Origin of the sequence: Nocardioides sp. cx-169, from assembly GCF_021083605.1 — a bacterium.
GTDB lineage: Bacteria > Actinomycetota > Actinomycetes > Propionibacteriales > Nocardioidaceae > Nocardioides.
Window position 1 is genome coordinate 448,120 of the sequence record NZ_JAJNRO010000004.1, and the last position, 112,237, is coordinate 560,356.

Below are 112,237 nucleotides of genomic sequence, written 5' to 3' on the forward strand. Positions count from 1 at the left end.
ACCACGGCGCCGATCGCGACGAGCAGACCGGTCCGCTTCGGCTTCACGGGCGGGCCCGCGGGGTAGGAGCCCGGGTAGCCGGCGGGTGCGTACGGCGGCTGGTGCGGCGGCGCGGCCGGCGGCGGCTGCCACGGTGACTGGACGGGTGAGTGGCCCGATGACTGGACCGGTGACGGGACGGGCGGCCCCCACGTCGGCGGTGCCGGCGGCGGGGCGCTGGGCCGCGACTGGCTGGTCGGCCGCTCGAACCGGCGGACATCGGCGTCACCGACCCGGCCCACGGCGTACCCGAGGACCGCACACGCCCACCGCGTCGCGGCGACGTCGGTCGTGCCGCGGTCGCGGGCCAGCACGTCACCGGCCGTCTCGACGGCCCGCGCCGGCTGGGCGCCGCTGTCGATCGTGGAGAGCATCATCCGGAAGGCGCCCAGGCGCACGGCGTCGACGAGCAGGTTGAGCTCACCGGTCGAGGCGGCGTCCTCGTCGAGGTAGTCGTCGAGCACACCGCGGAGCAGGTCCGCGTCCTCGAAGACACCCGGCCCCGACGTGGCGGCGAGCTCGCGGAGGGTCTCGTGGAGCTCCATGGGTACCTTCTCTGTTCGTCTGTGGCTGGCCACCCGTGCCGGAGGGGGGACTTGAACCCCCACGCCCGAAGGCACAGGTACCTAAAACCTGCGTGTCTGCCAGTTCCACCACTCCGGCGGGTGCGCGCACAGTCTAGGAACCGGCAGCGCGGATCCGTCAGTCGAGGGCGAGGTCGCGCCGCAGCTTGGCGACGTGGCCGGTGGCCTTGACGTTGTACTGCGCCTTCTCGACCTTGCCGTCCTCGTCCACCACGAAGGTCGAGCGGATGACACCCTGGACCACCTTGCCGTAGAGCAACTTCTCGCCGAAGGCGCCGTAGGCCGTCATGACCGACTTGTCGGCGTCCGAGAGCAGCCGGATCGTGAGGGCGTCCTTCTCGCGGAACTTCGCGAGCTTCTCGGGCTTGTCCGGCGAGATGCCCAGCACCTCGTAGCCGGCAGCCTCGAGGGACTCGAGGGAGTCGGTGAAGTCGCAGGCCTGCTTGGTGCAGCCCGGCGTCATCGCGGCCGGGTAGAAGTACACGATGACCTTGCGGCCGCGCAGGGCGGACAGCGAGACCTCGGCGCCGGTGTCGTCGGTCAGGGTGAAGTCGGGGGCGGCGTCGCCGGGGGAGAGGCGGGCGGTCTCGGGCACGAAGGGCTCCTTGTTGCGAGGGATGTGCAATAGCGTAAAGTGTCGATGCAGCCAATCTAGCGACTCCATCGACGAGAGACATCGCAATGCATGTGCCCGACGGCTTCCTCGACGCACCGACCTCCGTGGTCACCGGCGTGATCGCTGCGGGCGGGGTCGCGGTGGCGCTCCGCAAGGCTCGCGGGGAGCTTGACGACCGGACCGCCCCGATGGCCGGTCTCGTCGCCGCCTTCATCTTCGCCGGGCAGATGATCAACTTCCCGGTGGGCGCGGGCACGAGCGGTCACCTGCTCGGCGGCGCGCTGGCAGCGGTGCTCGTCGGTCCCTGGACCGGCGCCCTCTGTCTCAGCGTGGTGCTCTTGGTCCAGGCGCTGTTCATGGCCGACGGCGGGGTCACCGCCCTCGGCACCAACATCACGCTCATGGGCCTGGTCGGCTGCTTCGTGGGCTACGCGGTCTTCCGCCTGGTCGCCGCGGTGCTGCCCCGGCGTACGGCGTCGGTCGCACCCGCCGCAGCCATCGGCGCGCTGGTCTCCGTGCCCGCGGCGGCGGCCGTCTTCACCCTGCTCTTCGTGATCGGCGGCACGGCGCCCGTCGACACCGGCGCGGTCCTCGCGGCGATGCTGGGCTGGCACACCGTCATCGGCGTCGGCGAGGCGCTGGTCACCGGGCTGGTCGTCGCCTCCGTGGTCGCCGCTCGCCCCGACCTGGTCCACGGGGCTCGCCATCTGGTGCCTGTCGCGAAGCTCGAGATCCGTAAGACCGTCGCATGAGGACCCGATTCTTCGTCGTCGGGCTGCTCACCGCCCTGCTGCTCGCAAGCGTCGGCAGTTACTACGCCAGCGCCCACCCCGACGGGCTCGAGTACGTCGCCGAGCAGACCGGGTTCATCGACTCCGCCGAGGACCCGAAGACCGGCGACAGCCCGTTCGCGGACTACCAGACGTCCGGGGTGGAGGACGAGCGGCTGAGCGGCGGCCTCGCGGGGGTCGTGGGAGTCCTCCTCGTGCTCGTCATCGCCGGGGGAGTGGCCTACGCCGTACGCCGCCGCACCCCGGCCGACTCGGCGGGCTGACGTGGGCGCCGGTCACGGACACCGGCTGTTCTTCCACGGCCACAGCGCCGTCCACCGGGCGCCCGCCCACGTGAAGGTCCTGGCGCTGGTGGCGTTCATGCTCACCGTCGTCGCGACTCCGCGCGGCTGGTACCCGGTCTTCGCCGGGTATCTCCTCGTCGTCCTCGCCGTCATCCTGCTCTCGCGCGTCCCGCTCCTCTACGTCGTACGACGCATGGTCATCGAGGTGCCGTTCGTGGTCTTCGCGGTGCTGGTGCCCTTCATCGCGACAGGCCCGCGCGTCGAGGTGCTCGGCCTGAGCGTCTCCGAGTCGGGGCTGGTCGCCGCCTGGGGCCTGCTCGCCAAGGGCACCCTCGGCGTCATGGCGTCCCTGACGCTCGCGGCCACGACCGAGCCGACCGACGTGCTCGTGGGACTGCGTCGGCTCCACGTGCCCGACCTGGTCGTGCAGATCATGGGGTTCATGATCCGCTACCTCGACGTCGTCACCGCCGACCTGGGGCGGATGATGGTGTCCATGCGATCTCGCGGGATGGACCCGCGCTCCCCCCGGAGCTGGCCGACGCTCGCCCGCACTCTGGGCGCGCTGTTCATCCGCTCCTACGAGCGCGGCGAGCGGGTCCACCTCGCGATGCTGTCGCGCGGCTACACCGGGCGGCTCCCGTGACCACCCCGGTGCTCGAGGTCAGCGGCCTGGCGTACGCCTACCCCGACGGGCACCAGGCGCTGTTCGGCGTGGACCTGCACGTCCACCGCGGCGAGCGGGTGGCGCTGCTCGGGCCCAACGGTGCCGGCAAGACCACGCTGGTCCTGCACCTCAACGGGATCCTCACCGCGGGCGCCGGCACCGTGGCCGTCAGCGGGGTCCCGGTGGAGAGGGGCAATCTCGCCGAGATCCGCCGCCGCGTCGGCATCGTCTTCCAGGACCCCGACGACCAGCTCTTCATGGGCACGGTGCGCCAGGACGTCGCGTTCGGCCCCGCCAACCTCGGCCTCAAGGGCGCGGCTCTCGAGGCCCGGGTCATGGCCGCGCTGGACATGGTGGGCATGGCCGACTTCGCCGACCGCCCGCCGCACCATCTCTCGTTCGGCCAGCGTCGCCGGGTCGCGGTCGCCACCGTGCTGGCCATGGAGCCGGAGATCCTGGTCCTCGACGAGCCGTCGTCCAACCTCGACCCGGCCTCGCGCCGCGAGCTCGTGGACATCCTGCGCTCGCTCGACGTGACCGTCCTGATGGTCACCCACGACCTGCCCTACGCCCTCGAGCTGTGCCCCCGCGCGGTCATCCTCAGCGACGGCCACGTGGTCGCCGACGACGCCACCTACGACGTGCTCACCGACGACGCGCTGATGCGCGCCCACCGCCTGGAGCTCCCGTTCGGGTTCGACCCCCGGACCATTGATAGCCTTCCGGGGTGAGCACCGACCCGTCTGCCCTCGAGGCCGAGATCGAAGCGACCCGCGAGCGCCTGGCGGGCACGATCGACGAGCTCCTCTACCGAGCCAGTCCCAAGACCATCGCCGGCCGCGAGGTCGCGACGCTCAAGGCCCACTTCGTGGACCCGGCGACCGGCCAGCCCCGCACCGACAACATCCTCAAGGTCGTCGGCGGTGTCGTCGGGGTGGTCGCGCTCTTCGTCGTCATCCGCAAGGTCGCCGGCTGAAGCTGCGGAGCCCTGTCATGCCTGAGAAGCGCGCCATCAAGATGCTGCACGACCGCATCCTGTGTGAGATCGGCGATGACTCGGGGGAGCGCCGCTCCTCCGGCGGCATCGTCATCCCCGCCACCGCCGCCATGGGTGCGCGCCGCCTGGCCTGGTCGCGGGTCGTCGCCGTCGGCCCGCACGCCCGCGCCGTCGAGGCCGGCGACCGCGTCCTGTTCGACCCCGAGGACAAGGCCGAGGTCGAGGTCCACGGCGAGGTCTACGTCGTCATGCGCGAGCGCGACGTCCACGCCGTGGCGGCCGACCGCCTCGCAGACGAGACGACCGGGCTGTACCTGTAGGCCGCGGGCTCGCGCGCGAGGTCAGTCCGAGTTGGGGTCGAGGGTCCGGCTGCGGTCGGGCGCGAAGCCGTGCGCGATTCCCCACAGCACCGCCTGCGACCGGCGGGTGACCTCCATCTTGCGGTAGGCCGTGCGCACGTAGGTCTTCACCGAGTTGATGCTGAGATAGCACCGGTCGGCGATCTCCTGGTTGGAGAGTCCCTGCGTGATGAGCGCGACGACCTCGGCCTCGCGGGCACTGAGACCGTGGGCGACTCCTGGCCACCGGCCGATGGTGTCGACCACGTCGCCGTTGGTGCCGAGGCCGGCGGTCACCGTGTTGCCGGCGTGGACCGCCTCGATGCTCTTGACGAGCTCCTCGGCGGTGAGCGCCTTCGACAGGTAGCCGGCCGCGCCGCGGGCGAGCGCGCGATCGATGAGCTCCGGCTGGACGTTCCACGTGAAGATGACGACCCGGGCGCTGCCACCGGCCACCAGCTGGTCCAGGTCGACGGCGTCACCCTGCGCCTGGCCGAACGTGTCGTAGAGCAGCACGTCCACGTCGCTGACGACCGGCAGGCGCGAGTCCAGCTCCACGACCTCGACCCGGTCACGGTGCGGCGCCAGCGCCGCCGCGACGCCGTGGACCACGATCTCGTAGTCGTTGACGATCGCCAGGCGGATGGGTGAGGACACGGGCGTGAGTTTACGCAGAGTCCACCGCCCGGGTCAGGTTCCGGACGGTTCCTCCAGCAGGGACGCTGCGCTCTCGTAGGACCGCCACAGGTGCTTGTCGAGCAGCTTCGATGCCCGCGCGCCCTGGCGCCGGCTGATGGCCTCCGCGATCTCCTGGTGCTCCTCCAGGGCCTCCTGTGCCCGGACAGGCTGGCGGGCTGACCGCCCCCGCGCCAGCGAGATCCGGGTATGGACGTCGGTCCAGGTGCGGAGCAGCGACTGGTTGTCGGCCAGCGCCACGAGGCTGTGGTGGAAGTCGAGGTCCGGCGAGTAGGGGACCGCGTCGTCCATGGCCGTGCCGGCCTGCGCGACCAGGTTCGCCAGCAGCTGGGGCGTGCGCGTCCCGCGGCCGGCGGCGCAGGAGACGCGCGCGGAGAAGGACTCGAGGGCGCGGCGCAGCTCGTACAACTCGCGGAGCTCCACGGAGTCGACCGCAGTGACGAAGGCACCCTTGTGCCGGACCATCTGCAGGAGGCCCTCGCTCGCCAGCCCCTGGATCGCCTCCCGGAGCGGCCCACGGCTGATGCCCAGCTCCTCGGCGAGAAGCACTTCGTTGATCCGTTCACCGGGCGCGAGGTGGCCCTGCAGGACGAGGTCGCGCAGGGCGCTCTCGGCGACGTCTCGTGCGGTTGTGAGCCGTAGCTGCCCCCCGTGTCCCATGGTCCCGAAGGGTACCCGGGTCTGATTCGGGGTATGTCGATCGTCAATTTCAGCGCTCGCCCGCGCGCTCGCGGGTCCTACGCTGGCGTGGTCCGCGCAGAACGCGTCGGGCGTCCTGGACATTCGGGTCAGGCCGAGTCCCGCTGACGGCGGCCCCACTCACGTGCTCGCCGGTGGACCCCGTCCTCCCACTCCGCGGGTCTTCCCCTCCGTCTGGCCCTCACCCGTTCCGCTGAGTGCGACGAGCAGCGCGGGCCGAAGTGACGCACGGCAATCCTAGCCTCTTACTGTCAGATGTGTAGACAGTTGGCAGAACCTGACCCCACTGTTCCGCGGCAGGGGTCGGATGAGCCCACGTCACACTCCAAAAGGAGGAAGAGTCCTTGGCTCTCCAACGAAGTGCAGATGTCGCGCCAGGCGACGTCGGGCGGCATTCCGTCACCCAGGGCGCAGGCGTCGACGTCCAAGGCCTGACGATCGCCTACTCCAACCAAAAGGGAGACCGAACGGTCGCACTGGCCGACCTGGATCTAACGATTGACCCCGGCAGTTTCGTCGCGATCGTCGGCCCGAGTGGCTGCGGAAAGACGACCCTGTTGAAGGGCGTGGCGGGCTTGGTCCCAGCGACCGCGGGAGCGATCAAGATCGATGGTGAAGGCGTTCTCGGTCCACGGGACGACAGCGGCATCATGCTGCAGTCGCCAACCCTGTTGCCGTGGATGACGGCCTTCAAGAATGCGCTGCTTCCGGTCACCGTGCGAGGCAGAGCGAAGCAGCAGGATCACGACCGCGTCAAAGAGCTTTTCGTCCGCGCGGGCCTGGAGGGCTTCGAGAAGTCGTATCCAAGCGAACTGTCCGGGGGGATGCAGCAGCGCGTGGCGATGTGCCGGGCGCTGCTCACGAACCCTTCTCTGCTGTTGCTTGACGAACCCTTCGGGGCTCTCGACGCGATGACGCGCGAGAAGATGAACCTTGATCTTCACGAACTGTGGCGTGTCGAGTCGCCGACCACTCTTCTGGTGACGCACAGCATCCCAGAGGCGGTATTTCTGTCTCAGCAGGTCGTCGTCATGTCAGCGCGGCCCGGACGCATCGTTGAGATCGTCGAAATCGATCTTCCGCAGCACCGCGACGTGGCCGTCATGGACAGTGTCGAGTTCGCCCGCGCGTGCGCACGAATCCGCGCCCACTTTACGTCCTCAGGGAATCCGCATGTCGATTAGTGAAACCACCGCCACCGAGTCCGATATCAAGGGCGAGACGAAGCTGCCGCCGCCGGGGCGGCGGCGTAGTTTTCCGGTCGGTTCCGTCATCCTGTTCTTGGCAGTCATGGGCACGTGGGAATTCTTGCCTCCTGCTCTCAACGTCAAAGAATTCATCTTCCCGAGATTGAGCTCCGTTCTTGAGGTGTTCACATCGGCCGAGCGTCTCGAACTCATAGCGCGAAACCTTTACGTCACTTTCGCGGAGGCCATGACTGGCTTGGCCCTGGCAATTGTCTTTGGTGTGACCTTGGGCTTCCTCCTGGGCTCCTCTCCCTGGGCGCGGCGGATGTTCTATCCGTATCTCATCGCTATTCAGGGGATCCCGAAGGTAGCGCTGGCTCCTCTCCTCCTCATCTGGCTGGGGTTCGGGTACGAGACCAAAGTCCTCATGGCGGCACTGATCTGCTTCTTCCCCGTGCTCATCAACACCATGAGTGGCGTGGCCGGGGTGAATCCTCAGCAGCTAGAACTGTTTCGCGCGCTGAGAGCATCCCGGACACAATTGTGGTTCCGACTGCTCTTTCCCACCGCCCTTCCGTCGATTTTCGCGGCGGTCGAGCTCGTGGCGGTCTACGCGACGCTTGGCGCGATTGTCGCCGAATTCATCAGTGCCCAGTCGGGAGTCGGGGTGCTGCTGCAATCCATGCAGGCTAACTATGACACCGCCGGCATGTTCGCGGTGTTCATGATTCTCTCCGCCATGGGCGTCACCATCAACCAACTCGTCCGATTCCTCCGTCGGCGAGTCATTTTCTGGGAAAGGTAGATTCATGTCTTCGAATAGACGTTCGCCTCGGTTCGGCTTACGGTTCCGGCTCGGCGCTCTCGCCTCTATAGGTGTCTTGGGCCTTGCTGCGTGCGGTGGCTCCTCGGACGGGGAGGAGGGTTCGGGCAAGCACAAGTTGGTCCTCGGTGTTCCGCTGCCAGCTATGGAAATGGGTTATGCGACTCTGGCTGTCGCGCAGAATCGCGGGTTCTTCGCGGACGAGGACCTCGACGTTGAAGTTCAGTTCTTGAAGGACAGCAGCGGCCCGCTCAAAGCCCTGGCCGCGGGAAATGTCGACATCGTCTCAGCCACGGCCGACGCGACCCTCGCCGCTCGGGCGGAAGGTGAAGACGTCCGACTGATTTTCAATTCGACAAAGCGTTCAAACCAGTACTACGCCACGCTTCCGGACAGCGACATCGAGGATGTCGACGACATGCTCGGCAAGAAGATCGGTGTCGCTACTTTGGAGTCGGGCGCCAAGCTGACCTCCGACCTGGCACTCAACTTCGCCGGTCATGACGCCGAGGACGTCGAGTACATCGCCACTGGTGTGGGGGCGCCTGCTCTGGATGCCCTGCAGCGGGGGCGTGTCGACGTCCTAGCGATGTGGGCGCAGGCGTACAAGGAGATGGAGAGAACTGGGGCTGAACTCAACTACATTGCGCCTGAGAGCACGTCCCTGTTGTTCGGCACCGGGTTCTCCTCCTCCGCCGAGTCTATCGAGGAGAACGCTGAGGCGCTGAAGGGCTTCGGGCGGGCGTGGGCGCGGGCAACATTGGTCTACGCAATGGATCCCGAGGGTGCGGTGCAGGACGTGTGGGATCTCTATCCCAACACGCGTACGGGTGATGACGACATCAGCGAGGCGGCCGAGACACTCCAGGCTGGTGCTGAGTACAAGTTCGAAGCCGACGTCGACCCCAGGACCTACAAGGAGTGGGGCACCTACGACGAGAAGGCAGTTCAGGCGTGGATCGACGCCGTAGTCCTCTTGGGGCTGTCGGATGGTGAGGAAGACGTTGCAGACGTCTACACGAATGAGTTCGCCGACTTCTACAACGACTTCGACCCGGCGGATGCTTGCGAGAAGTGCGCTCCTGAGAAGTGATGCCCCACGAAGCTCGATCGAGGCGCTGTGCATCAGGCGGTCGACGAGCTGATATGGGGTGAGTCCTGTCAAGAGACAGGTTGAGGCGCCCGTCCAGGGATCTTGGGCGGGCGCCTCGGGCTTTCGTCGCCAGGTCGGTGGTTCGCGTGTCGTCACGCGAGCGAGGCCTACCGACGACTACGTCGAGGCCTACAACGACTTCGCGCGGGTCCTACGCGGTCGTGGTCCGCGTAGGTGGGGCGATCACGCCGTGCTCCACCAGCTTTCGCTGCTGTTCGGCACTGATGCCGATCTCGTTCAGGATCGCCTCGGTGTCGGCGCCGTGCGGCCGACCGGTGTGCCGGATCGCGCCGGGCGTCCTCGACAGCCGGAACAGCACGTTGGGCATCCTGACCTCGCCCAGGGCCTCGTCCGGGACCGACGTGATGGTGCCGAGCGCGGCGTACTGCTCGTCCTGCATCACCTTCGCCATGTCGTTGACGACGCCGATGGCGGCCTGGGCCTCCTGGAAGAGCGCAATCACGTCGTCGGTGGTGCGCGCTCCGATCCACTGCGCGATGGCGGTGTCCATCTCGCCACCGCGCTTCGCGCGCTCGCTGCCGTCTCGGAACCAGGGCTCGAGGACCATGTCCTCCCGGCCGACGAGGCGCATCACGCGCTCCGCGGTCGAGTGCGCGCTGGCCGCCATCGCGATCCAGTCACCGTCGGAGGTCTGGTAGATGCCGCGGGGGGCGTTGCTGGCGTTGCGGTTGCCCAGGCGCTCGCTGATGGTGCCGGTCTGGTCGTACAGGGTGACCTGCCCGGCGAGCATGGAGAGCAGCGGCTCGATGATCGCGAGGTCGATGACCTGGCCCCGGCCGCTGGAGTGGCGCTCGTGGACGGCCATCATGATGGCGATGACGGCGGCCATACCGGAGACGTGGTCGGCGAGCGCGAGGGGCGGCAGCACGGGCGGACGATCCGGCCAGCCCGAGGCGAACACGAAGCCGCTCATCGCCTCGCCGATGCTGCCGAACCCCGGTTCGTGGGAGCGCGGGCCGAACTGCCCGAACCCGGTGACCCGCGTCAGCACGATGCCCGGATTGGCTGCGGAGAGGACGTCGTAGCCGAGGCCCCAGCGTTCGAGCGTCCCAGGCCGGAAGTTCTCGATGACGACGTCGGCGTCCCGGACCAGGTCGAGGAAGACCTCACGCCCCTCGGGTCGGGACAGGTCGAGCGTCATGTGGCGCTTGTTGCGCGACAGCGACGTCCACCACAGGGGAGTGCCGTTGCGTGAGGCGCCGTGCGTCCGGGCGGGGTCCGGCTTCTCCGGGTGCTCGATCTTGATCACCTCGGCGCCGAAGTCCGACAGGATCGCGGCCGCGGACGGAGCGGCGAAGAGGGTCGCCACGTCCAGCACCTTGAGGCCCGTGAGTGGGGGTTGCGTCATGCGGTCGTGTCTCCTTCGTCAGTGGTGCCGGCGTTGAGCCGAGGGCGCGCGGAGCGTGCGCCGGGCGCGGCGGGCGACCGGTTCGTCGACCATCCGGCCGTCGACCCGGACCGATCCGCGGCCCTCCCGCACCGCCTGCTCGAAGGCGGCGACCATGCGGGTGGCGAGGTCGACCTCCTCGCGGGTGGGGCCGAAGCCGTCACGGAGCACGGGGACCTGGGTCGGGTGGACGGCCGTGCCGCCGCGGTATCCGAGCTGCCGGGCGCGTTCCACCGCGGCGGCGTAGGCGGTCAGGTCGGACATCGGCGGCGCGCCGACGACGCCCAGCGGCGCGATGCCCGACGCGAGCGCCGCTAGCACCAGCCGCTCGTGGGCGTGGAGCAGCAGCTCCGAGTCCGGGGCCACGTCGAGCTCGGCCGCCAGGTCGTGGACGCCGAGGGACATGGCGGCCACTCGGGGGCTGCCGGACGCCAGGTGGTCGACCCGGCGGAGGGCGGCCGGGGTCTCGATCAGCAGCATCAGGCTGGTGTGGCCGGCGGGGAGTCCTTGGTCCTCCTCGACGCTGGTGATCACCTCGTCGAGGAGCGCGACATGGTCTGCGCTGTGCACCTTGGGGATGACCAGCCCGGTGACTCCCGGGATCACGGCAGCCCGGATATCGGCCACCGCGTCCTCGAGGTCGCGGTTGATGCGCACGAGGACATCGGCTCCATCGCGGGCGCAGGCCTGCGCCGCGGCCGGGATCGCGTCGCGGGGGGGCCCCCACAACGGGCGCCGCCCCCCGGGCACCGGGTCCACGAAGAAGGTGGGGGCTGCCGCGCCCGCCCCCAGCGGCCCCCGCGGGGGCGCCGGCCCCCCCCGCGGCCGGGATCGCGTCGCGTGCCGCCCCCTTCTCCGGGCGCGGCACGCTGTCCTCGAGGTCCAGGATCAGGGCATCCGCGCCGTGTGCCGAGGCGCCGTCGACGAAGCGGGGGACGTTGGCCGGGACGAACATCTGTGAGCGCCACGGCGTTGCCGAGGGGTGACTCGAGGACATACCGACCAGCACCTCCTGGCGTCGCTCGCGGGGTGCGTCCACCATCGGCCCTGCCGCCGCGGTGCTGCGGCGCTTCTCTCACTGGCAGGAAGATCAGCCCGGCGCGGCGCGGGGTCGCACGACCACCCGCACCGAGGCCCTCCCCGGGAGCACCGGCTCCCTCCCGAGGTAGCGCACGGAGTAGGCCCAGAACGCGACAGCCCCCGGTCGGTGACCGGGGGCTGTGGGCGGTACGGCATCAGGGACTCGAACCCCGAACCCGCTGATTAAGAGTCAGCTGCTCTGCCAATTGAGCTAATGCCGCGCGGTGAAGCGACGCTGACATTACCAGCGGGGGGACCGCGGGAAAAATCGGGAGGGCGGTGGTCGGGTGCCGGGATCTCGACGGACGTTCGTCGCTGGCGCTCCTCACTGCTCGATCCGCCGGGGGGGGGGGGGTCAGAGCATGGCGAGGACGGCCTGGGCGGCGTTGTGGCCGCCGAGGCCGGAGACCGCGCCGCCGCGGCGGGCGCCCGAGCCGCAGAGCAGGACCGAGTCGTAGTCGGTCTGGACGCCCCACTGCTGCGCGGGGGTCTCCATCCGGGCGCGACTGGGGGCCCAGGGCCAGTCGAGGTGGCCGTGGAAGATGTGGCCTCCGGGCATGGCCAGCTCGCGCTCGACGTCCTGGGGGATCTTGGCCTCGATGCACGGATCGCCGTCGGCGTCGCGGGCGACGCACTGCTCGATCGGCTCCTCGAGGTGCTCGTCGAGCGAGGCGATCGCCCGCCGGACGGCCAGCGCCTTGGCCGCCTCGGGGTCGGCGTCGAACAGCGAGGCCGGGGTGTGCAGCCCGAAGTAGGTGAGCGTGTGGGTGCCCGGGGCCCCGTCGCCGAGGATGGAGGGGTCGGTGAGGGAGTGGCAGTAGACCTCGCCGGGCAGCGAGCTGGGCATCTGCCCACGCGCCGCCTCGGCGTACGCCGACTCCAGCCGGGTGAGGTCCTCGCCGAGATGCAGCGTGCCGGCGAAGGCCACGGCGGGGTCCATGCCGGAGCGAAGCCGGGGGAGGCGGTCGAGCAGGAAGTTGACCTTGAGCTGGGCGCCCTCGGGCTTGTGGGTCTCGTCGGCCGGCTCGCCGAGCAGGATCCGCAGCACCCACGGCGCGACATTGGCTAGCACGAACCGGGCGCTGACCGTGTGGCTCGTCGCGCCGTCGTGCCAGGTGACGTCGGCGCCGCCGTCGTACGGCCTGATGGCGCTGACGCCCGCGCCGGTGAGGATCTCGGCGCCGGCCTCGACGGCGACGCGGTGCAGCTCGCTCGTGACCGCGCCCATGCCGCCGACCGGGACCCGCCACTCCCCGGTCCCGTTGCCTACCAGGTGGTAGAGGAAGCAGCGGTTCTGCACCAGTGAGGGGTCGTGCAGCGAGGCGAAGGTGCCGATCAGCGCGTCCGTGCCGACCACGCCGCGCACCGTGTCGTCGGCGAAGCGGGACTCGATGGTGGCGCCGATCGGCGTGGTCACCAGATCGCGCCAGATGCCCGGGTCGACGCGGTCGCGCACGTCGCCCTCGGAGGGCAGGGGCTGCAGCAGGGTGGGGGCGACGACGTGCGCGAGCTCGGCCACGTCGGCGTAGAACTCCCGCCAGGCGGCGTACTCGTCATCGGAGCCCGTGAGCTCGAGGAAGGAGCGCCGCGTGGCCTCGCCCTCGTCGTGCTCGACGAGCAGGCCTCCGGCCCGGCCGTCGCGCAGCACCGGCGTGTACGACGCGGTGTCGCGCGACACGAGGCTCAGGTCGAGCCCGAGGTCGTCGATGACCTGCTCGGGCAGCAGGGAGACCAGGTAGGAGTAGCGCGACAGCCGGGTCCGGTGGCCGGAGAACGCCTCGGCCGAGACGGCGGCGCCGCCGGTGTGGCCGAGCCGCTCGAGCACCAGCACCGACAGTCCCGCACGCGCCAGGTAGGCCGCCGAGACCAGTCCGTTGTGTCCGCCGCCGACCACGACGACGTCGTACCTGTGCTCCCGGGAGTCCATCGGGAAAACCTACGACACGGTGGCCGGCGGCTCAGCAGCGCTGGTGGGCATCGGCGATTTCCCGGCGGGAGGCACTACGGTGCTGGAAGATGCTCTCGGGTGAGTTCGCCTGGGAGGGGTGGGACCAGGTGCCGAAGTCCTGGGCTGTGCGCGTCGCGGCCGTGGTGCTGCTCATGACGGTCGCCGGGCTGATCGCGGTATGGGGCGCCCCCGAGGGGGGCCGGGTGACCGGCATCTGGCCGGCCGGCCTGGCAACGGGAGCCCTGCTGCTGGCCCGCCGGCACCGCACCGGCCTCCTGGTGGCGGCCATCTTCACCGTCGCCCTCGGCACTGTCTGGCTGCCCTCCCTGGTGAGCGACAATGGCCGGCCCTTCGCCGTCTCCCTGGGCTTCGCGCTGGGCAGCACGCTGGAAGCCTGGATCGTGTCGCGGCTCTTCAGCGACGGGCGCGAGCCGCGACCGCACCTGCGCTCGGACCCCGACCTGCGGCGCTACTTCTACTCCGTGTCGGCGGGCGGGGCGGTGGTGGCGGTGGTCGGGTTCCTCACCGCGGCGGTCACCGACTGGGGCGACCCGGGCATGGTCGCGGCGTCCATCGCCACGTCCCACGTCGCCTCGAACCTGGCGCTCATCCCCTTCTTCTGCAGGCTGCCCAACCAGGAGTCGATCGCGTCGCGTGGCGAGCGCGTCTTCCAGTGGCTGAGCATCGTCACCGTGACGCCGGCGGTGTTCCTGCCCGGCGACTTCCCCTCGCTGGTGTTCCTGGCGGTGCCGGTGCTGGCCTGGGGCGCGCTGCGCCTGAGCCCCCGGGAGGCGCTCGCGGAGATGGTCGCGGTGATGGCGTTCGCGATCGTCATGACCACCGCAGGCACCGGCCCGTTCGCCGACGTCCCCGAGCGCTACGGGATGTCGGTCGACGCCCGCGGGCTGATGCTGGCGGCGTTCGCCATCGTGTGCGCGACGATCGTCGTGCCGCTGATGATCCGGGTCGGCGACCAGATCGCCTCGGCTCGGGAGGCCAAGGCCGAGCGGGACATCGTGCAGCGGATCGTCGACGGCGCCACCGGCGTCGCGATCGTCGGCGCCGACGAGACCGGGCGGATCACTCTCTACAACCCGGGCGCCCAGCGCCTGCTGGGCTACGAGCGCTCCGAGGTGCTGGGCCAGCACTCCACGATGTTCCACACCCGGGCCGCCATCCGGGACAAGGCCCGCGAGCTCGGCGTGCGCGACGACGTCGTCGACGTGGTGCGGGAGATGACCAAGTCGGGGGCGGCCGGCACCCTGATCCGCTTCCGGCGCAAGGACGGCGTGGAGCGCACCCACGCGATGACGCTCTCGCGCCTGACCGACGACAAGGGGCGGACGACCGGCTACGTCAGCACCTCCGAGGACGCCACCGACCAGCTGGAGGCGCAGCGCGCCCTCGAGGAGGCGCTGGAGGTCGAGCGGCAGGCGGTGGAGCGGCTGCGCGAGGTCGACACGGCCAAGGACGCGTTCGTCTCGAGCGTCAGCCACGAGCTGCGGACCCCCATGACCAGCATCCTGGGCTACCTCGAGATGCTGGGCGAGGACGCCTTCGGGCCGCTCAGCGACGACCAGCGCAACGCGGTGCGCCGGGTCTCCTCCAACACCCATCGGCTGCTCGGCCTCATCGACGACCTGCTGACGCTCGGGCGCGTCGACAACGACGGCTTCGACTACGTCGACCGCGTCTTCGACCTCCGAGAGGCCGTCCAGGCGGCCTACGTCGTGCTCTCGCCGTCGTGGGAGGAGCGTGGGCTGCAGGTGTCGCTGCGGCTCCCCGACGAGCCGGTGCCGCTGCTGGGCGACCGCGACATGATCGAACGGGTCACCCTGAACCTCGTCAGCAACGCGGTGAAGTTCACCCCCGACGGCGGGTCCATCGACGTCGAGCTGAGCACGGCCGGCGACCACGCGGACCTGGTCGTCACCGACACCGGGATCGGCGTGCCCGAGCAGGAGCAGGCGCAGCTGTTCGACCGCTTCTTCCGATCCACCCTGGCCCAGAAGCAGGCCATCCCGGGCAGCGGCCTCGGGCTGTCGATCACCCGGGCCATCGTCGAGAAGCACGGCGGTGCCGTCTCGTTCACGTCCAAGGCCGGCGAGGGCACGGTCTTCCGGGTTCGGCTGCCGATCGTCGTCTAGGCGGCTGGGGGTTAGGGTCACCGCACCATGGCTCGCTTCTACCGTGACGCGTACGGCGTACCGCATGTCCGAGCGAAGACGGTCCAGGACCTGGCCCGCGGCCAGGGGGAGATCACCGCCCGGGACCGGACCTGGCAGCTCGAGTGGCTGCGCCGGCGCGCGAGCGGCACGACCGCCGAGGTCTTCGGGAGCAGCGCCGTCGGGTGGGACCGGCTCGCGCGCCGCACCCTCCTCGCGCACACGGCCCGGCGTGCCCACGCGGCACTGAACCAGGAGACCCGGGCGTTCCTCGCGGCGTACGTCGACGGCGTCAACGCCGGCCTGCGCACCGACGTGCACGAGCTGGAGGTGCTGGGCCTGGGGCCGGAGCCCTGGGAGGAGTGGACCCCGCTCGCGGTCTTCCTCGCCCAGCACCTGCTCTTCGCCAACCTCGGCGGCAAGCTGTGGGCCCAGGCCGCCCGCGACACGCTGGGCGCGGACGCGGCGCTGCTCTCGCACGAGGGGCCGCAGAGCAGCGGCAGCAACGCCTGGGCGGTGGGGGGCGCCCGCACCCGGTCCGGCCTGCCGCTGATCGGCGGCGATCCCCATCGCGTGATCGAGGCGCCCGGGGTCTACCAGCAGGTGCGCCTGGCCTGTGAGGACCCCGACGACCCCTTCGACGTCGTCGGGCTGGCGTTCCCCGGAGTGCCGGGGGTGCCCCACTTCGGTCATGCCGGGGACGTCGCCTGGGCGATCACCAACGCCTGCGCCGACTACCAGGACGTCTACGCCGAGCCCACGCCGTACGACGTGGTGGAGCGGTGGACCGAGACCGTGCCCGTGCGCGACGGGGTGCCGGTCGAGGTCGAGGTCGTGGTGACGCCTCGCGGGCCGGTCTTCGAGGACGGGCTCAGCCTGCGCACGGCGTCCGGGGTGCTCGGCGACCTGGGCTTCGACGCGATCCTGCCCCTGCTGCGCGCCCGCACCGTCGACGACGTGGACCGGGCCCTCGACCACTGGGTGGAGCCGGTCAACAACGTCGTGGTCGCGGACCGAGCCGGTGCGGTGCGCTACCGCATCGCCGGGCGCGTGCCGCTGCGCGACGACGCCAACCGGCGCGGGGTCGTGGCGCCGGGGCCGGACACGGAGTGGGCCGGCTGGCTCGCCGAGACCAACCGCGTGGACGTCCCCGCGGACGGCCAGGTGGTGACCGCCAACGAGCGCCGCGGCCCGGAGAGCGACGCCGTCGGGACGGTGTTCGTGCCGCCCTACCGCGCCGAGCGCATCCACGCGCTGCTGACGGGGCGCGACGGGCTCGGCCCCGAGGACTTCGCGGCCATTCACGACGACTCGCGGCTCGCGACCGTCGTGATCCTGCGCACCCTGGTGCCCGGCGCCTTCGACGGGTGGGACGGCGACATGCGCGCCGACTCACGTGAGGCGGGCGCGTTCGCCGCCTGGCGCTCCGCGCTGGTGCGGCGGATCGCCGCCGAGCCCGTGTTCGCGCCGCTGCACGAGCCGCGCCACGACCCGGTCCTCCGGTCCTGGCTGGACGCCACCGCTCGGATCGCGCTGGCGCTGCCGAGCCTGGTGGCGCACGGCACGCCGTACGGGATCGACCTGGCGCGGCACGCCCGCGAGGCGCTCGCCGAGACCGCCGGGGTGGACGCCACCTGGGGCGAGACCCACGTGGCGACGCCGGTGCACGCGTTCGAGGTCCACGGGCTGGTGCCGCCGCCGCTGCCCGCGCTGCCGGTCAGCGGCGACAGCGACTGCGTGCGCTGCACGGGCTCGCTGCCGGGCATCACCGACGAGGCTTTCCGCGGGTCCGTCGCGCGCTACGTCTGGGACCTGGCCGACCGGGAGGCGAGCGCCTGGGTGGTGCCGCTCGGTGCCTCCGGCGACCCCCGCGACGCGCACCACCACGACCAGCTGGCCCTCTGGGCCGACGGCCGACTGGCGCCCGTCGTCACCGACTGGGCCCGGCTGACCGAGGAGCCATGACCGCACGCGCCAGCGGGTTCCTCGGCCGCGCCGAGACCAACCCGGTGTTCGCCGCCTGGTCACTGCTGTTCCTCGCCCTGAGCGGGGCCGGCCGCGAGCCACACGGTGACGCGGTTGACCGGCGGCGCCTGACGGGCGTGCTCCGAGGACAAATGGGGAACCATGTGACGTAGGTCTCACCCCATCACCTGTTCGGAGGCACCGATGGACCTCGGCACGACCAGTCCCCTCGAGAGCCCGGCGCTCGACCGCCGGGTGCTTCTCAAGACCGCCGGCATCTCGAGCCTCGCGGTCGCCGCAACCGCGTCGTCGGCGGATGCCGCCCCCGCACCGGGGCGCGGGCCGACGCCCTGGAGTCTCGACTTCTCCGTCGTGCGCCGACAGCGCCCGGTCGACCTGGTCGCTCGCGGCTTCGTCCAGCTGCGCGACCGCTTCGAGGACCGGAGCGAGCGCTACGAGCGGCTCTCGCCCACCGGCCGGCCCGGCCGGGTGCGGCTCCAAGGCGGGCACCTCAAGGTCACGGGCACGTCGTTCTTCACGCTGTTCCGCTCCACGACCCGCCAGGTCGCGCCGTATGCCGCCGTGGTCGTGGACGTGGCGCGCGGGGGGACCGCGCAGGGCACGGTGATGAGCGGCCTGGTCAAGGACGCCGACAACTACGTGGTCGCGTGGTACGACCAGGCCGCCGGCAGCGTGGGCCTCGACGTGTCCGTCGGCGGCGAGGTCCAGACCCTCGCCACGGCCGAGGCGAGCCTGCAACGCCCCTTCCAGCTCGGCTTCGGCCTGACCAGCACGACCGTGGTCGCGCTGGTCGACGACGGCTCGGGCTTCCGTCCGCTGGCCAAGGGCAACCTGGCGGGCATCGTGGATCTGCGCCGGCCGGCGGCGCTCGCGCAGTGGCGCAACGGCTTCGGCGTCCGCGCGCCGTCGGGCACGGTCGTCCTCGACGGCGTCACCGCCGGCTACTTCGGCCAGCTCGGGCTGCGCGACCCACACCTCGTGACCCGCGCCGACGGGACGCCGTACCTCAAGGACGGCAAGGCCTACCTGACGTTCACCCAGGCCGGGCTGGGCTTCTTCGAGACGGCCCACTGGGGTGTCTGGACGATGGACGTGCGGACCTTCGAGCTCAAGCAGGTCGCCAACCTGTTCTTCCAGCGCGACGGTGAGCGCACGGTGCTGGGCGACCACGCCGGCCACATCGTGTTCGACGACCGGTCGGAGCGGTGGATCATCGCCAACAGCACGTGGGGCGACTTCACCGGGGAGAGCGTGCAGGTCAACTACGTGACCCTGCCGGAGCGCCGCAGCCCCCTGCGCGGCGTGCACGTCCTGCGCACGCGCAGGCTGCCGCTGCCGGTGGCCCAGCTGCCCTCGGCCGCGGTCGGCCAGTGGGACCCGCACCTGACCCGGATCGGGCGGCGCTGGTACGTCGCCTTCGTCAACGCGCGCGAATTCTTCAACTTCTACCCCGCCCTCGCCCGCAGCCGCCCGGGGGAGGACTTCACCGACCTGCGGCTGGTCGGCGCGGACGACGACAAGGTGGAGACCGAGGGGACGGTGCTGCAGAAGTTCGGCGACCGGTGGTACGTGCTCGCCAGCAACGGCGACGCCTCACCGGCCGCGATCCGCGGGCGATACCCGGTCTACGACCTCACGATGAGGCAGGTGGGGCGCCTGGACGCGCCCCACCCGACCAACATCCCGTGGCCGATGGTGATCCCCGTGCCCCTGCGCAACAACCGCACCCGCTGGCTGATGGTGACCTTCAACGGCACCCAGCTCAACGAGGAGCTGCTCGGTTACGGCACGCACGGCGACCTGATTGTCATGCGCGCCGAGCGGACGACCTACGGGCACCCGTTCAAGCCGTTGCCCCGCTGAGCGGTCAGGGCTCGTCGACGATGTGCATGGCGGCCTCCTCGGCCGCGGCGCCGGCACCGTCGATCCCGACGTCCTCGGCGACCGCGGCGGGCTCGCGGTCCTCGTGCACGCCCTCGTCGGGGGCCACCAGCCGCCCGGCGCGGGCCTCCCCGATGGTCTCGTCCGTGGCGTCGCGGTCGAGGTCGGAGCCTTCGAGCTCGGCCTGCTCGTAGGGGTCCGGCTCGGGCACCTCCTGCGCGACCCGCTGGTCGAGGGTCTCGCCGAGGCTCTCCTCGAGCGGGGTGTTGCCGTAGCCCTGGGCGGCCGACCACTTCTCGGGCGGGCTGTAGCCCTCGTCGAGCGGCTCGACGAGTCCGCGGTCGTCGACCAGGCTGTCCCCTTCGCCCTGCGGCTGGTCCTCGTCGTCGACGCTGTAGCCGTGGTAGTTCTCGTTCTCGCCCGACGGCTCTGCGGCGTCGATCCCGGTGTCACCGTTCTCGGTCATGAGGTCTCCTTCGTCGATGCGGATGCCCCATCCCGTACCCACGTGGTCGCCGGGCTACGCGCCGGGCGAGCGCCTACGGCGCCCCGAATGCAGCGAGCCCCTGACCGTGTCGTGCAGGTCAGGGGCTCGCGGTGTGCCATGCGGCACCTGGGGTGAGTAACGGGACTTGAACCCGCGACATCCGCCACCACAAGGCGGCGCTCTACCAGCTGAGCTATACCCACCAGGTCGATCCTGGTCGTGCGAGGCGCACTCCCGGGATCAGAGAGGAGTGTAGACGGATCAGGCCCCGAGGCTGGAATCGGGCTCGGCGATTCCGGTGAGCGAGCCCCCGTGGCGCTCCGCGATCGGGCGCAGCGTGGCGGTGTCGGGACCGGGGGAGGGGACGAAGACGGCCTCGCGGTAGTAGCGCAGCTCCTCGATGCTCTCCTGGATGTCGGCCAGCGCCCGGTGGTTGCCGCGCTTGGCCGGCGCGCCGAAGTACGCCTTGGGGAACCACCGCCGCGACAGCTCCTTGATCGAGGAGACGTCGACGATCCGGTAGTGCAGGAACGCGTCGAGGTCGGGCATGTCGCGCGAGAGGAACAGCCGGTCGGTGGAGACCGTGTTGCCGGCCAGCGGGGGACGGCTGCCGTCGGGGCAGTGCTCGCGGATGTAGGCGAGCACCTGCTCCTCGGCCTCGGCCAGCGAGATGCCGCCGTCCAGCTCCTCGAGTAGGCCGGACTTCTCGTGCATGTCGCGGACGAAGTCGATCATCTGGTCCAGCGCCTCGGAGGGCGGCTTGACGATGAGGTCGATCCCCTCGCCGAGCACGTTGAGGTCGAAGTCGGTGACCAGGGCTGCGACCTCGATCAGCGCGTCCGCCTTCAGGTCGAGCCCGGTCATCTCGCAGTCGATCCACACCAGTCGGTCGTTCACACCACCAACCCTAGACCGCAGGAGGTCCCGCACAGTCGGGACCTTCGCCTCTCAGTCTCGACTCAGGGTGACGGCCTAGCCTCGAGGCGTGAAGGAATGGCTCGGACTGGGCGCGCGACTGGCCACCGGCGGGGTCTGGATCTACGCCGGCGTCGTCAAGCTGCCCGACCCCTACGCGAGCGTGCAGGCGGTGCGCGCCTACGAGCTGCTGCCGTCCTCGCTGGCGGAGGCCGTCGGCTACCTGCTGCCGCCGCTGGAGGTCGTGGTCGGGATCGCGCTGGTGCTCGGGGTGCTGACCCGCGGCGCCGCGGTCGTCTCGGCCCTGCTGTTCGTGGCGTTCATCGTCGGCATCGCCTCGGCGTGGGCGCGCGGCATGGAGATCGACTGCGGCTGCTTCGGTGGCGGCGGCTACGACCCCGATGCGCGCTCCAACTACCCGTGGGAGATCGCGCGTGACACCGCCCTGCTCCTCGCGTCCTGCTACCTGGTCTGGCTGAGGCGCTCGCGCCTCGCGCTGGACTCCGTGCTGTTCCGCCGTACGACGATGTCCGCTGTAGGAGGCTGATACCCCGTGTCCAAGTCCACCAAGACCGTCAAGTCGCAGGCCCGCCAGGAGCGCGCCGCGGCGCTCCTGCGCCAGCAGCAGGCGGCGGAGCGCCGGCGCAACATCATGGTGGTGGGCGCCGTGGTCGTCGCGATGGCGCTCATCGTGGGCGTGCTCTTCTTCATCAACGCCTCGCGGGACTCCTCCGACGACATCGACGCCGCGCCCGCCGGGGCCAGCGAGTGGGGTCTCACGATCGGCGACGCCGACGCGCCGCACGAGGTCGTGATCTACGAGGACTTCCTGTGCAGCTACTGCGGCCAGCTCGAGCGGGAGTCCGGCAAGGACCTGAACCGGCTGGCCGAGGCCGGGAAGGTGCAGGTCGAGTACCGGCCGTTCAACCTGCTCGACAACGAGTACTCCATCGGGGCCGCCAACGCGTTCGCGGTGCTGCTCGAGGAGTCCGGCCCCGAAGTGGCCAAGAAGTTCCACGACCTGGTCTTCGAGGACCAGCCCTCCGAGTCCAGCGGACTGCCGGGCAGCGACTGGCTGCTCGAGAAGGCCGTCGAGGCCGGCGCCGACGAGGACGCCGTGAAGGCGGGCATCGAGGGCCTCGAGAAGCAGGAGTGGGTGGACGGTGCCACGAAGGCCGCCGGGGACGCGGGTGTCAACAGCACCCCGATCATCCTGCTCGACGGCGAGGTCTTCCAGGACGGTCGCACGATCGAGGAGATGACCGAGAACCTGGTCGCCGAGCTCGAGTGACCTCGACGGCCCGTTCTGGGACGACGCCGTCTGGGCGGTGGCGGGGCCCGGCTGGCAGCATCGCGGGATGATCCACGACTTCATCGCGCGACTGCCCAAGGCGGAGCTGCACGTCCACCACGTCGGCTCCGCATCCCCGCGCATCGTCAGCGGGCTCGCCGAGCGGCACCCGGGCACGGTCCCCTCCGACCCGGACGCGCTGCGCGCCTTCTTCGAGTTCCGCGACTTCGCGCACTTCATCGACGTCTACCTCGCCGTCGTCGGGCTGATCCGGACCCCGGAGGACCTGCGCTACCTCACCTACGAGGTCGCCCGGGAGATGGCGGAGGGGCAGTCGCTGCGCTACGCCGAGCTCACCTGCACGCCGTACACGTCGGTGGCGGCGGGGATCCCGATCGAGGCCTACACCGAGGCCATCGAGGACGCCCGGCTGTCGGCCGAGCGCGACTTCGGGCTGGTGCTGCGCTGGGTCTACGACATCCCCGGCGAGTCCGGGCTGCCGGCCGCCGACGCCACGCTGCGCTACGCGCTGGACCACCGCCCGGACGGGCTCGTCGCCTTCGGCCTCGGCGGCCCCGAGATCGGGGTGCCGCGGCCGCAGTTCGAGCCGCACTTCACCGCCGCCCGCGCCGCCGGACTGCACTCGGTGCCCCACGCCGGCGAGACGACCGGGCCGGAGACCGTCTGGGACGCCCTGAGGCTGCTGGGCGCGGAGCGGATCGGCCACGGGACCTCCTCGGCGGCCGACCCGGCGCTGCTGGCGCATCTGGCCGAGCACCGGATCCCCCTCGAGGTCTGCCCGTCGTCCAACCTGGCCACCCGCGCCGTGGCGAGCCTGACGGAGCACCCGCTGAAGGCCTTCGTGGACGCCGGCGTCGTCGTGACCATCGGCTCCGACGACCCGCCGATGTTCAACACCACGCTCAACCGTGAGTACGAGATCGCCGCCGACCTGCTGGGCCTCGACCACCGGGGCGTCGCCGACCTCGCGCGCACGGCGGTCGAGGTGTCGTTCGCGCCCGACGACGTGCGCGAGCGGGTGCTCGCCGAGATCGAGGAGTACGTCGCGGCCCCCCGGTGAGCAGCCCCCGGTGAGCAGCAGTGAGGCCCCGCACTCTCATACAGTGCGGGGCCTGCTCCGTTCTATCCCGGCGCGGTGATGGGACCGGGGACCTCGGGGCGTGTCGCGACGAAGTGCTCGTGTCCGCCGGCGAAGTGCGCCAGCACCCGCCCGGTCAGCGTGGGGCCGCGCTCGCCGCGGTGGGGCAGCCTGCCGACCTGGCTGGCGTGGCACTGGATGGCGGCGGCCTTGGCGTCGCGTGCCTCCGGGGTCAGTGTGAGGCGCACCATCTCGTCCCAGGGAGCGGCCGCGGGCAGTCCCCGGCTCCAGAACTGCACCGGGTACTCCACCAGTGTCGCGCCGGCGGCCGCGGCGGCCGCGGCGGCAGCGCGGCCGGCGGCGTCGTGGTCCGGGTGGCCATCACGCCGCCAGGGGGCGGCCACCAGGGTCGCGGAGGCGTCACCGAGCAGCTCGGTCAGCGACGCGGTGACCTGCACCTCCGAGGCGGCGACCCCGCCGTCGGGCGCCCCGAGGAAGACCAGAGGGCTGTCGGGGGCGAGCCGGGCGAGCGCGTTCTCCATCTCCGCCAGCCGCATGGTGGCCAGCGCGTGCCGGGTGTTGGCCGGGGACGGCGAGGACTGCGAGGCCTCGCCGGCGGTGAGGAGCACGACGTACACGGGGATGCCGCGTGCGTAGGCCGTCGCGATCAGGCCGCCGGCGCCCAGGCTCTCGTCGTCGGGGTGGGCCGAGACGACGACCAGCCGCCGGAAGGCGGACAGCTCCAGCTCGGGGACCTGGGCGAAGTGCTCATGGGAGCGCCACTCGGCCGAGGTCGTGGGGGCCCGCACCGTGCCAACCTATGAGTTCAGCGTCAAATGACGCTTCCTCCCCGTGGGTGAAATACCATGCGGCGCATGGAGCAGCGGGCGGCGCAGATCAGGGTCGCGATCGTCAATGACTACGAGGTGGTCGTGGCCGGGCTGGCGGCGATGCTGCTTCCCCACGTGGATCGGGTCCTCGTGGTGGAGATCGACACCGGCCTGCCGGTGATCAGTGACGTGGACGTGATCCTCTACGACACGTTCGGGCAGGTGCAGGGCGACGGCGTCGACCTCCAGGACCTGGTCCGTGGAGGCGACGCCAAGGTCCTCGTCTACAGCTGGAACACCCAGCCCGACCTGGTCGACCGCTCGCTGGCCCAGGGCGCCCACGGCTACGTGTCCAAGTCGTTCTCGGCCGAGGACCTCGTGCGGGCCGTGGAGGCCGTCGCCGGCGGCGAGCTGGTGCGGCCCGGGCCGGAGCCGGTGGCCGTACAACCACCCGGTCGATGGCCCGGCAAGGAGCACGGGCTGAGCATGCGCGAGGCCGAGGTGCTCGCGCTCATCGCGCAGGGTCTCTCCAACCAGGAGATCGCCGACCGCTCCTACTTGAGCATCAACTCGGTCAAGACCTACATCCGCACGGCGTACCGCAAGATCGACGTGAGCCGGCGCTCGCAGGCCGTCGCGTGGGGGATGACCCACGGGCTCTCGCCCGAGCAGCTGCGGGTCGTCGACCCGGCCGCGCATTGACGTGACCCGGGCGCCGATCTGACGGTTTCCGGGATTGCCCACGAGGCGTCCGGCGCCGGATGCGACCGACGGCGGCGGGGACCTGCCCTTCGAGGTGTTCCGCGCGCACCCTCGGCCCGCGGCCGTGGGCTCGCGGTCGCGCTGAAGAGCGCGTAGGCGCCGGTCATGGCCGACTACGGCGTCCGCGCCATCTACACGCAGAACATGGCCGGCAACGACGCGATCCTGGCCGCCAACCGGACCCTGGGGTTCGTGCGCGACTCGGGCTACTGCGACGTGCTGGTGTCGCTGGCCTGACGCTCCTCGGCGTCCGTCAGGTTGGCCTCGAGCCGCGCGAGCACCGCCAGCGCTGCTGTCGTTCGGTCAGCTCTTCATCGCCAACCCCGACCTGCCCGAGGGCCTGGCCAGCGGCGCACCCTTGGCCCAGCCGGACCTGAGCAAGGCCTACGGCGGCGACGAGCGCGGCTACACCGACTACCCCACCCTCTCGCGGCTCGGATGACCAGACGCTCAACGTGGACGGCGCGATGTTCATGAACTGAGTCCCGCACTTGACGTCTCCGGAGGTCGGAGTATAATCGAACACATGTTCGTAGAGTCGACCCAGGAGACGCGCCCCGCCGCGTCCTGGGTCGACCCGGATATCGCCGCCGTGGGCATCGATGCCGTGGACCTCGACGACGCCGACCTCGTGAAGCAGATCGAGGCGTGGGAGCGTCAGGCCCGCGCCGCCGCGGCCGCTCAGGCGAGGCTGACGGCGGAGCTGCACGCGCGCCGGGTACGCGGTGCGGCCGAGGCGGGCGAGCCCGCGGCTCGGCGGGGACGGGGGGTGGGCCACGAAGTGGCCCTCGCTCGGCTCGAGTCGCCGGCTCGAGGTCGCGAGCACACGGTCCTGGCGTTGGCGCTGGTCCACGACCTCCCTGAGACCCTCGCCGCCCTGGCGCGGGGCGACATCGACGAGTACCGCGCCCAGATCGTGGCCCGCGAGAGCGCCGACCTGTGCCGCGCCGACCGAGCGGTGCTGGACGCCACGCTGGGCCCGCAGGTGGCCGGGATGGGCGTCCGCGAGATCACCGTCGCCACGCGGCGGATGGTCCTGGAGCTCGACGAGCGCGCCGCGGAGCAGCGCGCCGAGCGGGCTCGGGTCCGCCGCCGGGTCACGACCCGCGGGCTGCCCGACGCGATGGCCCGGCTGTCCGCGGAGATCGGCGCCGAGGACGCCCAGGCCGCCATCGAGTCGCTGCGCGAGCACGCCGACCTGCGCCGTGCGATGGGCGACGAGCGCAGCCGCGACCAGGTGATGGCCGACGAGCTCGTCGCTCGTCTCTGTGCTCCTGCGGTCGCCGGCGCCCGGCCGGTCGAGATCCAGCTCGTGATGAACGCCGAGATGCTGCTCGGCGAGGACGACGCCACGCCGGCCCACCTGGTCGGCTACGGCCCGCTCCCCGCGGGGACGGCCCGTCGAATCCTGGCCGAGGCCGACGGGCGGGTCCTGGTGCGGCGCCTGTTCGCGCACCCGCTCGAGCACCACCTGGTGGCGATGGACTCCCGCGGGATCGTGTTCCCGCGTGCTCTACGCCGGCTGCTGTTCGCGCGCGACGGTGAGGCCTGCCGCACCCCGTGGTGCGACGCCCCCGTGCGCCACGCCGATCACGTCACCGCTCGGGCGCGCGGCGGCCGGACCACGTTCGACGGCGGCCAAGGACTGTGCGAGGCCTGCAACTACGCGAAGGAGTCGCCCGGCTGGCGACACCGCACCACGAGCGAGTGGCCGCAGCGCCATCACGTCGAGATCACGACTCCCGCCGGGCACACCCACGACTCCCACGCGCCGCCCCTGCCGGTCCGGGCCTCACCGACCAGGCCACATGTCATCACCGTGGAGATCTACCGACCGGCACCTGAGCTCCGGCTCGCGCTTGCCGGCTAGACGAACGGGCGCCCCCGGCAGGACTCGAACCTGCGACCGGCGGATTAGAAGGCCGCTGCTCTATCCAGCTGAGCTACGGGGGCGGGGGATTGGAAGATACAGACGCCCAGAGCAGGGGGACAACCCTGGTGTAGGTCGACGGCAGGTTCCGATCCGGTCGCCAGTATGCCGCAGGCGGAGGGGGACGGCGGTCTGGCGATTCAGCTTCGAGACGCCAGAGGCGGGCGTCCGCACCGGCCTGCTGGCGGCGGCCAGCGTCCCCATCGTGACCGAGTCGTACGACAGTCCGTTCCGCCGGACCTTCACCTTCGCCGACCCGGACGGCTACCAGGTGCACGACGCCGCCTGAGCGCCCGCCGTCAGCCCTCGACGGGGCCGGCGGCCGCCTGCTCGGCCGGTCGGCGTACGAAGAGGGCGATGGCGACGGCCACCGTCGAGATGACCGCGCCGACGGCGAAGGCGGCGCGGACGCCGTCCGACGTGGCGGCCACGGAGTCGGTGTCGGCCGCAGCGCGCGCCAGGATCGTGATGAACAGGGCGGTGCCCGCGGCGCCCGCGAGCTGCTGCACGGTGCTGACGATGGCGCTGCCGTGGGAGTACAGGGCGGGGGCCAGGGCGCCGAGCCCGGAGCTGAACAGCGGCGTGAAGAGCAGGGAGAGCCCGAGACTCAGGATCACGTGGGACGTCAGGACGTACGACGAGGGCGTGGCCGTGTCCACCTGGGCCAGCAGCCAGAGGGCGGCGCTGACGACGACGGAGCCGGAGATGACCAGCGCCCGTGGGCCGATGTGGTCGTAGATGCGTCCGACGACCGGCCCCATCAGGCCCATCAGGAGGCCGCCGGGGAGCAGCAGCAGCCCCGTGTCGAGGGTGTCCAGGCCGAGCACGCCCTGCAGGTAGATGGGGATCAGGATCAGGGTGCCGAAGAGACTCATCATGCTCGCGGCTACGAGCAGCACGGCGATGGAGAAGTGGCTGCTGCGGAAGGTGCGGAGGTCCAGCAGGGCGCGGTCCGAGCGCTGGAGCATCAGCTGGCGCGACACGAACGCCGCCAGCGCGAGCGCGCCTACGGTGATCGTGATCCACGGGTCGACGGGCACCTCGCCGGACGCCGCCTCGCCGATGCTGCTGAGACCATAGATCAGGCCGCCGAAGGCGAGGGCCGACAGCGCGACCGAGACCAGGTCGATCGGGATGGAGCGAGGCTCGGTCACGTTGCGCAGCTTGACCGCTCCGACGGAGAGGGACAGCAGCGAGATGGGGAGCACCAGCCAGAACATCCACCGCCAGTCGAGCACGTCCAGGATCAGGCCGGACAGCGTCGGCCCGATGGCCGGCGCCACCGCGATCACGATCGAGATGTTGCCCATCATCCGACCCCGCCTGGCCGCCGGGACCAGGTTGAGCACGGTCGTGAACAGCAGCGGGATCATGATGGCGGTCCCCGAGGCCTGCACCACGCGCCCGGCGAGCAGGACCTCGAAGCCCGGTGCGGTGGCGGCGACCAGGGTGCCCGCGCTGAACAGCGTCATCGCCGTCAGGAACAGCGGGCGCAGGTGGAAGCGCTGCAGCAGGAACCCGGTCACCGGGATGAGCACGGCCATCGTGAGCAGGAACCCGGTGGTCAGCCACTGCGCAGCCGCCGTGGTGACCTCGAGGTCCGTCGTCAGCTCGGGCAGCGCCACGCTCATGATCGTCTCGTTGAGGATCACCACGAACGTGGACGCGAGCAGCAGGCCGATGACCAGGAGGTCTGAGCCGCTCAGCCGGTCCCCGGTAGGGGGCAGTGCGTCCGTCGAGGCGGGCAGATCGGCGGTACTGGTCACGAAAGCGGCTCCCTGCATGGTCGGTGAGTCAGGACCTGACCCGGAGGAGCAAACGCGTGGTGACAGGGATCTGTTCCGTGGGCTGCGCCACGTCAGGCGCCGCTGGCCGCGGTGCAGGCAGGTCAGCCGACGACGGCGTTGAGCCGCTCGACCGCCGTCTCGGTGAGGCGGGGAAGGATGTCCGCGTCCACCTGGCCCACGTCGATCAGGCCGACGACCGAGAGGTTGTTCTCGACGCGCGAGGCGGCAAAGGCGAGGCGGTAGGGCAGGGACTGTCCGGCGCTCGAGACCGTCCCGGTGGCGATGAAGGAGACCTGCTCGTCGACCTCGCCGATCGGCGCGGCGGTGGGGTGGGTGACCTCGAGGGTGATCGTGACGCCGTCGTCGTCGGTGACGTCGACGGCGTCGCAGGCGTCGATGTCGCGGCGGAACGTCGCGAACGCATCCCTGACGGTGGCGGTGTCGGCGTAGGAGCTGACCACACTCAGGACGCTGCGGTAGCTGCCCTCGGCTTCGTTCTCGGGCTCGATGGTGATCTCGGCCTCGGTCTGGGCATCGAAGTCGGAGAGGACCTGAACGGCGTTCAGGCAGCCCAGGTCGTCGTCCACGTCGTCGGTGTCGTCGTCCTTCTCTGCGACGTAGCCCTCGCCCACGTCGGCGGCGGTCAGCGCCGCTTGGTCCGCCTCCGCCTGGGAGAGGACGGCAGGGCCGCCTGCGGTGGCGGTGCCGCTGGCTGACTCATTGGCTGACTCACTGGCTGACTCACTGGCCGACCGGCCGCCGTCGGAAGCGTCGCCGTCGTCCCCACCGCAGCCGGCCAGACACAGAGCGAGCGTCAGAGCCGCCGCGCCGAGCCCGGTGTGACGGGTTGCTGTCGACATGCACACCATGGTCCCACCGGGGTGGTGATGCCGGTCACATCAGCCGCGCAGCGAGCCCATCCACTCCTCGACGTCCGTAGCGGTGCGCGGCAGCGACGCGGAGAGGTTTCGTGCGCCGTCGTCGGTGACCAGGATGTCGTCCTCGATGCGGATGCCGATGCCGCGCAGCTCCTCGGGGACGAGCAGGTCGTCCTCCTGGAAGTACAGCCCCGGCTCGACCGTCAGCACCATCCCGGGCGCCAGCGTGCCCTTGGCGTAGGTCTCGGGGGCGGCCTGTCCGCAGTCGTGGACGTCCATGCCGAGCATGTGGCTGGTGCCGTGCAGCGTCCAGCGTGCGTAGACCTTCGAGTCCGGGTCGAGCGCCTCCTCGGCGCTGACCGGCAGCAGCCCCATCCCCTCGAGGCCGTGGGCGAGCACGGTCATGGACGCGAGATGCACGTCGGCGAACGCGGTCCCGGGCCGTACGGCGTCGATGCCGGCGTCCTGTGCGGCGAGCACGAGCTCGTAGAGCTCGCGCTGCAGCGGCGTGTAGGTGCCGTCGACGGGCAGGGTGCGGGTCACGTCGGCGGTGTAGAGGTTGTGGCCCTCGACGCCCATGTCGAGCAGCACCAGCTCCCCGGGCGTGATGGGGCCGGAGTTGTCGATCCAGTGCAGCGTCGTGGCGTGCTTGCCGCCCCCGACGATCGAGTCGTAGCCGATGTCGTTGCCCATCGCGCGGGCGCGGCGGAAGAACGTGCCCTCGAGCCACCGCTCGCCGTACTTGAGCACGTTGTCCCACTCGCGCACGGAGTCCTCGAAGCCGAGGGCGGTGATGTCGCATGCCTCCTGCAGCTCGCCGACCTCCCAGTCGTCCTTGACCAGGCGCATCTCGGACACGACCCGAGCCAGGTCGGCGTCCAGGCTCGTGTCGCCGGGCACCAGCGCATCGACGAGGGCGGAGACACCGCGGTGCACGCGGGTCTTGCCGCCGGTGGCGAGGACATCGGCGAGCGAGTCGACGTGGCGCACCTCGATGCCGAGCGAGGAGGAGATCTCGTGGGCGGAGGGGCGGCGCCCGGCCCAGAGCTCGCCGTAGGCGCGGTCGCGGAAGAACTCGTCGGTCTCGCGCGACGAGCGCGGACGCGCGTAGAGGACGGCGTCGCCGTCCTCGACGACCAGCACGGCGTCGCTGGTCTGGTTGCCGGAGAAGTAGGTGTGGGCGGTGTCGGACCGGAAGCGGTAGTCGGTGTCGTTGGAGCGCACCTTGAAGGTGCCGGCGGGCAGGACCAGCCGCTCGCCGGGGAACGCCTCGGCCAGCCGGGCCCGTCGTGCCGCCGCGAGGTCGGCGACCGGATGCCGCGGCAGGTCCAACTCGCGCTCACCCCAACCCTGGCGCATGAAGGCGGAGTACGCCGCCGGCACGGCCGGGTCGTGCGACTCGGTCTTGGGATCAACGGACTCGGGAGGGGTCTGCTCGCTCACCTCGTCACTGTACGCCGCAAGGTCGGGGATCCCGAGCCCTGACGATAGGCTTTCGCCATGCCCGGACCTCGTCGCGACAGCGTCGCCTTCACGGTCGTGGTGACCGTGCTGGTGGCCCTCGGGGCGCTGGCGATGCTGGTCATTCTGGCCCTGTCCGGGGCTCCTCGGATCATGTTCCTCGCGACCCTTCTGGCCGCCGTGCCAGTGGGCCCGCTGGTCGCGTCGTACCTCTGGCTCGACCGCTACGAGCCGGAGCCCAAGCGGCTGCTGGCCTACGCCCTGCTGTGGGGTGCGTTCGTCGCCACCGTCGCCGCGATCCTGGTCGGCGGCGTCGGCGGCATGGTGGTGGGCTTCACCGACAACCAGTCCCTCGCCGTGGTCGCGCCGGTGACCGAGGAGGCCAGCAAGGGGATCTTCCTGCTGCTGCTCCTGTGGTGGCGCCGCGCCGAGCTGGACGGGATCCTCGACGGGATCGTCTACGCCGGCATGGTCGGCATCGGCTTCGCGTTCACCGAGAACATCCTCTACCTCGCCGCTGCCTACAACGGCACCGACGGCCAGGCGCCCGGTGGCATCGCCGGCGTGACCGCGCTCTTCGTGGTGCGGTGCCTGCTGAGCCCGTTCGCGCATCCGCTGTTCACGACGTTCACCGGCATCGGCATCGGCCTCGCGGTGACCACCCGTAGCCCCGCGGTGCGGTGGCTGGCGCCGATCGGCGGCTACTGCCTGGCGGTCCTCGCCCACGGGCTGTGGAACGGCTCCACGATCTTCGGGCTCGCGAGCTTCGCCGGGGTCTACCTCGTCCTCATGGTCCCGGCCGTGATCGGCCTGGTCTGGCTCGGGATCTGGATGCGTCACTCCGAGCGCACGATGCTCACCGCGGCCCTTCACGACGCCTCGCGCCGCGGCCTGATCCCGGGCACCGACATCGGCTGGCTGGTCGACCTGCGCGCCCGCCGCGCGGCACGTCAGTTCGCCCGGCAGTACGGCGGTCCGGGAGCGATCGAGGCGATGAAGGACTACCAGCAGGCCGCCATCGAGCTCGGCTTCCTGCATCACCGGCTGCTGCGCGGGACGCCTCCCGCCGACTACCGGCTCCGCGGGCAGGACTACCTTGCCCGGATCAACGCCGTGCGACCGCGCATCGCGTTCCCCGGACAGGTGGTACCCACACGATGAGCGACACCAACAGCGTGATGCTCACGGCGCTGGTCCGGCTGCGGGGGGCCCTACAGGACGCCGATCTCCCGCTGGACCTGCCCGGCATCGAGGAGCAGCGCACCGCGCGCCGGGAGATGATCGACCAGCTGGAGGACTACGCGATCCCGCGGCTGATGACCATCGACGCCCCGCTGCTGGCGGTCGTCGGCGGCTCCACCGGTGCCGGCAAGTCGACCCTGGTCAACTCGCTGGTCGGCAGCCGGGTGACCACGCCCGGCGTGCTCCGTCCGACGACGCGCTCCCCGGTGCTCGTCCACCACCCCGACGACGTCGCCTGGTTCGGTCAGGACCGGCTGCTGCCCGACCTGGTGCGGGTGCAGCACGCCACCAACGACCCCGACGCCCTGCAGCTGGTGGCGACGACCGCCGTCCCGGCCGGGCTGGCACTGCTCGACGCCCCGGACGTCGACTCCGTCGAGGAGCGCAACCGCCAGCTCGCCGCCCAACTGCTCGCCGCCGCCGACCTGTGGCTGTTCGTCACCTCGGCCGCCCGCTACGCCGACCAGGTGCCGTGGGACTTCCTCAAGCAGGCCGCGGAGCGGTCCACCGCGGTCGCCATCGTCCTCGACCGCACGCCCGACGACGCGATCGAGACGGTGTCCACCCACCTGGCGCGGATGCTCGCGAGCCGTGGGCTCAAGGACTCACCGCTGTTCACGGTCACCGAGGGCAAGGTCGACGACGACGGGCTGCTGCCCGCCCACCACGTGGCCGAGATCCGGGCCTGGCTGGCGTCCCTCGCGGCCGACACCGGCGCCCGGGGTGCGGTCGTCAAGCAGACGCTGGACGGGGCCATCCGCACGATCGCCCGGCGTACCTACGGAGTGGCGGACGCCGCCGCGGAGCAGGCGGCCGTCGCCGAGCGCCTGCGCGCCGACGCCGATCGTGCCTACGACGACGCCGTCACCGCCATCTCCGTCGCCTCCGCCGACGGCACCCTGCTGCGCGGCGAGGTCCTGGCCCGCTGGCAGGAGTTCGTCGGGACCGGCGAGCTGCTCAAGTCGCTCGAGGACAAGGTCGGCTGGTTCCGGGACCGGGTCGTCAACGCGATCAAGGGCAAGCCCCAGCAGGCCGAGCGGGTCACCGTCGCGGTCGAGTCCGGGCTGGAGACGCTGATCCTCGAGCACGCGGAGGCCGCCGCCGAGCGGGCCGAGGCGTCGTGGCAGCAGCTGGCCGCCGGACAGGGGCTGCTCGCCCGCGCCGACCAGGACCTCGGTCGCGCCTCGCGCGACCTGCGCCGCAAGGCCGAGCGGGCGGTGCGCGACTGGCAGTCGGACGTGCTGGACATGGTCCGCAGCGAGGGCGCCGAGAAGCGCAGCACCGCCCGGTTCCTCGCGTTCGGGGTCAACGGGCTCTCGGTCGCGCTGATGGTCGTGGTGTTCGCCCATACCGCCGGGGTCACGGGCGCGGAGGCCGGGATCGCCGGCGGCTCCGCGGTGCTCGGACAGAAGCTGCTCGAGGCGGTCTTCGGCGACCAGGCGGTCCGCAGCCTCGCCGAGCGCGCCCGCCGCTCGCTGGAGCAACGCATCACCGAGCTGTTCCGCGCCGAGCGCGAGCGCTACCTTGCGCTCGTCGCGTCGTTGGAGCTCAAGCCGGGGGCGCCGGACCGGCTGCGCGACGCCACGCGCCGCGTCGACGACCTCCGATACGCCGAGTCGAAGAGAGGAGCAGAGTGACCACCCTGCTCGAAGGAGCCAAGAAGCTGGTCACGCGGGGCACCGACATCGGCGCCCGCATCACCGCGCTCGAGGCCGCCGCCACCGCTGCTCGCGGGCGTCTGGACGACGCGCTCGTCGACGAGGCCGAGGCGACGGCCGGCCGTGCCGCCGGCCGGCTGCGGCTGTCGGCCCGGCACACCGTCGTCGGGATCGCCGGCGCCACGGGCTCGGGCAAGTCCTCGACCTTCAACGCCCTGACCGGCCTGGAGCTCTCGGCCGTCGGCGTACGCCGCCCCACCACGTCGTGGGCCAGTGCCTGCGTGTGGGGGAGCGACGGGGCCGACGAGCTGCTCGAGTGGCTCGGCATCCCCCCGCGCCACCAGACCACCCGCGACTCGATGCTCGACACCCGGCGCGAGGACAGCCAGCTGGACGGGGTCGTGCTGCTCGACCTGCCCGACCACGACTCGACCGAGCTCAGCCACCACCTGGAGGTGGACCGGCTGGTGCAGCTCGTCGACATGCTGGTGTGGGTGCTCGACCCGCAGAAGTACGCCGACGCCGCGATCCACGACCGCTACCTCAAGCCCCTGCAGAGCCACGCCTCGGTGATGGTCGTCGTGCTGAACCACATCGACACCGTCCCCGAGGACCGGCGCCCCTCGATGGTGGCCGACGTGCGACGGCTGCTCGACCAGGACGGCCTTCAGCAGGTCCCGATCATCCCGGTCAGCGCTCGCCACGGCATCGGCATGGCCGAGCTGCGCGCCGAGATCGCCGGTCGCGTCGCCGACAAGCAGGCCACTCGCCAGCGGCTCGAGGCCGACCTGCGCGACGTCGCCGCGCGGCTGCAGGAGGCCTCCGGCTCCGGCAGGCCGCGCTCGCTCTCCGACAAGCGCGTGGCCGACCTCGAGGACAGCCTGGCCGACGCCGCGGGCGTGCCGACCGTGGTCGACGCCGTGGAACGCTCCACCCGCCTGCGTGCGGGACGGGCGACCGGCTGGCCGGTCGTCGCGTGGTTCTCGCGGCTCAAGCCGGATCCGCTCAAGCGGCTGCACCTGGACCTCGGCGACTCCGCTGCCCAGCTCACCGGCAGCTCTCGCACGTCGTTGCCGGCGACCACGCCGGTGCAGCGGGCGCGCGTCGACACCGAGGTGCGGGCGCTGGCCGATGACGCCTCCGCCGGCCTGGGACGCCCGTGGGTGGAGGCCGTGCGCCGCGCCTCGACGTCGCGCCTGCCCGACCTCAACGACCGCCTGGACCGGGCCGTGGGCGGCACGGACCTGGGGGTCACGACGATGCCGTGGTGGGCAGGTGCGGTCCGTGGCGTGCAGTGGGCCCTGATCGCCACCGCGCTGGTCGGCGGCCTCTGGCTGGCCGCGCTCGCCGTCATGGGCTACCTGCAGCTTTCCGAGCCGGCCACGCCCGACGTCGGCCCGTTGGCGCTGCCGACCCTGCTGCTGGTCGGCGGGATCGCGCTCGGGCTGCTGCTGGCCCTGGTGTGTCGCTGGCTGGTCGCCGCCACCGCTCGGCGCAAGGCCCACTCGGCCGACCGCCGGCTGCGGGCGGCCGTCCACGAGGTGGCCGACGAGCTGGTCGTGCGGCCGGTCGCGGCCGAGCTGGCGGCGTACTCCGAGGTGCGTACGCAGCTCGCCACGGCCCTCAAGTAGCCGCCTGGTCTCCCCGGCCGGTGAGCCAGCTCACGCGGGCCGCCGCGTGGGGCCCGGGGGAGGGCGCCGCCGCCTGACCCGTTTGGGCGTCTGCGGTCGGTGAGCCGTAGGCTCGGTGGCATGGCGGAGTATGTGTTCACCCTGCGCAACGTGCGCAAGGCCCATGGCGACAAGGTCGTCCTCGACAACGTGACGCTGTCGTTCCTGCACGGGGCGAAGATCGGCGTCGTCGGGCCCAACGGCACCGGCAAGTCGACCCTGCTCAAGATCATGGCCGGGCTGGAACACGCCAACAACGGCGACGCGATCCTCGACCCCAACGCCACGGTCGGGATGCTCCAGCAGGAGCCGCCGCTGACGGAGGGCAAGACGGTCCTCGAGAACGTCGAGGAGGCGGTCAGCGAGATCAAGGCCAAGATGGCCCGCCTCGACGAGCTCTACATGTTGATGGGCGACCCCGACGCCGACCAGGACAAGGTCACGACCGAGGCCGGGGACCTGCAGACCGAGCTCGACGCGGCCAACGTCTGGGACCTGGACAGCCGACTGGACCAGGCGATGGACGCCCTGCGCTGCCCGCCGCCGGACACGCTCGTCGACAACCTCTCCGGGGGTGAGCGCCGCCGCGTCGCCCTGTGCAAGCTGCTGCTGCAGCAGCCCGACCTGCTGCTCCTCGACGAGCCCACCAACCACCTCGACGCCGAGTCCGTGCAGTGGCTCGAGGGCCACCTCAAGGACTACCCGGGTGCCGTCTTGGCGATCACCCACGACCGGTACTTCCTCGACAACGTCGCGGAGTGGATCCTCGAGCTCGACCGGGGCTCCACCCACCCCTACGAGGGCAACTACTCGACCTACCTCGAGACCAAGAAGGACCGCCTCAAGATCGAGGGCCAGAAGGACGCCAAGCGCGCCAAGATGCTCGAGCGCGAGCTCGAGTGGGTGCGCTCCAACGCCAAGGCCCGCCAGACCAAGAGCAAGTCCCGTCTCGCGCGCTACGAGGAGATGGCGGCCGAGGCCGACCGGATGCGCAAGATCGACACCTCCGAGATCAACATCCCGGCCGGTCCGCGCCTCGGTGACGTGGTGCTGGAGGCCAAGCACCTGACCAAGGGCTTCGACGACCGGACCCTCATCGAGGACCTGTCGTTCTCGCTGCCGCGTGCCGGCATCGTCGGGGTCATCGGCCCCAACGGCGTCGGCAAGACCACGCTGTTCCGCATGATCACCGACCAGGAGGAGCCCGACGCCGGCGAGCTGAACGTCGGCCAGACGGTCAAGATCTCCTACGTCGACCAGAGCCGCGGCGGCATCGACCCCACCAAGAACGTCTGGGAGGTCGTCTCCGACGGCCTGGACTTCATCAAGGTCGCCAACTTCGAGATGAACTCGCGCGCCTACGTCGCGTCGTTCGGGTTCAAGGGCCCGGACCAGCAGAAGAAGGCCGGCGTGCTCTCCGGTGGTGAGCGCAACCGCCTCAACCTCGCGCTGACCCTGAAGATGGGCGGCAACCTGCTGCTGCTCGACGAGCCCACCAACGACCTGGACGTCGAGACCCTCTCCTCGCTGGAGGACGCGCTGCTCGACTTCCCCGGCTGCGCCGTGGTCACCTCCCACGACCGGTGGTTCCTGGACCGCGTCGCGACCCACATCCTGGCCTGGGAGGGCACCGACGAGGAGCCCGCCAGGTGGTTCTGGTTCGAGGGCAACTTCGCCGCCTACGAGGAGAACAAGGTGGAGCGGCTCGGCGTCGAGGCGGCGCGCCCGCACCGCGTCACCCACCGCAGGCTCACGCGTGACTGACGCGCCGCAGGCCGTGCGCTACCCCGCCCCCAGCCTGGCCCGCGGCCTCGACATCTTCGCCAAGGGCACGATGCTGCTGCTCCTGGTCATGGCCACGATCAGCCCCGAGTGGGGCAACCTCGAGGGCAAGGCCGCCAACGCGCGGACGGTCGGCTACTCGCTGCTCGCGTTCAGCGTGCCGGCCGTCTGGTACTTCTTTTGGCGCGAGCGGGCGTCGTTCCCCTGGGTCGCCGACCTGCTGGTGACCATCACCTGCTTCAGCGACACGCTGGGCAACCGGCTGGACCTCTACGACCTGATCTGGTGGTTCGACGACTGGATGCACTTCGTCAACACCGGTCTGCTCGCGGCGGCGTTCATCCTGCTGACCCTGCACCGCAGCGCGACGCTGGGACGCACCATCGAGCGCGCGCTGGCCTTCGGGGTCACCGCCGCACTGGCCTGGGAGATCGCGGAGTACTTCGCGTTCGTCAGCAAGTCCTCCGAGCGCGCCGGTGCCTACGACGACACCCTCGGCGACCTGGCCCTGGGCACCCTCGGCGTGGTGATGGCGGCGCTCATCGTGCACCTGATGTGGCAACAGGGACGCCTACGCGACACCGCGCCTCAGCTGACGGCGTCCAGCTCGGCCTGACCGCGGCCGGGTCGTTACCCGCTTGTTCCCGAACTGTGGATCCCGCGTGGGGGACCGGTTGCCGGCGGCTGCGTAATCTGCTTCTCAGAACCACCCGCGGACCCGAGACCGCGGGTGGTTCTTTCCATTTCCTGGAGTCGTCGGCCACCCCCGTCGGACCCGCCCTAGACTCCCCTCGTGTCGACGCGGGGGGTCCTCTCTGCCGCGGCGACGGTCCGCGAACATCCTCGGCTGTCGACGGCGGCGGCCGTGCTGGCGCTCGCTGTGCTCCTCGTTTCGCTGCTGGGAGGCTGGGCGAGCTCGCGGTCCGAGGGCGCAGTGCGGGTCGCGGCGGGAACCGAGGTCGAGGCGGCGCCGTTCCGGGTGCGGCTCGACGAGGCGTCGGCGCGCCTCGAGCTGCACGGCGACGCCGCCGAGGAGGGGCAGGCGCTCGTCGTGGTGGCAGGCTGGATCGAGCTGACGGTGCCGGAGTCGGTGTCGGCGACGGTCCTCACTCAGGCGTTCACCGCGGACCTGTCCAGCGCCTACGACCAGTTCGGCTCGCCGGTCGAGGTGCCGGAGCCGAGCGTCCGCGTCAGCGCGGACGGCGTCAGCCTGCGGGGACTCGGGCCAGGGCTTCGCTATGACGTCCAGGTCACGTTCGTCGTCGACGAGGAGGCCGTCCCGGAACGGCTGAGCGTGACCCTGCTCGAGCACAGGCTCCGCCCCAGCGCGCTCGACGGCGACCTCGGCTGGTTCGACGCCCAGCCCGTCGCCCTGGTCGCGCTGGACGTGACCCCGCTGCCGACGACCCGTCCCGAGCCCGAGGCGCTCCGATGACCAGGTGGCGACGAGCGCTCGGCACCGGCGCGGTCTCCCTGGGCCTGCTCGCGGCGGGCTCCCTCCTCCAGGACTGGCTGCCCGACCGCGAGGACGACCCTGGCGCCGAGCCGCACGTGCGCACCGGCGGCGTGGGCGAGGCGATCGACATCCGGACGGCCACCGTGACCGTCGACGAGGTGTTCGGGACCACGACGGTCGAGAGGTACGGCGCCGAGATGGTCAGCCCTGGCCTGTGGGTCGTCGTGCACTACTCGGTCGTGCCGACCGAGGAGAACGTCTCGATGACCTTCGCCGAGCTCGGCGACGCCGAGGGGCGGGTGTGGGGGACGGTCGGACGCAACGCCAACTCGTGCGTCAAGAGCGCGCCCGGCCTGACCGCCCACTGCACCGTCTTCATGGAGGTACCGCCCGACGCGCTCCCGACGCTCCGGCTGCGCCTGGCGCGGCTGTCGCGCGACACCCGCTTCGACGCGCTTGCCGAGATCGACCTGGGGCTGACGGACGGCGACGCCGAGTCGTTCGCGAGCGCCCCGACCTACGCCGTCCCGCTGCCCACGCTGGGTGATGACGAGGACCCGTCGTGAGGTGGCGGTGGCTGCTCGTGCTGCCGGTCGCGCTCGCGCTGGTGCTGCTCGCCACGGCGTCCCGGCTCCAGGTCTTCTGGTGGCCCGACGAGCTCCACGACGTGACTGCCGGCACCCAGGGCCAGGCACTGGCCGTCACCGACCGATGGGAGGACGAGGGCGGCGACGAGCACCGGCGCGAGCTCACGCTCACCCTGCTGGAGGTCGTGCCGGCGACCCAGGTCGAGGGCTTCTCCGGGCCTGAGCCCCTGGACCGCGTCGCCGGGAGCTCGGTGTGGGAGGTGCGCCTGCGCTTCGAGGTCGATCCGGACGTGCCGCTGGGCGGCTGCCAGGTGTCGCTCGTCGACACCCGGGGCCGCGAGGCCTCCGCGGCGGCCATGAGGCTGGGGCGAACGTCCGTGCCGCCGCCGGCCTGCGAGCCGCCGGATCGCCCCGGTCCCCGCTACGACGGCAGCCGGGTCGAGGGCGCGGACCCCCGCCCCCCGGCGTACGAGGTCTCCGTGCTCGTGGTCACCGACGACCACGCGCAGCCCGACCTGGTCCGCGTGTGGTGGGAGGCGCCGGACGCGGTCGAGTTCAGCCTCTCGGGGGACTGACCGCGTGCGGTCGCACCGGCTCCTCGGCCTCCTCCTGCAGGCGGCGGGTCAGGAGCCGAGACACGGCAGCGGCGACGAGGACGACGATGAGCACGGTGTAGACGGTGCGCGTCGCGACCTCGAGGTACGGCGAGAAGGCCAGCATCGTGTCGGGGTCCTGCGGGCCGACGAGCGCGCGGAGCAGCAGCGCCGTGCCCCACTCGGCCAGTGCCGCGAGCCCGAGCACGAGGCAGAATGTGAGCACCGGGACCACGCCGGCGTGCGCGAGCGTGCGCAGCCCGGCGACGAGCTCCTCGAAGCGGCGACCGAGCAGGTCGCCGACCCGCTCCGGACGCCAGCCCCGGTGCCGCTCGAAGCGGGGGGCGAGGCGCTCGCGGGCGCGGAGGACGACCCGGTGCTCCTCGAGCCGCGCCCGGCGGCTGCCGCGCAGGCCGCCGGCCAGCACGACAGCGCCCACGGTCAGCCAGGCCACCGGCGTGACCACGATGGCGCCGATCTCGGTGACCACGCCGACCAGCACGTCGCCGACCGCGCGCACGGGTTGGGTCAGCGGCCCGAGCGCCCCGGTGACGCGCCGCCATGCCTCCCCGGCCTCGTCGAACACCACCCGGTCGCCCACCCATCCGCCGGCGTCGCGCCAGCGCTCGGTCAGCAGCGCCGCCAGCCAGGTCAGCCAGGTCACCTCGACCAGTGCGGCGAGGAGCGCCCAGGCCGGGTGCCGGCGGGCCAGGTCGAGACGGTCGATCACGCCACGCAGCATTAGCGCGGTCACGACCAGGCCGACCTGCCAGCTGGTCACGGTCACCAGGGTCCGGTCGTCGATCGCGCCTCCGGTGAAGATCGCTCCGGAGGCGAACTCGTCGGCGTAGCTCTCGTTGATGAACTGGTTGCGGTCCGCGTCCAGGTGGCCCTGCAGCGCGTAGACCGTCAGGAACGGCACGAGCGCCGAGGCGAGCAGGGCCAGCCGCTCGCGCCGTGCGACCCATCCCGTCTCCGTCAGGTCCTCGGGCCCGCCCAGGGTCCAGCGGGCCGACGACCCGGCCACCCGCAGCATCACGACCAGAGCGATCACCATGGAGAGAGGGGCCAACGGCACCAGGAGCGAGGCGAGCACCGGGTGGTCGCGCCCGAGCAGCACCGCCGCCCACATGGCGGCGTTGCGTGCGGCCAGGCCGAGCAGAAAGATGCTGAGGAGTGCCGGCCAGTGGCGGCCCAGGAGGCGCAGGGCATCGACCACGATCAGCGCCGCGTCGACGCTCGAGTCGCGAAGCTCGCGGAGCACCGTCACGCGGGGGAGTCTAGGGGAGCGCGAGGCGGCGGAGGGGCGCAGCGTGCGCCCCTTGTGCAGGCGCGGTCTCGGACTGCATAAGTTTGGCGGTCGTCCTAGGCCCGCCAGGGGTGGAAAACTGGGCGGTACGCGCCCGACGATTTCGGGCGGCCGACTCGGAGCCCCTCCCGTTCCCCCCAGGTGGAGGGGCTTCGTCGTGCCCGCGGGCCGCCTCATACCGCGCGCGGAGCTGGGTACCAGCGGGCCATGAGCACCCCGACCGACGAGGAAGCCGCCTTGACCTGTGCCATCTGCTCGGCGCTGGTCATGCGGGTCGACCTGCCGCGGCACACCGACTGGCACGAGCGGCTGGTCGACGAGGTCGTCACCGCGGTGCAGGTGAGCCTCGAGGACGCGGAGAGGAGCTAGCCCTCGGTCAGCCCGGTCTCGTCCATCGCGCCGGCCTCGGCCGCGAGGCCATCGCCGTCCGCGCGCGAGTCCAGCTCCTCCTGCACGTCGGTCAGCTCCTGCTGCTCGGTGTCACGGCTGTCGTCGTCCTGCCGGGCGCTGTTGTCGTCTGTCCCGCTCATGGATGTCGTCCTCCTCCTGACGTGCGCCGTACGTCGGCGCGACCGGATGGCGGTACCCAGGTCAGCCCGACGTACCGACTCCCACCGCGACGAGGAACACCAGCAGCATGAGCACCGCAGCCAGCACGCCGTGCATGACGATGACCGGCCGGGGGATCAGGTCCTCGGCCCGCCGGGCGTTCGCCACGGCGTTCTCGTCCAGGCTGTGCTCCGGGTCCTGATCCGCCGGGACAGCGCCGAGCAGCGCCGGTCGTCGGGGCCGCAGCGTACGCATCACCAGCACGTCGCCGAGCAGGGCGCCCATCACCAGCAGCCCGAACGCGACCCAGGGCAGCGTGTCACCGCCCACGTAGAGGTAGCCCACCCAGGTGCCGAAGCCGGTCAGCCCGACCAGCGGGTGCAGGAACAGCACCGATGGCGGCAGGCTGCTGCTGCGCGCGGTGCTCTCGGGCCGCCCGACACCCGTGGTGAAGCTCCACAGGTAGCTCCCGCCCACCGCCGTCACGATCCAGAGACCCAGGATGAATCCCGCCATGGCGGCTGGTACCCCCGGCAGCGCCGGCCATGCTCGTGGGAGACCTGGCTCAGGGGCGATCTTGCCGATTCGCCAGTCGCCGTGGCGAGTTCGCAGTAACGTCCCAGCCGCGTGCCGGAACCGAGCTCGCATCCTCAGAGCTCCAGGAGTCACCGGTGTCCTCTCTGCGTCGTCTCGTCATGGCCCTGGCAGTCGCTCTCGTCGTCGCCATGGCCGTCAGCGCGGGGGTCGCGCCCGTGGGTGCCGCGTCCTCGTCCGCTGCGAGGCCCCCGGTCGTCACCTCGCTCACCGTCGTGGAGGGGCCGCGCAGCGGCGGCACCCAGACGGTCCTGAAGGGGCGTGGACTGAAGGCCGTGCGCGCCGTGCGGTTCGGGACGAAGCGGGCGAAGCTCCTGAAGCGGTCGGGCACCGCGCTGAGGGTCCGGGTCCCGTCGCCGGGCCGTGCCAAGGGTGCGGTGAAGGTCTGGGTGCAGTACGGCGGTGCCTGGCGCGCGACCGGACAGAAGTACCGCTACGTGGCTAAGCCGTCGATCTCCCGCCTCAGCACGTCCACCGGCCTGGTCATGGGTGGGGAGCGGCTGACGATCTCCGGCAAGGCGCTCGATCGGGTCACCCGCGTCGTGCTGTCGGGGTCGACCGCGAGGATCGTGAGTCGGAAGTCCACCTCACTGACGATCCTCACTCCGCCGTCGGTCGCCGGTGTGACCAACCTCAGCGTCTCCTCTGCGGGAGGAACGGCCACCAAGACCTTCACCTACCGCACCCCGGCCCCCATGTCACGGGGGCAGATCACCCCGGTCGAGTCGACCTTCGAGGCGGCCGCGGCCCAGATCCAGTGGGTGACCCGGAGCGAGAGCAGCGAGAGCTACCTCGTCAGCCTCGCGCCCGACGCGACCCTGCCGCCCGTCGGTGCACCCTTCTTCCTGCCGTCCGGGAGCGCGGTCTACCCGACCGGACTGGCCGGCAAGGTCGAGAGCCTCGCTGTGCAGGAGGACGGGTCCTTCCGGGTCGTCGTGGCCTCGGTGCCGTTGGACCAGGTCTTCTCCGCGTTGGACGTGACCGTGACGGACCGCATCGATCCCACGACGCCGGCGCTCGGGAACGCCCGCGCCGCTGCGCCGTCGGGATCCCTCGGCAAGGCGTTCAGCTCCGCCTTCGACTGTGAAGGCGGCCGCGACTTCGGTGGGTCGCTCGAGATCAAGATCAGCGACCTCACGCCGTACTTCGAGACCCACGGGTTCGGCAATCCGTTCTCTGAGAACAAGGTCAGCGCCTACATCTCCGGCACGACCGAGGTCTCCGGCTCCATCCAGGCCGAGTCTGGCCTGGAGTGCGACCTGAACTCGGAGTGGCAGAACAGTCACCGCAAGGTCGTCTCGCTCGGGTACGGCGTCACCTACTCGATCGCGCCCGAGGTCCACCTCTCGGTGTCGGCGGCCGGCGGGGTCACCATCACGCGCTCACAGACCTTCCTCTACGGCGTCCACTGGACCGAGGACCACGGGATGCAGAAAGTCCAGGACACCGGCACCCCGCAGGTCAGCGTCGAGGGCCAGCTGGCCGGGTCCGTCTCCCTCGAGGGCGGCGTCTCCAACCGACTGGGCTTGCTCGACCGGATCGGGATCGAGGTCGAGGGACTGCTCTACATGAGCGGCCAGGCCAGCTTCACGGCCGGTGCGACCGGCAAGTTCTGCCTGAGTGCCTCCTACGGCCTGAAGGCGCCGGTCAAGCTCTTCCTCGACTACTGGGTCGACGAGGAGACCGCGAGCTTGTTCACGATCGTGCTCGAGTTCGGGTCCCTCAGCAAGTGCGGGCGGGTGTGGGGCATGCCTGACTCCACCGATCCCCAGATCAGCACCGCCCGCCTGCCCGACGCAACCGTCGGGAGCCCTTACGAGGGTTGGCTCGAGAGCTCGGACGGCCGTGCAGGGACGTGGCGGACGAGCTCCCCGCTGCCGCCAGGGCTGACGCTCACCGAGGACGGCTCCGTGACCGGAACTCCCACCAGCGGTGTCGGATCCAGGATCCTCTCGGTCACGTTCGAGGACTCCGCCGGCAAGCTGGCCACGGCCGCGGTCTCGCTGACGGTCGTCCCGTCGGCCGGCCTGGGCGGCGGCGACATCCAGGCCACGCTCACCTGGTCGCACGCTGCCGACATGGATCTCCACGCGCTGGAGCCCGACGGCAACGAGATCTACTACTCGAACCCGACCAGCTCGACCGGTGGAGAGCTCGACCACGACTCCAACGTCGGCTGTGGGGACAGCTCCCACGTGGCCGAGAACATCCGCTGGCCGGCCGGTGCGGCACCCGCGGGCAGCTACTACTTCCGGGTCAACACCTACAGCGAATGCGGCGTCGAGGTCCCGGAGTGGCAGCTCGAGGTGCGAGTCGCGGGCAGGCTCGTCCTCCAGCGCAGCGGGGTCGGCACCTCGGAGTGGTTCGAGGTGCCCTACGGCACGGGCCTCCAAGGTCCGCGAGCCGGATCCCTCCCCCCGCTGTCTCGCGACCCGAAGGCATAGGCGCTCCGCGTCGGCACTGTGAGGACGGCGCCGTCCGGCCTGTCGCCGACCGCTGGGTGGGCCGATGACCCGTCCCTTTCGCCTCAGGAGTCCGGTTCATCCACAGATTGAGGACTGACCGTGGCGTAGGCGGGCCGGACGGGCTTACCTTCGGGTCAGGAACCCGACTCGGGAAGCGGGACTGTCATGGCGATGACGCAGTCCGACGCGCACGGTGCGCTGGTCGACCAGCTCGACGAGCACGTGCGGGCGCTGGTGCGTCGCGAGGGCGTGGACCCGCAGCGCGATGCGGTCGTCGTCCGCCGGATCGCGGAGAGCGTGGTGCGCGAGCACGACGAGCGGAGCCTGACCGGGCAGGTCGCACCTGTGGCCGACGTAGGGGCGGTGGTCGGTGAGCTGGTCGCGCGGGTGTCCGGGTTCGGGCCGCTGCAGCCGTTCCTGGACGACCCGGCGGTCGAGGAGGTCTGGGTGAACGACCCGTCGCGGGTCTTCGTCGCGCGGCACGGCCGTCACGAGCTGACCAACCTGATGCTGACCCGCGCGCAGGTCGACGAGCTCGTCGAGCGGATGCTGAAGTCCAGTGGTCGGCGCATCGACATCAGCCAGCCGTTCGTGGACGCGATGCTGCCCGAGGGGCACCGGCTGCACGTCGTGCTGGAGGGCATCAGCCGTGGGTTCTCGGCGGTCAACATCCGCAAGTTCGTGCTGCGTGCTGCGCGGCTCTCGGACCTGGTGGAGCTCGGCTCCATGACGCCGCGCGCCGCGGCGTTCCTCGAGGCCTCGGTGCGGGCGGGCCTCAACATCCTCGTCGCCGGCGGGACTCAGGCGGGCAAGACCACGATGCTCAACTGCCTGGCGGCGGCGATCCCCGGTGGTGACCGGGTGGTGTCGGCCGAGGAGGTCTTCGAGCTGCGCTTCCCGCACCCCGACTGGGTGCCCATGCAGACGCGGCAGTCGGGGCTCGAGGGCACCGGTGAGATCCGGCTGCGTGACCTGGTGAAGGAGGCCCTGCGGATGCGGCCGAGCCGGATCATCGTCGGCGAGGTCCGTGCCGAGGAGTGCCTGGACCTGCTGCTGGCTCTCAACGCGGGGCTGCCGGGCATGTGCACGCTGCACGCCAACAGCGCGCGCGAGGCGCTGGTCAAGATGTGCACGCTGCCGCTGCTGGCGGGCGAGAACATCTCGGCGCGCTTCGTCGTCCCGACCGTCGCGGCCTCGGTCGACCTCGTCGTCCACCTCGGGATCGACGAGCAGGGTGTACGCCGGGTCAACGAGGTGGTCGGCGTGCCCGGCCGGGTCGAGAACGACATCATCGAGACCGAGACGGTCTTCGAGCGCCGCGGCGGGGAGCTGCTCCGGGGCAACGGGATGCCGCCGCGACTGGAGCTCTTCGAGCGGGCCGGTCTCGACGTGCACCGGATCCTGGCCCAGGACCGCTGATGGGCGCGCTGGTCGGGCTCGGCGTCGGCATCGGCCTGATGCTGGTCTGGTCCGCGTTCTTCCTCCCGCGCCAGCCGCGCCGGTCCTCGCGCGCCGACGGTCGCGGCGCCGAGCTGCTCGGCCGCGCCGGCCTCGGCGAGGTGTCGCTGACGGCGTTCGCCCTGCTGTGCCTGGTGTTCGGTGTCCTGGCGGCGTTCGCGATGCAGGTCGTGTCGCGTACGCCGCCGGTCTCGGTCGCGTTCGGCCTGATGGGTGCCTACCTGCCCGTCGCCGTGGTCGCGGGCCGCGCGCGGCGCCGACAGCGTGAGTTCGCCGAAGTCTGGCCGGAGGCGGTGGACAACCTGGCCTCCGCCGTACGCGCCGGGATGTCGCTGCCGGACGCGCTGGCCGGCCTCGCGGTGCGCGGGCCCGAGCCGCTTCGCGACGCCTTCGACGCGTTCGCGTTGGACTACCAGGTGACCGGCCGTTTCGGGGAGAGCCTGGACCGGCTCAAGGTGCGGCTGGCCGACCCGGTCGGCGACCGCGTGGTCGAAGGGCTGCGCGTCGCCCGCGAGGTCGGTGGCGGCGAGCTCGGCCGACTGCTGCGCAACCTGTCGGGCTACCTGCGCGACGATGCGCGGACCCGCTCGGAGCTGGAGTCGCGGCAGGCCTGGACGGTCAACGGCGCCCGGCTCGCGGTCGCGGCGCCCTGGCTGGTGCTGCTGTTCATGTCGTTCCAGTCCGAGGTGATCCGGCGCTACGCCTCGCCCACCGGCGCGTTCGTGCTCGGGGTGGGCGCGGTGCTGTGCCTGGTCGCCTACCGGCTGATGATGCGCATCGGCCGCCTGCCCACCGAGAGGCGGATCCTCTCGTGACGCTGCTGCTGTGGGGCGCGCTCCTGGGCGCGCTGGCCGGTGCCGGGCTGGTGCTCGCCGGCTCGCGGCTGAGGGTGATCGGGCGTCCGCAGCTGGCGACACGGGTGCTGCCGTACGTGCGCGACCTCCCTCAGGTCGGGCGCACCCCGGCGCTGCGGGTGGCCTCCGGCTCACCGACCAGCGCCGCGGCGGGGGTGTTCGGCCCGGTGCTGCGCTCGCTGGCCGACTCCGTCGAGCGGGTGCTCGGCGGTGCGGCGTCCGTACGGCGGCGACTGGAGCGAGCGGCGATCGACAAGACGGTGCACGAGTTCCGCATCGAGCAGGTGCTCTGGGGGCTCGCCGGCCTGGCGGTCGTGGCGGCGTACGGACTGCTGCGCACGCTCACCGATCCCGGCGGCGCGGTGGCGCTCGGCGTGCTGTGCCTGGCCGGGTTCGTGGTCGGCGTCCTGGCCCGCGACCACCACCTGAGCGGCCAGGCCAAGGGCCGCGAGCGGCGGATCCTTGCGGAGTTCCCCACGGTCGCGGAGCTGCTGGCGCTCGCGGTCGCGGCGGGGGAGAGCCCGGTCGCGGCGCTGGACCGGGTCGTACGGCGCAGCGGTGGCGAGCTGTCCCGCGACCTCGCCAAGGTGCTGGCCGCCGTGCGCACCGGCGAGCCGGTGTCGACGGCGTTCGACCAGATGGCCGCCGCCAGCGGATTGTCGCTGGTCTCGCGATTCGCCCAGGGCATCGCGGTCGCGGTCGAGCGCGGCACGCCGCTCGCGGAGGTGCTGCACGCGCAGGCCGCCGACGTACGCGAGGCCGGGCGCCGCGAGCTGATCGAGGTCGCCGCTCGCCGCGAGATCTTCATGATGGTCCCGGTCGTATTCGTGGTGCTGCCGGTCACGGTTCTCTTCGCCTTCTGGCCCGGCGTCGTGGGCCTCAACCTGACCACTCCCTGAATCTCGGAAAGGCTCTGTCATGGAGAAGCTCACAGTGATGTTGACCGGGCTGTACGTCGGTCTGGTGGCGCCGCGGTCACGCGACGAACGCGGCGACGTGCCCGGCTGGGTGCTGGTGACGGTGATGTCGGCCGGCATCGTCATGGCCATCTGGGGCGTCGCCCAGGGGGCGCTCACCCAGATGCTGCGCGACGCCCTCAACTCGGTGAAGTAGTGCTCGTCCGGCTCCGCGAGCGCTCGCAGCGCGGCGCGGCCGTCGTGGACTTCGTGCTGGTGCTGCTCGTGCTGGTGCCGCTGTTCCTCGGCATCCTGCAGGTGGCGCTGGTGTTGCTCGTGCGTAACTCGCTCGCGGCCGCCGCGTCCGAGGGCGCGCGCCTCGCGGCAACCGCCGACCGTGGCCCGGGCGAGGGGGCGGCGCTGACGCGCGAGCAGGTCGAGGCGGCGATCGCGGGGCGCTACGCCGAGGACGTCACGGTCCGCCGGGTCATGGTCGACGGGGCAGCCACGATCGAGGTGACCATCCACGCGCGGGTCCCCGCGCTGGGGATCGGCGGCCCGTCGGTGGCGCTGGACGTGCGCGGCCACGCGGTCGAGGAGGCGCCGTGACCGTGCGCCGTACGCGGGGCGAGGAGGGCAGTGCCGTCGTCGAGCTCGCCTGGCTGGGCGTCCTGCTGCTGGTGCCGATGCTGTGGATCGTGCTGTCGGTCTTCGAGGTGCAGAAGGGCGCCTTCGGCACCAGCGCCGCGGCCCGCGCAGCCGGGCGCGCCTACGCGCTGGCGCCCGACGACGCCGAGGGTAGGAGGCGCGCCGAGGCCGCCGCCCGGCAGGCGCTCGCCGACCAGGGTCTGGGCGGCGCGCCGCTCACGGTCACCGTCACCTGCGAGTCGGCCGGGACGAGCTGCCACAGCGGGGGAGCGGTGATCACGGTGCACGTCTCCTCACGCGTCGACCTGCCACTGATGCCCGACGTGCTCGGTGGGGACGCGCCGAGCTTCGCGCTGGACGCGACGCACACGGTGCCGGTCGGGCAGTACCAGGAGGTCGAGTGAGTCGCCGGGCCCGCGACGAGCGCGGGTCGTCGATGGTGCTCATCATCGGCTTCGCCGCGGTGCTCGCGCTGGCGGTGGCCGTCGTGGTCGACGCGTCGGCGGCGTACCTGCAGCGCCAGGGCCTCGACACCCTCGCCGACGGCGCCGCGCTGCACGGCGCCGACCAGGGCGCCACCGGCCGCGACGTCTACGAGGGCGGCGTGCCCGATCGCCGGCTCGAGCTCACCGAGGCCCAGGCCCGCGACGCCGTGCGGTCCTACCTGCGCGAGGTCGGCGCCTACCGCACGTACCCCGGCCTGACCTACGACGTCGACGTGGACGACACCCGCATCACCGTCGAGCTGCACGCCCCGGTCGACCTGCCCCTCAGCGTCCCCGGCTCGCCCGACCGGCCCGTCGTCGGCGCCGCCGGGTCGGCGGTCGTCGAGCCGGAGTGAGCGCCCGTTACCCGGACAGCTGGGCAGGGTCATGCCACGTGGGCGCTCCGTGCCGATCGAGGGCGCAGAGGTGTCCCCGCTCGTCGAACTGCGACGCCCCGTGATCGGACAGGCGCGCGAGCGCGTTCCCACCGCCGTCGAACAGCCGGACCTCGCGCCCAGCAGTCAGGGACAGGGCGAACGCGTCGGACAGCCAGCTGGTGGTGACCGTGGCCTCGTCGGCCAGGGCGAACGCCGCCACCTCATGGCCCGTGTGATCGAGTACGGCGAGGTCGGTGGCGGGGCCGGTTGCTGTGCTGAGGTTCTGGGTCAAGACCACACCGGTCCGGGTGAGCGAGCATGCGGAGTACTCGATCCGGGTCCGGATCGAGAAGGCATGGCCCTGGTGGACCAGGGTCGCGCCGCTGACCACCGTCTCGCCGTCTGCGCTGACGCCGGCAGCGACCCGGCCCGGCGCTCGCAGGGCGAGCTTCCATCCAGCGGGCCGGCGACGGAAGACGAAGGTGGTCGCGTCGTCATCGCGGGTCCTCGTGCGCACGGTCAGGACTCTGCGATCGGACGACCTGGGAAACAGCACGCCGCCCGTGCCGGCGTCGGGGATCCGATGAGCCGGGGCGTGGCGCGAGGACAGCTCCCACCACGTGTCCCTCGACCCTGCGTGCGAGACCAGCCGGACCGCGCCCTCGACGTCGGCGGCGACGATCGAGCTCAGCCCGCCGGTCTCGTCCAACCACGCGTCGGGAACACCGGTCTCGCCGATCACCAGCGGCCTCGGTTCAAGACCGCCTGGCAGGCCGCCACTGGCGATGAGGCTGGGGGCCGTCGCACCACAGATGAGCTGCGCGTAGCTCCCCAGGTCGCTCAGAGGCTGCCGCCACGCCACGTCCGCACGGCCGTCGGAGCGCCGGTAACCGAGGAGCTCCTCTCCGGCGAGGACGATCGCCCCGTGTGAGTCTGCGTCCACCAGGAGCGCGCTCGAGCCCCCGGATGTCGACCTCTCGACGCCTTCGGGGTCCAACTCGACCGACCGTCCCGGGCGCCAGGTGGCAGCCCTGCTCCCAGCACTCTGGATCACCCGCCGGATGCGGTCAATGAGAGGCGGGCACGCAGGGGTACGACGTGCCCAGTCGGCGCCGTCAGAAATTCCGGGCCCACACGTAGACCGGCTCGCCCCCCGCCCCCCGCCCCTTGGCGGGCGGTGAGCATCACCAACGTGATGGGGCGGTTCTGCGCCGTCGCAATCGACTGGTTCGAGAAGCGGAAGCCCCTGCCGCTGCATACCGAGCCATAGCTCACCTCGGAGCCGATCTGGTTCTGGTTGGCGTCGTAGATGCGAGCGGTCAGCTGCGTGCAGTAGGCGTCTCCCGACGGTCGTGGAGAACGAGACCGGGTAGAGGCTCGTCCGGTCCGGGGACGACTCCCGGAATGTTACTTGCACAAATGGCAACTTCTCTTATGCTTGCGACTATGGAAAGTTCTTTGGAGCCGTTCAAGCGCATCCGTGAGCTGGAGCGCGGCGAGGCCGCGCCCTACATTCGGATGCCGCCTTCGCCTTGGTGGGTGCCACCACTCTTTGGCGTGTGGTTCGCCGCCTATGTAGGAGCGTTCGCGTTCTGGAGCGAGAGCGATCTCGCCTTCGTTTTGGCGATGATCGCGCTCTCCGCCGGCGTCGGCGCGTTCGTGGGGTGGTCTGCCCGGCGGTACGATGCCTTCCCCATGCCCGGTCGCGGCACTCCTCCGCCGGAGATCCGGCGGGAGTACCGGGCCTACGCCATCGGAGCGGTGGGCATCGCCGTCCTCGTGGCGGGCGTGATGTGGTTGGCCGGGGTCCCGGCAGCGTCCGGTGCCGCGTTCGCCCTGGTGACCGTGGGCCTGTGGCTGTTCCAGGCCCGCTACGAGCGTGCGGCGGCCGTCGTGCGGGAGCGGCTGCCATGAGCCTGGGCGACCTCGACCCTGTCTTACACGCACCGAAGCGGCTCATAGCGATGGCCGTGCTGGCGAACACCGAGTACGCCACATTCCGGTTCCTCAAAGAACAACTCGACCTGACCGACTCGGACCTGTCCAAGCAAATGTCTGCGCTGGAGTCGGCTGGCTACGTCAAAGTCAACAAGCGCGGGCGCGGACCGGGCTCGGCCACGACCTACACCATGACGCGCCCAGGTGATCGTGCCTACCGGGCCCACCGCGCAGCCCTTTACGCCCTGCTCGCCTAACAGGGTGTGTCCCTATCCAGCAGGACGCGTGCTCATGCTTGGGATTGGCACGCATGCGGCGGTAAACGGCAAGTTCCCAGAACTGGGCCGGCGGTGGGCCGAGTTCGCCGTGACGGACCCGGTGAGCGGCCGTGTCGGAAACTGCTGCGCGTGTCGGTCACTTAGGCACAATGCGACGTGTGACCCAGCCCCAGACCGTCGCCCGGCCAGCCCTTGTTATCGCCGGATTCGTCCTCCTCGGCCTCACCTGTGGCATCGGAGGGTGGTTCATCGGTGCCGAGGGCGAGCCGACATCAGTCGAGCACGCTCCGTTTGAGGCGCGTGTCGAGTCGGTGAACGAGGGCGGACTCCGAGGCTGTCTTGCGCCCGTGGAGCCGACGGTGCTGGAAAACCTCGGCGGTTCAGTCTGCGGGCAGATCTTCATCGCTGCGGGGACGGACACCTCCCGTGGTGCCCGCGTCCTCGTGCGGTGGTTCACCACGAACGCCCCCGTCGGAGGCCGTGAGGACGAGAACGTCGAGACGTTCGTCCTTGAGTCGAGCGGCCGAATGCGGTGAGCCGCGCCCTTCACTGACGCTGCGAGCACGCATCTGCCACGTTCCGCCCGGTTCGCACAGCGGGTGCTCAGGCTGCGAGCGCGCCGGGGCGCCGGTGGGCTCGTTCCCGTGACAGGTGGCGCAGCGTCGTGGCGATGCAGGCGACCTGGAGCCAGCCGGTGGCCGAGGCGGTGGTGTTCTCGAACGACTTTGCGAGGCGGCGCGAGCGGCCGAGGCGGCCGTGGGCGACCTCGACGCGCCAGGCATGCCGGATGGGCCGGAAGGCCGGCTGTTTGTCGTCCCACCCGACCCGGCGGACCTCGATGTCGTGGTCGCGGCTGAGCGTGCGGGCGGCGGCCGCGGTGACTCCACGGTCCACCAGGACCAGCTCGAGCCGGTCGGTGACGCTCTGCCCTGTCAGGTGCTTCAGCATCAGCTCGCTGGCCCGGTTCTCGTGGGTGGAAGCGGGCACGACCAACGCGGCCACCGGGAGGCCGGTCACGTCAACTGCCACGACGCGTTTGGCCCCCTTGGTGCGACCGTAGGGACCACCCCGGTCGTGGAAGGTGGAGCCGCCGTTAGAGGCGCCGCGGGCGAGGTGCGTGTCAATGACGACCATCGAGGGTGTCGCCTCAGTGCGACCGTCCTCTTCGCGCGCGGCCGCGTGCAACACGGTCAGCGCCTGCGCCCAGGTGCCGTTGCGCGACCAGCGGCGGAACTGCGACCAGACCCGAGTCCATGGCCCAAACGACTCCGGGAGGTAGCGCCACTGGCAGCCGGTCTGGGCGATGTACAACATGGCGTCCACGACTGCGCGCAGGTCATCGGCGTGCTTACGGCCACGCTTGCCTGGCGCGTTGAACACCGGTTCGAGCAGTTCCCACTGGTCATCGGTCAGGTCACTTGGGTACGGCATGCCGCGCACGGTGACGACGGGAATCGTCCGCGCAATAGGGACACACCTAGTCAGCCTCGGGGGAGGACCTCAGCGGGAACGCCGCGACGGCCTCGCAGGTCCTTGTCGTCGACCTGACCGCTCCCGTCGTAGCGATTGACGGTGGCGCCACCAGGTCGACCACCGACACCTCGCCATGGAACTACGGGACCTCCGGTGAGCGCGCCGGCACGGCTGTCCAGGTCACCGTCGACCAGCAGGCACTCACAGCGATCGTGCGCACCGGAGGCGCGTGGAGCGTCAGTTCCACAGACCTTGCCCCCGGGGTGCACACCGTGGTGGCCACTATCACCGACGCCGCCGGCAACTCCTCCAGTGCCTCCCAGGAACTCACGGTAGGCACTGCCGTCCCGGTCCCGGGAGGCCCCGGCCCCGTCGACCCAGGCCCCGGCCCCGTCGACCCAGGCCCCGGCCCCGTCGACCCAGGCCCCGGCCCCGTCCCGACCGGCCCGGTCACGCCCGCTGCGACCTACCGCCCCGACGCCGCCATCCGTGGGGGAGGTGCGAAGTTCGTCGGCTCCGCAACCTACGGCGGCACCCAGCGTGTCACCCAGCAGGTTCGTCAGCGCCGCGTCGTGACCTTCGAGGTCCGGGTGACCAACCGGGGCAACGCAGTCGACGGTTCGTCCTCAAGGGGGCCGGTCGTAACGCCAAGTTCGCCGTGGCCTACCTGGTAGGCGGCAAGAACGTAACCGCTGCCGTTGTGGCCGGGAAGTACCGCACCGCTGCGTTGCGACCGGGCCAGCACGTGCGCCTGGTCGTGCGCGTCACCCGGACCCCGGCAGCCAAACGCGGTAACACGCGCACGTTCAAGGTGCGGGCAGCCTCCACGCACAACGCTGCTAGGGCCGACACGGTGGGTGCCGTCGTTCGCCGCTGACGCACCGACGGCCCTGGCGAACGCGGGGACCACCGCGTCGGCCCACATCCGCGGGCCACGCTGCCCCGCTCACGGTGCCTTCCCAGGCGCAGGGGCCGGCTAGCCGACGGGGTGTCTGCGGATGGGGTGCTACCACCTCACGTATGTCATCGGCTCGCAGCCGCGGGCATAGGCGAGCTCGAGGACCGCAAAGGTCTGCAAGGCGAGGGCTCCTCCTCCACGGCCTGGAGCTGCTTGGTCAGACTCCTCCCCGGGCCCGGGGAGGAGTGCCCCGACCGGCAAAGGAGCTCGGGTTGCATGACAGGGCCGGCAGGGGAGTGGTTGCCCAGCTGTCGCAGGCGCAAACGGTCAGGCCCGCCAGCTGCTGGGAACAAACACACCAGGCATCGGGTCGGCTCTCCCAGAAGCGCGACGGCCACCCGCCACCCGATGTCGAACAAACGAAACGAGACCTCCCGTGAGCATCACCCGCTCCGATGCCAACGTCAGCATCTTCCAGGCACACGTCAACGGCGATGGCGACATCGCCAATGTCGAGCTGACCCGCCAGCGTCCCGGCGTCCTCACCCTCACCACCCCGGCCAACAAGCACGTGGTCGTCAACCACGTCCCCTACTACGTCGACTGCCAGGCGAGCCTGTACAGCGACGGCCGTGTCGAGTGGGACCGCCACCACGTCGTCTACCGCTTCGGCGCCAACCAGAGCGACCCGGTCGACGAGACCGCGATGGCGTTCGTCGACATGCTGCTCCACCAGTGCATCGCGGACCTGCGAGACGCCTACGCAGATGAGGTCGGGGTCTTCGCTGAAGACGACGTCCATGCCCTGCTGGTCGCTGAGCTCGCGCAAGCGGCCCGGATGCGCGATCGTCTCGGGGCCAGCTTGGAACGCAACACCGCCAAGGCATCCGCGCTCTCCGCCCAGATTGCCTCGGACACCGCACAGCAGGACTCGTGGAAGCGTCGCGCCCAGGCCCTGCAGGACAAGATCGAGGCCTACCTGGCCAACCCGGACACGGCCGACGAGGCTCTGGCCTACCTGCGCGACCAGCTCGACAGCTGAGCGCTGCACGACCAGCCCCTATCGACCCACCCGCACCCGGTTGGGTCGATAGCCCTTTCCGGCGTGGCACCGCACCTACGCCGGCTCGCCGGCGGGCTCAGTAGTCGACGCCGTTGAGCTTGCCCCTCTCCAGCCCCATCGTGGTCCCAAGACCGCCGGCACCAGAGCTGGAACGACGTGCCCCGGGGGCGGGAACTGCGGTACCGCTCATGACTGTCGAGGTCTGAAAACCCTCACCTACCGCCACTAGGCTCTTGTTGTAGGACCCGGGAATTTCCGGGTGGAAGACCATCGCGATAGTGCACGAGCTGTGCGGCGCCAAGAAGACAGTGCTGGTGGCGACGCAGGTGAAGCCGGCAACGTCGAGCTCGAACGGGGAGGACCACGACAGCTGGTAGACCTCAGCTGCGGACCCGCTGGCGTTCACGAGCCGGAACGTCTTGACGGTGCGGCTTCCCACGACCTGCAAACCGAAGTCGGACGCCGCCTCCGGTACTAGCGTGACCCCCGGAGCAGCCGCTAGGCCACTCAGCTCGGTGAACGGCGCCACAGCGTCAGAGCTGCCGAACTCGAACGACGCCCGCGCCGACTTCCCACCGAACGAGCTCGGTGAGAACGCCAAGGTGACAGTGCACGACTCACCGCCGGGCAGTGGGGCCAGACAGGTGGAGCCCTGCACGTCGAACTCGTCGGCGTTCGGCCCTGTGATGACCACGCTAGGCGCCACGGGGGTGGCTAGCGTGCCGGTGTTGGTGACGGTGAGGGTCTTGGTGCCGATGCTGCCGGGGGAATAGGCCCCGAACTCGAGGGCGCCGGCGACCGACAGAACCGCCTCGCCCTGGCCGGTGCCCGCGAGTTCGACGGGGGCTGAGTCACTGCCGCTGTAGTAGACGATTCGGCCGGCGATTGGGCCCACAGAGGTGGGTGCGAAGCGGACCGTGAAGGTGCAGGACGCGCCGGCGTCGATGACTTGCTGAAAGCAGCTGCTGCCGTCGAGGTTGTAGATGCCGGTGTTGTACAGGGTCTGTCGGTCGATCCGCACGGCAGAGAGCCGATGGTTGGTGAGGGTGTAGGACTGTTGCGCGCTTTCTCCCACGAGCACGTTCCCGTAGTCGTGGCTGCTCGGGTTGATGGTGAGCGCGACCGGCAGTCCGCTCAGCGCGGCGGAGACCGTGCCGCCGGGGGCGGCCGACACCGACAGTCGGGCGGACTGCCCTGTGCTGCCCGACCGGGTGTAGGTGACACCGACGGTGCATATCCCGCCGCCGGGAACAGGCTGCGTGCAGGTGTTGGTCGTGACCGCGAAGGCGGGGCTGCCGGACAGGGCCACCACCGGGTTTCCTGAGTCGGCTTCACCGTCGTTCGTCACGGTGAACAGGTACTCCTCGGGGGCGCCATCGGCGTAACCGAAGTCGTGTGCCCCTTCACTGATCGAGAGTTCCGCCGGGCTCTGCCCGATGCCTCCCAGGGTTGCGTAGACCTCGCCGCCCGCCGCACCGCCAGCGACGAGCTGAGTCGAGACAACCCCGGACGTCGTGGGCGTGAAGGTCACCTCAAGGGTGCAGGAGCCGCCAGCGGGCAGCCTGATCTCACAGTCCTCGCTGAGGATCGCGAACTGCTCGACGTCACCGCCCTCGAGGCCCAGGGTCAGCGGGCCCGTCGCGACGTCACCGTCGTTCGTCAGGGTGAGCGTCTGGGCCGCGGGCGTCTCACCGATGACCTGGGGTCCGAAGGCGACCGTCTGGGGGTTGAGACTCAGCGCCGCGGGGGCCAGACCCTTCCCGCTCAGGTCGGCGGTGACGGACCCGCCAGGGGTGGCTGAGACGACCAGGCTCCCGGCGCGGCTCCCGGCCACGGATGGCGCGAAGGCCACGGCGACGGTGCAGGAGGCTCCAGGGGCGAGCTCGGATGTGCAGCCGTTTGCGGTGATCTTGAAGTCGTCGAGCACCGCTGCTGTGACCGTGACTTGCGGCGCACCTGAGGCAAGGTTTCCCTCGTTGGTGACCTCGATGTTCACAGGCTGCGACGCGGAACCGACCAGGGTGTCCTCGAAGTCGTGGGTGCTCGCGTCGACAACGAGGTTGGCCTCACCCGTCCCGGTCCCGCTCAGGGTGGTCCGCACCTGACCTCCGGGCTCGGATGAGAAGACCAGCTCGGCGCTCCGCTCCCCGACGGCGGCGGGGTGGAAGGTCACCGTGACCGTGCAGCTCTCGGCAGGCGCAAGGACCTGGGTGCAGGTGTTGGCCGCGATCTCGAAGTCCAGGCCCGCACCGGCGGCGGGGAACGTGACGTCGGGAACCCCGGTGGCCACGTTGCCCGTGTTGGTCACGGTGAGAGTCACCGGAGACGACTTGGACCCGACCCGGGTGGGGCCGAAGTCGTAGGTGCTCGCGTCGACAACGAGGTTGGCCTCACCCGTCCCGGTCCCGCTCAGGGTGGTCCGCACCTGACCTCCGGGGTCAGATGAGAAGACCAGCTCGGCGCTCCGCTCCCCGACGGCGGCGGGGTGGAAGGTCACCGTGACCGTGCAGGTCTCGGCAGGCGCAAGGACCTGGGTGCAGGTGTTGGCCGCGATCTCGAAGTCCAGGCCCGAGCCGGCGGCGGGGAACGTGACGTCGGGAACCCCGGTGGCCACGTTGCCCGTGTTGGTCACGGTGAGAGTCACCGGAGACGACTTGGACCCGACCCGGGTGGGGCCGAAGTCGTGGCCGTGCGGGGTGACGGTGAGGGCGGCTGCGCCGACGCCGACGCCGTCCAGATCGGTGGAGACCACGTCGGCATGCACACCGGAGACGTCTAGCTTGCCAGCTGCGGATCCAGGGGCGTCAGGGGTGAAGGAGACCGACGTCGTGCAAGAGGCGCCTGGGGCCAACGAGGGGCCGCAGGTTGTGGAGCGCAGGGAGAAGGGGCCCCCCGAGACCGACGCCTTCATGGCTCCTGTGGCGGCGTGCCCGCGGTTGGTGATCCTCACGTCCTGGGTGCCTGAGACAGCACCGACCTGCACGTTGCCCAGGGACAGTCGGGTGGGGGAGATGGAGAGCTGCGCTGGGGTGATGGTGATCTTGGTGCTCGACTTCAGACACACCTTGGCGTTGCCGCTGCCACGGCATACGCGCACTGCGTACCTCCCTGGCGGGGCCGCGAGCGGGGCCTTGCGCACCGCGCGCACCCTGGTCCGCGCACCAGAAGCGAGTGTCCGTGGCCGCACGGCCTGTCCTAGCCGGAACGTCTGGTGAGCGTTGACCAGGAAGAGCCGAAACGTCCCCAGGGTGCGGCGCTTGAGGGCGTCGTTCTTCAGGAATGCCCGGGTGCGCACCTCCGTTCCCTTGGGGGTGGGGCGGCTGGTGGCCCTGACCTCGGTGAAACGCATCTTGCTGGCTGGCTTCGCCGCCACGCCTGGTGCGGCCTGGCGGTCCTCGACAGGCGTGGCGGCGGCGATCTCCGCAGCCACGGGGGTGCCGGAGGAAACCAACACCAGGAGGGCCAGCAGCGCCGTCAGGGCGGCGAGCAGCCGACCCTTGGGCGCCCTCCGAGCCACGGCGACGGTGTCAGGGCCCGGAGTCCGCGCAGATCTAGTCACGACGCAAGAAGGTGCGCGGTCGTGTTGCGGTCGGCCGGTAACTGGAGGCCGGCGGCTGCTGGCCCGGTTGAGGTGGCGAGTTCACGGTGCGTGAATCGCTGACGCGAATGTTGGTGCGCGCACACGGTTCGCGCCGGGTGCAGGTTGAGGCCAGCTCCGTCCCGCCGCGGTCGGGCAACTCGCGCTGTATCTGCCATGCTCTGCGCCTCCTGTGATGGGCGAACACAGGATGTCACGTCCCCGGCACCCTTGAGCTCGATTTCCCGATTCCCGGCGCCCACCCGCAACGGCCGTCGTCTCCCCACGCGAACGAGGGCCGGCCCGGCCCTCGTTCGCGTGGGGAGTGCGAGGGTTGCGGTGGCAGGGGCTACCCGCACAGTCACGTTGACGCCCCAGCGCCCGGACGTGCACCGTGGCCCGACTCGAGAGCGGCCGACCTTGCCCCTGCCCCCCTTCCTGACACGCCACAGGACCGCGTGGCGCAACGGCCTGCTTCTGATGGTGCCGCTGCTGGTGGTCGCGACCTTGACCGCTGAGACCACCGCCTCTGGGTCCCGCGCCTGGTTCGTCGGCTCCGCGGCGGTGTCCTCGAACTCCTTCTCATCAGCCGCCGTCGCACCCCCCACCAACGTGTCCGCTTCCGGCGCGCCCCACCGTGTCACCTTGACCTGGACCCCGACCGTGTCGACCTTCGTCGACGGGTACCGGGTCTTCCGCAGCGCTTCTGCCAGCGGCCCTTGGACTCTCCTCGCCACGGTCGCAGGGCGGTCCACCACGAGCTGGGTGGACAGCCCACCCCCCATGACCACCTGGTACTACCACATGAAGTCCTACCGCCAGAACTGGATCTCAGGGGCCACTTCCACCAGCTCGGCCACCGCGAGCGTGTCCATCACCGACAGCTTCGCCGGCACGGCTGCCATCTCGACCACCGCGACCGGGTCGGGAACGTACTCGTTCCCGACCGGCGCCACCTTCACCCGCAGCGGCGGGCGCGCGGTCACCGCTACCGCTCTGACGTCGCACCCGATGGCGGTGGTGAACGGTCACACCCCCAACGGCACCGTCAACGCCGTCGTCGCCGGACCGGGAGCCGCGGTCTATGGCCGTGTCCAGGACGCCAACAACTGGCTGCGGCTGCGTTCGGAGCAGTACACCCAGGCGACGCCCTACCAGTACTACAACACCGAATACCAGCACACCACCTACGCCACCGAGTATCTGTGGGCCGAACATTCCTGGTACGACTGGTGGCGACAAGAGTCGCTGCGGGCTTTGGTGCGCCGCCAGGAGCGGAGCTACAGTTCGTGGAGCGCGTACATGGAGCACATGGGAGGCTACGGCGTCGCCAGGCAGACGACTGCGTGCCGCGTAGGCGCCCCCGCCCTCCCGAACCCCGATGCCTCCGGCACCGACTCCTGGGGTCAGCGGCTGGTCCAGTTCGACTGGTTCCAGACGGCCACCGCCTGTGCCGCCCCCGCCGGGCGCAACACGTACCGGCTGCGGTCCCACACGCGGTCCGCGCCCCCCGCCGGCATCACAACAGTTGACAGTCACCGCGCCCCTGGAGGCGCACTCACCACCTACTACCGCAGCTACAACGGGTCGGTCTTCCCGAGCGCAACTAAATGGGGATTCGGGCGCGCGGGACCCACCGAAGGGACACCAGTCGGCGTCACCTCGTGGTCATTCACCAGCGGCTAAGAGGGTGTGTCCTTATTCGGTTCCGTCGAATCTCGGCGTTGTCGGTGCCAACGGCACTATCGGCTGCGTGCCCCCGACCGCAGCCGTGAAGGACGACACCGCCGTCCTGGGGTAAGGCCACCAACTGGTGGCGCTCGGACGGCAAGGGGTGAGGGTCAAGGGAAGCCGGTGAGTGTCCCGAATAGGGACACACCCAGTAAGAGATGACCCGGGACTGCGATGCAGCCCCACCCACCGAACGGTGGAGGCCCGAACCAACCCAAGCTCAGACGCTGCAGTCGATGTGACGGGGTTCGACTCGGGGCTCGGACGGGCTACCGCGGACCTCGTTCTACGTTCCAAGACGCCAAGCGCTTGACTCGTCCCGAGCTGACACCGTCGATGCCAGCACCTCCGCCCGCGTCTTGCGGCATTCTGGGGTGACGTGCAGCACCCAGGGGTAGGCACCCGCACGACGCACGGGCCAACGCAAGGCAGGCGGTCAGCTAGGGCGTTGCCCGCGTCCTCTGGGGGGAACTGCGGCGACATGGCCTCCGGCGTCGGATCGTTCGCGGTCCGACGCGGGCTCGTCGCGGCGCAGTCGCCCACCACGCGCGTGCGGATCCTCAACACCAACACCGGCAAGGTCCTGACCGCCGAGGTCGCGGTCGAGGACGGCCAGGTCGTGGAGGAGGCAACGTCCTCGTGCCGCCACGGTGTGGCCACCCGGCTGACGGATGAAGGCGCCGAAGGGCTCAGGCGACGAGCGCGACGATCGCCACCACCACCGGGACGCAGCCCAGCGTGCTGACGAAGATCGCGTCCCGGGCCAGGAGCTCGGCGCGGCCGTAGCGGCTCGCGATGACGAAGACGTTCTGTGCGGTCGGCAGGGCCGAGATGACGGTCACCGCCAGCAGCGCGTCCTGGTCCAGGCCGAGCATCAGGCCGACCAGGTACGCCACGGTCGGCTGGGCCAGCAGCTTCAGCCCGACGCTGAGTCCCAGCTCCCCGGGCGCCACGCCGCGGCCCGGCAGCGGGCCCAGCCGCAGGCTCACGCCGTACGCCAGAAGCATGGCGGGGACGGCCATGCCGCCGAGCAGCGCGATGGGGTCGTTGACCGCCGCCGGCACCTCCACTCCGGCGACCGCGACCGCGATGCCGGCCATGCTGGCCACGGTGATCGGGTTGCGCAGGGGTCGGGTCAGGCCCTGGCTGAGCGACACGGCACCGGGCGCCGCCGCCACGTCGAGCGCCGTGAGGGCCAACGGCTGGAGCACGAGCAGCTGCAACAGCAGCACGGGCGCGATCAGGGCGGTGTCACCGAGCACGTACGCGGCGATCGGCAGGCCCAGGTTGCCCGCGTTGCAGTAGGACGAGCACATCATCGCGATGACGGTGCGGCCGACGTCGTCACGTCGCCAGCGAGCGGCGGCGAGGGTGACGAGCGCGGTGGCCGCCACGGCGGCGGAGATCGCCACCAGGTTGCCGGAGAACACCCGCGACAGGTCGCTGTCCTGCAGCACGCTGAAGAGCAGTGCCGGGCTGGCCAGGAAGAACGCGACCGTGCTGAGCGTCCGATGGCCGCGCTCGTCGACCACGCGCAGGTGCCCGAGCAGCACACCGAACGCGATGATCACCGTGATCGTGGCGAACCCGGCGAAGACCCCAGACACGGCAGGAGCCTAGGGGCCGGTGACCGTGCGGTGGGGGGCCGGGGCCTGCTGCGGATACGTCGGATGACGGACGCGCCCTCCGTCCTCGCCGCCCTACGGTCGTGGCACGACGGCGGCCGAGGGGGAGCGCGTGAGGTTCAGCCAGCACCTGCAGGGGCACACCTACGAGTTCGCCGGCCTCGTCGACCTCATGGCGAGGGCGACGCCGCACCGGTCCGGCGACGTCCTGGCGGGATGTGCCGCGCGGTCCGACAGCGAGCGGGCCGCCGCGCGGTGGGCTCTCGCGGACGTGCCGCTGACGACGTTCCTCGACGAGCAGCTGGTGCCGGCCGAAACGGACGACGTGACGCGGCTGATCCTCGAGCAGCACGATGCGGCGGCGTTCGCGCCGTTGCGGCATCTGAGCGTCGGGTCCTTCCGCGAATGGCTGCTGACCACGGCGGCCGAGCCGGACGCCGAGACCCGGCTGCGCGCGGTGGCGCGCGGCCTGACGCCGGAGATGGTGGCGGCGGTGTCCAAGCTCATGCGCAACCAGGACCTGATCGCCGTCGCGGCCGCGACCCGCGTGGTGACCGCGTTTCGCACCACCATCGGGCTCCCGGGCCGGCTCAGCACCCGGCTGCAGCCCAACCACCCCACGGACGACGCCGAGGGCGTGGCCGCCGCGATCCTCGACGGGCTGCTGCTCGGCAGCGGCGACGCGGTGATCGGCATCAACCCGTCCTCCGACAACCCCCGGACCGTGGCCCGGTTGCTCCACCTCGTCGACGAGGTGCGGCAGCGCTACGAGATCCCCACGCAGTCGTGCGTGCTCACCCACGTCACCACGACGGTGGGCCTCATCGAGCAAGGCCTGCCCGTCGACCTGGTCTTCCAGTCCATCGCGGGCACGCAGGGTGCCAACGCCGGCTTCGGGGTGGAGCTCGCGATGCTTGACGAGGCCAACGAGGCCGGCCGCTCGCTCGGGCGCGGCAGCGTGGGCGGGCAGGTCATGTACTTCGAGTCGGGCCAGGGCTCCGCCCTCAGCGCCGGCGCCCACCTGGGCAAGGACGACCGGCCGGTCGACCAACAGACCCTCGAGGCCCGGGCGTACGCCGTCGCCCGGGAGTACGACCCGTTCCTCGTCAACACCGTGGTCGGCTTCATCGGCCCGGAGTACCTCTACGACGGCAAGCAGATCGCGCGGGCCGGGCTGGAGGACCACTTCTGCGGCAAGCTCCTGGGCGTGCCGATGGGCGTGGACGTCTGCTACACCAACCACGCCGAGGCCGACCAGGACGACATGGACTCGCTGCTGACGCTGCTCGGCGTCGCCGGGTGCTCGTTCGTTATCGCGGTCCCGGGTGCCGACGACGTGATGCTGGGCTACCAGAGCACGTCGTTCCATGACGCCCTCTACGCCCGCCAGGTGCTCGGGCTGCGGCCGGCGCCGGAGTTCGAGGCGTGGCTCGGGCGCATCGGCCTTCTGGACGCGTCGGGCGGCATCCGCGCGGTCGACGCCGCGGCCTCCGGCCTGCGGGGCCTGGTCTCATGAGCACCGACTTCTGGGACCGGCTGCGCAGCACGACGCCGGCGCGGATCGGGATCGCCCGCTACGGCGCCGGGGTCGCGACCGGGTCCGTCCTCGACGCCCAGGCCCTGCACGCGCGGGCCCGTGACGCCGTCCATCGCCCCCTCGACGTGCCCGCGCTGGTCGAGGACCTGCGCGCGCTGGACCTCGGCATCCCGCGGGTCCTCGCCTCCGCCGCGGCCGACCGGCGGGAGTACCTGGGCCGGCCCGACCTCGGACGCCGTCCCGCCGGTCCGCTCGACAGGTCGACGAGCCCGGTGGACCTGGCGATCGTGGTGGCCGACGGGCTGTCGGCGGGCGCCGCCCAGGAGCACGCACCGGCCCTGCTGGGCGCCTTGCTGCCCCTCCTCGACGGCGGTACGACGATCGCCCCGCCGGTGGTGGCCACCCTGGGCCGGGTGGCGCTGGGCGACCACCTCGGCGAGGCGCTGGGGGCGCGCCTGGTCCTGATGCTCCTGGGCGAGCGCCCCGGGCTCTCGAGCACCGACAGCCTGGGCGCCTACCTGACCTGGGCGCCGCGGCCCGGCCTCCCGGACGCGCGCCGCAACTGCGTCTCCAACATCCGTCCGCCCGCCGGGCTGTCCTACGAGTCGGCCGCGCGCACTCTCGCCGCGCTGATGGTGGGGGCGCGCCGGCTGGGGGGCACCGGCGTGCACCTCAAGGACCGCGGCGACGAGCTGCTGGCGTGACTCAGTCGCGCCACCATGGCGGCATCCGGAACGTCGCCTCGGTGTAGGGCGAGGGGTGCACGATGCGCTGCCGGTTGTCCTGGATCTGGAAGACCAGGTGCGCCATGGAGATCGAGGGGTCCGCGGTGACGAGCGGGTAGGCCAGTGCGGACTGACCGGCGCCGCTGAAGCTGTAGGCGCCGTTGACCCCGCGGTGGACGCCCTGCCGCAGCGACTGGGCCACGGAGTCGAAGTCGCGCGGCGAGTCGGCGGCCGCCCAGGCGTTGGCGAGGATCCGGACCCGGTCGTAGGCAATGCCGGCATGCGAGCGCCCGGGGCTCACCGCCCAAGCATCGCGGTAGCGGTCGCCGAAGCTGCGCGCCAGCCGGTCGGAGTAGGTGCCGGTGGTGGTGGCCCACAGCAGCCCCTCGGCCTGTGGGCCCATCTCGACCCGGAAGCGGGGGATCGAGGGCGCGTACAGCGAGTAGACGACGGTGGGAGAGGGGGCGGCCAGGAAGGACCTGAGAAAGGTCACGGTCTCGTCCACGAAGTACGTCCCGACCAGCACGGCGGCCGGGGCGCGCGAGGCGATCCGGCGGCCCTGCTCGGCCCAGGCCTCATCGCCGCTGACGTCGTCGGCGATGTAGTCCAGCTCCCAGCCGTCGCGTTCAGCCCTGGCGACCGACTCGTCGAGACCGAGGTCGCCGAGCTTCCACCGGCCGCGCACCACCGCCAGCGACTTGGAGCGCCGCGGCAGCTGGCCGCTGTCGCGCAGATGGCTCAGGGCGTCGACGAAGCCCGGGCCGTAGTGGGTGTCGCTCGGGCAGATCTGGAAGATGTTGCCGTAACGGCTGGGGTTCTCCTCGACCATTCGCACCATGGAGTCGAGCGTCGCCGCGTGCAGGTACGGCGCGCGGTGCTCGGCCGCGATCTCGTGGGCGAGCTCCTGGTCGCCGAGGTAGCCCGAGACCATGGCGTCGACGTCCTGGCCGGCCAGGTCCTCGAAGGCATGCGAGATCGAGGCGGCGTCTCGGATGTCCAGGTCGACGTTCACCAGCTCGACCGGGCGCCCGGCGATCCCGCCCTGGACATTGAGCTCGTCGATGGCGAGCTGGCTGGCGCGCACCATCTCCTTGCCGTCCTCGGCGACCTTCCCGGTGACGGGGAAGGCGCTGCCGAGCAGGATCGGACGCCGGACCGAGCGCCGTCCGGTCGCGGGCGCGGCCGGACGGGCCACGGTCCGCCCGAGCCCGTGCCGGCGCCAGGGCTGGACCGGATCGGCCTCCTCCTCGGGGGTGCTGAGCAGTCCGATGAGCAGCCGCTCGAAGCCCTTCGGGCCCCCCGGGACGGGAAGGACGAGCAGGCTCTCCTCGATGGCCACCGCCGCCGCCCCGGCGCGGGAGCGCACATCCAACTTGGCCAGGATCCGCTCGACATGGGTCGTGACGGTGCGTGCACTCGTCCAGAGTCGCTCGGCGATGGCGTTGTTGCTCAGCCCGCCCACCAGCAGCGTGAGGACGTCGAGCTCGCGGGGCGTGATGCCGTACGGCACCATCACCTGGCTGGTCCACGAGAGCGAGGTGCGGGACTCGTGCCCGAGGGTCCTGATCGTGCAGAAGAGCGGGACGCCCTCGCCGTCTCGCCAGTAGAACGAGAGCTCGTGCTGGCCGGCGAGTCTCCCCGCCCGGCGGGCGATGGCGACCAGGTCGGCCAGGTTGCCGGTGGCGTCGTCCGCGTCGACCCCGCGCACGCTCGACAGCACGCCCTCGTGGTCGAGGACGATCTCGCGGACCACGTGTGGCCCAGAGGCGTCGGCAGGCACTGGGGACCTCCTTCGCTGCGAGCAGGATGGGTCACGGAGCCCGGATGCCCAGCCTAGCGGTGAGTCCGGGCCGCCGAGACCGGTCACGACCGTCGGTTGCGCGACCAGGAGTCGAGCGCGACGGCGAGGAGCACGATCGTGCCCTTGGCGATCAGCTGCCAGTTCTGCGACAGGTTCAGACTGTAGAACAGGTTGGTGAGGGTGGCGAAGATGAGCAGACCGACGGCGCTGCGCCACACCGCCCCCTCGCCGCCACGCAGGGAGGTCCCGCCCACGATCACGATGGCGATGGCGTCGAGCGCGATGTTGGCGCCGACGTCGGCCTGGCCGACGCCGAGCCGGGAGGCGTCGATCGTGCCCGCGAACGCCGCCAGCACCCCCGTCATCACGTACACGCTGGCAGTGAGGTCGGTGACTCGCAACCCCGAGAGCCAGCCGGCCTCGTGGTTACCGCCGATGGCGTAGATGTTGCGCCCGTAGCGGGTCATCGCCAGGAGGACGCCGCCGAGGAGGAAGGTCACGATCAGGATGAGGATCGGCGTGGGGATCCCGGCCACGCTGGAGCGCGCCAGGATCTTGAAGTTCGGGTCCGCGACGATGAAGGGGGCCGAGTTGGAGTACAGGTAGGCGATCCCCGAGATCACCGACGAGCTGCCGAGGGTGGCGACGAACGGGTTGATGTTCAACCTCGCCACCAGGGTGCCGTTGACGATGCCGCACACGGCGCCGGCCCCGACCCCCGCGAGGATCCCGAGCTCGGGGGAGCCCGAGGAGATGGCGACCCCTGCCGAGACGGTCGCGCCCAGCGCGTACGTCGCCCCGACCGACAGGTCGAAACCGCCGGAGATGATCACGAACGTCATCCCCAGGGCGACCAGGCCCACGGCGGTGTTCTGCGTCAGCATGTCGCGCAGGTTCTCGGGGGAGAGGAAGCCTGGGTAGAGGATGGTGGCGAGGATCGCCAGCACGATCAGGACGCCGATCATGGCGAAGCGCGACAGCAGCTGCGCGGGACCTGAGGTGGACGGGGTGGCGGTGCCTCCGGGCGCGGCCGCGGTCGCGGGCGTGAGGTCAGTGGACTGGTTCATCGGGGGCTCCTGTGCTGAATCCGTGACGCACCACGGCGTCGACGTTGAACTCGGGGTCGTCGGCCGGGATCTCCCGGACGACCTGGCCGTGCGCGAAGACGAGCAGGCGGTTGGCGATGGCGAGGACCTCTTCGAGCTCCGAGGAGGTCACGACGATCGCCGCCCCCTCGCTCGCGAGCCGTACGAGCGAGGCGAGCACCTCGGACTTGGCGCCGATGTCGATGCCGCGCGTCGGCTCGTCGATCAGGAAGACGTCCGGCTCGTGTCCCGCCCACTTGGCGAGCAACACCTTCTGCTGGTTGCCACCGGAGAGGTTGCGGACCGGCTCGCCCAGCCGGGAGCGCTTGAAGGCGAAGAACTCGCCGGTGGCCCCTGCCTGGTCGGCCTCGGTCCTGCGATCCACGAACGGGCTGCGGCGGCTGGTCCGCCCCAGCCAGTAGTTGCTCGTGCCATCCATGCCCAGGACCAGCGCCTGTTTGCGCGACTCGGGCACCATCACGATGCCGTCGGCGATCGCGGTCCGCACGTTCCGCGGCCACGGTAGCCGCTTGCCCCGCACGGTGAGCCGGCCGCTGGAGGCCGGCTCGGCCCCCGCGAGCGAGCGCAGGAAGGTCGTGCGGCCGGATCCCACCAGGCCCCACAGGCCGACGATCTCGCCGGCCCGAGCCGTGACCGAGATGTCCTCCAGGACGCCGGGGAGGGTGACCTGCTCGGCCTGCAGCACCACCTCGCCCAGCGGGTGGTCGCCGCGCTCGGCCAGCTGGTCGACGTTGCGGCCGACCATGTGCTCGATGAGCGACGGCCGGGTCCACTCGGCGCGGGGGGCGCTGCGCACCACCTCGCCGTCGCGCAGCACGGTGATCGAGTCGCTGAGGTCCAGCACCTCGTCGAGGTTGTGGCTGACGAAGACGATCGTGACCCCGCGGGCGGTGAGCGTCCGCAGGACCCGGTAGAGCGTCTCCCGCTCGTGCTCGGCCAGCGCGGCCGTGGGCTCGTCCAGGACGAGCACGCGGCCGTCACTCTCGATCCCGCGCATGATCTCGAGCATCTGCTGCTGCGAGACCGAGAGCTCGCGGGCCAGCGTGGTGGGCGGGACGTGGATGTCCAGCTCGTCGCACAGCTCGAGGTAGCGACGCCTCATCCGGCGGCGGTCGAGCAGCCCGCGCCGGGTCCGGACCTGCCCGAGGAAGACGTTGGCCTCCGCGGACAGGCCCGGCACCATGGTGAGCTCCTGGTAGACCGCCACGAGACCGCGGTCGCGGCTCTCGCGGGGGTTGCCCCCATGCATGCGGTGGCCGAACACCTCGACCGAGCCGCCGTCGGCGGCCAGCCGTCCGCTGATGAGGCCGAGCAGCGTCGACTTGCCGGCGCCGTTCTCGCCGACCAGCGCGTGGACCTCACCGGTCCGGACGTCGAGGTCGGCCCCGTGGACGGCGACCGAGCCGCTGAACACTTTGCGCGCCCCGCGACAGCGGATCGCGGCTTGCTGGGTGGTGCTCATCGCAGCCTCCGTGGCTCGTGCGTTCGTGGTCTCAGTACTCGGCGGTGAACTTGCTGACGTTCTCCGCGGTCGCAAACGGCGTGCCGGGCAGCAGGTCGGACTCGGTGAGGTTGACGAACGGCGGCACGTCCTCGCCCTCGACGTACGCCGCCACCGCCTCGATCGCCTCACGGGTCTCCTGGCGGGGGAGCATCATCACGCTGCCGGCGAGCTTGCCGCTCTTGACGTTGGACAGCGCCCACTCGTCCCCGCCGAAGTCGTAGATGTCCACGTCGTTGCCCTCGGCTGCCTCGACGACACCCCGCGTCATCCCGGAGAAGTTGGACATGATGATGTCCATCTCGGGGTTGGCGCGCAGCATGGTCTGCGCGGCGTCGAACGCCTTCGGGGTGGTGTAGTCGGTCGTCTGCTGGGCGACCACCTCGAAGCCCTCGACATCCTCGAACGCCTTGGCCGCCTCGAAGAAGCAGATCGAGTTGGCGTTGAGGTCGGGGCCGGAGATGAGCCCGATCTTCGCGCCGTCCGGGTGCGAGTCGATGACGTCCTGCACCCAGGCCTGGTAGACGTCCAGCGTCTGTCCACCGACGTAGGTGATGGTGCCCGGCTGGTAGGTCTCGTCGCCGAGCTTGGTGGCGCGCCCGCAGATTGGCAGGTTGAAGACGGAGACCAGCACCTCCTTCTTCGGAGCCTCGGTCGTGAGGATGTCGCAGACCAGGTTGCCGTCGTTGGGCTCCACCACGAACGCGTTGTACTTGCCGCTGGTGAGTGCCTGCTGCATCTGGTCGAACTGGGTCTGGGAGGTGAACTCCCCGTCGAAGACGTCGAGGTCGGCGCCGATCTCCTCGGCCACCTTCTCGGCCTCGTCGATGGACGCCTGCAGGTAGGAGTTGCTGGTGCCGGCCGAGAAGTAGGCGATCTTCAGGTCCTTGGCGGCCGACACCGGCGGCTCGATGATCTCGGCGGAGTCGCTGCTCCCGGAATCGGAGACCCCGGACGAGCAGGCCGTCATGGCCAGACAGGCCGAGACGGCGAAGGCGGCCAGGCCGAGGGTGCGTCGTGTCTTCATGGCGATCTTCTTTCGGGAGTGGGATGAGGCGGGGCTGAGCAGGGTCAGTCGTCGGTCCACGTGTCGTAGATGTCGCTGAGGGAGGCGAACCAGACACCGTCGTGGCCGGCCATGTGGTCCAGCAATTTCTCCATCCCGAGCATGTGGTGGGCGCGCCCGATGGTCTGGGGGTGGACGGTGATGGCCAGGACCGGGTTGGTCTCGTGGGCGTAGGCGTAGTCGAAGTGATCCTGGAACCTCTTGAACATGACCTCGCTGGAGCCCAGGCCCTGGTTGACGCCGGGGATGTACTCGCCGACGGGGAAGTCGTCGAGGTACCACGACACCGGGAACTCGAGGATCGGGCTGGGCGGCCCGAACACCGAGCCCTCCTCCCACCGGACCTCGACCGGGCGCGGGTGGTAGGGCTGGAAGTCGCGGCCCATGAGGGAGGAGTCCCACTCGAAGCCGACCTTCTCCAGCAGCGCGAGGGTGTGCTCGGTGAAGTCCCAGGCCGGGGAGCGGTAGCCGCGCGGGCGGACGCCGACGTGCTTCACGTGACCCTCGATGGTCTGCTCCATCAGCCGGACCTCGGTGTCCTGGTCCAGGCCGGGCACCGACTCGTGGTAGCAGCCGTGCGCGGCGATCTCCTGGCCGGCGTCGACGATGGAGCGGAAGGCCTCGGGGAACGTCTGCATGGAGTGCAGTGGGGTGCACCAGGTGCCGGTCACGCCGTACCGGTCGAAGAGGCGCAGCAGACGCGGCACGCCGACCTCGGCGCCGAACTCGCCGCGGGACAGGTAGCTGGGCGAGGTCTTGCCGAAGGTGCCCATCCAGACGGAGTGGGCGTCGAAGTCGGCACCGATGTTGACGGCGATCTTCTTGCCGTCGGGCAGGTTGAGAGGCATGGCAGTGGTCCTTTCGGGACGAGTGGTCAGAGGGAAACGTGGGCGTACTTGGCGTAGAGGTCGCGTCGCCGTCCGCGGTCGAGGTGGGTGGTCGCGGCACCGGTGCGCCGGTTCTCGAGGAGCAGGTCGAGGTCCAGCTCGTAGGTGATGACGTCCTGTTCGTTGGTGCGGGCCTCGACCAGCACCCCGTCGGCCGGGAAGACGAGGTCGCACGGGGACAGGACGGAGGCACGCGCCCAGCCCGGTGACAGCGGAGCCTCGAACGTCGAGACGGTGGGGCAGTGGACGACGTAGACCTGGTCCTCGATCGCCCGAGCCGCTGCGCAGTGCCGCACGCGCCAGAACCCGGCCTCGGTGAAGGTGTAGGACGGGGTGAGCAGGACCTCGGCGCCCAGGGCGGTCAGCGTCGTGCAGACCTCCGGGATCTCGGCCTCGTAGCAGATCGCGATGCCGACCTTGACGCCGTCGATCTCGTGCACGGCGAGCTCGTCGCCCTCGACCGTGCCCCAGTCGGCCTCGGCGGGGAAGATGTGCGTCTTGGCGTGCGTGTGGACCTCGCCCGCCGGGCCGAACAGGTAGGCGACGTTTTCGTGGCCGCGCTCGCTCGCCACGAGGTGGCTGCCAGCGAGGATCCACTGGTCCCGCGCGGCCGCCTCGGCGGAGAACAGGGCCTTGTAGTCCGAGGTGTAGTCGCTGATCCGCGTGAGCTGCGCGATCTCGTGCGTGCGCCACTCGGGGTCGATCGTGAACAGCGCCTCGGTGAACAGCTCCGGCAGGACGACCAGGCGCGCGCCGGCGGTCTGGTCGAGCAGGTCGCGGACCTGCCGGGCGAACGCGTCGAACGACTCGACGGGGCGCATCTCGAACTGGGCTGCGGCCACGGTCAGGGTGCGGGGCATGGTGGTCTCCTTCGTGGTGGTGGTCATTGCGCGAGCAGCCCGCCGTCGATGACGAGCTCGCTGCCGGTCACGTAGCGGGCCTCGTCGCTCGCGAGGTAGACGCAGCCCCACGCGATGTCGCGGGGGTCGGCTCCGTAGCCGAGGGGCGTGAGGCCGATGACCTCCGCGTTCTTCTCGGCGGGCTGGCTGTCCGTGAGCGGCGTGGTGACCCAGCCCGGGATCACGGTGTTGACGCGGATCCCCATGGAGGCGTATGTGATGGCCGCGTTGCGGGTCAGGCCGCGGACGGCGCCCTTGGCGGCCTGGTAGGCCGCCACCCCCTCCGAGCCGACGACGCCCCACGCCGAGGACATGTTGATGATCGAGCCGGACCCCTGTCGTCGCATCGGGCCCAGCGCCGCGCGGATGCCGAGGAACACCCCGGTCTGGTCGACGCCGATGACCCGCGCCCAGTCCTCGGGAGTGACCTCGGCGATGCCGGCGTAGTCGATCACACCCGCGTTGTTGACGAGGATGTCCAAGCGGCCGTGTTCGGCGAGCACGTCGCTCACGAGGCGCTCCCACGCCGCCTCGTCGGTGACGTCGAGCTCGGCGTACGCCATGGCCGGCGCCTCCGCATCCAGCTCAGGCTTGGTGAGGTCGGCGATCACGACGGTGGCGCCCTCGTCGGCGAAGAGGATGGCCGTGGCCAGCCCGATCCCCATGGCGCCGCCGGTGACCACGGCGACCTTGTCGGTCAGACGGTTCATGTCGAATCTCTCTGTCGGCTCGTGTTCGGTCGTTCGGGGGCGGCGTCAGCGCGCGAGGTAGCCGCCGTCCACGGGGAGGTCCACGCCCGTGATGAAGCGCGCGTCGTCGGACACCAGGAAGCTCACGGCCCTGGCCACGTCGACCGGCTCCCCGCCGACCCCCATCGGCGTGGCGTCCAGGAAGGCGCCGTTGAGCTCGTCGGTCTGGCCCAGCGTCAGCGGGGTGCGGATCCAGCCGGGCAGCACGGCGTTCGCTCGGATGCCCTCACGGGCGTAGGAGACTGCGGCGTTCTTGGTCATGGTCAGCACCGCGTGCTTGGAGGCGTGGTAGGCGGCGACGCCCTTGACCGAGGTGGCCCCGCAGATCGAGGAGATGTTCACGATCGCGCCGGAGCGTTGGGGTCGCATCAGCCTCAGGGCCTGCTGCATGCCGATCAGGACGCCGGTCTGGTTGATGGCGATGATCCGGTTCCACTCGGCGAGCGAGAGCTCGTGCAGGTCGTCGTACCCCGAGACGCCGGCGTTGTTGACAAGGATGTCCAGGCGACCGTGGTCGGCCTCGATCTCGTCGACGATCTCCGCCCAGCGCGCGGCGTCAGTGACGTCGTGGGACCGGGTGCGGATGTGATCACCCAGGTCGGACTGGTCGCGGACGTCGGTCGCCGTGACCTCGGCGCCCGCCTCGGCGAGAACCGTCGCCACGGCGTGCCCGATGCCCTGCGCGGCGCCGGTGACGAGGGCCACCCGGCCTGTCAGCGTTCCCATCTGTTGCGACTCCTTCGGTTGCGGTCCCGGGCCGTGCCGGGATGCCGTCGAACGTAGGAACGCGGGCGCGGTCGTCGCGTCGGCACAAATACGTATCTGCCTTGGGCGGCCGGCGGGGTAGATTCGTGGCATGGCGCAGGACGTGTGGGCCGCCCCGCAGGCCACGCTGGCCGAGCTGCTGACGACGATGACCGGGGACGAGTACGTCGTGCTGGGCGAGCCGGCGCCACCGGCGGGGGAGCCGCAGGGGCTGCTGCGCCGGCGCGCGGCGCCGCCGCCGCACCGGTTCGTGCAGTTCCTGCGCGACGACGAGGAGCTGTACGGCGAGTGCGTGGGGGCCACGCTCTTCGGCGGGGAGTGGGAGCTCGGCGAGGCCGACCACCAGCGGGTGCGCGCGCTGGGCTGGCTGGCGCCGGGCGACCCGGACCCCTCCGGCACCCAGCCTGCGGTGGCGCACTACTGGTGCACGGTGCCGCGCGGGGACGCCGCCGAGCTGGCCGCCCGCGGAATCGGAGCCCTGCAGGTGATGGGGGTCGACCCGGCCGCGCTCGACTGGGAGCACCAGCGCCGCTGAGGCCTCAGGCGCCGGTGGCGCCTCAGACGTCGGTGGGCAGCGCCGTCGAGAGGATCCGGTACGCCGTGGTGTTGCTGACCGGCACCAGCCGTGGTGCGGCGGGGTCGCCCAGGTGCAGGCCGCGCGGGCCGTCGACGGCGACCAGGTCGCGCTGACCTCCCTCCCACCGCAGCGACAGGTGCCACGCGAAGTCGGCGCCCGCGGCGGCGAGCGCGGCGCGGCGCACGGTCTGGTCGGCGGCGACCAGGTCGGGGAGCCGCTCGGCCGGGAGGTCGAGCGGCTCGCGGTCCTCGACCCGGCGGGGGCGCATCCGGGTCAGCCGCACCAAGGCCGCGGTGAGGAAGGCGGGGTCGTGCGCCATCAGCTGGAAGAGTCCCGGCCGCACGCCGAGCAGCAGGGCGGCGCTCTCCCGGGTCACCCAGGCGCGATGCTCGAGCCGGGTCTCCATGCCGGCGACCGCCAGGCCCAGCGTGACGGTCGGCTTGGCGATCACGGCCAGCAGTGGCTCCGGGCCCGGGTGCTCGCCGGCCAGCAGCGCCGCCAGCCCCTCGTCGTCGAGCCGGACGGCGCCGGACGCGGCGTCGGTCTCAACCAGCATGGGCTTCGCCCCCCGCTCGCCAGGTCGACGCGGCCGCCGCCAGCGCGTCGGCCAGCTCGTCGTAGCGCCAGGTCTCGACGGTGGCGGTCAGCGTGTGCCCGACGCCGTCGACCAGGGTGAACCACTGCTCCATCGTGAGCGCCTCGCCGCGGGGCCCGGTGTGGTGGGCGAGCCGGCGCCCGCCCGGCCGCCCGGCGATCTCGAGCCGCTCGAGGTCGACGAGCAGGTAGCCGTCCAGGATCCGCGGCAGCAGCTCGTCGGTGCCGGCCTGCCAGTCCCGGAAGCCCATCCCGCCGGTGTCCTGCGCGGTCACGACCAGGTTGGGCCGGAACCCCTCAGGTGGGAGGGCGGTGCCGCGGGCCACGACCACGGTGGACTCGGGCGGGTCGGCCAGGATCTCCCAGCCCCCCGGCACCGTCAGGGGCACCTCCGCGGTCTCAGGCACGTCGGTACCACCGAGGTTGCACGACGCGTGGCACCGGCAGCGGCAGCACCAGGTAGGCCAGGAGCACCACCAGCGCGACGGCGATCGGCCCGGCGACCGCGACGTTGGCGCCCGTCGACCCCTCGGTGAACGCGGTCAGCGCGCCGAGCACCAGCACGACCGAGAGCAGGGGACGTACGACGAGCACGCTGCGGCGGGTCAGGTCGCCCTGGACAGTCCGGGTCCAGCGCCGAGCCGCCGGGCTCCGGCCGAGGTGCTGCCAGGTCGTGTGGGCCGCGAGGGCCAGCCCCCCGACCAGCATCAGCGCGTGGATCAGGTCCATGTCAGTCCCAGAACGTCACTGCGTCGCCGACGTCGGAGGCCACGTCGCCGACCGTGTCCGCGGCGTCGCCGGCCCACTCGACCGCCGCGTCCGCGGCGTCGGCCACCGGCTCCATGATCGCCTGGCCGACCTCGCTGCCGACGAAGCCGCCGATCGCGCCGCCCACGACGCCGCCGACCACGCCGCCGACCACCGTGCCTACGCCGGGGCAGATCGCCGTCCCGATGGCGCCACCGGCCCAGGCGCCGCCCTGGGCGCCGGCCCAGGCGCCGGCGGCGGTGGTGCCGCCCATGGTGGCCGAGCGGGCGACCCGCTCGGTGTCGTTGAGGGAGGGGTCATCGGCGTCGGCCTGCCACTGGTTCCAGCCGGCGGTGACCGCGGTGACCACGGTGCCGGCCCGGCCGGCCCACCTGCCGGCGGTGCCCCAGGCGTTGCGGTTGGCGGCCTGGTACGGGCGGGCGTGCCAGCTGTCCGAGCGGCCGGCGGCGGCGGCGCGCTGCCAGAAGTTCATGCCGTTGGCGCTGCCGAACCTGCCGTTGACGCGCGGCTGGAAGACGCCGTACCGGCCACTGACCATGTAGCTCACGCCGGCGCCGAAACCGAGGCCGCCGAGGCCGAAGAGCCAGCCGCCGATGTCGTCGGCGTCGGCGAAGTCCGGGGGCAGGAAGCCGAGCCGCTCGAAGAGATCCTCCACGAAACCGTCGCCGGTGGAGGCAGCGATGCCCTCGCTGAGGTGCTGATGGGCCTCGCTCTCCTTGGTCCGGGCGCCGTCGGTGATCTCGACCGCCTCGTTCCAGGCATCCACCTTGGCGTTGAACGCGTCGGCCTGCCCCTGGCTCAGCTCGCCACCCGGCTCGGTGGGCTGGACGATCGTGGTGCCGTTGACGGTCACGCCGCCCGCGGCGGCGACCTGGCGGGCCTGGCCCATGCGCTCCTTGACCACGGTCAGCTCGCCTGCGAAGTCGGTCAGGGCGGTCTCGATCGACTGGATCCGGCTGCCGAGATCGCCGAGGTCACGCAAGGCCGACTCCACCCGCGCCTCGAACGCGGCCCCCGCCTGGCCCTGCCAGGTCCCGGCCTTGGAGCGGGCGGTGCCGAGCTGGCTCTCGGCCTCGGTGATGGCGGCGCGCGCGGTCGCGGCCTGGCTGGCGGCGGTGGTGCAGGTGCCGGGGTCGCCGAAGACCTCGGTCTCGCAGACGCTCACGGCCCGATCACCGCCTGCTGCTGGGTCATGGCGCCGGCCACGGCGCCATCGGTGCCGGCGAAGTCGGTGCCGACGGCGCCGGTCGACTCGGCCAGGCTGCCGATGTGCTGGGCGAGGGCCGCGACGCTGCTGGAGAGGCTGACCAGGGCCTTGCCCACCTCGCCGGACGAGGCACCGGCGTCGGGGGAGGCGTCGAGATCGGACGCATGGCCGAAGAGGGCGCTGCCGGCGCCGTCGAGTACGCCGGCGATCTGCTGGAGGTCGGCGGGGTCGACCTCGAGGTTCGTGGCGGTCATGCCGGGTCGCCTACCCAGGAAATGCGAACCTCAATCACGGACCCGCCCGCGACGGCGGGTCAGGCCAGGAACTGCCGGATCACGTGCGGCAGCGTCTCGTCGGCGAGGCCCACAGCCAGCGGCTCTGGTACGTCGGGCAGCGTGACAGACTGGCGACCTCCGGCGGTGGTCGCGACCAGCGAGGTCAGCCCGACTCGGCGCTGGAACCAGGTGGCGCGCAGGTTCCACCCGATGACGTGCCCGACCTGGAGGTGGTCGCGGCGGCGCGCGAGCGAACCCGACCGGGCGACGACGTGCTCCTCGACCAGCGCGTGCCCGAGGGCGCGGGCCCGGTCGGCGGCCAGCAGCGCCGCGACCACCGGCAGCACGAGGAGTAGCAGGAGCGCCCACCACGGGGCGCCGAGCGTCACCAGGCCGGCCGCGATCGCGGCGGCGAGCGCGACCGCCGTACCGAGGGCGCGGGTGTAGCGGCGTCGCGTCGCCGCCGGGCCGTGGCCGGTCAGCGCGGCGGTAGGCGGCGCGCTCGTGCCGAGCACGGCGCCGGCCACGCGCGTCACCACCGGCGCGGGCGCGGGCGGGACGAGGACCGAGCTGCCGGGATGATCGGAGTGGAGGCCGGTGACGATCGCGGTGAGCCGCGCCCCGCCGGCCAGCCGCAGCCCGAGCGGCTCGCCCATGCTGACGCCGGCCACGCGCTCCTCGTCGAGGCTGGTCTCGCGGGTGGTGACGAGACCGCGGCGCAGGTGCCAGGCGCCGCGGGAGCGGGTGAGCGCGAAGCCCCAGTTGGTCACCAGGTACCCCGCCACAGAGAGTGCGCAGACGAGGACCACGAGCACCACCAGCCCGAGAAGGACGGCGGTCCAGCCCGGCAGGCCGACGGACCGGGGCGCCCCGTCGAGGTCCACGGAGAGGTCGACGCTGCCGAGGATCTGTCCGGCGACGCCCAGGATGCCCGCCGTGACGACGAGGCCGCTGGTGGTGAGGGGCGCGTAGCGCACCCAGGCCCAGTCGAGCTCCACGACGGGCGGCTCCGGCGCGGCGGCCTCGTCGGGGACCGGCGCGTCGAGCACGGTGGAGCGGCGCAACAGCTCGGAGCGCAGCTCCTCGGCGCGGGCGGTCGGCAGGCCGTCCAGCTCCAGATCGCTGTCCTCGCCGCTGGCCCCGGTCCCGGTGCCGATGCGCAGCGTGGTCAGCCCCAGGACCCGATGGATCGCCGTGGCGGTGAGGTCGACGGTGCGCACCCGGTCGAGCGGGGTGGAGGTCACGTGCCGCCCGACCAGGCCGCGCTTGAGCTCCACCCGGCCACCGGCGATGCGGTAGCTGGTGGTGAAGTAGCGGTACAGGCCGAGGGCCACGGGCACCAGGATCCCGACGAGCTGCCACGGCCGGCCTCCCCCCGAGGCCACGCCGGCCACGAACAGCGCGATCAGCGGAGGCAGGAAGCGGACGACCTCGCGGACCGGATGGATCAGCATCATCCGCGGGTCCAGGCGCTGCCAGCCGTCGTCGGTCACGTCGCGTCGCCCTCGACCGCGTCCGCCTTGAGCGTGAGGTCGTCGACGAGGGCCTGCGCCCGGTCCCGCTCGAGGCCGGCGATCTGCAGCGCCCCGGCCGCCGACGCCGTCGTCACCGTCACGCTCGCCAGGCCGAAGAGCCGCGCGATGGGCGACTCGACGTAGTCGACGGTCTGGATCCGCGACATCGGCGCGATCCGTCGCTCGCGCGCCCACCAGCCGGTCTGGGTGTAGACCGCGGTCTCGGTGACCTCCCAGCGGTGCACGAGGTAGCGCCACTGCGGCACGACCGCGACGTACGCCGCCACCGCGAGCAGGGCGATCGCGACCATCCACCAGGTGAGGTCGACGGCATCCCACACCGCGGCCGCCACGGCGAGGACCGCCACCGTGAGCAGGCCCTCGACGAGGTTGGACAGCTGCCACATGAGCCGCGCCCTCGGGCTGACCCGCTCCCGGGGCTCACGCAGGCTGGGTCGGTCCACGCTGCCGAGGCTAGTGGCTGGCCCGAGTCTGGGCGCGGTGCCCCATGACCAGCAGGTAGAGGCCACCGGCCAGCAGCGACCAGAAGGCCGCACCGACACCGAACGCCGCCACGCCGGAGGCGGCGACCACGAAGGTGACGGTCGCGGCCTCGCGGTGGTCGGCGTCGCCCATGGCGGAGGCCGCCGCGGAGCCGAAGGTGCCGAGCAGCGCCACCCCGGCGACCGCCGCGACCAGGCCGGGCGGAGCGGCGACGGCCACCGCGGCGACGCCCGCCGCGAGTGGGCCGAGGGCGAGGTGCGTCACCCCGGTGCTCACCCCGGCGAGCCACCGCCGCCCGGGGTCGGGATGGGCCTCCGGCCCTGCGGCGAGGGCGGCCGAGATCGCGGCCAGGTTGATCGAGTAGCCGCCGAGGCCGGCGGTGGCCACGGTCGCCCCGCCGGCGTAGAAGAGCGCCGGCCGCAACGGTGCGCCGTACCCGAAGGAGGCGAGGACCGCGGCGCCCGGGATGTTCTGGCTCGTCATCGTGACCAGGTAGAGCGGGACCCCGATGGCCAGCACCGTGGCGGGGTCGAAGCCCGGCGTGGTCCAGGTGAGCTGGGGCGCCACGGCGGAGGAGTCGACCGCCGACAGCGAGCCCGTGGCCGCGATGACCACGACCGCGGCGGCGAAGGCCCCGGGCACGGCCCACCGCCGGGCGACCCGCAGCAGCACCAGCCAGGTCATCAGGACGGGTGCGACGGCGCCCGGCTCGTCGACCAGCGCGCGGAACGGCTGCACGCACAGCACCAGCAGCACGCCCGCGAGCATCGCGTTCGCGAGGGCGAGCGGGATCGCGCGCACCAGGCGGGCGAGCGGGGAGAAGAGGCCGGTGAGGACGTAGAGCAGACCGGCGAGCGCGAACGCGCCGACCGCGGAGGCGTAGCCGCCGTCGGGTGCCGCCGCGCCCGCCAGCAGCGCCGCACCGGGCGTCGACCAGGCCAGCGTCACCGGGTTGCGCGTGGCCAGCGAGAACAGCACGCTGCCGACGCCCATGGTGAGACAGCAGACGAACAGCCCCGACGAGGCCTCGGCCGGAGAGGCGCCCACGGCGGTGAGGCCCGTCAGCAGCACCGCGAAGGAGGAGGTGAAGCCGACGACCGCCGTGACGATGCCGGCGAGCACCGGCTGCCCCAGGTCGCCGGCCCTCGTGGTGCGGCCGGTGAGGTCAGTCCTTGAGCTCACAGATGACGGCACCGTTGGTCACGGTGGCGCCCACCTCGGCCTGCAGTGCGGTCACGGTGCCGGCCTTGTGAGCCTTGAGCGGCTGCTCCATCTTCATCGCCTCGATGACGACCACGGTGTCGCCCTCGGCGACCTCGTCACCCTCGGCCACGACGACCTTGACGATGGTGCCCTGCATCGGGCTGGTGACGACGTCGCCGCTCGCGGCAGCTCCGGCCTTCTTGCCGGCCGCGCGCTTGGGCTTCTTCGCCGCGCCCGCGCCGGAGCCGATGCCGCCGAGCCCGGCCGGGAGCACGACCTCGAGGCGGCGGCCGTCGACCTCGACGACGACCCTCTGGGTCTCGACGGGCTCGTCGGCCTCCGCCGACTCGCCGCCGTAGGGCTCGATCTGGTTGTCGAACTCGGTCTCGATCCACTGGGTGTAGACGCTGAACTCGCCCTCGCCGGATGGCGTGGAGGCGCCGACGTACGCCGGGTCGGAGACGACGGCGCGGTGGAACGGGATGACCGTGGGCATCCCGTCGACGACGAACTCGTCCAGCGCGCGCCGCGAGCGCTCCAGCGCCTGGATCCGGTCGCGCCCGGTGACGATCAGCTTGGCGATGAGGGAGTCGAACGAGCCGGGGATGGTCTCGCCGTTCTCGTAGCCGCCGTCGACACGGACGCCCGGGCCGCTCGGCGGGCTCCAGGCCGACAGGGTGCCGGGCGCCGGCATGAAGTTGCGCCCGCCGTCCTCGGCGTTGATGCGGAACTCGATCGAGTGGCCGCGGATCTCCGGGTCGTCGTAGCCGAGCTCCTCGCCGGCGGCGATCCGGAACATCTCTCGGACCAGGTCGATCCCCGTGACCTCCTCGGAGACGCAGTGCTCGACCTGGAGGCGGGTGTTGACCTCGAGGAAGGAGATCGTGCCGTCCTGGGCGACCAGGAACTCGCAGGTGCCGGCACCGTAGTAGCCGGCCTCGCGCAGGATCCGCTTCGAGGACTCGTAGAGCTCGCTCAGCTGCTCCTCGCTCAGGAACGGCGCAGGCGCCTCCTCGACCAGCTTCTGGTTGCGGCGCTGCAGCGAGCAGTCGCGCGTCGACACGACCACGACGTTGCCGTGCTGGTCGGCCAGACACTGGGTCTCGACGTGGCGCGGCTTGTCCAGGAACTTCTCGACGAGGCACTCGCCGCGACCGAAAGCCGTCACGGCCTCGCGGACCGCGGACTCATAGGCGTCGGGGATCTCCTCGAGCGTGCGCGCGACCTTCAGGCCGCGCCCGCCGCCGCCGAACACGGCCTTGATGGCGACCGGGAGCCCGTTGTCCTTTGCGAACTCGACCACCTCGTCGGCGTCCTTGACCGGGTCCTTGGTGCCCGGGGCGAGCGGCGCCTTCGCCTTGTCCGCGATGTGCTTGGCCTTGGCCTTGTCGCCCAGCGCCTCGATCGCCGCGGGCGGCGGGCCGATCCAGGTCAGGCCGGCGTCGATGACGGCCTGGGCGAAGTCGGCGTTCTCGGCGAGGAACCCGTACCCGGGGTGGATCGAGTCGGCGCCGGACTTCTGCGCGACCGCGATGATCTTCTCGATGTCGAGGTAGGACTCGGCGGGCGTCGCGCCGCCGAGGGAGTGGGCCTCGTCGGCCAGGCGCACGAACAGCGCGTCGCGGTCGGGGTCGGCGTACACGGCCACGCTGCCGATGCCGGCGTCCTTGCACGCGCGGATCACACGCACCGCGATCTCGCCGCGGTTGGCGATCAGGACCTTCTGCAGCGGCTTGAGGTTGGCCGAGTCGGGCACGGGACGCTCCTGAGGTTGTGGGTCTTCGCCGGGCAGGGTATCGCCCGCGGCGCGTGCGCGGACGTGACGTGCATCTCGGTGGCCCCTCTCCGATGACCTCCCGACATGCCTAAGGTGGGTCGGTGGCGCAGCGACAGGGATTCTGGCGGGAACCGTCCGGCACTCCGACCTCCGAGGCGATCGCCCTCGAGGCCTGGGTGCGTGAGGCGTACGGCGTGCTGGTGCAGACCGCGGGGGAGTACCGCGCGGTCATCACCACCACCGACCTGGGGGAGCGGGTGCAGGAGGCCAGCGGCATCCGCACCAGCCGGCCGGCGACGCAGTGGCTGGCGAAGGTGCTGATCCCCGTGGCCCACCTGTGCCGGCACGAGGGCGTGCCACCGCTGCCGGCGCTGGTCGTCGACCCGCACTCGGGCTGGGTCGGGGAGGCCTACGACGACGTGCTGCGCGTGGACGAACGGCTGCCCATCGCCGACCCCCTCAAGCGCGAGGCGCACGCCTCGGCCGCTCGCCTGGAGTGCTATCGCTGGGCCGGATCCGCGCCCGCCGACGCCGAGCCGGCTCCCGTCCCCGAGCCCGTGGGCCGTCGCCGGCCGCGCGCCCCGGCCGCAGCGGGTGCTGCTCGAACCCCGCGCGCCGCCGCCAAGTCGCCCGCGGCGCCGGCCAAGCCGCGCATCGCCGCCACCGACCGCCCGGTTGCCGTCTGTGATCGGTGCTTCATGGCGCTGCCGGCTACTGGTGTGTGCGACAACTGCGACTGAGCAGGGTTATCAGCGGATGCTTATAACCCTGACGTTCTGGGCAGGGATAACGGCCCAGAACGACAGGAAACCGCCCAGAACCTCGCCCGTCGGGCGGTTAACAATCGCTAACCTCGCGCTACAGTGGCGCCATGAGCTTCGACCTGAGCCGTGAGCACGAGGAGTTCCGCCGCAGCGTGCGCGAGTTCGCGGAGGCCGAGATCGCCCCGCACGCCGCGCAGTGGGACCGCGAGCACCACTTCCCTGTGGACGTCGTGCAGAAGATGGGCAGGCTCGGGCTGTTCGGGCTGACCGCCCCCGAGGAGTACGGCGGCGCCGGCGAGGACGGCGACTTCACCAGCCTGTGCGTGGCGATCGAGGAGATCGGCCGGGTCGACCAGTCCCTCGGGATCACCCTGCAGGCGGGGGTCGGGCTCGGGATCAACCCGGTGCTCACCTACGGCACCGCGGAGCAGAAGGAGCGGTGGCTCCCCGCGCTGGTCGCGGGGGAGCGGCTCGCGGGCTTCGGCCTGACCGAGCCCGGCGCCGGCTCCGACGCGGGAGCGACCCGCACCAGGGCCGAGCTCGACGACGGGGAGTGGGTGGTCAACGGCGCCAAGCAGTTCATCACCAACTCGGGCTCGCAGATCACCAGCCTGGTCAACGTCACCGCCCGCACCGGCACCCGCGCCGACGGCAAGCCGGAGATCTCGGTGATCATGCTGCCCGCGGGTACGCCCGGCTTCACCGTCGAGAAGCCCTACGACAAGCTCGGCTGGCATGCCTCGGACACCCACGCGCTGTCGTTCGAGGACGCGCGTGTCCCCGCCGACCACCTGCTGGGGGCCGAGGGCCGGGGCTACGCGCAGTTCCTCGCCACCCTCGATGACGGCCGCGTGGCCATCTCCGCGCTCTCGGTGGGCTGCATCCAGGCCTGCCTGGACATGGCCGTCGCGTACGCCGGCGAGCGCCAGACCTTCGGCGGGCCGATCGGGCGCAAGCAGGGCGTGGCCTTCCAGATCGCCGACCTGGAGACGATGCTGCACGCCAGCCGGCTGCTCACCTACCGCGCCGCCTGGCTCAAGGACTCCGGCGCCCCGATGAAGGACTTCAAGCAGGCCGCATCTGTCGCCAAGCTCTACGCGACCGAGTCGGCGGTCACCGCGACGCGGATCGCGACGCAGGTCTTCGGCGGCTACGGCTTCATGGAGGAGTACCCGGTCGCCCGCTTCTACCGCGACGCGAAGGTGCTCGAGATCGGCGAGGGCACCTCGGAGGTCCAGCGGATGCTCATCGCGCGGGGGCTCGGACTGCCCGTGGAGTGACGCGCGCCACGTACGGGGGGTAGGTTCCCGAGAGTGCCTGACTCTCGGTGGCGACGGCTTCTCGTCGCGATGTCCGTGGCCGCCCTCGTCGCGGCGACGCCCGCCTGCGGGGTGACCCGTGGCGACGACAGCCGCGACCTGCTCATGGTCATCCCCAACGCCGCCGGCGGCGGCTATGACCAGACCGGCCGGGAGGCGGTCAAGGTCATGGAGGACGGAGACGTCACCGGGGGTGACTTCACCGTCGACAACATCGAGGGCGCCGGCGGCACCAACGCGTTCACCGAGATGCTCGGCGACACCGGCGACGAGCACACGATGATGATCGTCGGGCTGGGCGTCGTCGGCTCGCTCTACTCCTTCGGCAACGATCGGCGCCTCACCGACGCCACCCCGCTCGCCCAGCTCATCAGCGAGCCCGAGGGCGTCCTCGTGCCGGGCGACTCGCCGTTCAAGACGATCGACGACTTCGTGCAGGCGTGGGCCGCCGACCCGGGCAGCCTCGCCGTCGGCGGCGGCTCCTCGCAGGGCGGCCCCGACCACCTGTTCCCGATGCAGCTGGCCGACACCGTCGGCATCGACCCCCGCAACGTCAACTACGTGTCGTACGACGGCGGCGGACCGCTCAAGAGCGCGCTGCTCGGCGCGAAGATCGACGCCGGCTTCTCGGGGCTCGCCGAGTTCGAGCAGCAGATCGAGGAGGGCGAGCTGCGGGTGCTGGCCGTCTCGGGGGAGGAGCGGCAGCCGCAGCCCGCGCTCAAGGACGCGCCGACGCTCACCGAGAGCGGCATCGACCTGGTCTTCCTCAACTGGCGCGGGGTCCTGGCCCCACCCGACATCGGCGACGAGCGCCGCGACGAGCTGATCGGCTACCTGCAGGAGATGCACGACACCGACGCCTGGGCGGCCACGCTGGAGCAGTACGGCTGGACCGACGACTTCAAGACGGGGGAGGACTTCATGGCGTTCCTCGAGGAGCAGGACGAGCGGGTCTCCGGGACCCTCGCGGACCTGGGGCTGCTGTGAGCGAGCGTTCCGACGCGGCGGCCCAGACGACGGCTCCCCGCAAGGCCGACAAGGCCCAGTACGGACTGGCCGCCGTGCTGGCCGTGGTCGGCGCCTACACGCTCATCGACGCCCGGGGCCTCAACGTCGGCTTCGCCGACCCGGTCGGACCGCGTGTGTTCCCCTACGTGATCGGCGGCGGGATGCTGGTGCTCGCGCTGCTCCTCGCCATCGCGACTGCCCGCGGCGACGTACCCGAGAAGGAGGCCGGCGAGGACGTCGACCTCGCCTCCCCGGCGGACTGGACGACCGTCGGCAAGCTCGTCGCGATCCTGGTGCTCAATCTGCTGCTGGTGAACGTCCTCGGCTGGGCCATCACCGGCGCCCTGCTGTTCGCGGGCTGCGCCTGGGCGCTCGGCAGCCGCACGCTGCTGCGCGACCTCCTGGTGGGCGCGGTGCTGTCGGTGGGCAGCTGGTACTTCTTCTACACCGGGCTCGGCGTCCCGCTGCCTCCCGGCATCCTGGACGGGGTCCTGTGAACACCCTGCGGAGTTCTTCGACTCCCCCGCTCCGCTCCTCCGCCGAACAACTCCGCAGGGACCCCGAGTGATGGACACCCTGAACCTCCTGCTCGACGGCCTCGGCAGCGCGCTCACACCGCAGAACCTGATGTACGCCGCCATCGGCGTGCTCATCGGCACCTTCGTCGGCGTACTGCCCGGCATCGGCCCGGCGATGGCGCTCGCGCTGCTGCTGCCGATCACCTACGGCCTGGACGTGACCCAGTCGCTGATCATGTTCGCCGGCATCTACTACGGCGGCATGTACGGCGGCTCGACCACCTCGATCCTGCTCAACACCCCGGGCGAGTCGGCGTCGGTGATGACAGCCATCGAGGGCAACAAGATGGCGAAGAAGGGCCGGGCCGCGCAGGCCCTGGCGACCGCGGCCATCGGCTCGTTCGTGGCCGGCACGATCGGGACCCTGCTGGTCGCGTTCTTCGCCCCGACGATCGCCGAGCAGGCGGTCAAGGTCGGCGCCCCGTCGTTCTTCGCGATCATGCTGCTCTCGCTGGTGCTCGTCTCGGCCGTGCTCGGCAGCTCGCGCCTGCGCGGCTTCATCGGGCTCTTCATCGGCCTGACGATCGGGCTGGTCGGCCTCGACCTCTCCACCGGCCAGGCCCGGCTCACCCTGGGCATCACCCAGCTGGTCGACGGCGCCGACATCGTCGTGGTGGCGGTCGGCCTCTTCGCCATCGGCGAGTCGCTGTGGATCGCCGCGCACCTGCGCCGCAACCCGGTCGAGGTGATCCCGGTGGGGCGCCCGTTCATGGGCCGCGACGACTGGGGCCGCTCCTGGAAGCCGTGGCTGCGCGGCACCGCGATCGGCTTCCCCTTCGGCGCGCTCCCGGCGGGTGGCGCCGAGACACCCACCTTCTTGTCCTACATCGCGGAGAAGAAGCTCGCGAAGGACAGCGGCGAGTTCGGTCACGGCGCGATCGAGGGAGTGGCGGGCCCCGAGGCGGCCAACAACGCCAGTGCGGCGGGCATGTTCGTCCCGCTGCTGGCGCTGGGCCTGCCGGTCACGGCGACGGCGTCGATCCTGCTGGCCGCGATGACGACGTACGGCATCGTGCCCGGGCCGACCCTGATGACCGACCAGCCGGACCTGATCTGGACGCTCCTGGCCAGCCTGCTCATCGGCAACGCCCTGCTGCTGGTGATCAACCTGCCGCTGGCGCCGCTGTGGGCCAAGCTGCTCCAGATCCCGCGCCCCCAGCTCTACGCCGGGATCCTCTTCTTCGCCTCGCTCGGCGCCTACGCCGTCGACCAGAACCCCTTCGACATCGCCCTGCTTCTGGTCTTCGGGGCGATCGGCTTCGCGGTGCGCCGCTTCGGCATCCCGATCCTGCCGCTCATCCTCGGCGTGATCATCGGCCCCCTCATGGAGGTGAAGATGCGCGAGGCCCTGGACATCTCCAACGGCGACCTCAGCGGGCTGTTCAGCGAAGGGCTGGCCATCGGGGTCTACGTCGTCATCGTGCTGGCGATCGTCACGCCCGTCGTGATCGACCGGATGCGCGGCGCCCCCCTGGTGCCTCCAGACCCCGCAGACCCCGCAGACCCCGCTGACAAGGAAGAGGTGTCGCGATGACCGTCGTCGTGGGCTACATCCCCAACAAGTACGGCGAAGCGGCGCTGGAGGCCGGCATCACCGAGGTCCGCCGCCGTGGCGGCGACCTGGTGGTCGTCAACGCCAGTCGCGGCGATGCCCTGGTCGACCAGAAGTACCTCGGCGAGGCCGGGGTCGCGGACCTGGAGAGGCGGCTGGTCGGTGCGGCAGTCCCCGCGAGCGTGCGCCACGGGCTCGGGTCGGACGTGGCCGACGCGATCATCGACGCGGCCACCGAGATGGGCGCCGAGCTCGTCGTCATCGGCGTGCGCCGGCGCTCGCCGGTCGGCAAGATGCTGATGGGCAGCGTGGCCCAGCGGGTGCTCCTTGACGCACCCTGCGACGTGCTCGCCGTCAAGCCGGGCTGAAGCTCCGACGGGCGCCTGGTTTAGCATCGCGCCCGTGCCTGGGATCTCGGACTCGTCCGCCACCGTGCGCCGCGTGTCCATCGGGCTCGTGGTGCTGCTCGCCGTCGTGCTGGTGCTGTTGAGCCCCCAGTTCGGGCGCGCCCACCCCGAGGGCAGCTATCGCCCGGTGCTCGACCCGCCGGCGCTCGAGCTGGGCTGCTACCCGCTGCCCGAGGGGCTGAGGCTCGACTTCGCCCACCAGGTGCGCACCGACGGCGACGTCGAGGTCGACGGGGAGCGGCGACGCGAGCTGGTCGTCCAGTACGACCTGATCGGCGCCGACGAGGTCCGCGAGCGGCTGACCGCCTCCTTCGTGGCGGCCGGCTTCACCCCCGAGACCGGCGCCGGCGACGTCCTGGTCTTCACGCGGCCGGACACCGGCCCGGTGAGCGTCAAGGTCGAGCCCCTGCCCGACGTGCCCGAGGACGCCACGGTGCGCGGCACCGTCACCTTCGACCTGCCCTCGATCGCCGTGGCCTCCGACGACCCGGTCTGCGACGACCCTTACGCCACCAAGCGATTCCCCGACTCCTACGAGCTCGCGCGATGATCGACGAGCTCGAGCGCTCCTACCGACGCCTGCCCCGGGGCGGGACGCTCCTGGCGATCCTGATCGCGGCGCACGTGCTCCTCAAGCTCGCGCTGCTGCCCAAGGTGGGGCACACACCGTTCGTCGGGGACGAGGCCTACTACGTCGACGGCGGGCGCGCGCTGTCCAACCTGGTGCGCGACCTGGTGTCCCTCGGCCCTGTCGACACCGCCGAGCTGGAGCGCAACGTCGTGGGCAGCGGCTGGTTCATGCCCGGCATGTCGGTGCTGCTGACGCCGCTGTTCCTCGTGGACCCGGACGCCTCGACCTTCGTCATCCGCTGCTACCTCGGTGTCGTGTCGACGGTGGTGCTGCTGCTGGCGGTGCGCACCGTGCGCCGTACCTTCGGCGACCGCTACGCCGCCATCCTCCTGGTCTTCCCCGGGCTGGTGCCGATGTACCTGCTCTTCATGTACGCCGCCTGGGGCGACCTGCTCGCGGGCCTGCTCGTCGTGATGCTGGTCGCGCACGTGGTGACGATCTTCCGACAGGTGCGCCAGGGCGTGGCCTTCACGCTGCGCGAGGGCGCCTGGCTCGGGCTGGTCGGGATCACGATCGTCTACCTGCGCTCCAGCACCGCGCTGCTGGTCGGCGGGCTGATGCTGGTGATGCTGGCGTCGCTGGTAGTCCTGCTGCGCCGCCGGGAGCGGCTGCGCGGCATCACCGCGATGGCCCTGGCCGGCGTCCTCTTCGTGGGGCTGCTGCTGCCGTGGTCGGTCGCCGCGTCGCAGAGCCTGGGGGGCCGGGTGCTCACCACGACCTCGGTGCCGACGGTGCTGGCCAACACCTTCGGTGAGTACGACCGCATCTGCTTCGGTCCGTGCGACCCCGGCAGCACGATCTGGTTCTCGCCGCTGCGCTACGCCCGCGAGGTGGCCCGCGCGACCGACGGCGACCAGGTCGCCATCCAGTCCGAGATGTCGAGCTACGCCCGCCAGGGGGTCACCCCGCAGAGCTACAGCCGTGACGTGCTGGGCAACTTCTACGCCTACGCCCTGGAGCCGTCCGGCTACAACGACCAGCTGATGGACCCCGACACCGACGGGGACACCTTCACGTACTGGTTCGTCACGCTCGTGACGGCCCTGATGTGGTACCTCTCGCTGATCGTGCTGGTGTGGGTACTGCTGCTGGCGACTCGGCGCTCCTTCGACTCCCAGATCCTCAGCATCGTGCTGAAGCTGAGCCTCGGGGCCCTGCTGACCCAGCCGTTCATCCACCTCGCCTCCGCCCGCTACTGGCCGACTGCGGCGCCGCTGCTGGCGCTGGCGCTGGGGCTCTGGCTGCAGGTGCGCGCGGAACGGCGCGTGGCGGTGGGGGTCGGCCATGACCTGCCGGCGCTCGAGCAGGCCGTCGGCACCCCGAGCCCGGCCGCGGTCCACCGGGCGTTCTACTGGGTGCAGCTGGGCCTCGCCGTGGCGAGCGTGACCGTGGCGGTGGGCGTCGTCGTGGTCGCACTGTGGCCGTGGTGACCCGCTGTCCGAGGTGACCCGCTGACCGAGGTGACCCGCTGTCCGAGGTGACCCGCTGTCCGAGGTGGACCGGTGGGGCCGCTACGCGCTGGGCGACCAGAGGTCCGTCCAGGACGCACCGAGCTCGGTGACGAGCTCACGAACCAGCGGCAGGCTCACGCCCACGACGTTGTGGTGGTCGCCCTCGATCCCGGTCACGAACGCCCCGCCCAGTCCGTCGACGGTGAAGGCGCCGGCCACGTGCAGCGGCTCCCCGGTCGCGACGTAGGCGGCGACCTCCTCGTCACTGATGTCCGCGAAGTGCACTGTGGTGGAGGCGGTGGCCGCCGCGACGCGGTCCGAGACGGTGTCGCGCAGGCAGTGACCGGTGTGGAGGACCCCGGAGCGGCCGCGCATCGCGCGCCAGCGGCGTACGGCGTCGTCGGTGTCGGCCGGCTTGCCGTGGGCGCGGCCGTCCAGCTCGAGCACCGAGTCGCAGCCGAGCACCAGCGAGCCAGGAGGCAGGTCGTCGCGCTGCGCCACGGCAGCGCACTTGAGCTCGGCGAGCTGGAGTGCGAGCTCGGCGGGCGGCAGCCCGTCGAGCTGCGACTCGTCGACCCCGGACACGATCACGACCGGATCGATGCCGGCGCTGCGCAGCGTGGCGAGGCGGGCGGGGGAGGCCGAGGCGAGGACGAGGGTGGGCACGGCACGACCCTACGGTCAGCCGATGGTGAGGTCGGCGACGGTCACGAGCCGCGGGTGCTCGTGGTCGTCGCCGTCGACCTGGCCCTTGGCCCACCACAGGCGAAGCCCTCGTGGTGTCACCTCCAGGGTCGCCATGTTGTTGTCGAACCACGGTCCCTTGAGGAGCCGCCACGTCAAGGGGGCGTCCGGCACCTTCGCCGAGCGCGCCACCACGTGGCCGAGAGGGCCGGCGACGCCGTAGGACAGGAACGCCGTGGCGAAGCGCCACCGGCGTGAGAGCGGGTTGCGGATCGGGGAGCAGACCGCCTGCACGATGCGGCTGTGCACCGGCTTGCTCCCACGGGCCGCACGGCGCGTGGGGCGCGCCTCGGAGACGTAGCTGTGATGGACGTCGCCGGACAGGAACGTGACCGTCTCGGGGGCCTGGCCGCGCTCGCCGCGCGCCACCTCCAGCACCATCGCGGTGACCATCTGGAAGCCCTCCTGGAAGGCCGCCCAGTGCTCCAGGTCGGCACCCGTGCGGATGCGCTCGCCGATCTTCGCGAGCCACCGGCCCCAGGCGCCGCCCGCGAGCGCCTCGCTGAACGCCTCCACGTAGTGCAGGCCGGGCGCCAGGAGGAACGGCAGCGAGGTGCCGATCAGCAGGTGGTCGACGTCGCCGCGCAGCTGCTCGTCGAGCCACGCCATCTCGCTGTCGTCCAGCATCGTGCGGTGCTCTGGGTGCAGCACGCGTGCGGCGCGCGAGTCCACCACGACCAGGCGGGCCTGGTCGCCGAGCAGACGCGCGTAGCTCCAGCGGTAGGAGGACGGCTGCTGGTCCGCGCGCTCCGCGAACTCGTCGAGCAGCGGGCCGGCGTCGTACTCGTCCTCGCCCTCGTGGGCCACGATGCGCGACCAGATCTCGTCCTCGGCGCGCTCGCGGGGGCTCAGGTTCCCCAGGTGCTGGTAGACCCAGTACGACGCCAGGCCGGCGACGATCCGGTCGCACCACCAGTCGGTGGCCTCCATCTCCTGCTTCCACGCGTGCGAGGTGTTCCAGTCGTCGCGCACGTCGTGGTCGTCGAAGATCATGGCTGTCGGCAGGGTCGAGAGCAGCCAGCGGTTGGCCGGGTCGGTCCAGGCGAGCCGGTAGAGGTGGGCGTACTCCTCGTAGTCCTTCAGCTCGTCCCACGGCGGCTGCTCCAGGTCGCGGCGCGCGGCGATGAACTCCCGCATCTCCTCGGTGGTCTCGTCGGCGTAGACCTGGTCGCCGAGGAAAAGCACCAGATCCGGCCAGCGCACCTCCTCGCCCGGATCGGGGTCGTCAGGGTGGGCGACGTCGGTGACGCCGGCCATCCGCAGCGCGTAGGCGCGCAGGGCGTCGACGCCGTGGGTCTCGTTGCCGGCCTTGTCGTGGCCCACCGAGGTGCGGCAGGAGCCGAACGCGACGCGCATCCGGCTCGCGGGGTCGAGGGTGGGGATCAGCGACGGGGGGTACTCCGAGCCGCGCTCCGGCCACACCTGCTCGCCGTCGACGTGCACGGCGTACGGCGTCTTGGCGCCGGGTGCCAGCCCCTCCACGCACACCAGCGCGTAGTGGTGGCCGTGGACCGCGAAGGTGCGCGCCTCGCCCCGATGCTCGCCGGCGGTGACGCTGACGGTGGCCCTGCCGTCGGTCTCCACCCAGATCGACGCGCTGGTCTCGTCGACGTAGCGCAGCAGCGGGCCCAGTCGCAGTCTGCTCACCGGTGCAGGGTTCCACACGGGGCGCGGGAGGTTTCATCAAGGCAGGCAGACCAAGCCGCACCTCCCTCGGCGAAACACGACCTCAGCGCGGCAGTCCGCTGCTGCGCCAGCCGGCGGGGCCGGGGGAGTGGGTGGGGCGGGCCTTGCGGTGGTGCGCCGACCACTCCGGCGTACGCCGTGCGGCCGGGGCGGTCGCGCCGGCGGCGGACAGCACGGCGACCAGCGCCGCGATCTCCTCGGGGGTCGCGTCCCCGTTGACCACGCGCAGCAGCGGGCGCTGCGGCGGCGTCTGGTCGCTCTCGCCGGCCATCAGAGGGGGATGTTCCCGTGCTTCTTGGCCGGCAGCGTGGCCCGCTTGGAGCGGAGCAGGCGCAGGGCCCGGACGATCTCGACCCGGGTCTCGTGGGGGCTGATCACCGCGTCGATGTAGCCGCGCTCGGCCGCGATGTAGGGGTTGGCGAGCGTGGTCTCGTACTCGTCGATCAGCTCGGCGCGGCGGGCCTCCACCTCGTCCGCGGAGCCCCCGCCGTCCTTGATGCTCGCCAGCTCCTTGCGGTGCACGATGTTGGCCGCGCCCTGGGCGCCCATGACCGCGATCTGCGCGGTGGGCCAGGCGACGTTGATGTCGGCGCCGAGGTGCTTGGAGCCCATGACGTCGTAGGCGCCGCCGTAGGCCTTGCGGGTGATCACGGTGACGAGGGGCACCGTGGCCTCGGCGTAGGCGTAGATGAGCTTGGCGCCGCGGCGGATGATGCCGTTCCACTCCTGGTCGGTGCCGGGCAGGAAGCCGGGCACGTCGACGAAGGTGAGGACCGGGATGTTGAAGGCGTCGCAGGTCCGCACGAAGCGGGCGGCCTTCTCGGAGGCGTCGATGTCGAGGGTGCCGGCGAACTGCATCGGCTGGTTGGCGACGACGCCGACGGAGCGGCCCTCGACCCGGCCGTAGCCGATGATCAGGTTGGGCGCGAACAGCGGCATGACCTCGAGGAACTCCTCGTCGTCGAGGACCGCGGTGAGCACGTCGTGCATGTCGTAGGGCTGGTTCGGCGAGTCCGGGACCAGGACGTCGAGGGTCCGGTCGAGGTCGGTGAACGACAGGTCCGCGTCCTCGTCGTAGATCGGCGGGTCGTCGAGGTTGTTCTGCGGGAGGAAGGAGAGCAGCGCCTTGGTGTACTCCAGCGCGTCCTCCTCGTCGGCGCCCATGTAGTGGGCGTTGCCGGACTTGGTGTTGTGGGTGCGCGCGCCGCCGAGGTCCTCCATCGTGACGTCCTCGCCGGTGACCGTCTTGATGACGTCGGGTCCGGTGATGAACATCGCCGAGGTCTGGTCGACCATGATCGTGAAGTCGGTGACCGCGGGGGAGTAGACGTGGCCCCCGGCGCAGTTGCCCATGATCAGGCTGATCTGCGGGATGACGCCCGAGGCGTGGACGTTGCGGCGGAAGATCTCGCCGTACAGACCGAGCGAGACGACGCCCTCCTGGATGCGCGCGCCGGCCCCCTCGTTGATGCCGATGATGGGGCAGCCGGTCTTGAGCGCGAGGTCCATGACCTTGACGATCTTCTCGCCGTAGACCTCGCCCAGGGAGCCGCCGAACACGGTGAAGTCCTGCGAGAAGACGCAGACCTGGCGGCCGTCGATCGTGCCGTAGCCGGTGATGACGCCGTCGCCGTAGGGGCGGGTCTTCTCCAGACCGAAGGCGACCGAGCGGTGCCGGGCCAGCTCGTCGAGCTCGACGAAGGAGCCCTCGTCGAAGAGGTGCTCGATGCGCTCGCGGGCCGTCCAGCGCCCCTTGGCGTGCTGCTTCTCCACCGCCTTGGCCGAGCCGGCGTGCACCGCCTCGTCGAGCCGGCGCTCCAGGTCGGCCAGCTTGCCGGCCGTCGTGTGGAGGTCGATGCCGGTCTCCGCGGAGGGGAGGTCGGTGCCTTCTCCTGGCTGTGTGCTCACGCGCTTCTCCTGGTCTCGGGCCAGCGGGGTCGACCAGCCGCTTCGGCCAGTCGATTCAGCCAGTCGCTGCGGCCCGGTCACTGGCCTCGGGTGGGTCTGCTGCGACAGGGTAGTGCCCGTGACAGCGGACTCGGCCTCGCGCCCACCCCTCGACAGCACCCGTCTCTCCGGCCTCACCCCGGACGTCATCCCCGACATCGCGGTGGAGGTCGTGGACGCCGTCCCGTCCACCAACGCGGTCGCCGTCGAGCGCGCTCGGGCGGGGGCCGCCGACGGCCACGTCGTCGTCGCGGATCACCAGACCGACGGCCGCGGGCGACTCGACCGGACCTGGGAGACCCCGCGCGGCACGGCGCTGACGTTCTCGGTGGTGCTGCGCCCGACGGTGCCGACCCGCTCGTGGCCCTGGCTGCCGCTGCTCACCGGGTACGCCGTCGACAAGGCGCTCAAGGCGCAGGGCTACGACGCCGGGGTGAAGTGGCCCAACGACGTGCAGATCGGGGACAAGAAGGTGGCCGGAATCCTGATCGAGCGGGTCGAGACGCCGCAGGGACCGGCGGCCGTGGTCGGGGTCGGCCTCAACGTCGGCATGACCCGAGACGAGCTCCCGGTGCCGACGGCCACCTCCTTGGCCATCGAGTCCGGCGCCGAGCCGGACCGCAACGACGTCCTGCTGTCGGTGCTGAGCACGCTGCGCGAGGCCTACGACGCCTGGCAGGCCGGCGGCGACCACACCGGCCTGCGACTGGCGGAGTCCTACGCCGCGGCCTGCGTCACCGTCGGCCAGGACGTCCGGGTGGACCTCCCGGACGGCTCGGTGCTCCGCGGTCACGCCACCGCGGTGGACCCCGGCGGCAGGCTGGTGGTGGAGACCGCCGACGGCGCCCAGTACGTGGCGGCCGGCGACGTCGTCCACGTGAGGCCCGCCGATCAGTGACATGATCCGTCCGTGGCCATCTCCCCGAAGCTGCTGAACCCCGGCGAGCGCGTCGTCGTCAGCACCCGCACCCACCCCAAGGCGCTGCTGGTGCCGCTGCTGGCGCTGGTGATCCTGCTCGCGGCCGGCGTGGCGTTCCAGGTGCTCGTCGACCACGGCACCTCGCAGCTGGTCGTCTGGGCACTGGTGGCCGCGGCGATCCTGTGGTTCGTGGTGTGGCCGGCGCTGGACTGGCGGATGGCCTCCTACACGATCACCAACCGGCGGCTCATCACCCGACACGGGATCCTCACCCGCAAGGGCCACGACATCCCGCTCTCGCGCATCAGCGACGTCGCCTACGAGCTGGACCTCATCGACCGGATGCTCGGCTGCGGCACGCTCGTCATCAGCGATGCCAGCACCCACGGACAGGTGCTGCTGCCCGACATCCCGCGGGTCGAGGACACGCAGCGACGCCTCAACGAGCTCCTCCACGAGCTCCACGGCGGCGCCGCGAACCTCGAAGAGGGTCACTGACCGCTCGGCGGGCACGGGCATGGGTGAAGAGGAAGAGGACTCCCTCGAGCGCGCGATCCTGCGCGAGAAGCCGCACTTCAACGCCGCGGAGGTGGCGGCCGAGGCGGGCGTCTCCATCGACGACGCCCGGCGGCTGTGGCGCGCGCTGGGCTTCCCCGAGCACGGCGGCGAGCGGGCCTTCACGCACGCCGACGTCGAGGCGGTCTCCACCCTGATCGGCGCCGTCGACGCAGGGCTCTTCGACTTCGACGTGGCGGTCAACCTGACCCGCGCGGTCGGGCAGACCATGGCTCGCCTCGCGGACTGGGAGGTCGGTGCCCTCGTCCACCGGGTCGAGGAGCTCGAGGCCGGTGAGCAGGCCACCGGCACCCGGGTGGGCTCGGCGCTGCGGATGGTCGACGACCTGGCCGAGCCCCTCGAGGCTCTGCTGCTCTACGCCTGGCGCCGGCACGTGGCCGCCGCCGTCGTCCGCATGGAGGCGCTCGGGGCGGGCGAGGAGGACCTGCACACGACCCAGCTGACCGTGGGCTTCGCCGACATCGTCGGCTTCACGTCGCTGTCCAACCAGATCTCGCGCGAGAAGGTCGGCGACCTGGTCGAGGTCTTCGAGTCGCGCTGCGCCGACGTGATCGCCACCCAGCGCGGCCGGGTCATCAAGAGCCTGGGCGACTCGGTGCTGTTCGTGAACACCGACGCCCTCGCCGCCTACGACACGGCCGAGGGGATCATCAACGTCATCGGCCGCGATCCACGGATGCCGGACGTGCGCGTCGGACTCGCGAGCGGGTCGGTCGTGATGCGGCTCGGCGACGTGTTCGGGCCACCGGTCAACCTGGCGGCGCGACTCACGGCCGTCGCTCGCCGCAACCGGATCATCGTCGACGCCGCGACCGCCGACGCGCTGCCGAGCGACCAGTTCGACACCCGCCGGCTCCCGGCCCGGCCGGTCCGCGGCTTCGGCCTCATCGAGCCGCTCGCCGTGAGTCGGCACTGACCTGCGGCCCGTCTGGTCCGGCCCCGTCTGGTCCGGCCCCGTCTAGTCCGGTCGGACAATTTGGCCGGATCGCACCACGCTCATGGGTCTGTTGTCCCTACCGTGGGGACGTGTTCGACGTGCAGGGTGTCCGGCTGGACCCCGAGAGCAGGCGAGCGTGGCGGGGGACCGAGGAGGTCGTCCTGTCACGCAAGGAGTTCGACCTCGTCCACGCCCTGATCGCCCGGGCCGGCGAGGTGGTGTCCCGCGACGAGCTCATGCGCGACGTCTGGAACACCAGCTTCTGGACCTCCTCGAAGACCATCGACGTGCACCTGGGCTGGGTCCGCCGCAAGCTGGGCGACAACCCCCAGAACCCGCACCTGATCACCACGATCCGGGGTCGGGGCCTGCGCTTCGAGACCGGAGAGCAGGCTTCGGGGTAGTCCCGACTAGGGTTTGTCCCGTGGCCCTTGCTCCGACCCTCGCGGTCATCGGCGGCGGGCAGCTCGCCCGGATGATGGCGCAGCCCGCGATCGCCCTGGGGCTGCCCCTGCGCCTGCTTGCCGAGGCCGACGGCGTCTCCGCCGCCCAGGTGATCCCCGACCACGTCGTGGGCGACTACACCGACCTCGACACGCTGGTGAAGCTCACCGACGGCTGTGCGGCGGTCACCTTCGACCACGAGCACGTGCCCACCGAGCACCTGCACGCCCTGGAGGAGGCCGGCATCGCCGTGCGACCCGGGCCCGAGGCGCTGGTCCATGCCCAGGACAAGGGCGTCATGCGGTCCCGGCTCGCCGAGCTCGGCATCCCCTGCCCGCGCAACGCCCTCGTCGCCTCCGTCGCCGACGTCGAGGCGTTCGGCCTCCCGTGCGTCCTCAAGACCACCCGCGGCGGCTATGACGGCAAGGGGGTCTGGTTCGTCGACTCGCCCGAGGACTGCGCCGAGCCGTTCCGGGCCGCCGCCGAGGCCGGGGTCGCGCTGCTGGCCGAGGAGCAGGTCGCGTTCCGGCGCGAGCTCTCCGCCCTCGTCGCCCGCTCGCCCAGCGGCCAGGCCGCGGCGTACGCCGTGGTGGCCTCGACCCAGAAGGACGGCATCTGCCACGAGGTCGTCGCGCCCGCGCCGGACCTCGCCCCCCAGATGTCCGGGCAGGCCCAGGAGATCGCGCTGCGTCTCGCCGGGGCCCTCGACGTCGTGGGCATCCTCGCCGTCGAGCTGTTCGAGACCGAGGATGGGCGGATCCTGGTCAACGAGCTCGCGATGCGCCCCCACAACACCGGCCACTGGACCCAGGACGGGGCGGTGACCTCCCAGTTCGAGAACCACCTGCGCGCCGTCATGGACCTGCCGCTCGGTTCGCCCGAGCCGCGCGCGCGATGGACGGTGATGGTCAACATCCTCGGTGGCCCCGACGACCAGGTCGGGCGCCTGTACGACGGCTTCCCGCATGCGCTGGCCAGGGACCCGTACCTGCGGGTGCACCTGTACGGCAAGGAGCTCCGCCCCGGCCGCAAGGTGGGCCACGTCAACGCCTACGGCGACGATCTCGAGGACTGTCTGGAGCGCGCGCGGCATGCGGCGGCGTGGTTCCGGGGCGACCTTGGAAACGAGAGCGAAGCGTGAGAGCGCATCGGTCAGTGAGCCGCACGGAGACGGTGACTGTGCGGTCGAGCTGCGAGCTCTCTCAAAGGAACGAGAGCGAAGCGTGAGAGCGCATCGGTCAGTGAGCCGCACGGAGATGGTGACTGTGCGGTCGAGCTGCGAGCTCTCTCAAAAGGAAACGAGAGCGAGTAACGCATGAGTGACCAGCAGGCGCGCGTCGGGATCGTGATGGGCTCGGACTCGGACTGGCCGGTGATGCAGGAGGCCGCCGAAGCGCTGGGCGAGTTCGGCGTCGCCTACGAGGCCGACGTGGTCTCCGCCCACCGGATGCCCGAGGAGATGCTGGCCTACGGCAAGGACGCCGCCGGCCGGGGCCTGTCGGTGCTCATCGCCGGGGCGGGCGGGGCGGCCCACCTGCCCGGGATGCTCGCGGCCGTGACGCCGCTGCCGGTGATCGGCGTGCCGGTGCCGCTGAAGTACCTCGACGGCATGGACTCGCTGCTCTCGATCGTGCAGATGCCGGCAGGGGTGCCCGTGGCCGCGGTCGCGATCGGCAACGCCCGCAACGCCGGGCTGCTCGCCGTGCGCATCCTCGCCGCCGCGGACCCCGCGCTGCAGCAGCGGATGCAGGACTTCCAGGACCAGCTCAGGAAGACCGCCCAGGCCAAGGGCGAGGCCGTCCGGGGCGGTCCGCGCAAGGTCGGCTTCTAGCCCCTCACCCGGCCAGGCCGTGCTCGTGGGCGAAGACCACGATCTGCACCCGGTCGCGCAGGCCGAGCTTGCGCAGGATGGCGCCGACGTGGGTCTTGACCGTGGACTCACCGGCGAACACCAGCGCCGCGATCTCGGTGTTGGACAACCCGCGCGCCACGGCCGCGAAGACCTCGCGCTCCTTCTCCGTCAGCGCCAGGTAGGCCGGCGGCACCGGCCGCTGCGTCCGGAACTGGCCCTCGAGCAGGGTCGAAAGGTCCTGGGGGGCGAGCACCGCGTTGCCGGCGTGCACGGTGCGGATCGCGTCGCGCAGCAGCACCGGGGTCGTGTCCTTGAGCAGGAACCCGCTGGCCCCGTGCCGGATCGCCGTGGCCGCGCGGTCGTCGAGGTTGAACGTCGTCAGCACGATGACCCGCACCGGGTGCTCGCGTCGGGCGACTCGCTCGGGGAGGAAGATCTGGCGGGTGGCCTCGACGCCGTCCATCTCGGGCATCCGGATGTCCATGAGCACGACGTCCGGCGCGAGCTCGTCGACCATCCGCACGGCGTGGAGGCCGTCGCCGGCCTGGCCGACCACCTCCATGCTCTCCTGGGCGCCGACGATGACCGCGACGCCCTCGCGGAACAGGTCCTGGTCGTCGACGAGCAGCACCCGGATCATGCGGCCCCCGACCGCACCGGCACCCAGGCGGTGACGGTGAACGTCTCGCCCTCGGTGGTCGCCCGCTGGCGTACGTCGAGCCGGCCGCCGACCGACTCGAGCCGGCGGCGCATCCCGTCGAGTCCCTGACCGGGCGGCGTCTCCTGTGCGGCGGGGTCGACGACGTTGCGGACCTCGATGCGCAGCCCGGCGTCCCCACCGCCGTCGGGCCAGTGGCGCTCCACGAACACCGGCTCGTCGCGGCGGCCGTGGCGCATGGCGTTGGTGAGCATCTCCTGGAGCACCCGGAACGCCACGACCTCCAGCTCGGGCGGCAGCGGCTGCACGACCCCGACCTCGCTGGAGACGACCTCGTGGCCGCTGGTGCGGACGCCGGCGATGAGCTCGTCGAGCCCCGCGCTGCTCGTGGGCTCGGCGCGGTCGGCGGGGGTCAGCACGTGGCGGACGTCCTGCAGGGAGGATCGCGCGGAGGTCGCGATGTTCTCCATCGTCGTCTTGAGCTTCTCGCTGTCGAGGTCGGAGAGGTACTGCGCCGACTCGGCCTGGGCGAGGATCACCGCGAGGGAGTGACCGACGACGTCGTGCACGTCGCGTGCCAGCCGCGCCTGCTCCTCGCGCAGCCGGGCGATCTCGCGGGCCTGCTCGGACTCACGCACCGCCTCGGCCGCCTCCTCCTCGGCGTGCTCCTGGGAGACGCGGGAGGACTGCGCGCGCGCCACGAAGCGCAGCGCCAGGCCGGCCAGCCACGGGACCCCGAGCAGGGCCATGCCGATCACCGCCGCCCCGATCTGCCAGGTGTCGCCGTAGCGGTAGCGGTCCTCCACCAGCTGCTGGAAGCCGGCGTCCTCCACGAGCCCGCCGAGACCGTTGAGCCCGACGTAGACGACGGCGATCAGGGCCGCGGCCGGGATCGACAGGACGCTGAGCCACACGGTCGCCGTCGAGCCCCAGCGCGCACAGCCGAAGGCGACGACGGCGATGGCCAGCTCGACCAGCATCAGGTCGACGCCGTTGACGACCTGCAGCACCCCGATGCCCCACGTCAGCCCCAGCGCCGCCCCCGGCGCATGCCGGCTCATGGCCACCGCGCACGCCATCATCAGGGCCACCAGCGCCAGGCCGGTCCGCGGCGTCGTCACGTTGTCCCGGTTGGCCGCCTCCAGCAGGCCAAGCGCCAGCACCGCCAGCCCGGCCGCGGTGTCGGGGAGCCAGCGCGGGGCGTCGGTCCTCATGCGGCGGCCGGGGCCCGTGCCGCGGTCTGCCACCGTCGCTCCACGACGTACCAGCTCACGGCAGCGACGAGGAGCGTCAGCACGGCCGCGAGCGGGCCGGCGAGGTCGGTGTGGGGGCGCAGCCACAGGGTGAGGGGGTAGTTCCACAGGTAGGCCGCGTAGGAGACGGTGCCCAGCCAGACGAGCGCGCGCAGGCTCGGAGCCGAGACGGTGGCCCACGTACGCCAGGAGACCAGCAGCGCGGCGGTCAGAGCAGCGCTGGCCGGGCCGGCCGCAAGGTAGGTGAGCGCATGACCGCGCAAGGGAAGCACGCTCAATACTCCCAGCCCGACCAGCGCTGTGGGCGCTGCCCACACCGAGAGCGTGACTCGGTGGGCGTGCAGGCGGGTCGCGGCGCCGACCACGAAGCACACCGCCCACGAGGTCGGGAGCGCGTAGGCCAGGTCGGGAGCGTCGCGCAGCCAGACCAGCGTCGCCACACAGGCCAGCAGGCACGCCGTCGCCGCCAGGACCAGGGCGGCGCCGACGCGCCGCCGTGCGAATGCGAACGCCAGCAGCGCCGGCCACACCAGGTAGAACTGCTCCTCGGTCGCCAGCGTCCACAGGTGGAACGTCGCGTCGCTGGCGTGGCCGAACGGCAGGTTGCCGGTCCAGGTCAGCGCGACGAGCACGGTCTTCGGGAGCTCGTCGCGGTCGCCCAGCGGGTCCAGCGTCAGCGTCACCACGACCACGCCGACCACCAGGAAGAGCAGCGCCGGCAGCAGTCGTCGGGCGCGGCGCCGGTAGAAGCGACCGAGGTCGACGCGGCCGTCGCGCTCGAGCTCGCCGACCAGCAGGCCGGTGATGAGGTAGCCGGACAGCGCGAAGAACATCACCACGCCCACCACGCCCGCGCCCGCGAACGGCGTGGGCAGGGCGTGGCGCAGCATCACCAGCCCGACGGCGATGCCGCGCAGGAGGTCCAGGCCGGCTATCCGCACGGTGTCGCGAGTGCGTCGCGCACCAGCAGGTCGAGCAGCGCCGGGTAGGGCAGCCCCGCGGCGGCGTACATGCGCGGGACCTGGGAGTGGGCGGTGAAGCCGGGCATGGTGTTGACCTCGTTGAGCACGACACCGGTGTCGGTGACGAAGAAGTCGACCCGGGCCACCCCCCGGCAGCCGAGCGCGTCGAACACCGCGAGCGCGGCGTCCTCGACGGCCTTGCCCTCGGCCTCGGTGAGCGCGGCCGGCACGCGGAAGTCGGCGCCGCCGCCGTACTTGGCGTCGTGGTCGAAGAGGCCGTCGACCACGACCTCCAGCGGCGGGGAGGGCAGCCGCGAGCCGTCGGGTCGCGCGATCACGGCGATGTCGACCTCGCGGCCGACGAGCAGGTCCTCGACCAGCACCCGGTCGTCGAGGGCGAGCGCCGCGTCGAGGGCCTCGGCCAGCTGCTCGGGCCGCTCGACGAGGCTCACACCGTGACTGGACCCGGCCGCGACCGGCTTCACGACGACCGGATGCGTCCACAGGTACGTCGGTGCCGTCGCGGCCGTGAGCAGGACCGCCGGTGCGGTCCTGATTCCGACCGCCTCGGCGACCAGCTTGGTCGCCCACTTGTCCATGGCGAGCGCGCCCGCGCCGACCCCGGAGCCGACGTAGGGCAGCCCGGCCAGGTCGCACAGCGCCGCGAGCGTGCCGTCCTCGCCGCGCGGGCCGTGGACGACCGGCAGCACCACGTCGCAGCCGCGCAGCACGTGCGCGGCGCCGGACAGCCCGATCGGGCGATGTCCGCCGTCGAGCCAGATGCCGTGGGGGTCGATGGTCAGCCGGACGACGTCGTAGGCGGCCGGGTCCAGCGCGCCGGCGACGGAGGCCGCCGAGGCGAGCGAGACCTCGTGCTCGCAGCTCTGCCCGCCCCCGATGACGGCGACCCGGGGGCGCGCGCTCATCGGGCCACCCGGGCGCCGATGCCGGTGACGATCTCGTGCTCGATGGTGTCCGCCCACGCGGCCCACTCCGCGACCGTGGGCTCGCCCCCGTGGCCGGTGCCGAACACCGTCGCGCTCTCGCCGACCGCCACGACGTCGCTGCCGACGTCGACGACGACCTGGTCCATCGAGACCCGGCCGACGACCGGGCACCGCCGGCCGCGCAGCTGCACCTCGGCTCGTCCGCCGGTGGCTCGTGGCAGCCCGTCGGCGTAGCCGAGTGGCAGCAGGGCCAGGTTGGTGGCGCGGGGCGCGGTCCAGTCGTGGCCGTAGCCGACCGGGGTGCCGGCGCGGACCCGGCGTACCGCCACCACCGGCGCGGTCAGCGTCATCGCGGGGGCCAACCGGGTCGAGCCCGACGGGTCGATGCCGACCAGCCCGGCGCCCACGCGGCTCAGTGTGTGGTGGCTCAGCGGGTCGGTCAGCGTGGCCGCGGTCGCGGCCAGGTGCCGCAGCGGGGGCCGTAGTCCGGCCGCGCGCGCCATCTCGACGCCCCAGGCGAAGCGGACCCGGCCGGCCGCGTTGGCGGGGTGCCCCGGCACGTCGGCGCATCCGAGGTGGCCCATCACCCCGACCACGCTGACGCGACCCAGGCGCTCGGCGTGCCGGGCGGCGCGGCACAGCGCCCCCCAGTCCGAGGGAGGTGCACCGTCGCGGGCCATGCCGGTGTCGAGCTGCAGGTGGACCCGCGCGCCCAGGCCGGCGCGGGTGATGGCGTCGAGGTGGTCTCGGCATGGCACAGCCAGGTCGATCCCGGAGGCGATGGCGCGGCCGAAGTCGGCGTCGACGGGGTTCAGCCAGCTCAGCACCGGGACCCGCAGGCCCGCGTCGCGCAGGGGCAGTGCCTCGTCGATGCTCGTGACCCCCAGCCAGGACGCCCCGTTGGCCAGGGCCGTGCGCGCCACGTCGAGGGCGCCGTGCCCGAAGCCGTCGGCCTTCACGACGGCCATCAGCGCGCCGTCGGTGCGTTCGGCGAAGAGCCGGGTGTTGGCGGCGACCGCGCCCAGGTCCACGTGCAGTGCGGGCCCGTGCCGGCGGGCGGTCACGGGCATGGCCAGCGCCGTCATGCCGCGACCTTGACGTCGACGGGGCCGTAGAGGGCGGCGGGAGCGCCGGTGGACAGGGCCCAGTAGCGGTCGCCGAAGCTCCAGTGCCACCACTCGGTGGGGTAGTTGACCAGGCCCGCGCCCCCGAGCACCTGCGCGAGGAGCAGCCGGTGGGCGCGTGCGTCGGCGCCGATGCCGTCAGCGGCGAAGTAGCAGCGGCCGTCGCTCTGCTCGGGGGTCGCATCGATCGGGGTGCCGAGGTCGAGCTCCTCACCGCAGGCGTCGACCAGGGTCAGGTCGACCGCCGCGCCGGCCACGTGCGGGGCCACGCCGACCGGCGCCACGAACCTGCTCATGAGCCGCTCGACCTCGGCCTCGGACACCCCCGGGTGGGCCGCCCGCACCTGGGCGCCGTACGACGTCACGATGGCGCGCTGGGCGGCCATCGGCCGGTGCCCCTCCACGACGAGCAGGCCGATGCCCGACGGCAGCGCGACGTGCGCAGCGGCGAGCCGGTCGGCCAGGCCGCGGCGGACGAGCTGACGGGTGGGGGAGAGGGCCGCGTCGAGCGGCACCAGGGGCTCTCCGAGGTCGCGCACCGGCACCGCTCCGACCCGCGGGTCGCTGAGAAGGATCGTCATACCGAGGACGCTAGGGATCGGGGGGCCCCGCCACCTCCGCCTCAGGTCCCGATCACCGGTCCTCCAGGAGGAGACCTCTCACTCCCGGGATGTCAGCGACGGGTCAGTGCCGGCTCCACTCGATGGCGGGACAGGTGTCCATCACCATGGGGACACCGGCGGCGATGGTGCGCTCGAAGGCCGCCTCGTCGACGACCCCGAGCTGGAACCACACGCCCTTGGCGCCGACGGCGACCGCCTGGTCCGCGAACTCGCCGGCAGACTCCGAGCGCCGGAAGACGTCGACCACGTCGATCGGGAACGGCACATCGGCCAGGGAGGCGTAGCCCTTCTCCCCGAGCACCATCAGGCCGCCCGGCTCGGCGGCGGCCGGGTGGATCGGCACGATCCGCTTGCCCCGACGCTGCAGCAGCTCGGCGATGGAGTACGCCGTGCGGCTGGGCGAGTCCGACAGGCCCACCACCGCCCAGGTCTCGAGGTCGTCCAGCATCAGTCGTACGGACTCGCGGTCCTGCCAAGAGGTCATGCCCTCAGAACCTAGCCAGGAACGGGGTCATTCCCCACCAGCGCCCGGCGCAGCGCCGGCAGGACCTGGTCGGGGTCGGCCGGCGTGCGCAGCACCAGCACGGTGGTGCCGGTGGGCAGGTCGGGCGGGTCGCCGGGGGAGAGCGGCGCGTGGGTGCGCCGTACCTGGGCCATCGCGGCGTCGAACTCGGCCTCCGGGAGCTCCGAGAGCCCGCGCAGCCAACGCCGCAGGACGTGGTTGTGCGCCACCACCACCGAGGACGCCATGAGCTCGGCGCGCAGGTCGGCGCCGGCGTCCTCGCCGGTCCAGCGCCTGATGAACTCGCGGAACTCGCGTTGGTACTGCTGCAGGTGGGCGATCTCCCGGGACCGCAGAGCCGGGATCGTGCGCGTCAGCCGGTAGCGGGCCCGCGCCAGGTCCCCCTCGTCGAGGTAGCGACGTAGCACCAGCCGGGCCGCCTCCGTGACGGCCGCGGGGGTCTCCTCGACCGGGGACGACGCCAGCCGCTCGCGGACTCGAGCCAGCACGTCGGTGTGGTCGGGGAAGATCACGTCCTCCTTGGACCCGAAGGCTCGGAAGAACGTGGTCCGGCCGACGCCGGCCCGCTCCGCGATCGCCTCGACGGTCGTGGCGTCGTACCCCTGCTGCTCGAAGAGGTCGAACGCCGCCTCGCGCAGGCGTGCGGTGCGGGACATGGACCCTCCGGGGGACGAGGCTGGTACTGAGTACCATACTGGTGGAACCCAGTACCCAAGGAGCAGCATGAGCGTGAGTCGTGTAGGAGTCGTGGGCTTCGGCCTGATGGGCAGCGGCATCGTCGAGGTGTCCGCCCGTGCGGGGCTGGACGTTGTCGTCGCCGAGGCCAACCAGGATGCCGCCGAGGCGGGGCGGGCGCGGCTCGAGAAGTCCCTGCAGAGGGCCGAGGAGCGCGGCAAGATCGACTCGGCCCAGGACGTGCTGGCCCGGGTCCGCGTCGCCACGAGCCTGGAGGAGCTGGCCGACCGCGACCTCGTGGTCGAGGCGATCGTCGAGGACGAGACGGCCAAGGTCGCGCTGTTCCGCGAGCTCGACCGCATCGTCGCCTCGCCCGACGCGATCCTCGCCTCCAACACCTCCTCGATCCCGATCATGAAGCTGGGCGTGGTCACCAGCCGCCCCCAGCAGGTCATGGGCATCCACTTCTTCAACCCGGTGCCCGTCCTCGCGCTCGTCGAGCTGGTGCCGAGCCTGCTGACCTCGCCGGAGACCACCGAGCGCGCCCGCGCGTTCGTGGAGGGCTCGCTCGGCAAGCAGGCGATCGACTGCCAGGACCGGGCCGGCTTCGTCGTCAACTCGCTGCTGGTGCCGTTCATCCTCTCCGCGATCCGGATGCTCGAGTCCGGCTTCGCCACCGCGGAGGACATCGACCGCGGCCTGGTCCTCGGCGCCGCTCACCCCCAGGGTCCGCTGGCGCTGGCCGACCTGATCGGCCTCGACACCACCAAGGCGGTGGCCGAGTCGCTCTACGAGGAGTTCAAGGAGCCGCTCTACGCCCCGCCGCCGCTGCTGGCCCGGATGGTCGACGCGGGGCTGCTGGGACGCAAGTCCGGTCGCGGCTTCTACGACTACTGAGCACCACCACCGAGAGACGCAAGGAACCACTCGATGAGCACCGACCTGTACGCCCTGTCCGAGGAGCACCGCGCCATCCGCGAGGCGGTCCGCGCGGTCGCCGAGGCCAAGGTGGCGCCGTACGCCGCCGTCGTGGACGAGGAGTCCCGCTATCCCGCGGAGGCCGCCGCGGCCCTGCTGGCCTCGGACTTCCACGCCCCGCACGTGCCCGAGGCCTACGGCGGTGCCGGTGCGGACGCGCTCGCGACCGTCCTGGTGATCGAGGAGGTGGCGCGGGTCTGCGTGTCGTCCTCGCTGATCCCGGCGGTCAACAAGCTCGGCTCGCTCCCGGTCCAGCTCGCCGGGTCCGAGGAGCTCAAGCAGAAGTACCTCGGTCGGCTCGCGCGCGGCGAGGGTGGCTTCTCCTACTGCCTCTCCGAGCCCGACGCCGGCTCCGACGCGGTGTCGATGAAGACCCGCGCGGTGCGCGACGGGGATGACTGGGTGCTCAACGGGGTGAAGCGCTGGATCACCAACGCCGGCGTGAGCGAGTACTACACGGTCCTCGCCGTGACCGACCCCGAGAAGCGCTCGCGCGGGATCTCGGCGTTCGTGGTTGAGAAGTCCGACGCCGGCGTCTCCTTCGGCGCCCCGGAGAAGAAGCTCGGCATCAAGGGCTCGCCGACGCGCGAGGTCTACCTCGACAACGTCCGGATCCCGGGCGACCGGATCATCGGCGCCGAGGGCACCGGCTTCGAGACCGCCATGCGCACCCTCGACCACACCCGCGTCACCATCGCCGCCCAGGCCGTCGGTGTCGCCCAGGGCGCGCTGGACTTCGCGCTCGGCTACGCCAAGGAGCGCCAGCAGTTCGGCAAGCCGATCTCGGACTTCCAGGGCCTGCAGTTCCTGCTCGCCGACATGGGCATGAAGGTGGAGGCCGCGCGCCAGATGACGTACGCCGCCGCCGGCCGCTCCGAGCGCAACGACCCCGACCTCACCTTCTTCGGCGCCGCGGCCAAGTGCTTCGCCTCCGACGTCGCCATGGAGGTCACCACCAACGCGGTGCAGGTCCTCGGCGGCTACGGCTACACCCGCGACTACCCGGTCGAGCGGATGATGCGCGACGCCAAGATCACCCAGATCTACGAGGGGACCAACCAGGTGCAGCGGATCGTGATGGCGCGTCAGCTCCTTGCGGGTGTGCAGAGCCAGCTCTGAGGGGCTCCGGCGACCAGCGGAACCGGTCGACCAGGCCGGCGGAGAGCGGGACCCGCGTCAGCGCGGCGAGCGCGAGCAGCCCCAGGGCGGCGCCTAGCACGTTGAAGATCAGGTCGTCGACGTCGGCGATGTGTCCGCCGCCGAGCAGGTGTGCGGTGGCGTATTGCGTCACTTCGATGCCGGCGCTCAGGGCCACCGCCGCCAGCAGCAGGCGCCGCCAGGAGGACCGCCGCAGGAGCAGTGGGAGCAGCAGCCCGATCGGCACGAAGACGCAGATGTTGGTCACCGAGTCGACCCGCGATCTTCCCGATCTTCCTGGACAAGCCCCGCGGCGACGCCCGGGTGGCCGCTCGCCTCGGCCTGAGGTGCCGGTCCACCCGCCGCAGGTACCGCCTCACCTGGGGGTCCACGATCCGCCGAAGGACCTGGGCGACCGCCAGCTCGGAGCTGGCGAAGAGGTCGATGTTGGCCTCGACGTACGCCCACACGCGGGTGCCGGGAGTGGGAGCCGATGCCACCTTGTCCAGGACCTGGCGGGCCCAGTCGGGGAAGACGTCGCCGACGACCGCCGCGAGCCGCGTCGAGGAGGGCGCGGCGCTGCTGGGCGTGGTGCTCGGCGACCGTGGCCACGACGCCGCGCGAGAAGGCGGAGTCCTTGGACACGCCCCAGCTAGGCGGTCGGCAGGCTGGCGCCCAGCGCGATGCTGGCGAGGTGGCGGGCGTGGACCTCCGCACTGTCGATGAGCGGCAGTGGGTTGTCCTCGGGGCTGATCAGGAGCCCGACCTCGGTGCAGGCCAGCACCACGGCCTCGGCGCCCTGGTCGGCGAGTCGCCGGATGGTGTCGACGTACGTCGCCCTCGAGGTGTCGCGGATGATGCCCTGCGTGAGCTCGTCGAAGACGATGGCGTCGACCTGGTCGCGGGTGGGGGCATCCGGGACGACGACGCCGATGCCGTGGCGGGCCAGGCGGCCGGCGTAGAAGTCCTCCTCCATCACCCACCGGGTGCCGAGGATGCCGAGGGTCGACCAGCCGTGGCGACCGGCCTCCGCCCCGATGGCGTCGCCGATGTGGGCGAGCGGGACGTCGATGGCGGCCTCCACCTGCGGGGCGACCTTGTGCATGAGGTTGGTGCAGATGGCCACCGTCGTCGCGCCGCCCTGGACGCACCGCTGCGCGGCCTCGGTCAAGAGCGCGGCCGCCCGGTCCCAGTCGCCTGCGATCTGGCACTCGCGGATCTCGGAGAAGTCCAGGGACTGCAGCGAGATCCGCGCGGAGGCGTGGCCGCCGTGCGCCGCGGACACGACCTCGTTGATGATCCGGTAGTAGGTCGCGGTCGAGTGCCAGCTCATGCCGCCGATCAAGCCCAAGGTCTCCATGACTCCAGGGTGCTCCGGCCTTCCGATCTTAGGTAGTCCGTCATTGCTGATGGTGGTTCGTAGCGGTTCTAATGGGTGCATGGACCCCCGGCGTGTGCTCGTCTTCCGCGAGGTGGCGCGCTCGGGCTCGCTCAGCGCCGCCGCGCGCGGCCTCGGCATGACCCAGTCGGCCGTGAGCCAGCAGCTGCGCCTGCTCGAGCGGGAGGCCGGCGTGCCCCTGTTGCTGCGGACCACGCGCGGCACGCGGCTCACCGAGGCGGGCGAGGCCCTGCTCCGCCGCGCCGACGCCGTCCACACCGCGCTGCACCTGGCGGGCCAGGAGCTGGGCGCGCTCTCGCAGCTGCGCGCCGGCGCGGTCCGTCTTGCCTCGTTCCCGTCGGGCACCGCGACGCTGGTCCCGCCCGCCGTACGGTCGCTCCACGCCGACCACCCGGGCGTCGAGGTGACCCTGGTGGAGACGGAGCCGCCGGAGGCGTGGGCCTCGGTGCTCGCGGGCGAGAGCGACGTCGCCCTGGTCTTCGGCTACGACGGGCCGCCCCACGACGACGGCTCGCTGGCCTGGGTGCCGCTCGGCGTGGAGGCGATGTACCTCGTGCTGCCCCCGGACCAGGCCGTCCCGGACGCCCTGGGGGCGCCGTGGCTCGCGGAGCGCGACTGGGTGGCGGGCTGCGAGCGCTGCCGCCAGCACCTGGTCGCGTGCTGTCGCGCCGCCGGCTTCGAGCCGCGGCTGCTGCACGAGAGCGACGACTACGTGGTGGTGCAGAGCCTGGTCGCGCACGGTCTCGGAGTGACCGCGCTTCCGGAGCTCGCCCTGTCGGCGTTCCGCCACGCGGACGTGGTCGTGCGTCGCGTCGACTGGTTCGGCCGGCGCCACGTCGGCATCGTCCATCGCCCGGGCGCGGAGCGGGTCCCCGTCATCAGGGCCCTCATGGAGCGACTTCAGGAGAGTGCCCGCGTCGTGCTCGCCTGAGCGTTCCGCTGGCTGGAAAAGGGTCTTCCCAACGGAGGTGGCGCCACTCATGCTGCAAGCGTGAGCACCGTCACACTGCGCAGCCGGCGCCCTGCATGAGCGTCTATGCAGCCTCCGCCCTGGCCGAGGCGCTGACCCGCCTCGTGCGGGCCAACCCCGGCCGCTGCGCCGCGCGCCTCATGCGGACCGAGCTGGTCCTCGCCTGGCGCGACGCCCTCGCCGACCCCGCCCGGCCCGCCCCCTGGGTGACGCAGCGACGCTGAGCCGGATCAGGCGCCGACTCACGCCCGACGCGATCGCGAGGTAGGCTGGTGGTCAGCACCGGCCTCGCAGCACGGCCGAGTGCGTCCGGTCCACCACGGTGATCGTGCACGATGCCGTCGGGCCGTGCACCGTCGCGGGGTGCGCAGCACGCCACTCCGCTCGACGTTCCGTCGGCCCCAACCGCGGGACAGCGTTGGTGGTGTCGTAGGCCTGCTCCGGCGGCAAGGCGCCACCCGAAGGAGGAGTCTGTGGCCCGACGAGGCCAGCGCCGTACCGGCGCCACGCGCACCGCCCCGCGCAACCAGCGGCGCGGCCGCAACCTCGACAACGAGGGCATCATCCCGGTCCTCGCGCGCGCCGTGCGCGAGGTCGAGAACGAGGTCCAGCGCGGCGCCGTGAGCCGGCCTGCGCGCACGAAGTTCCAGGTCATCGCGTTGCTCGTGCGCGAGGAGCGCTCCCGGGTGAAGAGCGACACCGAGGCCACTGAGGCGCAGCGTGCCGAGAAGCTCAAGCGCCTCGACGGGGTCGCCACGATCCTGGCCAAGACCGCCGCTCGCGACACCTCGCTGCTCTCCCTGCTGGCCGAGGACGCCGAGGTCTCCGACGCCGCGCAGACGCTGCGGCGTCAGTTCCTCGAGGAGGCCGGCCTCGAGGTGCCCGAGGAGGAGGAGCCGACCGCCCCCGAGCTCCCGGCGTCGCTCAACCCCGCCCGCCGGGTGGTGCCTCAGTCCGTCATCTCCCGCCAGCTCTCCAACCCGTTCCTCACTCCCGACTTCTCCGCCCCCAGGCCCAAGCCCGTCCAAGGCGGTCGACTGGCCACGTGGGAGCTCCTCGAGCCCCTCTTCCGCGCCTTCGAGTACGGCGGCGCCTCATCGTGCATGACGCTGCCGGAGCCCACCACCGCCCTCCGGCTGCCGCCGGGCCTCGAGCTGATGCCGCACCAGGCGCAGGTGGTGGCCGCCGCGGAGGCCGGGCACCGCACCTTCCTGCTCGCCGACGAGCCCGGGCTCGGCAAGACCGCGCAGGCACTGCTCGCCGCCCACGCCGCCGACGCCTACCCGCTGCTGGTGGTCGTCCCCAACGTGGTCAAGACCAACTGGGCCCGCGAGGCCCACCTCTGGACGCCCAACCGGCCGGTGACCGTGATCCACGGCGACGGTGACGAGATCGACGCGTTCGCCGACATCGTGGTCGTCAACTACGAGGTGCTCGATCGGCACGTCGGCTGGCTGGGGGACCTCGGGTTCCGCGGCATGGTGGTCGACGAGGCGCACTTCATCAAGAACAAGAAGTCGCAGCGCTCCCAGCACGTCCTGCAGATCTCCGACCGGATCCGCGCGCGCTTCACCCGGCCGCTGCTCATGGCCCTCACCGGCACCCCCCTCATCAACGACATCGACGACTTCCGCGCCATCTGGCAGTTCCTGGGCTGGATCGGGGAGAAGGCGCCGGGCCCGGAGCTCATGGCGGCGCTGGAGAAGACCGGCCTGACCCCGGTGGACCCCGGGTTCTACCCCAACGCCCGCAACAGCGTCATCCAGCTCGGCATCGTGCGGCGGCGCAAGATCGACGTCGCCAAGGACATCCCGGCCCGCCGGGTGGCCGACATCCCGGTCGAGCTGGACGATGTCATCGGGCGCTCGATCCGCGACGCCGAGCGCGAGCTGGCCGAGCGGCTGGTCGCCCGCTACCGCAGCGCGCTGGAGACCCGCTCGTCGGGCGTCCAGGTCGAGGGCATCGACCACGAGCTCGTACGCCGCGTGGCCGGCTGGGAGCTCTCGGACTCCGAGTCCGCCAAGACCGGCGAGAATGTCTTCGGCATGGTCCGCCGCATCGGCCAGGCCAAGGCCGGCCTGGCGGCCGACTACGCCGCGCAGCTCGCCCGCAACGTCGGCAAGGTCGTGTTCTTCGCCAAGCACGTCGACGTCATGGACCTCGCGGAGGAGACCTTCGCCAAACGCGGCATCGGCTACGCCTCCATCCGGGGCGACCAGTCGGCGGCCAAGCGGCAGCGCAACATCGACGCGTTCGTCAACGATCCCGACGTGCACATCGCGGTCTGCTCGCTGATGGCCGCCGGTGTGGGCCTGAACCTCCAGGTCGCCTCCAACGTGGTGCTGGCCGAGCTGTCGTGGACCGACGCGGAGCAGACCCAGGCCATCGACCGGGTCCACCGCATCGGCCAGGAGGAGCCGGTCACCGCGTGGCGGATCATCGCGGCGCAGACCATCGACACCAAGATCGCCGAGCTCATCGACAGCAAGGCCGGGCTGGCAGCCCGCGCGCTCGACGGCTCCGACGAGGAGATCGCCGCGTCGTCCGACGTCCAGCTGGAGGCGCTGGTCGCGCTGCTCACCGAGGCGCTCGAGCGGCAGGTGCTCTAGCCCACCGGGTCTCGGCGTATCGGATCAGAAGACCTGGGGCAGGTCGCTCGCCTTCCCTGAGAAGCGCGGCGCGCGCTTCTCACGGAAGGCCGTGACGCCCTCCACGCCGTCGCCGACCGAG

117 protein-coding genes, 4 tRNA genes and 1 pseudogene (2 of these 122 running past the window's edge) are annotated in these 112,237 nt (G+C 71.6%); 65 read left to right on the top strand and 57 right to left on the bottom strand.

Features of this window, described 5'->3' with window-relative positions; all coding sequences use genetic code 11:
- From LRP67_RS07925 to bcp, 3 genes are all read right to left on the bottom strand, one after another.
- Positions 1-584 carry the 5' end (the start) of a PT domain-containing protein gene (locus tag LRP67_RS07925; protein ID WP_231269628.1) on the bottom strand. Its footprint begins 634 nt before the window's first position, so the window shows 584 of its 1,218 coding nt (coding positions 1-584); it begins with the start codon at positions 582-584; its stop codon lies off the left edge, out of view.
- Between the two features lie 36 nt (positions 585-620).
- Positions 621-702, bottom strand: a tRNA-Leu gene (locus LRP67_RS07930).
- Positions 703-741: 39 nt separating this feature from the next.
- Positions 742-1,218, bottom strand: a complete 477-nt coding sequence (gene bcp / locus LRP67_RS07935) for a thioredoxin-dependent thiol peroxidase (RefSeq protein ID WP_231269629.1) — start codon at positions 1,216-1,218, stop codon at positions 742-744.
- 86 nt (positions 1,219-1,304) lie between these two features.
- Between bcp and LRP67_RS07940 the strand changes: the two genes are divergently transcribed.
- The 6 genes from LRP67_RS07940 to LRP67_RS07965 are packed head-to-tail and all read left to right on the top strand — an operon-like array spanning position 1,305 to position 4,298.
- A complete protein-coding gene (locus tag LRP67_RS07940; RefSeq protein ID WP_231269630.1) occupies positions 1,305-1,991 on the top strand; it encodes an energy-coupling factor ABC transporter permease in 687 nt (228 codons plus the stop codon).
- On the top strand, positions 1,988-2,293 hold the full coding sequence (locus LRP67_RS07945) for a PDGLE domain-containing protein (protein WP_231269631.1): 306 nt from the start codon (positions 1,988-1,990) through the stop codon (positions 2,291-2,293). The genes LRP67_RS07940 and LRP67_RS07945 overlap by 4 nt, the downstream gene beginning before the upstream one ends.
- Before the next feature lies 1 nt (position 2,294).
- Entirely contained in the window at positions 2,295-2,960 is a 666-nt protein-coding gene (gene cbiQ, locus LRP67_RS07950; RefSeq protein WP_231269632.1) for a cobalt ECF transporter T component CbiQ, read from the top strand.
- Complete coding sequence (locus tag LRP67_RS07955; protein ID WP_231269633.1) at positions 2,957-3,712, top strand: energy-coupling factor ABC transporter ATP-binding protein; 756 nt, start codon at positions 2,957-2,959, stop codon at positions 3,710-3,712. The genes cbiQ and LRP67_RS07955 overlap by 4 nt, the downstream gene beginning before the upstream one ends.
- The gene (locus LRP67_RS07960; RefSeq protein ID WP_231269634.1) at positions 3,709-3,957 is read left to right on the top strand and encodes a DUF3618 domain-containing protein; all 249 of its coding nucleotides are present in this window, start codon (positions 3,709-3,711) and stop codon (positions 3,955-3,957) included. The genes LRP67_RS07955 and LRP67_RS07960 overlap by 4 nt, the downstream gene beginning before the upstream one ends.
- A 17-nt stretch (positions 3,958-3,974) precedes the next feature.
- Positions 3,975-4,298, top strand: coding sequence for a co-chaperone GroES (locus LRP67_RS07965; RefSeq protein WP_231269635.1), 324 nt, complete (start codon positions 3,975-3,977; stop codon positions 4,296-4,298).
- A 21-nt stretch (positions 4,299-4,319) separates the two neighbouring features.
- Here LRP67_RS07965 and LRP67_RS07970 read toward each other — a convergent pair whose 3' ends face one another.
- Positions 4,320-4,973, bottom strand: a complete 654-nt coding sequence (locus tag LRP67_RS07970) for a response regulator transcription factor (protein ID WP_231269636.1) — start codon at positions 4,971-4,973, stop codon at positions 4,320-4,322.
- Positions 4,974-5,006: 33 nt separating this feature from the next.
- On the bottom strand, positions 5,007-5,672 hold the full coding sequence (locus tag LRP67_RS07975) for a GntR family transcriptional regulator (RefSeq protein ID WP_231269637.1): 666 nt from the start codon (positions 5,670-5,672) through the stop codon (positions 5,007-5,009).
- A gap of 383 nt (positions 5,673-6,055) precedes the next feature.
- Here LRP67_RS07975 and LRP67_RS07980 point away from each other — a divergent pair, with 383 nt between their 5' ends.
- The 3 genes from LRP67_RS07980 (at position 6,056) to LRP67_RS07990 (ending at position 8,814) form a co-directional block, all read left to right on the top strand.
- Positions 6,056-6,895, top strand: a complete 840-nt coding sequence (locus LRP67_RS07980; RefSeq protein ID WP_231269638.1) for an ABC transporter ATP-binding protein — start codon at positions 6,056-6,058, stop codon at positions 6,893-6,895.
- Entirely contained in the window at positions 6,885-7,703 is an 819-nt protein-coding gene (locus LRP67_RS07985; protein ID WP_231269639.1) for an ABC transporter permease, read from the top strand. Before LRP67_RS07980 ends, LRP67_RS07985 begins: the two co-directional genes overlap by 11 nt.
- 76 nt (positions 7,704-7,779) lie before the next feature.
- The gene (locus LRP67_RS07990) at positions 7,780-8,814 is read left to right on the top strand and encodes an ABC transporter substrate-binding protein (protein ID WP_231269640.1); all 1,035 of its coding nucleotides are present in this window, start codon (positions 7,780-7,782) and stop codon (positions 8,812-8,814) included.
- 211 nt (positions 8,815-9,025) lie between these two features.
- On the opposite strand, the gene LRP67_RS07995 is transcribed toward LRP67_RS07990, so the two are convergent.
- The 5 genes and pseudogenes from LRP67_RS07995 to LRP67_RS08010 form a co-directional block, all read right to left on the bottom strand.
- A complete protein-coding gene (locus LRP67_RS07995) occupies positions 9,026-10,243 on the bottom strand; it encodes a CaiB/BaiF CoA-transferase family protein (RefSeq protein ID WP_231269641.1) in 1,218 nt (405 codons plus the stop codon).
- Positions 10,244-10,261: 18 nt separating this feature from the next.
- Positions 10,262-11,011: a CoA ester lyase gene (locus LRP67_RS08000; RefSeq protein WP_231269642.1), complete on the bottom strand. Its 750-nt coding sequence runs from the start codon at positions 11,009-11,011 to the stop codon at positions 10,262-10,264.
- 103 nt (positions 11,012-11,114) lie between these two features.
- Positions 11,115-11,324 (bottom strand): annotated as a pseudogene (locus LRP67_RS22035) (aldolase/citrate lyase family protein); the annotation flags it as partial.
- A 186-nt stretch (positions 11,325-11,510) separates the two neighbouring features.
- Positions 11,511-11,583: transfer RNA gene (locus LRP67_RS08005), tRNA-Lys, on the bottom strand.
- A gap of 134 nt (positions 11,584-11,717) precedes the next feature.
- Complete coding sequence (locus tag LRP67_RS08010; protein ID WP_231269643.1) at positions 11,718-13,289, bottom strand: NAD(P)/FAD-dependent oxidoreductase; 1,572 nt, start codon at positions 13,287-13,289, stop codon at positions 11,718-11,720.
- Positions 13,290-13,378: 89 nt separating this feature from the next.
- Between LRP67_RS08010 and LRP67_RS08015 the strand changes: the two genes are divergently transcribed.
- From LRP67_RS08015 to LRP67_RS08030, 4 genes are read left to right on the top strand one after another with little or no spacing between them, the layout of a single operon-like run.
- Entirely contained in the window at positions 13,379-15,457 is a 2,079-nt protein-coding gene (locus tag LRP67_RS08015) for an ATP-binding protein (RefSeq protein ID WP_231269644.1), read from the top strand.
- A 27-nt stretch (positions 15,458-15,484) separates the two neighbouring features.
- Positions 15,485-17,440 (top strand): penicillin acylase family protein, encoded by a 1,956-nt coding sequence (locus LRP67_RS08020; protein WP_231269645.1) that lies wholly within the window; start codon positions 15,485-15,487, stop codon positions 17,438-17,440.
- Positions 17,437-17,613: a hypothetical protein gene (locus LRP67_RS08025; RefSeq protein ID WP_231269646.1), complete on the top strand. Its 177-nt coding sequence runs from the start codon at positions 17,437-17,439 to the stop codon at positions 17,611-17,613. Before LRP67_RS08020 ends, LRP67_RS08025 begins: the two co-directional genes overlap by 4 nt.
- Positions 17,614-17,644: 31 nt before the next feature.
- Positions 17,645-19,324: a hypothetical protein gene (locus LRP67_RS08030; protein WP_231269647.1), complete on the top strand. Its 1,680-nt coding sequence runs from the start codon at positions 17,645-17,647 to the stop codon at positions 19,322-19,324.
- Positions 19,325-19,328: 4 nt separating this feature from the next.
- On the opposite strand, the gene LRP67_RS08035 is transcribed toward LRP67_RS08030, so the two are convergent.
- From LRP67_RS08035 to orn, 3 genes are all read right to left on the bottom strand, one after another.
- Complete coding sequence (locus tag LRP67_RS08035; RefSeq protein WP_231269648.1) at positions 19,329-19,808, bottom strand: DUF5709 domain-containing protein; 480 nt, start codon at positions 19,806-19,808, stop codon at positions 19,329-19,331.
- Positions 19,809-19,956: 148 nt separating this feature from the next.
- Positions 19,957-20,032 (bottom strand) — tRNA-His (locus LRP67_RS08040).
- 58 nt (positions 20,033-20,090) lie between these two features.
- Positions 20,091-20,726, bottom strand: a complete 636-nt coding sequence (gene orn, locus LRP67_RS08045) for an oligoribonuclease (RefSeq protein ID WP_308189715.1) — start codon at positions 20,724-20,726, stop codon at positions 20,091-20,093.
- 88 nt (positions 20,727-20,814) lie between these two features.
- Between orn and LRP67_RS08050 the strand changes: the two genes are divergently transcribed.
- The 3 genes from LRP67_RS08050 to LRP67_RS08060 all read left to right on the top strand — a co-directional run bounded on the left by LRP67_RS08050 (position 20,815) and on the right by LRP67_RS08060 (position 23,116).
- Entirely contained in the window at positions 20,815-21,291 is a 477-nt protein-coding gene (locus LRP67_RS08050) for a MauE/DoxX family redox-associated membrane protein (protein WP_231269649.1), read from the top strand.
- 6 nt (positions 21,292-21,297) lie between these two features.
- Complete coding sequence (locus LRP67_RS08055; RefSeq protein WP_231269650.1) at positions 21,298-22,035, top strand: thioredoxin domain-containing protein; 738 nt, start codon at positions 21,298-21,300, stop codon at positions 22,033-22,035.
- A 67-nt stretch (positions 22,036-22,102) separates the two neighbouring features.
- Positions 22,103-23,116, top strand: coding sequence for an adenosine deaminase (locus tag LRP67_RS08060; RefSeq protein WP_231269651.1), 1,014 nt, complete (start codon positions 22,103-22,105; stop codon positions 23,114-23,116).
- A gap of 62 nt (positions 23,117-23,178) precedes the next feature.
- Here LRP67_RS08060 and LRP67_RS08065 read toward each other — a convergent pair whose 3' ends face one another.
- On the bottom strand, positions 23,179-23,943 hold the full coding sequence (locus LRP67_RS08065) for a PIG-L deacetylase family protein (RefSeq protein ID WP_231269652.1): 765 nt from the start codon (positions 23,941-23,943) through the stop codon (positions 23,179-23,181).
- Positions 23,944-24,009: 66 nt separating this feature from the next.
- Here LRP67_RS08065 and LRP67_RS08070 point away from each other — a divergent pair, with 66 nt between their 5' ends.
- From LRP67_RS08070 to LRP67_RS08075, 3 genes are all read left to right on the top strand, one after another.
- Positions 24,010-24,666, top strand: a complete 657-nt coding sequence (locus LRP67_RS08070) for a response regulator transcription factor (RefSeq protein ID WP_231269653.1) — start codon at positions 24,010-24,012, stop codon at positions 24,664-24,666.
- A gap of 165 nt (positions 24,667-24,831) precedes the next feature.
- Positions 24,832-24,963 (top strand): hypothetical protein, encoded by a 132-nt coding sequence (locus LRP67_RS21380; RefSeq protein WP_269211213.1) that lies wholly within the window; start codon positions 24,832-24,834, stop codon positions 24,961-24,963.
- 289 nt (positions 24,964-25,252) lie between these two features.
- Entirely contained in the window at positions 25,253-26,596 is a 1,344-nt protein-coding gene (locus LRP67_RS08075) for an HNH endonuclease signature motif containing protein (protein ID WP_231269654.1), read from the top strand.
- Positions 26,597-26,605: 9 nt separating this feature from the next.
- On the opposite strand, the gene LRP67_RS08080 is transcribed toward LRP67_RS08075, so the two are convergent.
- The 4 genes from LRP67_RS08080 to LRP67_RS08095 form a co-directional block, all read right to left on the bottom strand.
- Positions 26,606-26,679: transfer RNA gene (locus LRP67_RS08080), tRNA-Arg, on the bottom strand.
- Positions 26,680-26,955: 276 nt separating this feature from the next.
- Entirely contained in the window at positions 26,956-28,422 is a 1,467-nt protein-coding gene (locus LRP67_RS08085) for a DHA2 family efflux MFS transporter permease subunit (RefSeq protein WP_231269655.1), read from the bottom strand.
- Positions 28,423-28,544: 122 nt separating this feature from the next.
- A complete protein-coding gene (locus tag LRP67_RS08090) occupies positions 28,545-29,303 on the bottom strand; it encodes a hypothetical protein (protein WP_231269656.1) in 759 nt (252 codons plus the stop codon).
- Positions 29,304-29,342: 39 nt separating this feature from the next.
- A complete protein-coding gene (locus tag LRP67_RS08095; RefSeq protein ID WP_231269657.1) occupies positions 29,343-30,764 on the bottom strand; it encodes an aminopeptidase P family protein in 1,422 nt (473 codons plus the stop codon).
- Positions 30,765-30,821: 57 nt separating this feature from the next.
- On the opposite strand from LRP67_RS08095, the gene LRP67_RS08100 reads away from it, so the two are divergent.
- The 8 genes from LRP67_RS08100 (at position 30,822) to LRP67_RS08135 (ending at position 39,752) form a co-directional block, all read left to right on the top strand.
- On the top strand, positions 30,822-31,943 hold the full coding sequence (locus LRP67_RS08100) for a PrsW family intramembrane metalloprotease (RefSeq protein ID WP_231269658.1): 1,122 nt from the start codon (positions 30,822-30,824) through the stop codon (positions 31,941-31,943).
- Positions 31,940-33,661 (top strand): GTPase domain-containing protein, encoded by a 1,722-nt coding sequence (locus tag LRP67_RS08105; RefSeq protein WP_231269659.1) that lies wholly within the window; start codon positions 31,940-31,942, stop codon positions 33,659-33,661. Before LRP67_RS08100 ends, LRP67_RS08105 begins: the two co-directional genes overlap by 4 nt.
- Positions 33,658-35,313, top strand: a complete 1,656-nt coding sequence (locus LRP67_RS08110; RefSeq protein ID WP_231269660.1) for a GTPase — start codon at positions 33,658-33,660, stop codon at positions 35,311-35,313. The genes LRP67_RS08105 and LRP67_RS08110 overlap by 4 nt, the downstream gene beginning before the upstream one ends.
- A 120-nt stretch (positions 35,314-35,433) precedes the next feature.
- A complete protein-coding gene (gene ettA, locus LRP67_RS08115; RefSeq protein WP_231269661.1) occupies positions 35,434-37,116 on the top strand; it encodes an energy-dependent translational throttle protein EttA in 1,683 nt (560 codons plus the stop codon).
- Positions 37,109-37,750 carry a hypothetical protein gene (locus LRP67_RS08120; protein WP_231269662.1) on the top strand — a complete coding sequence of 214 codons (642 nt, stop codon included), beginning with the start codon at positions 37,109-37,111 and terminating at the stop codon, positions 37,748-37,750. The genes ettA and LRP67_RS08120 overlap by 8 nt, the downstream gene beginning before the upstream one ends.
- Positions 37,751-37,927: 177 nt before the next feature.
- Positions 37,928-38,569 (top strand): hypothetical protein, encoded by a 642-nt coding sequence (locus LRP67_RS08125; protein WP_231269663.1) that lies wholly within the window; start codon positions 37,928-37,930, stop codon positions 38,567-38,569.
- Positions 38,566-39,156, top strand: a complete 591-nt coding sequence (locus tag LRP67_RS08130; RefSeq protein WP_231269664.1) for a hypothetical protein — start codon at positions 38,566-38,568, stop codon at positions 39,154-39,156. The genes LRP67_RS08125 and LRP67_RS08130 overlap by 4 nt, the downstream gene beginning before the upstream one ends.
- A complete protein-coding gene (locus LRP67_RS08135; protein WP_231269665.1) occupies positions 39,153-39,752 on the top strand; it encodes a hypothetical protein in 600 nt (199 codons plus the stop codon). The genes LRP67_RS08130 and LRP67_RS08135 overlap by 4 nt, the downstream gene beginning before the upstream one ends.
- On the opposite strand, the gene LRP67_RS08140 is transcribed toward LRP67_RS08135, so the two are convergent.
- Complete coding sequence (locus LRP67_RS08140) at positions 39,733-41,040, bottom strand: hypothetical protein (protein WP_231269666.1); 1,308 nt, start codon at positions 41,038-41,040, stop codon at positions 39,733-39,735. The genes LRP67_RS08135 and LRP67_RS08140 overlap by 20 nt on opposite strands.
- A 246-nt stretch (positions 41,041-41,286) precedes the next feature.
- On the opposite strand from LRP67_RS08140, the gene LRP67_RS08145 reads away from it, so the two are divergent.
- Positions 41,287-41,448, top strand: a complete 162-nt coding sequence (locus LRP67_RS08145) for a hypothetical protein (RefSeq protein WP_231269667.1) — start codon at positions 41,287-41,289, stop codon at positions 41,446-41,448.
- Here the strand turns inward: LRP67_RS08145 and LRP67_RS08150 are convergent.
- On the bottom strand, positions 41,445-41,609 hold the full coding sequence (locus LRP67_RS08150) for a hypothetical protein (RefSeq protein ID WP_231269668.1): 165 nt from the start codon (positions 41,607-41,609) through the stop codon (positions 41,445-41,447). The two genes, LRP67_RS08145 and LRP67_RS08150, sit on opposite strands and share 4 nt — an antisense overlap.
- Before the next feature lie 61 nt (positions 41,610-41,670).
- Positions 41,671-42,144 carry a hypothetical protein gene (locus LRP67_RS08155; RefSeq protein ID WP_231269669.1) on the bottom strand — a complete coding sequence of 158 codons (474 nt, stop codon included), beginning with the start codon at positions 42,142-42,144 and terminating at the stop codon, positions 41,671-41,673.
- Positions 42,145-42,299: 155 nt separating this feature from the next.
- Between LRP67_RS08155 and LRP67_RS08160 the strand changes: the two genes are divergently transcribed.
- From LRP67_RS08160 to LRP67_RS08195, 8 genes are all read left to right on the top strand, one after another.
- Entirely contained in the window at positions 42,300-44,666 is a 2,367-nt protein-coding gene (locus LRP67_RS08160) for an IPT/TIG domain-containing protein (protein WP_231269670.1), read from the top strand.
- A 192-nt stretch (positions 44,667-44,858) separates the two neighbouring features.
- Positions 44,859-46,106, top strand: a complete 1,248-nt coding sequence (locus tag LRP67_RS08165) for a CpaF family protein (protein ID WP_231269671.1) — start codon at positions 44,859-44,861, stop codon at positions 46,104-46,106.
- Positions 46,106-46,960, top strand: coding sequence for a type II secretion system F family protein (locus tag LRP67_RS08170; protein WP_231269672.1), 855 nt, complete (start codon positions 46,106-46,108; stop codon positions 46,958-46,960). Before LRP67_RS08165 ends, LRP67_RS08170 begins: the two co-directional genes overlap by 1 nt.
- Positions 46,957-47,898, top strand: a complete 942-nt coding sequence (locus LRP67_RS08175) for a type II secretion system F family protein (protein ID WP_231269673.1) — start codon at positions 46,957-46,959, stop codon at positions 47,896-47,898. Before LRP67_RS08170 ends, LRP67_RS08175 begins: the two co-directional genes overlap by 4 nt.
- A 19-nt stretch (positions 47,899-47,917) precedes the next feature.
- Positions 47,918-48,112, top strand: a complete 195-nt coding sequence (locus LRP67_RS08180; RefSeq protein ID WP_231269674.1) for a hypothetical protein — start codon at positions 47,918-47,920, stop codon at positions 48,110-48,112.
- Positions 48,112-48,504, top strand: coding sequence for a TadE/TadG family type IV pilus assembly protein (locus LRP67_RS08185; protein WP_231269675.1), 393 nt, complete (start codon positions 48,112-48,114; stop codon positions 48,502-48,504). Before LRP67_RS08180 ends, LRP67_RS08185 begins: the two co-directional genes overlap by 1 nt.
- Positions 48,501-48,947 carry a hypothetical protein gene (locus tag LRP67_RS08190; RefSeq protein ID WP_231269676.1) on the top strand — a complete coding sequence of 149 codons (447 nt, stop codon included), beginning with the start codon at positions 48,501-48,503 and terminating at the stop codon, positions 48,945-48,947. Before LRP67_RS08185 ends, LRP67_RS08190 begins: the two co-directional genes overlap by 4 nt.
- Positions 48,944-49,384 (top strand): pilus assembly protein TadG-related protein, encoded by a 441-nt coding sequence (locus tag LRP67_RS08195; protein ID WP_231269677.1) that lies wholly within the window; start codon positions 48,944-48,946, stop codon positions 49,382-49,384. The genes LRP67_RS08190 and LRP67_RS08195 overlap by 4 nt, the downstream gene beginning before the upstream one ends.
- 7 nt (positions 49,385-49,391) lie before the next feature.
- Here LRP67_RS08195 and LRP67_RS08200 read toward each other — a convergent pair whose 3' ends face one another.
- Positions 49,392-50,348 (bottom strand): hypothetical protein, encoded by a 957-nt coding sequence (locus tag LRP67_RS08200; RefSeq protein ID WP_231269678.1) that lies wholly within the window; start codon positions 50,346-50,348, stop codon positions 49,392-49,394.
- 596 nt (positions 50,349-50,944) lie between these two features.
- Between LRP67_RS08200 and LRP67_RS08205 the strand changes: the two genes are divergently transcribed.
- The 3 genes from LRP67_RS08205 to LRP67_RS08215 all read left to right on the top strand — a co-directional run bounded on the left by LRP67_RS08205 (position 50,945) and on the right by LRP67_RS08215 (position 52,157).
- Positions 50,945-51,319, top strand: a complete 375-nt coding sequence (locus tag LRP67_RS08205; protein ID WP_231269679.1) for a hypothetical protein — start codon at positions 50,945-50,947, stop codon at positions 51,317-51,319.
- Positions 51,316-51,600, top strand: coding sequence for a transcriptional regulator (locus LRP67_RS08210; protein ID WP_186341894.1), 285 nt, complete (start codon positions 51,316-51,318; stop codon positions 51,598-51,600). Before LRP67_RS08205 ends, LRP67_RS08210 begins: the two co-directional genes overlap by 4 nt.
- A gap of 179 nt (positions 51,601-51,779) precedes the next feature.
- Complete coding sequence (locus LRP67_RS08215; protein WP_231269680.1) at positions 51,780-52,157, top strand: hypothetical protein; 378 nt, start codon at positions 51,780-51,782, stop codon at positions 52,155-52,157.
- A gap of 67 nt (positions 52,158-52,224) precedes the next feature.
- Here the strand turns inward: LRP67_RS08215 and LRP67_RS08220 are convergent, their stop codons facing one another.
- Positions 52,225-53,052 (bottom strand): IS5 family transposase, encoded by an 828-nt coding sequence (locus LRP67_RS08220; RefSeq protein ID WP_231270012.1) that lies wholly within the window; start codon positions 53,050-53,052, stop codon positions 52,225-52,227.
- A 134-nt stretch (positions 53,053-53,186) separates the two neighbouring features.
- Between LRP67_RS08220 and LRP67_RS22040 the strand changes: the two genes are divergently transcribed.
- On the top strand, positions 53,187-53,768 hold the full coding sequence (locus tag LRP67_RS22040) for an Ig-like domain-containing protein (protein ID WP_374107408.1): 582 nt from the start codon (positions 53,187-53,189) through the stop codon (positions 53,766-53,768).
- A gap of 660 nt (positions 53,769-54,428) precedes the next feature.
- Positions 54,429-55,034: a hypothetical protein gene (locus LRP67_RS08225; RefSeq protein WP_231269681.1), complete on the top strand. Its 606-nt coding sequence runs from the start codon at positions 54,429-54,431 to the stop codon at positions 55,032-55,034.
- Between the two features lie 97 nt (positions 55,035-55,131).
- On the opposite strand, the gene LRP67_RS08230 is transcribed toward LRP67_RS08225, so the two are convergent.
- Positions 55,132-58,404, bottom strand: a complete 3,273-nt coding sequence (locus tag LRP67_RS08230) for a choice-of-anchor D domain-containing protein (RefSeq protein WP_308189725.1) — start codon at positions 58,402-58,404, stop codon at positions 55,132-55,134.
- Positions 58,405-59,415: 1,011 nt separating this feature from the next.
- Here LRP67_RS08230 and LRP67_RS08235 point away from each other — a divergent pair.
- Positions 59,416-60,318, top strand: a complete 903-nt coding sequence (locus LRP67_RS08235) for a hypothetical protein (RefSeq protein ID WP_231269682.1) — start codon at positions 59,416-59,418, stop codon at positions 60,316-60,318.
- Between the two features lie 424 nt (positions 60,319-60,742).
- Complete coding sequence (locus LRP67_RS22045; RefSeq protein WP_374107400.1) at positions 60,743-61,108, top strand: PrpF domain-containing protein; 366 nt, start codon at positions 60,743-60,745, stop codon at positions 61,106-61,108.
- On the opposite strand, the gene LRP67_RS21820 is transcribed toward LRP67_RS22045, so the two are convergent.
- A complete protein-coding gene (locus tag LRP67_RS21820; protein ID WP_231269683.1) occupies positions 61,053-61,970 on the bottom strand; it encodes an AEC family transporter in 918 nt (305 codons plus the stop codon). The genes LRP67_RS22045 and LRP67_RS21820 overlap by 56 nt on opposite strands.
- 130 nt (positions 61,971-62,100) lie before the next feature.
- On the opposite strand from LRP67_RS21820, the gene LRP67_RS08245 reads away from it, so the two are divergent.
- Both LRP67_RS08245 and eutC read left to right on the top strand, forming a co-directional pair.
- Positions 62,101-63,504 (top strand): ethanolamine ammonia-lyase subunit EutB, encoded by a 1,404-nt coding sequence (locus LRP67_RS08245; RefSeq protein WP_308189718.1) that lies wholly within the window; start codon positions 62,101-62,103, stop codon positions 63,502-63,504.
- Positions 63,501-64,229: an ethanolamine ammonia-lyase subunit EutC gene (gene eutC / locus LRP67_RS08250; protein ID WP_231269684.1), complete on the top strand. Its 729-nt coding sequence runs from the start codon at positions 63,501-63,503 to the stop codon at positions 64,227-64,229. Before LRP67_RS08245 ends, eutC begins: the two co-directional genes overlap by 4 nt.
- A gap of 1 nt (position 64,230) precedes the next feature.
- On the opposite strand, the gene LRP67_RS08255 is transcribed toward eutC, so the two are convergent.
- From LRP67_RS08255 to LRP67_RS08290, 8 genes are all read right to left on the bottom strand, one after another.
- Positions 64,231-66,030 carry an ABC transporter substrate-binding protein gene (locus tag LRP67_RS08255; protein ID WP_231269685.1) on the bottom strand — a complete coding sequence of 600 codons (1,800 nt, stop codon included), beginning with the start codon at positions 66,028-66,030 and terminating at the stop codon, positions 64,231-64,233.
- 83 nt (positions 66,031-66,113) lie between these two features.
- Positions 66,114-67,118, bottom strand: a complete 1,005-nt coding sequence (locus tag LRP67_RS08260) for an ABC transporter permease (protein ID WP_231269686.1) — start codon at positions 67,116-67,118, stop codon at positions 66,114-66,116.
- The gene (locus LRP67_RS08265; protein WP_231269687.1) at positions 67,102-68,619 is read right to left on the bottom strand and encodes a sugar ABC transporter ATP-binding protein; all 1,518 of its coding nucleotides are present in this window, start codon (positions 68,617-68,619) and stop codon (positions 67,102-67,104) included. The genes LRP67_RS08260 and LRP67_RS08265 overlap by 17 nt, the downstream gene beginning before the upstream one ends.
- A 31-nt stretch (positions 68,620-68,650) precedes the next feature.
- Entirely contained in the window at positions 68,651-69,685 is a 1,035-nt protein-coding gene (locus tag LRP67_RS08270) for a sugar ABC transporter substrate-binding protein (RefSeq protein WP_231269688.1), read from the bottom strand.
- 44 nt (positions 69,686-69,729) lie between these two features.
- On the bottom strand, positions 69,730-70,572 hold the full coding sequence (locus LRP67_RS08275; RefSeq protein ID WP_231269689.1) for a polysaccharide deacetylase: 843 nt from the start codon (positions 70,570-70,572) through the stop codon (positions 69,730-69,732).
- A 26-nt stretch (positions 70,573-70,598) separates the two neighbouring features.
- The gene (locus tag LRP67_RS08280; protein WP_231269690.1) at positions 70,599-71,471 is read right to left on the bottom strand and encodes a nitrilase-related carbon-nitrogen hydrolase; all 873 of its coding nucleotides are present in this window, start codon (positions 71,469-71,471) and stop codon (positions 70,599-70,601) included.
- Between the two features lie 23 nt (positions 71,472-71,494).
- A complete protein-coding gene (locus LRP67_RS08285; RefSeq protein ID WP_231269691.1) occupies positions 71,495-72,220 on the bottom strand; it encodes an SDR family NAD(P)-dependent oxidoreductase in 726 nt (241 codons plus the stop codon).
- A gap of 45 nt (positions 72,221-72,265) precedes the next feature.
- Entirely contained in the window at positions 72,266-72,985 is a 720-nt protein-coding gene (locus tag LRP67_RS08290; protein ID WP_231269692.1) for an SDR family NAD(P)-dependent oxidoreductase, read from the bottom strand.
- A 130-nt stretch (positions 72,986-73,115) separates the two neighbouring features.
- Here LRP67_RS08290 and LRP67_RS08295 point away from each other — a divergent pair, with 130 nt between their 5' ends.
- Positions 73,116-73,559, top strand: coding sequence for a hypothetical protein (locus LRP67_RS08295; protein WP_231269693.1), 444 nt, complete (start codon positions 73,116-73,118; stop codon positions 73,557-73,559).
- Positions 73,560-73,581: 22 nt separating this feature from the next.
- Here the strand turns inward: LRP67_RS08295 and LRP67_RS08300 are convergent, their stop codons facing one another.
- Genes LRP67_RS08300 through LRP67_RS08340 form a run of 9 tightly spaced genes read right to left on the bottom strand, consistent with a single transcriptional unit; the run spans position 73,582 to position 81,422 of the window.
- The gene (locus tag LRP67_RS08300; RefSeq protein WP_231269694.1) at positions 73,582-74,157 is read right to left on the bottom strand and encodes a hypothetical protein; all 576 of its coding nucleotides are present in this window, start codon (positions 74,155-74,157) and stop codon (positions 73,582-73,584) included.
- Entirely contained in the window at positions 74,147-74,602 is a 456-nt protein-coding gene (locus LRP67_RS08305; protein WP_231269695.1) for a hypothetical protein, read from the bottom strand. The genes LRP67_RS08300 and LRP67_RS08305 overlap by 11 nt, the downstream gene beginning before the upstream one ends.
- Positions 74,595-74,924: a hypothetical protein gene (locus tag LRP67_RS08310; protein WP_231269696.1), complete on the bottom strand. Its 330-nt coding sequence runs from the start codon at positions 74,922-74,924 to the stop codon at positions 74,595-74,597. Before LRP67_RS08310 ends, LRP67_RS08305 begins: the two co-directional genes overlap by 8 nt.
- 1 nt (position 74,925) lies before the next feature.
- The gene (locus LRP67_RS08315; protein WP_231269697.1) at positions 74,926-76,128 is read right to left on the bottom strand and encodes a hypothetical protein; all 1,203 of its coding nucleotides are present in this window, start codon (positions 76,126-76,128) and stop codon (positions 74,926-74,928) included.
- Complete coding sequence (locus tag LRP67_RS08320; protein WP_231269698.1) at positions 76,125-76,424, bottom strand: hypothetical protein; 300 nt, start codon at positions 76,422-76,424, stop codon at positions 76,125-76,127. Before LRP67_RS08320 ends, LRP67_RS08315 begins: the two co-directional genes overlap by 4 nt.
- 59 nt (positions 76,425-76,483) lie before the next feature.
- Positions 76,484-77,938 carry a PH domain-containing protein gene (locus LRP67_RS08325; protein WP_231269699.1) on the bottom strand — a complete coding sequence of 485 codons (1,455 nt, stop codon included), beginning with the start codon at positions 77,936-77,938 and terminating at the stop codon, positions 76,484-76,486.
- The gene (locus LRP67_RS08330) at positions 77,935-78,423 is read right to left on the bottom strand and encodes a PH domain-containing protein (protein WP_231269700.1); all 489 of its coding nucleotides are present in this window, start codon (positions 78,421-78,423) and stop codon (positions 77,935-77,937) included. Before LRP67_RS08330 ends, LRP67_RS08325 begins: the two co-directional genes overlap by 4 nt.
- Positions 78,424-78,433: 10 nt before the next feature.
- Complete coding sequence (locus tag LRP67_RS08335) at positions 78,434-79,645, bottom strand: benzoate/H(+) symporter BenE family transporter (RefSeq protein ID WP_231269701.1); 1,212 nt, start codon at positions 79,643-79,645, stop codon at positions 78,434-78,436.
- Entirely contained in the window at positions 79,629-81,422 is a 1,794-nt protein-coding gene (locus LRP67_RS08340; RefSeq protein WP_231269702.1) for a biotin carboxylase N-terminal domain-containing protein, read from the bottom strand. Before LRP67_RS08340 ends, LRP67_RS08335 begins: the two co-directional genes overlap by 17 nt.
- 122 nt (positions 81,423-81,544) lie before the next feature.
- On the opposite strand from LRP67_RS08340, the gene LRP67_RS08345 reads away from it, so the two are divergent.
- The 8 genes from LRP67_RS08345 to LRP67_RS08380 all read left to right on the top strand — a co-directional run bounded on the left by LRP67_RS08345 (position 81,545) and on the right by LRP67_RS08380 (position 89,132).
- Positions 81,545-82,183, top strand: a complete 639-nt coding sequence (locus LRP67_RS08345) for a hypothetical protein (protein WP_231269703.1) — start codon at positions 81,545-81,547, stop codon at positions 82,181-82,183.
- A 131-nt stretch (positions 82,184-82,314) separates the two neighbouring features.
- Positions 82,315-83,487, top strand: a complete 1,173-nt coding sequence (locus LRP67_RS08350; protein WP_231269704.1) for an acyl-CoA dehydrogenase family protein — start codon at positions 82,315-82,317, stop codon at positions 83,485-83,487.
- A 33-nt stretch (positions 83,488-83,520) separates the two neighbouring features.
- A complete protein-coding gene (locus LRP67_RS08355) occupies positions 83,521-84,513 on the top strand; it encodes a tripartite tricarboxylate transporter substrate binding protein (RefSeq protein ID WP_231269705.1) in 993 nt (330 codons plus the stop codon).
- Positions 84,510-85,031, top strand: a complete 522-nt coding sequence (locus LRP67_RS08360) for a tripartite tricarboxylate transporter TctB family protein (RefSeq protein ID WP_231269706.1) — start codon at positions 84,510-84,512, stop codon at positions 85,029-85,031. The genes LRP67_RS08355 and LRP67_RS08360 overlap by 4 nt, the downstream gene beginning before the upstream one ends.
- A 70-nt stretch (positions 85,032-85,101) precedes the next feature.
- Positions 85,102-86,646, top strand: a complete 1,545-nt coding sequence (locus LRP67_RS08365; RefSeq protein ID WP_231270015.1) for a tripartite tricarboxylate transporter permease — start codon at positions 85,102-85,104, stop codon at positions 86,644-86,646.
- Entirely contained in the window at positions 86,643-87,032 is a 390-nt protein-coding gene (locus tag LRP67_RS08370) for a universal stress protein (protein WP_231269707.1), read from the top strand. Before LRP67_RS08365 ends, LRP67_RS08370 begins: the two co-directional genes overlap by 4 nt.
- A 34-nt stretch (positions 87,033-87,066) precedes the next feature.
- Positions 87,067-87,621 (top strand): hypothetical protein, encoded by a 555-nt coding sequence (locus tag LRP67_RS08375; protein WP_231269708.1) that lies wholly within the window; start codon positions 87,067-87,069, stop codon positions 87,619-87,621.
- A complete protein-coding gene (locus tag LRP67_RS08380; protein ID WP_231269709.1) occupies positions 87,618-89,132 on the top strand; it encodes a hypothetical protein in 1,515 nt (504 codons plus the stop codon). Before LRP67_RS08375 ends, LRP67_RS08380 begins: the two co-directional genes overlap by 4 nt.
- An 81-nt stretch (positions 89,133-89,213) precedes the next feature.
- Here LRP67_RS08380 and LRP67_RS08385 read toward each other — a convergent pair whose 3' ends face one another.
- The 4 genes from LRP67_RS08385 to LRP67_RS08400 all read right to left on the bottom strand — a co-directional run bounded on the left by LRP67_RS08385 (position 89,214) and on the right by LRP67_RS08400 (position 93,440).
- Positions 89,214-89,819, bottom strand: coding sequence for a nucleoside triphosphate pyrophosphatase (locus tag LRP67_RS08385; RefSeq protein ID WP_231269710.1), 606 nt, complete (start codon positions 89,817-89,819; stop codon positions 89,214-89,216).
- A gap of 15 nt (positions 89,820-89,834) precedes the next feature.
- Positions 89,835-91,544, bottom strand: a complete 1,710-nt coding sequence (locus tag LRP67_RS08390) for an alkaline phosphatase D family protein (RefSeq protein WP_231269711.1) — start codon at positions 91,542-91,544, stop codon at positions 89,835-89,837.
- 82 nt (positions 91,545-91,626) lie between these two features.
- A complete protein-coding gene (locus LRP67_RS08395) occupies positions 91,627-91,854 on the bottom strand; it encodes an acyl-CoA carboxylase epsilon subunit (protein ID WP_231269712.1) in 228 nt (75 codons plus the stop codon).
- Positions 91,854-93,440 carry an acyl-CoA carboxylase subunit beta gene (locus tag LRP67_RS08400; protein WP_231270016.1) on the bottom strand — a complete coding sequence of 529 codons (1,587 nt, stop codon included), beginning with the start codon at positions 93,438-93,440 and terminating at the stop codon, positions 91,854-91,856. Before LRP67_RS08400 ends, LRP67_RS08395 begins: the two co-directional genes overlap by 1 nt.
- Positions 93,441-93,609: 169 nt before the next feature.
- Here LRP67_RS08400 and LRP67_RS08405 point away from each other — a divergent pair, with 169 nt between their 5' ends.
- The 6 genes from LRP67_RS08405 to purE all read left to right on the top strand — a co-directional run bounded on the left by LRP67_RS08405 (position 93,610) and on the right by purE (position 98,237).
- Positions 93,610-94,428, top strand: coding sequence for a biotin--[acetyl-CoA-carboxylase] ligase (locus tag LRP67_RS08405; protein WP_231269713.1), 819 nt, complete (start codon positions 93,610-93,612; stop codon positions 94,426-94,428).
- 12 nt (positions 94,429-94,440) lie between these two features.
- Positions 94,441-94,947 carry a PH domain-containing protein gene (locus tag LRP67_RS08410; RefSeq protein WP_231269714.1) on the top strand — a complete coding sequence of 169 codons (507 nt, stop codon included), beginning with the start codon at positions 94,441-94,443 and terminating at the stop codon, positions 94,945-94,947.
- A 19-nt stretch (positions 94,948-94,966) separates the two neighbouring features.
- Entirely contained in the window at positions 94,967-95,941 is a 975-nt protein-coding gene (locus tag LRP67_RS08415) for an adenylate/guanylate cyclase domain-containing protein (protein ID WP_231269715.1), read from the top strand.
- Positions 95,942-96,051: 110 nt separating this feature from the next.
- A complete protein-coding gene (locus tag LRP67_RS08420) occupies positions 96,052-96,366 on the top strand; it encodes a winged helix-turn-helix domain-containing protein (protein WP_231269716.1) in 315 nt (104 codons plus the stop codon).
- A gap of 20 nt (positions 96,367-96,386) precedes the next feature.
- A complete protein-coding gene (locus tag LRP67_RS08425) occupies positions 96,387-97,547 on the top strand; it encodes a 5-(carboxyamino)imidazole ribonucleotide synthase (RefSeq protein ID WP_231269717.1) in 1,161 nt (386 codons plus the stop codon).
- Between the two features lie 174 nt (positions 97,548-97,721).
- The gene (gene purE / locus LRP67_RS08430) at positions 97,722-98,237 is read left to right on the top strand and encodes a 5-(carboxyamino)imidazole ribonucleotide mutase (RefSeq protein WP_231269718.1); all 516 of its coding nucleotides are present in this window, start codon (positions 97,722-97,724) and stop codon (positions 98,235-98,237) included.
- 4 nt (positions 98,238-98,241) lie between these two features.
- Here the strand turns inward: purE and LRP67_RS08435 are convergent, their stop codons facing one another.
- The 8 genes from LRP67_RS08435 to LRP67_RS08470 form a co-directional block, all read right to left on the bottom strand.
- The gene (locus LRP67_RS08435) at positions 98,242-98,898 is read right to left on the bottom strand and encodes a response regulator transcription factor (protein ID WP_231269719.1); all 657 of its coding nucleotides are present in this window, start codon (positions 98,896-98,898) and stop codon (positions 98,242-98,244) included.
- Positions 98,895-100,130 carry a sensor histidine kinase gene (locus tag LRP67_RS08440; protein WP_231269720.1) on the bottom strand — a complete coding sequence of 412 codons (1,236 nt, stop codon included), beginning with the start codon at positions 100,128-100,130 and terminating at the stop codon, positions 98,895-98,897. Before LRP67_RS08440 ends, LRP67_RS08435 begins: the two co-directional genes overlap by 4 nt.
- Positions 100,127-101,110 (bottom strand): acyltransferase, encoded by a 984-nt coding sequence (locus LRP67_RS08445; RefSeq protein ID WP_231269721.1) that lies wholly within the window; start codon positions 101,108-101,110, stop codon positions 100,127-100,129. Before LRP67_RS08445 ends, LRP67_RS08440 begins: the two co-directional genes overlap by 4 nt.
- Positions 101,101-102,057: a D-alanine--D-alanine ligase gene (locus tag LRP67_RS08450; protein ID WP_231269722.1), complete on the bottom strand. Its 957-nt coding sequence runs from the start codon at positions 102,055-102,057 to the stop codon at positions 101,101-101,103. Before LRP67_RS08450 ends, LRP67_RS08445 begins: the two co-directional genes overlap by 10 nt.
- Entirely contained in the window at positions 102,054-103,163 is a 1,110-nt protein-coding gene (alr, locus tag LRP67_RS08455) for an alanine racemase (protein ID WP_231269723.1), read from the bottom strand. The genes LRP67_RS08450 and alr overlap by 4 nt, the downstream gene beginning before the upstream one ends.
- Positions 103,160-103,783: a M15 family metallopeptidase gene (locus LRP67_RS08460; protein ID WP_231269724.1), complete on the bottom strand. Its 624-nt coding sequence runs from the start codon at positions 103,781-103,783 to the stop codon at positions 103,160-103,162. The genes alr and LRP67_RS08460 overlap by 4 nt, the downstream gene beginning before the upstream one ends.
- A 103-nt stretch (positions 103,784-103,886) precedes the next feature.
- Positions 103,887-104,309 (bottom strand): CoA-binding protein, encoded by a 423-nt coding sequence (locus LRP67_RS08465; RefSeq protein WP_231269725.1) that lies wholly within the window; start codon positions 104,307-104,309, stop codon positions 103,887-103,889.
- 11 nt (positions 104,310-104,320) lie between these two features.
- On the bottom strand, positions 104,321-105,004 hold the full coding sequence (locus tag LRP67_RS08470) for a TetR/AcrR family transcriptional regulator (protein WP_231269726.1): 684 nt from the start codon (positions 105,002-105,004) through the stop codon (positions 104,321-104,323).
- A gap of 67 nt (positions 105,005-105,071) precedes the next feature.
- On the opposite strand from LRP67_RS08470, the gene LRP67_RS08475 reads away from it, so the two are divergent.
- On the top strand, positions 105,072-105,920 hold the full coding sequence (locus LRP67_RS08475; RefSeq protein ID WP_231269727.1) for a 3-hydroxybutyryl-CoA dehydrogenase: 849 nt from the start codon (positions 105,072-105,074) through the stop codon (positions 105,918-105,920).
- A 33-nt stretch (positions 105,921-105,953) separates the two neighbouring features.
- Entirely contained in the window at positions 105,954-107,120 is a 1,167-nt protein-coding gene (locus LRP67_RS08480) for an acyl-CoA dehydrogenase family protein (RefSeq protein ID WP_231269728.1), read from the top strand.
- Here the strand turns inward: LRP67_RS08480 and LRP67_RS22050 are convergent.
- Together LRP67_RS22050 and LRP67_RS08485 are read right to left on the bottom strand one after the other, a co-directional pair.
- Positions 107,035-107,406 carry a VanZ family protein gene (locus tag LRP67_RS22050; RefSeq protein WP_374107401.1) on the bottom strand — a complete coding sequence of 124 codons (372 nt, stop codon included), beginning with the start codon at positions 107,404-107,406 and terminating at the stop codon, positions 107,035-107,037. The two genes, LRP67_RS08480 and LRP67_RS22050, sit on opposite strands and share 86 nt — an antisense overlap.
- A 384-nt stretch (positions 107,407-107,790) precedes the next feature.
- Complete coding sequence (locus tag LRP67_RS08485; protein ID WP_231269729.1) at positions 107,791-108,498, bottom strand: aspartate/glutamate racemase family protein; 708 nt, start codon at positions 108,496-108,498, stop codon at positions 107,791-107,793.
- Between the two features lie 79 nt (positions 108,499-108,577).
- On the opposite strand from LRP67_RS08485, the gene LRP67_RS08490 reads away from it, so the two are divergent.
- The 3 genes from LRP67_RS08490 (at position 108,578) to LRP67_RS08500 (ending at position 112,116) form a co-directional block, all read left to right on the top strand.
- Positions 108,578-109,468 (top strand): LysR family transcriptional regulator, encoded by an 891-nt coding sequence (locus LRP67_RS08490; RefSeq protein ID WP_231269730.1) that lies wholly within the window; start codon positions 108,578-108,580, stop codon positions 109,466-109,468.
- A 95-nt stretch (positions 109,469-109,563) separates the two neighbouring features.
- Positions 109,564-109,731, top strand: coding sequence for a hypothetical protein (locus tag LRP67_RS08495; protein WP_231269731.1), 168 nt, complete (start codon positions 109,564-109,566; stop codon positions 109,729-109,731).
- Between the two features lie 249 nt (positions 109,732-109,980).
- A complete protein-coding gene (locus LRP67_RS08500) occupies positions 109,981-112,116 on the top strand; it encodes a DEAD/DEAH box helicase (RefSeq protein WP_231269732.1) in 2,136 nt (711 codons plus the stop codon).
- Between the two features lie 24 nt (positions 112,117-112,140).
- Here the strand turns inward: LRP67_RS08500 and LRP67_RS08505 are convergent, their stop codons facing one another.
- Positions 112,141-112,237, bottom strand: partial view of a crotonase/enoyl-CoA hydratase family protein gene (locus LRP67_RS08505; RefSeq protein WP_231269733.1) — the final stretch only. 773 nt of this gene lie beyond the right edge of the window; 97 of the gene's 870 nt are visible here — the last part of the coding sequence; its start codon lies off the right edge, out of view; it ends in the stop codon at positions 112,141-112,143.

Coding starts and splice junctions, on each gene's coding strand:
- LRP67_RS08100 (WP_231269658.1), top strand. CDS start 30,822: ATGCCCGGACCTCGTCGCGACAGCGTCGCCTTCACGGTCGTGGTGACC.
- LRP67_RS07975 (WP_231269637.1), bottom strand. CDS start 5,672: ATGGGACACGGGGGGCAGCTACGGCTCACAACCGCACGAGACGTCGCC.
- LRP67_RS07945 (WP_231269631.1), top strand. CDS start 1,988: ATGAGGACCCGATTCTTCGTCGTCGGGCTGCTCACCGCCCTGCTGCTC.
- LRP67_RS08365 (WP_231270015.1), top strand. CDS start 85,102: ATGGACACCCTGAACCTCCTGCTCGACGGCCTCGGCAGCGCGCTCACA.
- LRP67_RS08465 (WP_231269725.1), bottom strand. CDS start 104,309: ATGACCTCTTGGCAGGACCGCGAGTCCGTACGACTGATGCTGGACGAC.
- purE (WP_231269718.1), top strand. CDS start 97,722: ATGAGTGACCAGCAGGCGCGCGTCGGGATCGTGATGGGCTCGGACTCG.
- LRP67_RS08280 (WP_231269690.1), bottom strand. CDS start 71,471: ATGCCCCGCACCCTGACCGTGGCCGCAGCCCAGTTCGAGATGCGCCCC.
- LRP67_RS08380 (WP_231269709.1), top strand. CDS start 87,618: ATGATCGACGAGCTCGAGCGCTCCTACCGACGCCTGCCCCGGGGCGGG.
- LRP67_RS08295 (WP_231269693.1), top strand. CDS start 73,116: ATGGCGCAGGACGTGTGGGCCGCCCCGCAGGCCACGCTGGCCGAGCTG.
- LRP67_RS08075 (WP_231269654.1), top strand. CDS start 25,253: ATGTTCGTAGAGTCGACCCAGGAGACGCGCCCCGCCGCGTCCTGGGTC.
- LRP67_RS21380 (WP_269211213.1), top strand. CDS start 24,832: ATGGCCGACTACGGCGTCCGCGCCATCTACACGCAGAACATGGCCGGC.
- LRP67_RS08395 (WP_231269712.1), bottom strand. CDS start 91,854: ATGGCCGGCGAGAGCGACCAGACGCCGCCGCAGCGCCCGCTGCTGCGC.
- LRP67_RS08490 (WP_231269730.1), top strand. CDS start 108,578: ATGGACCCCCGGCGTGTGCTCGTCTTCCGCGAGGTGGCGCGCTCGGGC.
- LRP67_RS08130 (WP_231269664.1), top strand. CDS start 38,566: ATGACCAGGTGGCGACGAGCGCTCGGCACCGGCGCGGTCTCCCTGGGC.
- LRP67_RS08485 (WP_231269729.1), bottom strand. CDS start 108,498: ATGGAGACCTTGGGCTTGATCGGCGGCATGAGCTGGCACTCGACCGCG.
- LRP67_RS08235 (WP_231269682.1), top strand. CDS start 59,416: ATGACCACCTGGTACTACCACATGAAGTCCTACCGCCAGAACTGGATC.
- alr (WP_231269723.1), bottom strand. CDS start 103,163: ATGACGGCGCTGGCCATGCCCGTGACCGCCCGCCGGCACGGGCCCGCA.
- LRP67_RS08475 (WP_231269727.1), top strand. CDS start 105,072: ATGAGCGTGAGTCGTGTAGGAGTCGTGGGCTTCGGCCTGATGGGCAGC.
- LRP67_RS08260 (WP_231269686.1), bottom strand. CDS start 67,118: ATGAACCAGTCCACTGACCTCACGCCCGCGACCGCGGCCGCGCCCGGA.
- LRP67_RS08470 (WP_231269726.1), bottom strand. CDS start 105,004: ATGTCCCGCACCGCACGCCTGCGCGAGGCGGCGTTCGACCTCTTCGAG.
- LRP67_RS08275 (WP_231269689.1), bottom strand. CDS start 70,572: ATGCCTCTCAACCTGCCCGACGGCAAGAAGATCGCCGTCAACATCGGT.
- LRP67_RS08105 (WP_231269659.1), top strand. CDS start 31,940: ATGAGCGACACCAACAGCGTGATGCTCACGGCGCTGGTCCGGCTGCGG.
- LRP67_RS07995 (WP_231269641.1), bottom strand. CDS start 10,243: ATGACGCAACCCCCACTCACGGGCCTCAAGGTGCTGGACGTGGCGACC.
- LRP67_RS07985 (WP_231269639.1), top strand. CDS start 6,885: ATGTCGATTAGTGAAACCACCGCCACCGAGTCCGATATCAAGGGCGAG.
- LRP67_RS08320 (WP_231269698.1), bottom strand. CDS start 76,424: ATGACCGCCACGAACCTCGAGGTCGACCCCGCCGACCTCCAGCAGATC.
- LRP67_RS08165 (WP_231269671.1), top strand. CDS start 44,859: ATGACGCAGTCCGACGCGCACGGTGCGCTGGTCGACCAGCTCGACGAG.
- LRP67_RS08070 (WP_231269653.1), top strand. CDS start 24,010: ATGGAGCAGCGGGCGGCGCAGATCAGGGTCGCGATCGTCAATGACTAC.
- LRP67_RS08265 (WP_231269687.1), bottom strand. CDS start 68,619: ATGAGCACCACCCAGCAAGCCGCGATCCGCTGTCGCGGGGCGCGCAAA.
- LRP67_RS08010 (WP_231269643.1), bottom strand. CDS start 13,289: ATGGACTCCCGGGAGCACAGGTACGACGTCGTCGTGGTCGGCGGCGGA.
- LRP67_RS08310 (WP_231269696.1), bottom strand. CDS start 74,924: ATGGACCTGATCCACGCGCTGATGCTGGTCGGGGGGCTGGCCCTCGCG.
- LRP67_RS08370 (WP_231269707.1), top strand. CDS start 86,643: ATGACCGTCGTCGTGGGCTACATCCCCAACAAGTACGGCGAAGCGGCG.
- LRP67_RS07940 (WP_231269630.1), top strand. CDS start 1,305: ATGCATGTGCCCGACGGCTTCCTCGACGCACCGACCTCCGTGGTCACC.
- LRP67_RS08300 (WP_231269694.1), bottom strand. CDS start 74,157: ATGCTGGTTGAGACCGACGCCGCGTCCGGCGCCGTCCGGCTCGACGAC.
- LRP67_RS08210 (WP_186341894.1), top strand. CDS start 51,316: ATGAGCCTGGGCGACCTCGACCCTGTCTTACACGCACCGAAGCGGCTC.
- LRP67_RS08220 (WP_231270012.1), bottom strand. CDS start 53,052: ATGCCGTACCCAAGTGACCTGACCGATGACCAGTGGGAACTGCTCGAA.
- LRP67_RS08460 (WP_231269724.1), bottom strand. CDS start 103,783: ATGACGATCCTTCTCAGCGACCCGCGGGTCGGAGCGGTGCCGGTGCGC.
- LRP67_RS08155 (WP_231269669.1), bottom strand. CDS start 42,144: ATGGCGGGATTCATCCTGGGTCTCTGGATCGTGACGGCGGTGGGCGGG.
- LRP67_RS08285 (WP_231269691.1), bottom strand. CDS start 72,220: ATGAACCGTCTGACCGACAAGGTCGCCGTGGTCACCGGCGGCGCCATG.
- ettA (WP_231269661.1), top strand. CDS start 35,434: ATGGCGGAGTATGTGTTCACCCTGCGCAACGTGCGCAAGGCCCATGGC.
- LRP67_RS08350 (WP_231269704.1), top strand. CDS start 82,315: ATGAGCTTCGACCTGAGCCGTGAGCACGAGGAGTTCCGCCGCAGCGTG.
- LRP67_RS08150 (WP_231269668.1), bottom strand. CDS start 41,609: ATGAGCGGGACAGACGACAACAGCGCCCGGCAGGACGACGACAGCCGT.
- LRP67_RS08230 (WP_308189725.1), bottom strand. CDS start 58,404: ATGCGTTTCACCGAGGTCAGGGCCACCAGCCGCCCCACCCCCAAGGGA.
- LRP67_RS08030 (WP_231269647.1), top strand. CDS start 17,645: ATGGACCTCGGCACGACCAGTCCCCTCGAGAGCCCGGCGCTCGACCGC.
- LRP67_RS08170 (WP_231269672.1), top strand. CDS start 46,106: ATGGGCGCGCTGGTCGGGCTCGGCGTCGGCATCGGCCTGATGCTGGTC.
- LRP67_RS08435 (WP_231269719.1), bottom strand. CDS start 98,898: ATGATCCGGGTGCTGCTCGTCGACGACCAGGACCTGTTCCGCGAGGGC.
- LRP67_RS08450 (WP_231269722.1), bottom strand. CDS start 102,057: ATGAGCGCGCGCCCCCGGGTCGCCGTCATCGGGGGCGGGCAGAGCTGC.
- LRP67_RS08480 (WP_231269728.1), top strand. CDS start 105,954: ATGAGCACCGACCTGTACGCCCTGTCCGAGGAGCACCGCGCCATCCGC.
- LRP67_RS07965 (WP_231269635.1), top strand. CDS start 3,975: ATGCCTGAGAAGCGCGCCATCAAGATGCTGCACGACCGCATCCTGTGT.
- LRP67_RS08015 (WP_231269644.1), top strand. CDS start 13,379: ATGCTCTCGGGTGAGTTCGCCTGGGAGGGGTGGGACCAGGTGCCGAAG.
- LRP67_RS08145 (WP_231269667.1), top strand. CDS start 41,287: ATGAGCACCCCGACCGACGAGGAAGCCGCCTTGACCTGTGCCATCTGC.
- LRP67_RS08495 (WP_231269731.1), top strand. CDS start 109,564: ATGAGCGTCTATGCAGCCTCCGCCCTGGCCGAGGCGCTGACCCGCCTC.
- LRP67_RS08060 (WP_231269651.1), top strand. CDS start 22,103: ATGATCCACGACTTCATCGCGCGACTGCCCAAGGCGGAGCTGCACGTC.
- LRP67_RS08440 (WP_231269720.1), bottom strand. CDS start 100,130: ATGAGGACCGACGCCCCGCGCTGGCTCCCCGACACCGCGGCCGGGCTG.
- LRP67_RS08180 (WP_231269674.1), top strand. CDS start 47,918: ATGGAGAAGCTCACAGTGATGTTGACCGGGCTGTACGTCGGTCTGGTG.
- LRP67_RS08270 (WP_231269688.1), bottom strand. CDS start 69,685: ATGAAGACACGACGCACCCTCGGCCTGGCCGCCTTCGCCGTCTCGGCC.
- LRP67_RS08090 (WP_231269656.1), bottom strand. CDS start 29,303: ATGTCGACAGCAACCCGTCACACCGGGCTCGGCGCGGCGGCTCTGACG.
- LRP67_RS08025 (WP_231269646.1), top strand. CDS start 17,437: ATGACCGCACGCGCCAGCGGGTTCCTCGGCCGCGCCGAGACCAACCCG.
- eutC (WP_231269684.1), top strand. CDS start 63,501: ATGAGCACCGACTTCTGGGACCGGCTGCGCAGCACGACGCCGGCGCGG.
- LRP67_RS08415 (WP_231269715.1), top strand. CDS start 94,967: ATGGGTGAAGAGGAAGAGGACTCCCTCGAGCGCGCGATCCTGCGCGAG.
- LRP67_RS08035 (WP_231269648.1), bottom strand. CDS start 19,808: ATGACCGAGAACGGTGACACCGGGATCGACGCCGCAGAGCCGTCGGGC.
- LRP67_RS08290 (WP_231269692.1), bottom strand. CDS start 72,985: ATGGGAACGCTGACAGGCCGGGTGGCCCTCGTCACCGGCGCCGCGCAG.
- LRP67_RS08020 (WP_231269645.1), top strand. CDS start 15,485: ATGGCTCGCTTCTACCGTGACGCGTACGGCGTACCGCATGTCCGAGCG.